We start from the raw sequence: 115,218 nt of genomic DNA on the forward strand, positions 1-115,218 counted from the left end.
ATTACCTTGAAACACGTTTTTAAGCGCATCGTGTAATAGGTAATGTTCACCAATTTGGTTGTTAGAATCTTTGTACCAATACGGCGTATTACAAGGCGATACCAAGCCATGGCGTAATTCGTCTTCGTCTTGATAAACATCATTAATTTGCACATTTTGCGATGCAAATACATCAATTAATAATACATCGTTATCGTCTTGGTCAAAATCAATAATATCAACAAGGCAACCTTGCGCGCTTATATTAAAAGGCGTGTCATGCTCGAACGTACAAAGCACAAACCCTGTATTATTTTTTAATGCGGTTTTAACCATATTTAAATAGCGAGGCTCAAATATGCGTAATCGCGTATAACCTTCAGGTAACATAAAAATGGGTAATGGAAAAATCGCACGTTTCATAAAGTCTACTTATTTCAAACACTCTGCCTTTATTTACGTGCGCTTTTGCTAAGTCGATCAGCTTTGTATGAATCGAATTAATTACCAGCTATATAATTGGCTAAAGATTAAACCAACCTCCCATAGCTTTAAACACTTGAACCGAGTAATAAGCGCTAATCATACTGACTACGGGTGCTAACATTAATGCAAATAATCCAAGTTCACTGCTCATCGTTTTAATCCTTTAAATGATTTATTTTACGTTTTTTATACTAGTGTCAGTATTTTTAAGCGTTGTGCTATCTGTTAAAACGGGCTCATCTAATAACCCCTCTAAAACAGTTTTAGCATCAAAATAAAGCGTTTCCTTTAGTGATTTTTCAAGCTCGATTGTGGTTTGCTTAACATAGCTTGCTACACTTTGAGTTAATATATCAGTTACATCTAGGTCCACCTCTGTTGCGTGTACTTGCGCAGAACCTAATACTAATAAACTTGCCATAGCGATTTTAATTGAATGTTTCATAATGGTATTCCTTGTTTGTGTATTGTTTAGACGTAGTTATATACTCAAGGGTTGTGCCAACATAAAAATAAACCTTAACCAATTGTAATTAAACAACTTTACACGTATTACTTTAATTTAAAAAATTCATCTCTCGTTAATTTAACCATTAAATTTAATTTTTTGACTACTTTTTAGTTAATAAATAAAAGGATTTAAAGGTATTAATACCGTCACACTAAATACATTTAGCGTTTATAAAAACGTCATATCTACCCGCTAAAGTGCACACCACTATAAATAATTCAAAAAGTGCAGTATGACTCTTTCATCACGTCGAAATTTTTTAAAAACCTCAGCAGCAAGCATATTTACCGTCGCAGTATCGAGTGCCATTACAGGTTGTGCTCAAACATTAATAAACAAACCTCTATCGGCTATTGAATTTAAACACGGTGTAGCGAGTGGCGACCCGCTTAGTCATGCTTTAATAATTTGGACACGTGCAACCACTTCTCAATCAAATTTTGAAGTTACTGTTGCTTGGGAACTGGCAAGTGATTCTCAATTTAAAAACATTATTCGTGGCGGGCGCGAACAAACAGATAAAAGCCGAGACTTTACAATAAAAATAGATGTGCAAGAACTTGCTCCAAACACAGAGTACTTTTATCGTTTTATAGGTTTGCAAACACAAAGCCCTATAGGCCGTGCTAAAACACTACCAATAAATAATGTTGAACAAATAAAAATGGCTGTTGTGTCGTGCTCAAACTACCCTGCTGGGTACTTTAATGCCTACACTGATGCCGCTAAGCAAAAAGATTTAGATGTGGTCCTGCATTTGGGAGATTACATTTACGAATACCCAATGGGCGGGTACGCTACCGAAAATGCTAAAAGCATTGGCCGCCAATTAGCAGCTGATAACAGCGGTGAAATTATTACCCTTAGCGACTATCGTAAACGTTATGCTATTTACAGAACAGACCAAGGCCTTCAAGCACTTCACGCTGCAGCGCCTTTTATCGCAATATGGGATGATCACGAAGTTACTAACGATACCTATAAAAGTGGTGCTGAAAATCATACCCCTGATGAAGGTGACTTTTTTAAGCGTCGCGCAGCAGCTATTCAAGCCTATTACGAATGGCTGCCAATTAGACCGCCTATGGGCGAACAAAGCCCGCAAATATATCGCACCTTCGATTTTGGTAATTTAATAAGCTTACATATGCTAGATACGCGCGTAATAGCACGCGATAAACAACTTGCTTACAGCGACTATAAAAACCCCGAGACCAAGCAAATGGATGTTGCTCGCTTTGCCAGTGATTTAAATAATCCAAAAAGGCAGTTACTAGGTAACACACAACTAAACTGGCTTACGAGTGCAATAACTAAATCAAATGCAAAGTGGCAAATATTAGGCCAGCAAGTATTGATGACTAAAATGTGGCTACCTACTGAAATATTCTCGCAATCCGATCGCACTAAAATACCGCAGGTGTTAAAAGAGCTTGTTACCATTAAAAAAGCAGTGTTAGCTAATAAAGCGGTAACACCCGCGCAACTCGCACGCGTAAATACTTTAATGCCTTATAATTTAGATGCGTGGGATGGTTACCCAAGCGAGCGCGAAGCATTATACAAAAGCGTTACTGCATTAAATAAAAAGTTAGTAGTGGTTGCAGGTGATACGCACAATGCGTGGCATGGCACATTAAAAAATGCGAAAGGCGAAAGCGTAGGAGTAGAGTTTGCAACACCTGGTGTTACATCCCCGGGTATGGAGCATTATTTAGCGCTTAATACAGCACAAGCAAAGCAGATGGCTGACTCGCTTTCATTGCTAATAAACGACTTAAATTATTGTGACTTATCACACCGTGGGTATATGTTACTGACTATTACTAAAGAGCAAATCACAACCGATTGGCGCTATATAGATAACATAAACTCACCAAGCTACAATATTGTTGAACAACACCAAAGTGTTTATAAAGGCTAATACTTTTAAAAAGAAGGTAAATGTATTATTTACCTTCTTCGCATATTTTATTTAACGTGCTTAATTACAAGTATAAAGAAGCGTCCACGAAGCATCACTTCCGGGAATGCTGTTTGTATACCAATTTGCACTGTATGCATTACCTTGATATTGCATTTTATCGTCAGTGTTATTGTGAGTAAACGGACCACCTGAGTAATCTTTGTTCACCCAATTAGGGTATGCATTAATACCATTACAATCTGTTGAACTTACAACACTGCATCCGTTTGTATCAACACTTGTACCAGCGGGTGTATCTGGGCACTGATCAATATCATCATTCACACCATCGTTATCCGCATCGCTTTGTGGTTCAACTACTTCAACAACACAACCTATATTATTAACAGTTTCACCTGCAGGTGTATTAGGGCATTGATCAACATTATCGCTTATACCATCGGCATCGCTGTCAGTTACTGCACAACCAATACTATCAACCGTTGTACCTGCGGAAGTATTATCGCACTGATCAAGGCTGTCACTTACGCCATCCCCGTCGCTATCTAAATCAACATTGCTACTACCACCACCCCAACCTTGAATGATCTCTTTAACTTTAGAGCCTGACGATGTTAGTGAATTCCAACTACCGCCTGGAGTAAATAACGAAGCACCTTCGTTTTTATCGTTTAAAGCCCAGTTAGCGTGGCTAATATTGTTTGTTTTAAAAAATGCCATCCATGCATCGGTTTCATTGATATTAACACCACCATTACCATCAGCATTAACTGTTCCCCACTCTGTGGCGAATAGTGCAATGCCGTTATCGAGTGCTGTTTGTGCTTTATTTCGATACGATTGACCATGTGTGCCAGCATAAAAATGCAGAGTGTAAGCAATATTGGCACGATCAATTGGGTTTTGTGATGCCACATCAACATCTTGCGACCACGTAGGCGTTCCAACCACAATTAAGTTATCAGGGTCGATTGCTCTAATTTTATCAATAACTGTTTCTGCGTAAGGCTTAATATCGTTAACCCATGAGATTTGTAACGGCTCGTTATAAATTTCATAAATAACATTGTCGTACTGCCCATATTTGGTAGCTACGTCTTCAAAAAAGCGAACTGCAGTTGCTTGATCGGTATGTGCTTCATGGCTATGAAAATCAATAATAACGTACATATCTTCGCTAATAGCTGCGTTCACAACAGTATCAAGACGGCTCATATTGCCCTCCCAATCAAAGTTCAAACTACCACCAGTACTGGTACCATGGCCAATAGCTGCACGAATTAATGTTGCATTAAATTCAGTTTTTGCTTTTGCTACTGTTTCTGCTGTATAAAATTTTTCAGCGCCCCACCCCGTATTACTCCAAAATAGGCTAGGTCCTGCAAAGCTTATATTTTCTCCACCTGCAAGAATTTGATTCCCACTCACCGTTAACTTCTCAACAGCGGCATTAGCCATTGTTGAGCATCCTAATAATAAAGCTAACGATAAGCTCGCCACTTTAAAATCCTTTCTTTCGTGATTATTTGAACTGTTATTCATCGTATTTCCTTAAATTGAAATTATCAGTCGTCATTGCTTGACGTAATAAATTGACACCAAACCAATACTTAATAATTAAATAAAATTAATTTGGCGAGCGGAAAGTACCATTTATTTATTAACATTAAATGAATAAAAAGGTACAAGGGGAAGGATTTTAATTAACTAAATATCAACAAGTGAGCGATTTAACGAGGTTTGAGGATTTTACTGGGTATATACTGGCATTTACACGATGTTTACATGATGCGGGCAAAAAATCTCGGTTACAAAAAATATGTATAAAAATGAAAAGGCGGTAATAATAATTATTACCGCCATCAATAATAGCTAAATATCAGGGATAAATATGCGGGAAGAAAATTAATAAGCCAACCAAACCGAGTTCTAATTAAGTGGCTTATTTTTTAGTGGGCAGCGCTTTTCTGCCCAAACGGTATGCATCCATAATGCTCAGCACCCAAATTATAATCATTAAAGGTACATACTTATATTCAGCGAGTTGAGCGCAAGCGTCAGATGGTTGTTGCGCTGCTTTTAAAATGGCCGTAGCCGACATGGGGATTTTTCCGTTTACAATTTCATTTGCAGTACACTGTGCAATCGCAAATATATCTTGTAGGGTTAAAATTAAAAGAACAGAAAATACGCCCGCAAAAATAGCGCCTATAAGGTGTTTTTTTAGAGAAAAATGCCCCGCTCCAGGATAAACAATGGCGGTAAGTAAAGCAGCTTTTAGATCTTGTTTCATTTTTACCTAATATAAATTCACTTTAACGTGATCACATAAAAAAGCCACTTTGCAGTGGCTCAATTAAAATATCAAGTAGTTAAATGTATTATTGTCCACCAAACCCGAGAGTTAACTCAATACCAACAAAGCGAGGTGCCCCTGCAACAAATGTTGGGTTGCCAAATCCCCCTCCAGTATTACCTGCATCAACTAAATACTCTTTATCTAATAAGTTACTAGCAAATACACTAACAGCCCAATCATCACCATTTGCGATACCTAAGCGCGCACTGACTAATCCAAGCGCTGGTTGGCTAATATCTAAGCCTGATATTGGCGCATTTGCTGGCTCAAAAAACACTTCAGAGCGGTAGCTATATATTAAAGAGCTCGTTAAATTAAGTGAGTTCGACAATTCTGTTGAATAAAACAGCCCCGTACTAAACGTCCACTCTGGTTGTAGTCTAAATTTATTGCCTGCGAGGTTACCATTATTACTATCATCATCTATTTCAGCATCAAGGTAAGCCGTATTGGCAAATACCTCAAACTCATTATTAATTAACGCCCTTACTTCAGCCTCTGCGCCAACATTTGTGGCAGAGCCCGCATCTGCAGAAAACGCAACGCCTTCATCATCCTGTAACGTAACCTGAAAGTTAGAGTAATCTTGATAAAATACAGCGACAGAGTAATCTAAACGCCCGTCAAGCGCTTTGCCTTTAATACCGGTTTCGTAGTTCCAAATAATTTCCGCTGGGACTTCTGATATAGAGGCTTCGACATTTCCTTGTTCGTTGTTAGCCGAACTCACTTCTAGTACTTCCGAACGACGCCCTTTTGAAATAGTCGCATACATATTTGTAGTAGGGTTTATTATATAAAGCGCATTAAAACGTGGCAGCCAATCATCATAATCAGCATCGCCATAGAATGTTTCACCATTTGTATCAACCGTAAACAATGGCGCTTGTGTTAAAACACTATTGGGTGCAGCAGAGCTATAGCCACTGCGCTTTTCTTCTTTTATATAACGAAGACCCGCTGTTAACTCTAATGCTTCAGTAGTAGCATAAGTTACATCAGCAAACGCTGAGTACGCTTTGTTTTCACCATAGTTTGTAAACTCTAGTGAATATGGCAACTCGTTTACTACACCACCTGTTAATGCTGGCGTTAAAATATTAACGCTACCATCATTATTAATACAAGGAACACCTGAACCCAATACGCCTAAGCAATTTAAAAATATAGACTCCTCTGTACTAAATGGAATACGCTGGCTACCATCTTCTTCAAAGTAACTCACACCAAAAATACTAGTAAACTTATTCTGCGTATAAACAGCGCGTAATTCTTGGCTAAATTGATCGCCCTCAGCAGCTTCTGCAAATTCTAAAAACCATGCTTGCGTACCATCAGCATCAAACACTTCTAAAGAGTCAAAGTTACGCCCTGCAGTAATTGAGGTGATTGTTAAATCGTTACTTACATCCCAATTTACAGTCAAATTTAAATCGTTAACTGTGCGATCCACACCTAAGTCTTTTTTTCCAAACACAGACTCTGCATACGGACTACCTGGCATTTCAACAAAGCTATATGGACTTATATCACCACCGGTTGGTGCATAAAGCCCATTTTTAAAAGATGTACCCGAGTCATCATTTTTTTCATACGTATACACCAAATCAATCGTTACATCGTCACTAGGTGTAATACGTAAAGACGGACGATAAGAAAAACGATCAATAGCATGCATATCATCTTGCTTAAACCCAGCCGGATTTTGGGAGTTATTATCTCCTGCAATATTTTTTATAAACCCATCACGTTCACGATAAGTAAAAGCAACACGGCCTTGCAATAAATCATTGCCACCCGTTACAAAGCCACTAGCACCTTTGGCCGAGTAATTACCAACGGATGCTTTTAATTGAGCCGAAAAATCTTTTTCTGGTTTACGTGTTGCTACACTAATAGCACCTACAGAAGCTGCTGTTCCAAACAGTGTCGCTTGTGGTCCCTTAACAACTTCAATCCCTTCTACATCAAAAAGCTCAAAGTATGAGCCACGAGAGCGTGATACATCTGCTCCGTTATAATAAATAGACACACGAGGGGATGATTGAGACGACCCACTATCAGACGTAATACCACGAATTACAAAGCCTGGGTTGTTAGGGCTTTGCTCTTGAATAACAAGCCCTGGTGTTATTTCAGATAAAGTGTCGAGTTCGCCAATACCCAAGCTTTCTAAAAAGTCGCCATCGTAGGCGCTTATTGTTACGGGCACATCTTGTATTGATTGCGCACGCTTTTGAGCAACAACCACTATTTCATCAAGTTCTTTATTTATGGTTTGATCTGCAAAACTATTTGTTGATGTAACGCAAATCATCGCCACAGACAATTTAGTAAGTTTAAGAAAAGGCCGTGTTGTTAATTTATTTTTCATGTTTTTCACTGTTCGTCCGGTTAATTGTTTTTAGGAATTACCAGTAATCTAACGAACTATTACGACTTTTTTACGTCTTATTAATTACGCGTTGGTTAAATTGATGTTTCAACTTTATGAAAAACAATAAATTATTGTATTCATATAAAAATTATAATATTGAAAAACTCAGCGTACACTTGTACACTAAAATTCATTCAAATAGTGGTAGGATCTGTTATGTCGTTAGAAGCGCCCTATTCTAAAAAAGAAGAACAACTAAACGTAATTAGCCATGCACTTGGTATTGTATTTGCCGCATTTGTTATGTGGGATTTATTTAGCCAAGCCACCAGCACTAAAGCGTATGTAAGTACTGTAATTTATGGCAGCAGTCTATTTGTGCTGTTTTTGTCATCCACTTTGTACCATGCCAGTATTCAACCGCGCTTAAGAGCCTTTTATAAAAAGTGCGATCACTGCGCCATATACTTATTAATTGCCGGCACCTACACTCCCTTTTTATTAATCTCATTAACCGGTGCTTGGTCATGGGCCACACTTATATTTATTTGGGCGGTGGCACTAGCAGGCGTTGCGTACAAAGTATTTGTAAAAAACGGTAATAAAAAAATATCGCTCGCCACCTACTTGCTCATGGGTTGGTTTGCACTGGCTATTGTATATCCACTTTATTCAAGTGTTGATGTAAAAGCACTTTACTGGCTACTTGCCGGCGGCATTTTTTATAGTTTAGGTACATTATTTTACAGCGCTAAAAGCACCCAATTTAGCCACGCTATTTGGCACTTATTTGTTATTGCTGGGTGTGTTTGCCATTATATTTCAATTAGCAATTACGTTTATTGATAACGACTTAAAGTGCACAACAAGCAGCACATCGAAATATTTAGAGGATCACATATGTAAAATCGATATAAAGTCAGGCTCTATATCGATTTAAAATACACTAAATTATATAAATTCAAAAAATAATGAGGTCTTTACCCAGCATTATCAACTTTTGAAACCAAAGCAAATCGACCGTCTTTATGTGTAAAACCCCAAACAGAGTTATTGTTATAATTATAACCCCACAAATAAGTCCCACAACTGCTGCTTACATCACTTGGCGCACTACCAGCACCCGATTGAAACATAACGCTAAAGTCATCCGAATAAGAGGTAGCAGTAAAGCAGTTTTCATCTAAAAACGCGTCCCAAACACCCGTTTCTTCATTGTATCGACCAATAGTCAAAGTAGATAAATCAACGCCTTCGGGAGCTGTTATTGCAATCGCCATTGCGTCAGCGTCATCTTCAGCTGTCACTACACCATCGCGAATAACATTCGTGGGATTATCGGTTTCCACTGCATCTTTATCAAAAAACAACTCTGAAGGAGAGCTGGTTTGCACAAATCCGTTTGTGTTTTTATATGAGCCATCTTGGTTTAAATTACCATTAATGTACAAAATATCAGATACAGTTGTAGCATCCTCGTCAGTAAACCAGCTCAATGACAATAATTCATTCATTGCTTGCTCTTCTCGAGGAATACTATAAGCATCAGCAAAGATTGTATATTCACCTTTACCTGTCCCTAAATCATCTTGATAGTTTGCATCAACGCCCACCTGCTTTTTATCTTGGGTATCGGTAGTTAACACTTCGACACTGTTATAGGTTAAATTAAAACCATCTAAAATAGCCGCTTGCGTACCAATATAACCGGCTTCATCAGGTGTTTTTGTTGTTGCCCAATAAGATTCGTAAGGAGAAACAACACGCTGTAGCGCATCGCTCGTATAGCTTGCACTATCACCTACATTCCATTCAATAGGGATAATTTCTTCAATGGTTTTACCAGTAGAATCAACATCATATTGCACCCAAGCATTTTGAGGTTCATCCCAATATGTACCCATGTTCATATCTGCTTCTGAAAAATTAACCGGTGCATAATAGTTTTTAAACGTAATTTGACGACCATTAACTTCAACAATCACGAATGATATTTTGTTTGATTTTTCATACTTAGTTAAATCTTTAGTGTACTGACTATTTGTTCCTTCATAGTCACCTACTTGAGCAAAATTATCCTGCGCTAAACCCGTTTCATATTTATCATGAATACCATAACGATTGTTATACGCTTTCCAAGATGCATTACCGGCAACAATTTGCGTAAAGCCAACGGATGGATTCGAATTATCTGGATGAATTAAGCTACGAGAGTATTGATGATCGTGCCCAGCAATATAGTTAACTTTATATTCACTCAATAAATTAAGGACGTTATCCATTAAGCCAGGTGAAGACTCATCTTGCAGCTGTAAATAACCTAATTGACCAGTATCAAGCCCTAATATACCTGGCTCAGTTTCATCCTCATCTCCACTTGTACCATCGCTTTTTAACGAACTAATATAGTCAAAATATTCATCATAATTATAAACAGACGGACGCTTTTTGGTTGATAAAGCTTCATGACCAAACATAACGATATGATCAACCGTAGTCCCTTTTGTTTCTAAAACATTTTTTAACCAATCGTAAATAAGAAGCCAAGTACCTTCATAGTTAACAGACACTAAATCACTGGCATAAAAGTCTATAGCAATAAATAGGGTATTGTTTTGAACGGTATAGTACATAAGATCTTCAATACCTTCGTAACCCACTATTTCGCCGCTTTCTAACCCTTTACTTAATAGTTTTCCTGGGTATTGTTGATACAAATTGTACCCTTGATCGAATTCCTGTGAATCTGCATCGGTATATGCATCAATACCATTATCCATATTATTAACAGAGCGATTGTCTGTCGTATCCACTGAAGTAGTAAACCAACTTAGCCAATCATAACCATCTACAATTTCGTGATTACCACGCACAGGTAAAACAGTCATTCCGGCTTCAGTTAAAGGCGTGCCAACCTTATTCATCCATTCAACATATTCATTTTCTGTGCGTACATCGGTCATATCACCTACTGCGAGTACAACTGAAACCCCCTCTTCTTTTATCTTAGAAACAATAGGGTCAACTAATAAAGCGGGAAGGTGTTTAAAATCATAAGGCGTATCTGAACGTTCGCTACTTGCAATTTCGACCGGCACGCCGCCAGCAACAAGCGGATCTCCATTTTCATCAACAAAAATAGCATTATAAGGGTCAGACACGTCAATCTTCCAACCTTCACCATCAAAAATGTCATCATTATTAACGTCATAACCAATATCGACAGATAACGTTATACCATCGTAGGTATGTGTAATTGTTTGTTTATAATCATCATCATCTCGACCTTGAGTATCGGGTATAACCGCAAAGCGCCAAACATTATCACTATTATTTTCTGCAAGTTTATTAGCTCCTTGCGTCACCGTAGTACTTACCGTACTTTCATTTTCAACTTGATCAGAATTTTCTGTTGAATCTAAATTATCAGAACCACATGCAAAAAGAGCATTGGAAATAACAACTATTAAAGCGGTTTTGCTTAAAGCCTTCATTAGGGTATTTACCTATTATTTAATTATAATTTTATGGCAACTTAGCTTCACAGCTGCCAAATAGAAATAAAGTAAATAAGGTACAGGGGAAATATTACAATTTTATGGAGATGGAAATTAGCAACAAAATTAACCCAACTGCCACATTAATTATTAATGGTATAAAAAGTTAAACTAGTCATTAGAAAAAGAGGATATCGATAATCTTTCAACAGGCCGTACTATTTTAAATAATGGGAATAATTAGACTTGAGAAATAGCTACAAAAAAGATCAGGGTCGCCTCTTACCTTTTACAATTTTGTGGCCGACAACGGCCACGTGCGGCAATGAGTCAAACTTCGGCAAAGAGCGATAAGCAGACATTGAAAAGTTAAATTTACTTCTGCTTTTTTGAGTAGGAGCCTAATTTTGTCCGATAACATTATTAAACGCCGTTTTGGGGCAAAATAACATGCTTAATTTCTAGCTGTTTTAATTACTTGTTTACAAAAGTAATTATTGGTGAAATTATCAGGGTATGTAATAAACGCCGTTTCGGGGTGTTATAAACCACCAGAATGGTGTTCAATAAGCTGTTAAGTTTAAAGGGAAGTTATGAGTAGTATTCTTGATATACGATTAATCGAAGTTGGTTATTTTTTATCAAGGCTTGGAATAAATGAGCCCCCTGAAACACTTAAAGCCTCTTCATGGAAAGAAGCGTATTCAAAATTCTACGGTACTTTTGGTGGCGAAAAAACTGAAGTTGAGTTTAAGAACAGCTTAAAAAATTTACGAGATCATTTTGATAGCCACCTAGAAAATGAGCGAACAGGTTGGATGGCTGAAGATGGTCATCCACAAAAACTATCCGCTGCTAATCAAGAGGCATTCGATCGCCTCCAGAAATCGACAGATGTAGAACTGTGGAATCATATAAGACCTCTAGCAACAACTTCTTATGACTCAAAAATAGAAAAAAAGAAAGCAGATGAAGCTAAAGAGTCTGGAGCTAAATATTTCTCTTCTGAATTTAGCGGTAAGAAAAAAGTAAAGTCTAAAGCAACTACTGAAGCAAATGTTGTGCATGGATATGTTGTCGACCAACTAAAACAATATGTTGAACAAAACTTCAAAAATACTGTTGTATTTAATACTCAGAAAATAGACCTTGCTATCGAGCTTGATGGGGAGATCACTACAATTTTCGAGGTAAAAACGTCAGGAGATACACAATCTATTTATACAGCGGTCGGGCAGCTTTTTATGCATGGTACAGGCATACCAAATGTAAGTAGAATAATTGTATTACCAGAGCCACTTGAAAATGAGTCAACTATAAACTGTTTATGTGAATTGGGAATTCAGCTCATGTTATTTTCAATAGACAATCAATTGTGTAATTTTAAACTTAACAAGGCGTTTAAGGCGGATTCGTGACAGTTAGCTCGATTCCGCTACGCTGATCAACGCGGCGTTATGCCTCTAACTCAGTAACGTTAAGCTAATCGCTTTACTCTTTTATAAAAAACTTTATTTCTACTTTGTACATTATCTAGAAAAGCAATATCCATTTTATTGAGCAAGTTCTTATTTATAAATCCGATAAATTCATTGTAAGCTTCATCTCTATCATCTTGTGATTTAAAATACCATGAAAACCCCAGCTCGTTTGTTAAAAATGTATTTGACCACCCCGTATTTCCTGCAAAACCTTTAGGGTGGTAATCCATATTTATATCCCTAATTGTACTTGCTATACGTTTCTTCTTACTCGGTTGAATAATCTTTTTTAGTCTTATTTTTAAACCAAATGAGCTAACTTTACTTTTTTTCATGGTATATGCCTTAACTATCAATTAGTGTTGATAACCTTTGACCGCTTAATTTTCTGAATTTTTGGGCTGAATCTAGTTGAATAAAGCTATAACTAGTGCTTGAAACTTGAAACATGCACCACGACTTATTAAGTAACTCAGATGACAGTGATGATAGAAATACTTTATCAACAATTTCTTTTTCTGACATTTCACCAATACCTTTTAATGAAAGTTGAAATCGTGTAATTGCAGATTCCTCACTACGTTTTTGGAGTGCAAAAGCTAACCTTTCTGCTGTCTGTTCTGCTGTGTATGGCAAAGTTGAATCTCCACTTGAAGTATGGGCGTCATATTAGCGCCCCTTACACTTACTGTCAACGGCATAATTACACTCACATGTGTACCCTGATACACCCTTATGTGTATTAAAGTCTCCGAGGTATAACAAAAATCTAAGGTTACGACCGTCCGTTCATGGCACGTGCCAGACTCTAACTTTGAGTCTGGCTTAGGTTCAAATTTAAGCATCTATCTGTTCTGATACTTCTAACGCATCATCAACTTCTATTCCCAAGTACCTTACAGTGATTTCTAATTTCTATGGCCAAGTAGAAGCTGACAGGCTCTTAAATTTTTAGTTTTTTTGTAAATTAGTGATGGTTTGGTACGTCTCATAGGATGAGTACCATATTGAGTCTTATCTAACCCAATTGAGGTGACCCAAGAGTCAACTATATGTCCATATTGACGGGTTGAAAGGTGTTCAGAGGAATGAATTCGTAATTTAAACAAGTAATCATAAGAATTGAGAGAAAATTGATCTATGAGCGGCACAATTGATTTTCTAGTATTTCCAGTAATTTTAAATTGAACAGGCATACCAGTCTTTTTTGAAAGACTATTGCCCGTGATTGGATTGTTTTACCATGTGCGATGTCATTAACTTTTGTGAAACTAAATCACACCCTCTTAGTTTGCTATCTATGGCTAGGTTAAATAGTGCTAGATCTCTTATTTTATGAAAAAGTTCCAGTCGTATTCGGATAGCCCATATTTGCTGTAATTTTAGAGGTAACTTTTGTCCTACAAGCTTATTTTTATTCCAAGGCTTTTTAAGCTGATATATAGTTAACTGGTGCATTAGTTGTACTCCGGTGTTTATGCAGTTTTAAGCTTAGCTCGCTACAAAAGAATTCGGGTATGAGCGAGAAGCGGTCATTGAGGTTGGCTAAATATCGTCGTTAATAGATTGGTCAAACTGCTCTTCGAGTGTATATTCATGATAATGCGGTTGCTGAAAGCTTTTTCGCAACGATTAAAAAACGAACAATTAAGCTTAAGATATATTCGACACGCGAAGATGCGAAAACTGAGATATTCAATTTTATAGAAATGTTTTACAATCCAAAAAAGCGTCATTCACAGACGAGCGGTGTTTCACCTGCTAAGTTTGAGTAAGCGTATTATTTTGAGTTAAAAACTGTCTATTGAAAGCTGGGAAGTCCAAACCTTCGGATCATTGCCTCATAAAATAAGGATTAATCATGGGAACAATTATTGTCGATACAGGGCTGAAAACAAGAAAGTCAGATACAAACAGGGTTCTTAGTTCTATTTTTAAAGAGCCTATTTCTGAGAATACAAGAAAACATCGAGCAAAACTCCTTTTATTTTCAAGCATTACTGCCTATTTACTAATCGCTGGCGTTCAACTAACACAGATTGGCTGGCTAAAATTTGAAAGCACATCCACTAGCCCTATCACACCACTAGTTCTCATTGCGACGTATTACTTAGTGTACTTCGTCAAGTTTGCTCATTCTGATTTTGCTAAATACAAACTCGCACGTAGCTTTGATATTTTCGATAAATACGAGCGTGGAATTGACACCTTATCTAGAAAGATCGAAAGTGGCGAAGAGATAACTTCGAACAAGTTCACAAATAATGAGCTTACAAAATGGCTTGAAGATTACGAGGCAGACAGAAAGATACTTATCGAGTCTTCAAACCGCACTTTCCGGGATCTAATACTCCTAGAGTACGGCATTCCTGTAGTAACTTATTTAGTAGCGTCCGGATTATACATAACTGAAGTTGTAATTCCTGCAATTCAACACTGACAGGCCCGTACAAGCAATTAAAGTTGCTCCTTTCAGGAGCCATAGCTGCTATTAAAATTGCATAAGCAAACGGCAGCTTATGGCACATTGACGAAGCTCGGGTTGTAGCGAGAAGCCGCCTGTCAAAAATTGTGATATATGAAGTCAAGATTTGACCCTGAGGTCTTTTTTTGCGTCGAGTAATTAAGCGTATGATATACTCTACACGGGAAGTCCAGTTCAATAGTTAATTTATATTAAGGGAAACTTTATATGCACATAAATGAACTTACATCTCCCCCTTTTAAAGATGCTGAATTAGATAAAATTTTAAGTTTAACGGAAGAACGAGAATATCACTTATCTCAATGGAGACTAATTTCTAAACAGCGTGAAAAATTCAAGTGGAGTGCCATCATTAGCTCATTAGCAGTCGGTCAAGCTATATGTATGAAGGATGCTTCAGTGATAGCTTATGTATTTAATTTGAAATTTGGTATTGTTGCTGGATTTATTTTGATTTTTTATTCGCTTTTTCAATGGTATACCCTAAGAAAAAACGCATTAGAAATATATAAACTTACAGAGAAAATATACCGAGATACAAAAGAAAAATATGGTATAAGTCTCACATCTAAAGATTGCGTGGTTGTAAACAGCGATAAATATAGTTATTTCATTGAATTACCATCTTTTAAAATTTCCTATCGTCGAGAGCGAAAGAAGAATGCCGTTTTATAATAAGACCATAAGTCGGGTTCGAAGTAATTGGATTAATTTCGCTTCGCTCCACTCCACATCTTAGCCAACCATTACTCACCGCGTTATATAACAATTAGGATTTATCTACATGGGTTACCAACTTTGGATGTCGCCAAAAACAGGTTATCGACGTCAAGGAACTAGGTTTGAGTCTCTACATGGCATTTTCGTTGAAAATGCGAAGCTACTTTCATTGTTCGAACCAGTACTTTGCTGCAAAGAAACAGATAGTGCACCCCACGCAAAACATGCGCTCGAATCGAGAGATTTTGATGTGACATGTGTCGTTAATGATGATGGTGATATTGTCGGACAAATAGAGAGAAAAGCTCTGAATCAAGGCTTAGTAGCCGAATATGTAAAGGATATAGAAGAAGAACATAAAATAGATGAAAATACCTCATTAGTTCATCTGCTCCAGATTTTGGAGACAACTGAATCTAAGTATGTAACTCGTGATGGTCAAATAGTGGGTATTGTTTCACGCTCAGATCTGAATAAGCCAATTCCAAGGACATATCTATTTGGTGTAATTTCTTTAGTTGAGTTACATGTAAATTTTTGGATTAATTACTACTATCCCAACGACACTTGGCTTCAGACTTTAAACGAAGATAGGCAAACTAAAGTAAATGAAACTATTGAACTTCGTCGAGGGAGTAATGATTATCTCGCTATGGTTGAGTGTGCTCAGCTTTGTGACAAAAAAGAAATTCTTAGGAAGACTCCCAAATTCTTAGATAGGTTTGAGTTTAGTAAAACAAACTTTAAAATTTTTTTAGAAAAACTTGAAATTGTTCGCAACGAAATAGCACATAGTCAGTCATCCATAACTGGTCGATTAAATTGGGAACATATTACCCGCACTATTTCCAAGGCTGAAGAGTTCGTTAGTCTTTCAGATGACGTAATTGAGGCTGAAAGCAAGAAGAAAGCCAAAGACTTTGATACGACAGTTTTGGTTCCTGTAACTATTGTATAACAAGCTGTTACAGGAACGATTCGCAACGCGAAGCATTTTACTATTATGTGCATCTAGTATTTAAGGTGGTTTACAGCGTCATTGCGTTGGTCACACCTTAACAGGGCGTCACCAATGTCTGTGAGTTGCATACTAGCGATAGCGAAGTTTGCGGTAGCACTCTTATTAAATTAATCATATTTTAAATCTTGAATGGAAGACAAGGGATCAAATCTTGTTTTCAGATATTATGGTTCCTGACCGTCTGCTCTTGGCACTCTCCAGCCACTCGACAACGTGAAATGTTGATAATAATTGGCAAGGTCTTTTGCTGTGTCGGATGGCGCTTCGCTTATCCGACCTACACTGGCATTTATCTGCCGATAATAATCATGTCACTCCAACCGGCAATCGCGCATATTTACTTTGTCGCTTTTAAAAAGCACACCTTCTGATAGTAGCTTTTCGTGTTGTTCTTGGTATTTTTCGCTACCTGCAGGGAATGATATTTTACCTTGGCTATTCACTACCCTGTGCCAAGGTATAACTGAGTCGTTTGGCATCATTTTTAATAAGCGCCCCACCAATCGTGAGTTTTGCGGGTAGCCCGCAAGGGCTGCAACTTGCCCGTAACTTGCTACTTTTCCTACTGGTATGCCTGCGATAACAGTATAAATAAGCGTTTCTTTATCAATATCCATTGTTGTTAGAATATTCCTTACTTAATTGTTTAAATTGCTCCCAGATAGTACGCGCTACAGGGCCGTGGTGCATTGCATGCTGCCTAAAAAGCGAATGAAAAGCGAATGGGGGTCAAATCTTGACTTCACACATTAAGAATCGTCAATGTCTGCTCATGGCACTCTCCAGCCAGCCGACAACATAAAATATTGATAATAATTGGCAAGGTATTTTACTGTGTCGGATGGCGTGGCTTCGCCACTTATCCGACCTACGTCAAAAGGTAGGTTGGTTAAGCAGAAGGCGCCACCCAACAAAGTTTTAGATTCACGCCTTGAAAGTCAGCTATGGCACTTACCTGCCAATAATAGTCATATCACTCCCATCGGCACTCGCGCATATTTACTTTGTCATTTTTAAACAATACGCCTTCTGATAATAGCTTTTCGCGTTGTTCTTGGTATTTTTTGCTACCTGCAGGGAATGATATTTTACCTTGGCTATTCACTACCCTGTGCCAAGGTATAACCGAGTCGTTTGGCATCACTTTTAGTAAGCGCCCGACCAACCGTGAATTTTGCGGGTAGCCCGCAAGAGCGGCAACTTGCCCGTAACTTGCTACTTTGCCTATTGGTATACCTGCGATAACAGTATAAATAAGTGTTTCTTTATCAATATCAGCGTTCATTTAAATACGCCTCACTAAGTACTTTAAATTGCTCCCAAATAGTACGCGCTACAGGGCCGTGGTGCACTGCATGTTGTCTAAAGGCTCTAATTTGTGCGCTAAATTTATGCTCTCGGTCAGTTATGTGTATTTCTTGAAGTAAGCCTGCTTTTATTTCAGGAGCGCAGTGCTCTAGACTCATCATTGCCCAACCTGCGCCTGAGAGTAAAAACGATTTTAAGGTCGATACATCATCAATTTTCATCATGGCGGAGCCTTTTGAGTACGATAGCCTGTCGCTGTCGATACTCAAGTCACTTTCAAACATGGCTAAACACGGATACGTTTGCAGTTCGCTATAGGTGAGTTTTTGAGGGAGTACGCCTTTAGCGCTCACAATACCAATATCAAGCCTGCCTATGGGTACACTTTCTAAATCGCCTGTCGCGTGAAATAAATCAAACCACGGGCCAATACCTAATTCGGCTTGTCCACTGTTTACTTGCTCTAATGAAATAAAGCGCTTCCCGCTGGTTAAGCTAAACTCTGTGCTGGTAAATAACCTAAAAGTATTACTTATGATCTCGTTGTAACTCTGCATATGACAAAGTTGTTCGTAACAAACTCTAAATTGGGGTTCATTACCTAATGCCAATTCTTTAGCGAGCTGTGCTAGCTCGTCGTTGGCATGCAGTAGTTGCTGCGCTTCGCGGTGAAAAACACGCCCTTTTTCAGTAAGCTGTAATCGGTACTTACTTCTGTCTAGTAACTCAAACCCTATTTTGGCTTCTAAGTTTTTAATGGCGAGTGTAAGCGCGGGCTGCGTTTTATGTAGCTTTAATGCTGCTCCGCTTAAGCTTGCGCTTTGCACTATGGCATCTAAAATTATTAATTGATTCAGCTTCATATACCGCCCTGCAACATCATAAATAAAACTTATTGAGTTTCTAAAATTTAATGATTTTTATTTTATATGTTTGCAGCGTATGCTGCACTTAATTATTTTGCCATCATTGCAACGGAGAAGACATGAAACTCTTTCGTCTATGTTTTTTAACTACGACTTTATTAAGCTTAATAGCCTGTTCTGAGCCAGAACAACAAGTTAAAGAAGAGCCCATTCGCCCTGTTAAATTATTCAACATAGGTCATGATACGCAAATTAACATTCGTAGTTTTCCTGCTGAAGTTGTTGCAAACCAAGGCTCGTACCTTGCTTTTAGGGTAAACGGCGAACTTATTAAGTTTCCGGTTCTCGCTGGTGAACACGTTGAAAAAGGTGATTTATTAGCAAAACTGGATCCAGAAGATTTTCAATTACAGTTTGACGAACGTAAAGCGCGCTTTGAATTGGCAAAGTCACAACTTGGCCGTATTGAGCAATTGTTTGAGAAAAAAATCACCAGCCAATCAGAACTAGATGAAGCCACTGCTAATATGCAAATTGCTGAATCTGCATTTAGAATTGCACAAACGAACCTTGAGTACAGTGAACTACGCGCACCATTTTCAGGCACAGTGGCTAAGGTGTTTGTTAAAAACTTTGAAAATATTCAAGCAAAGCAAAATATATTACGCTTAGAAACACGCGATTTAATGGACGTAGAAATTCAGGTTCCTGAAAAAATAGTCGCTCGCTTTAAAAAAGGCACCGATTACCACCCTACTGTAAAGTTTGATGGCTTTGACGATAAAGAATACATACTTGATATTAAAGAGTGGGATACCCAAGCAGATCCTGCAACACTTACTTATAAGGTTGTATTTTCGCTACCAGTACCTGAGGACTTTAATTTACTAGCCGGTATGACGGGTAGCGTGCTTATTGATTTAAGTAAAGTAACGCGCTCGCAAGTTGCTTATACAATCTTACCTATCGAGTCGGTGTTTTCTGAGCCGCAAGAATCAATTGAAGATAACGCCTACGTATGGCTTTTTGATTCAAAAACTAGCCAAGTGCATAAACAAGCTGTAAAGGTTGGCCAGTTGCACCGCGATGGTATTGAAGTATTAAGCGGTATTGAAGAAGGCCAAATTGTGGTTTCTGCCGGTGTGCATTCACTAAAAGAAGGCATGAAAGTAAGAGCATGGAATAAAGAGCGAGGCTTATAATTATGAGCTTTGCACAACTCTCCATAGAGAAAAAAGTAATCAGTTGGATGTTTACACTGCTGCTATTAATTGGCGGTAGTGTGTCGTACTTTGATTTAGGGCAACTAGAAGACCCTGAGTTTACGCTTAAAAAAGCCATGGTTATTACCATGTACCCTGGCGCTTCGCCGCAGCAAGTTGAAGAAGAAGTCACTTTTCCGATTGAAAACGCGATTCAGCAATTGCCTTATGTTGACTACGTTACGTCTATTTCATCTAACGGTAAATCACAAATTTCAGTAGAAATGAAAAGCAATTATCGTAAAGAGCAGCTTCGCCAAATTTGGGATGAAATGCGTCGGAAAATTAACGACCTTTCTCCGTCATTACCCAGTGGTGTTTACCCAAGCACTATTTTGGACGACTTTGCCGATGTTTACGGTGTTATGTATTCGGTAACCGGCGATGGTTATTCGTATGATGAGCTTAAAGATTACGTCGATTTTTTAAAGCGCGAACTGGTATTGGTTAAAGGTGTTAGTAAAGTAACCGTTGCGGGCCAACAACAAGCGCAAGTAATGGTTGAAGTTTCTACGCGTAAACTCGCTCAATTAGGTATTGCGCCAAGCCATATATTCCAGTTATTGCAATCGCAAAATACGGTATCTAACGCGGGTAAAATTCGCGTGGGCGATGAATCCATTCGCTTGCATCCTACTGGTGAATTTAAAGATGTAAAAGAGCTCGAAACCTTATTAATTTCAAAATCAGGTGCCAATGAGCTTATTTACTTAGGCGATGTAGCAAAGGTTTACAGAGAGTACGCAGAAGTACCAAGTAACATTATTCGTTATAACTCTCAGCAAGCTTTACTTATTGGCGTGTCGTTTATGTCGGGTGTTAACGTGGTTGATGTGGGTAAAAACATAGACGAGCATTTAGCATCACTTGAATATCAACGCCCTCATGGTATTCACATAAATTCTGTATACAACCAACCACAAGAGGTTCAAAAATCGGTTGATGGTTTTATTATCAGCTTACTTGAAGCCATTGCGATTGTTATTGTTGTACTGCTGTTATTTATGGGTTTAAAAAGCGGCATTTTAATTGGTGGTATTCTACTGCTTACTGTACTGGGTACGTTTATATTTATGAAGTTGTTTGCTATCGACTTGCAACGCATATCGCTTGGGGCACTTATTATTGCGCTTGGTATGCTGGTTGATAACGCAATAGTCGTCACTGAAGGCATACTGATAAACCTTAAACGTGGCCAAACAAAACTCAAAGCGGCTGTTAATATTGTTGAGCAAACAAAATGGCCTTTACTAGGTGCAACAGTTATTGCAGTAACTGCCTTTGCGCCAATTGGTTTAAGCTCTGATGCCAGTGGTGAATTTGCCGGTAGCTTGTTTTGGGTGTTGTTTATTTCGCTTTTATTAAGCTGGATAACGGCCATAACGTTAACGCCATTTTTTGCCAATTTAATGTTTAAAGAAAACGAATTTAAAAACGAAGAAGGCCAAGAAGATGAAGACCCATACAAAGGCTTTATTTTTAACGGTTATAAAGCGATTTTAGATTTAGCGCTGCACTTTAGAAAAACCACGCTTATATTAATGGTTGTTTTGCTGTGTACAGCGGTTGTTGGTTTTGGCTCTGTAAAACAGTCGTTTTTTCCTGCCTCTAATACACCTATGTTTTATGTAGATTACTGGCAAGAGCAAGGCTCTGATATTCGATCAACCCTTGAGGGCGTTAAAAAGCTCGAAGAGTTTTTACAAAAAGAAGACCTTGTTGAAGAAGTAACAAGTACAACAGGCCAAGGTGCACCGCGCTTTATGCTTACCTACGCGCCAGAAAAATCATACCCAGCGTACGGCCAATTAATTATTCGTGTTGCCGACAGAGAAGCCGTAGCAACTGTAATGCAAACAGTGCGTGATTACTCAAGCAATCATGCACTCTCTGCACAGCTTAAAATTAAACCGATGGAAATCGGCCCCTCTACTGATGCAAAAATAGAAGCACGTTTTTCGGGCCCTGATCCTGTTGTTTTAAGACAACTCGCTGCTACAGCCGAAGAATTGATTGGTAGCGACGATGGTGCGTATAATATTCGTGATGACTGGCGCGCACGTACCAAAATGATTCGCCCGCAATTTAACGAGCAAAAAGCACGTCGATTAGGTATTAGTAAATCAGACTTAGACAATGTATTACTAACGAGCTTATCGGGTAAACAAGTGGGCGTATATCGCGATGGTACCCAATTGCTACCCATTATTGCTCGCTCTCCTGCTAACGAGCGCTTAAACGTAGAAAGCGTACACGACCTACAAATATACAGCCCAGTATTGGGTGTATTTGTACCAGTAACCCAAGTGGTAGACGAATTTGATGTGCAGTGGGAAGACAGCCTAATAATGCGCCGCGATCGCAAACGTACTATTACAGTAATGGCCGATCACAATGTATTAGGGGACGAAACACCCGCTAAACTATTTGCGCGTATTCGCGGCCCAATAGAGAACATGGAACTACCGCGTGGTTACCAACTAGAATGGGGCGGCGAGTTTGAGTCATCAAGCAAGGCGCAAAAAGCAATATTTGGCTCATTACCGCTGGGTTATTTAGCGATGTTTGCAGTCACGGTATTACTTTTTAACTCACTTAAACAGCCACTTGTTATTTGGGCAACTGTGCCGTTGGCTATTATTGGTGTAAGCGCGGGCTTGTTAGCGATGAATGCGCCGTTTAGCTTTATGGGGCTACTTGGTTTGTTAAGCTTAAGCGGTATGCTAATTAAAAACGGTATTGTATTAGTTGATCAAATAAATCTTGAATTAAGGGAAGGTAAATCGCCCTATGAAGCCGTGTTTGACTCTGGTGTGAGCCGTGTACGACCAGTTGCAATGGCAGCTATAACCACTATTTTGGGTATGATCCCGCTGTTATTTGACGTGTTTTTTCAATCAATGGCGGTAACCATAATGTTCGGTTTGGGCTTTGCCACCATACTAACCCTCATTGTAGTGCCAGTACTTTACACGGTTATATTTAGAATTGATTACGAGCCACGTAAGTAGTTAAACATATAATTGGTTAACATTAAAAAATGCCACAGGCTCAAAATCCTGTGGCATTTTTATTTAATACCGATTAAAAAAGAAAGGCTACATATTTAGTTGTTAAGAAACTAACCGCAACACTTTTTATATTTTTTGCCGCTACCACATACACAAGGTGCGTTACGCTCTGGTACTTTATCAAATACTTGTGGTGTTGACTTGCTAAGCGCAAAGTCTAGTTCGCGAATATCTTCTGGTAAGTCTGCTTTAACTTCAATTGAAGCAAACAGCGAATGCTCTTCTAGTATTGCTTCTATTTCCGATTGTCGTTCAGCTGAGTTTACAATTAGCGTTAACGGATGCAACTCTGTGCCTACCTTTGCAGTACGATTTGGCGCAAATCCATTACTGTTATTTTTACCCATTATGTCGGGCTTACCCATAAAGAAAAATTTTGACATGTTACTTCTATAACCTTTCTACATTATTAAGACGGCGCATCTTAACAGCTTACCCTTCATATAACTAAGTGTACTTGTAAATAGCTTAACAACACGTCTATAAAGCAATTTTAACTTAAAAATTTAAATGGCCTGCAAAATAGGCTAACCACTATTATATAGATTTACTATAAACTGATTAAATAAATGCAATTATTATCAATATTTAAATACTCTGTACACTTAGCTTCGTTATCTAAGCACTTACCAATTAAGCGATAGGTATGCTAACTAGGGCGATAGAAATTGCCTTTAACTTTTTAGCCTCACTTATACAGAGGCAATTTATTTAAGTAGAGAAAGTCATGTTTAAAAATTTTGGATGGATAGTAGAAGCTAAACTTAATGCTGGTGAACTTGAAAACTTTAAAGCGGTGATGTATTCACAAGTTAATCGCGCACTTAATGAAGTTGGCACTAAAAATTATCAATATTATATGTCTGATGCTGGCGATGTTTTAGTTTACGAACGCTTTGCTGATGCAGACTCTTCACACGAACATATTGAAAATTGGGACGATCATTCAGCACGTTGGATGGCAGCTGCTGCACCTACACGCATGGTGCATTTAGGCGAATTACCTGATGATGTTCGTGAGCGTCATGCGGCTTTAAGCCCTCTTTGGCTAAAACCATTTGGTGGCTTTTCTCGCGAAGAAGAACAAACGAGTCAAATTAACAAAAACGGTGATACGACATTTGATAATTTTGGCTGGATTGTTGAAGCCAAGCTAAACCCTGGCCAGTTAGATGCCTTTCGTGAAGTAATGAATTCACAAGTAGAACGTGCAAAAACAGAGCCTGGTACACTAAATTACCAATATTACATGTCTGAAGATGGCGATATTATGGTTTATGAGCGCTTTAGAGATTTAGAAGCCTCGCACATACACATCCAAAACTGGGATGATCATGCAGAGCGCTGGATTGCTGCAGCAACACCAACACGTATGGTTCATTTGGGTGATTTACCTAAAGAACTAACCGATAAACATGCTGCACTGTCACCACTTCTATTAAAGCCTCTAGGTGGTTTTGCAAAGTAAATATGGATAAATACCAAATTCGCAATATAGTTAAATGCCACTGACTAGACTCAGTGGCGTTTTAATATCTAACTCAATATTATGGAAAAGCCTTGGAAAACTTTAAAATTGCAGTACTAATAGCAGGCAGTCTTTTTATACTTTTTGGTTATTTACGCTTTATAACTGACGATAGTGGTAACGTGAACTTAAACAACTACCGTTTTACAGGGGGCATACTACTGGTTATTTCCGGTATGGTTGATGGCACACGCGACCTTGTTAAGCGCCTGCGCTCTAAAAACTCGTTATCGGCGATTACAATTTATTTAGGTATACTCTTATTTTATATTGGCTTTAGCATTCAATAGCTAAACATTAAGCGCTAATTTGGGCTTTATACAAGCAGCATTTTATAAGTGAATACCTGTGACCTTTAAACAACTATTCAACAGCGCTCTGCTACTTTTAGCAACGGCTCCTCCACTGGTTTTACTTGCATGGGATGAACAAGCTGATCCCGCTTTTATTCCCAATGGTATATATAACACCTTAACATTTACGTTATTTCCAATAATGACGATCGTGTTATCGGTTGCTTTATTTAAGCACCTATATAGAAAATACAATAATAACTTTGAATTTAAACATACGGTTAAAGATTATATTGTTGAGCACGGGAAATTCCGTTCAGTATTTATACCAATCGGTTTACCTATTTTAATTTACTTATGGTTGTGGACGTCAGTATGTATTTCAGTAAAGTTACTGGCTAATAAATACGGCGATAATATATGGCATCAAGAATATCAGTTACTCGAAGTAGGTACTTGCCCAACTGATTATGAATACAGTTGCGCAAAACTGACTGTACTGGATTTAAAAAGCTATAAAAAGCACACTTTTAGATGGTATTTAGATAAAGGTAGATTGGTGGGTTTGCAAAATAACAACGTAAACTTAGTGGGCGTTAAAAGCCCACTTGGTAAAATAGTACAAGAAATACAGTGGTAGTAGAATACCACTTAGCTGCACATTATTTTTTTAGACTGAGAATACGGTCCGAACTTGGTTTTGAGTCTGATTTAGCATTAGACGACTTGTTCTCTTTAATGCTTTTTGGCTTACCCACATACGTTGTAGAACGCTTTTGGTAAGGAGTATTACTGCGCTCATTTTTGCGCTCTCCGTTACCGTTGCTGCGCTCAGAGTTACGATTTGTATTTCGCTCAGTACTACGCTCATTATTTCGATCACCATTATTAAAGCGTCGTGGGTTTTCGCCCTGAAAATCACGTTTTTTAGGTGCTAAAGGTGCATTATTTTCTGATTGCTTATTAGTATCAAGCGAGTGCTCTTGGGTTTTGCCAGAATCAGAAATCGAATCGTTTATTTGCGCCATTTCAATATCTGACAAGTGACGCCATTGCCCTACTTTTAAACCTTTAAGTGTTACGTTCATTATGCGCGTACGTTTTAAGGTTACAACTTCGTAGCCTAAGTATTCACACATGCGGCGTATTTGACGGTTTAAACCTTGAGTAAGTACTATTTTAAATTCTTTGGGGCCACTTTGCGTTACTTTACATTCTTTAGTTACGGTATCTAAAATAGGCACGCCATTCGCCATTTTTGTAACAAACTGACGATTAAGCGGTTTATCTACCGTAACAACGTATTCTTTTTCGTGATTATTGCCCGCACGTAAAATTTTATTAACGATATCGCCTTCGTTAGTTAAAAATATAAGCCCTTCAGACGGTCGATCTAAGCGCCCTATTGGGAATATACGCGTAGGATAATTTACCGCGCGAATAATATTACTTTGAATTTTACTTTCGGTAGTACACGTTATACCAACGGGTTTATTGTAGGCAATGTAAACGCGCTTTGGCGTGGCTTTAAGAGGCTTACCATCAATTAATACAACATCGGTAGCGGCTACTTTTACGCCCATTTCTGGTGAGTAGCCATTAACGCTGACACGACCTTGCTCAATATATTTATCGGCTTCGCGGCGTGAACAAAATCCTGTTTCACTAATAAATTTATTTAAACGTTTTAATTCGGTCATGGCACTTATAGCGTAGTAATTTTTAAGGCGAGTAGTGTAAACCACCCACACTATTTTTTCGCCCCTAATTTACTATTTATAGGCGTTTAAGCACTAATTTTTACTTTAGTTAATTTACGCCATACACATTCAAGCGGACCTTGATTAAAATAGCGGCTGTATAAAAAGGTAAATATGAGCTGCAGCGCAACTAATGCCGTTGCAACTAACCAATAGTCAATACGATCAAAACTGAGCACCCAGTGGGTAAATAGCACTTTATATAACAACAGTTGTATGAGTGTTTGGCTAATATATAAAGTAAATGCTAAGCGCCCTGCTTGTTGAATAAGCGTGCCGACGTGTGCGCTGTTATTGCAAAATTTAACAATTAAATGAATATACAGCGTAGCCATACCTAGGGCCGCAAACATATTTACAAATTCTTGCACCCCATATCCTAAACTGCCATTAAGCTGTGATGCATAAAGCCTGAGTCCACAAAAAACAAGGGTCATTGCACCGCAAACTATTAATTGCTGAGTAGTTAAGCCTTTACTAAAAACGTCTTGTTTATATAAATAAATGCCAATGAGCATAAGGCCCACGCACATCCACATTGTCATTATTGGCACCATAACAAGCATCAATGTGTTCATGGCGAGGTTACTAATAAAGTAATCAATATAGTGTGGGTTATATAAATCTATAAACTGTGCTGAATCACGGTAAATCACTTCATCGGGTACGCTAGATACAATAAGCACAGTAGCTACACCCGATAACAAAATAAACTCAAGTCCTCTTTTTAAAAGAACAGTGCTATCACTCTCTAAATATTTAATAACAAACCAGCCAGATACACCGTAAACAAACAAAATATCACCTGCCCAAAGTAAAAAGCCATGTGCTAAACCAAAGAGGATTAACCAATAGAGCCTACTTTTTAACTGCACCTCAGATTTGTAACGTTGCCACTGAATGTAAAGCCCAGCACCAAAAAGCAAACTAAACAGTGTTCTAAAACGCCCGTCTACAAACAAGCTGCTAAAGGTGCGAATAATTGAGTCGCTAACAGGAGGATTAGTTAAAGAGGTATACCCGTATTCAAAAAGGCCGAAGGCATAAGCATTCATGTAAACTAGGCCAAGTACGGCAACGCCGCGAATAAAGTCCATATTATAATTGCGCATTAAAGCTATTATCCGTTAAATATTATTCTTATAACTGTCAGCCCAATCGACTGACTGCTGGTAAAGTGGAGGAAGTATAGCACTGTCTATATTTAGCAAAAGTACAGCTTGTTCAAGTGCCCACCAGCTTCCTGTTTCGTATGCTTTAACAACGTTTAAAATATAATAAAGTGTGTTTTTATCCCCTAATAATGCCGTTTTTATTTCATCAGGGAAAGGTAGTTTTTCAACAAGCAAGCTCATTGGTTGATCAAGGATTGCATCTAGCAGTGAAAATAACCCAGTTAAAAATGCTTCGCCTGACTGGCTCTTATTAACCTTTTTTGCTAACAACTCACAAAAACGAGCACGTACAACACACACTTGCATTAGCTCTGCAGGCTTTTTACCCGCTGTATGAGCAGTAACAATAAGGCTCACAAACTTTTTAAGGCGTTCATGGCCTAAATACACAAGCGCTTGCTTTAATGACGATATTTGGCTTTGTATAGGAAAAACACCGCTGTTAATTAAACGCAGTAATTTATATGCAAGTGCAGCATCAAGCTCAAACAGTCCAGATATAGCTTTTATATCTGGACTGTTTTTCATTATTTCGGTGTAAATAGCGACGACTAAACCATAATTATAATCAATGTCATTTTGTTTGATCATGGTAGGTTTTGCAAAAAAATAGCCTTGAAAATAATCAAACCCCATATCAAAGGCGAGCTTATAGTCTTCTTGCGTTTCTATTTTTTCGGCTAGTATTTTTATTTGTTTATGCGTTTGTAACTTATTAATTATGGGCTGTATTTCGCTAAGAGGTGTAATTGCAATATCAAATTTAATGAGCTTCACAAGCTTTAAAAAACGATCCCACTGTGGTTTATATACAAAGTCATCGAGTGCGAGTTTGTAGTTACTATGAAACAAACCTCGGCACAGTTCATAGTTATCGTCGGTGGGTTCTATGGTTTCGAGTAACTCAATCACAACGTCTTGGCATGGTAGGAAAGCACATAAATCGAGCTTTAATGATTCTGGTCCTATATTAATAAGCGCTTTTTTGCCTGATGTAATATGGCGTGTACCTAAATTTAATTGATTTTCCATAATAAGCCTTGCTGTTGCTTGGCCTTCTGCAATATCTGGAAAATAATTTTTTGGACTATCACGAAAAAGTAGCTCATAGGCTACTACTTTTTTACTTCGATTGAATATTGCTTGCCTTGCAACAAATACAGACACATTACCTACTTCTTAGTTTTTATATAATACTAAGTAATTAAACCCTAAGCAGATACATTTGTCACTAAACTTTAAAGTACAGCAACGATTTACCGGTATAAGGTTGTTATATAATCAGTTGCCACTTGTGGCCACGAAAAACGCATTTGCTCTGCGCTGTGCTTAATTTTATGCCACTTTTTAGGATTTTGCTTTTTAATTAAGAGAGTTTCGTCTAAACAGCTAATTAAATTACGCGTTTGCGTTGCTAACGTATCTCCATTAAAGCTAAAACCATTTTCGTGGTGTTTAACAGTATCTTTTAATCCACCAACACTGTGTACTAAACACGGTTGCCCGGCACGCATTGCTAGCATTTGGCTAATCCCACAAGGTTCAAACGAGCTTGGCATTAAAAATAAGTCACCTAGCTGATACATTAAATCGCCAACACCTTGACCATAACCCTTCAAAAATAAAAGATTAGAATTACGCGCCATTGCTTTGGTAAATATGCTTTCGAGTTCTTTGTCGCCCGAACCTAAAACAATGAGTCTGCCGTTATATTCATTAATAACTTGGCACACTTTATCAATAGCTAAAGCCTCATTAACCTGCTGGCACAATAACAACACTTTTTGCTCTGTAAGTCGGCCAACGCTTGTGATTAATGGGCCATTATTAACCGTTGCTTTAAATTGCTGTAGTCGTTGGTGCGCAATATAGTAGCCGCTTTGTAACTGCTCGCTATTTGCCATCCAAGTAAATAAAGTGTTCTCGGCTTGGCTATAAAAATCAGCGAGAGTTGCTCCTTCAAGTGCATTGCTTGGATATTCGCAGCCATTTAAAATACCGACAAGCTTACCTTGGCTTGCTGCATTTTGCAGATCTTGCTCAAGCCCTTCGCCACCAAAAAAACCATGCTCGTAATTACTAGGTTCAAGAACCTCTTGGCTGTAGGTTGGTGATACAACATGTATTTTATCGCACAGATTTATTGCACTGCGCATAGGATTAAAGCAATGAGGGTAACGCGGGTCGCATAGTTGCTGGCCATTATAACTAAGTGACGGAAACCACGCCTCTAAGCTTGAGTCGTCGTGTTTAAAAGGTCTTATACCTTGCAGTGCAATATTATGCACTGTGTAGGCAATGGGTAAGGTATTAAGTGAGCTATAACGTGGCTCAAACTTAAGTAAAACTGCAACGCAGGCGCTGTGCCAATCATGCAAATGTAGCGCTGTAGGGCGCTTTAATACACCTTGTAATAATGCTTCGCAGACAGCTGCATTAAATAAAGCAAATTTTGTCGCATCAGTTGCAAAAGGCCTCCCCGGTGCATCGTTACAATATACACTGCCTGATTCACTAAATAGCGGGTGGCTAATAACAATTTGGCTTACATTATTTTGGGCTTGTTGTACTTTAAAAATGGTTAATACATGGGGTTGAGCATTAAATGCAACGGTTACTTCACCTATATAAATACGCTCAAGCGGCTCAAACCCGTAGTCAGGAATAACAACGTCAACCGTTATACCTTGCTTTGCGAGCGCCCTTGGGGCATCGCGTACTACATCTGCCACACCGCCTACTTTTGCGCCTGGTAACGCGTCATTTTCTGCTGCAACCATTAATACATGCATTAATTTACTACTTCCTTTAACCTGTGTGGGCTTGCTCATAAATGAGCAAGCTTTGTTGTCGTGCTTAATATTTAACGTGTTTTACGCTAGCTTTTTATTCTCACGCGCTTGGCGCTCTAACTTTTTTGCAAGCTCAGTGAGCATATCACGAGTAACAAGAACGATGCCTTTCTTAGATACTCTAAAGCCGTTTTCTTCATCTGTTTTTTTGTCAAAACCGATTTCGAGACCTGCCGGTATTTCACAGCTCCTATCTATAATCGCACGCTTAATTTTACAACCTCGATTTATAACCGCACCGGGTAAAATTACCGACTGCTCAATGGTACAAAATGACCGAACGTGGACATTAGAAAACAAGAGTGACTTTCTAACCGCAGAGCCCGAAATAATACACCCACCCGACACAGTTGAGTCTAATGCCATACCGCGCCTATCTTCGTCATCAAAAATAAACTTTGCAGGTGGTAGTTGCTCTTGATATGTCCATATTGGCCACGTTGGGTCGTATAAATCAAGTTGTGGTTCTGGCATTACCAATTCCATATTAGCCTCCCAGAACGAATCTAGCGTACCTACATCGCGCCAATAAGGCTGCCCTTCTTGGTTTGGATCTCTAAATGGGAAAGCAAATACATTATGCTCTTCTATAATTGCTGGAATAATATCGTGACCAAAATCTCGGCCAGAACCTTCGTTTTCAGAATCTTTTTTAAGTTGCTCAAACAAAAATTCAGTATTAAAAATGTAATTCCCCATTGATGCTAAGCACGTACCTGGCTTGCCAGGTACGGAGCTAGGCATTGCTGGTTTTTCATCAAAACGACACACTCTGTTTTCTTCATCAACGGTCATTACACCAAACGTATCTGCAGCTTCTTCAACAGGCACTTCAATACAACATACCGTCATATCTGCGCCCTTTTGCACATGTTCAGCCAATAGAGCACCATAGTCCATACGGTACACATGATCTCCAGACAAAATCATCACATATTTAGGAAGCTCGTGGCGAATAATATCTATGTTTTGAAAAACAGCATCTGCGGTCCCACAGTACCAATCATCACCTTGGCGCTGAGATGCAGGTAGTATTTCAACCGACTCTCCTAGCTCTTTTTTAAAGTGCCCCCACGCTCGGTTTACATGACGTATTAATGAATGTGATTTATATTGTGTAGCAATACCAACACGTCTCACACCCGAGTTAATACAGTTTGATAGTGGAAAATCGATAATCCGATGTTTACCACCAAAGTAAACTGCTGGCTTTGCTCGCCAATCGGTTAGCTCATGCAGGCGAGAACCGCGTCCGCCTGCCAGTATTAACGCGTAAGTTTCTCTGGTTAGGCTACTTATGTAGCGATTTGCATAATTGGGCATAATACTCTCTCCATTTAGTCTAGGCTGTTAGTGGCATGGCTTTTAGTTGTCGTTAAGTCTGTTTCACTAATATTGAGGGGTTCTAAATGCCAAATGTCTTCACTGTATTGGCTTATGGTTCTATCACTTGAAAACATTCCACTGGCTGCCGTATTTAAAATACTCATTTGTGTCCAGTAGGTTTGATCTGCGTAAGCTTTATCAACTTCTTTTTGAGCTGCTACATAACTTTCAAAATCGTGCGCAACAAGCCATGGATCGTGCGGGCTCTTAATTGCATTTGTAATATCGTCAAATAAGCATGGTTCAAACAAGTTAAAATGGCCGCTTTCGAGTAGTTGCATTACATTATTTAAATCGCTATTTTGCGCGATTAAATGCTCAGGATTGTAACGTGACTTAATATCATCAATTTGATGCGCTTGTGCCCCAAACAAAAAGAAGTTGTCTGCACCAACGGCGTCTCTAATTTCAATGTTTGCACCATCCAGCGTGCCGATCGTCAATGCACCATTCATCATAAACTTCATGTTGCCAGTACCAGACGCTTCTTTGCCTGCGGTAGATACTTGTTCTGACAAATCGGTTGCAGGACAAATCACTTCCATAGCGGTTACATTGTAATTAGGTAAAAAGGCGACGCGTAAATACGGGGCCGCTAACGGATCTTTATTTATAACCTCTGCCACGTTATTAATAAGCTTAATAATTTTTTTAGCCATGTAATAACCCGGTGCTGCTTTACCGCCTAATAACACACAGCGAGGAACAAGCCCTTGGGTATCACCACGGCGAATACGGTCATATAAATGAATCACATGAAGTATGTTTAATAGCTGACGTTTGTATTCGTGGATACGTTTTACTTGTACGTCAAACATCATCGATACGTCAAAATCAACATCGCAGCGCGCCTTAACTAAATCAACTAAACGCTGTTTGTTTTCGCGTTTAGCATTTTGCCATTGCTCATGAAATGCTTTGTCATCGTAAAAGCGACGTAGGTCGCTAATTGTTGAAAAGTTTTTAACCCAGTCATGACCAATTTTTTCGCTGATTAATTTACTTAAAACGGGATTACAATGTGCAAGCCAACGTCTTGGTGTAACACCATTTGTTTTGTTATTAAACTTATCTGGCCACAGTGCGTAAAACTCTTTAAATAAACCCGCTTTTAACAGTTCGGTATGCAGTGCTGCTACGCCATTTACAGAGTAACTACCTACAATGGCTAAGTAAGCCATACGAATTTGCGGCTCATCGCCCTCTTCAATCAACGACAATGCACGCTGTTTATTAACATCACCCGGCCATTGCTGTGCAACTTGTGCTAAAAAGCGTGCGTTTATCTCGTAAACTATTTCTAAAATGCGTGGTAATAATTTTGAAAACAACGAGACAGACCACTTTTCAAGCGCTTCAGGAAGTAGCGTATGGTTTGTGTAGGCCATTGTTTTAGTCGTGATTTGCCAAGCATCGTTCCAATCAAGTTCGTAATCATCAATTAAAATACGCATCAGCTCTGCAACAGCAATACTTGGATGTGTATCGTTTAACTGAAAAACATGAAAATCAGCAAAGTCGCTAAAGTTCTCGCCATGTTGGGAAACCCACTGATCAACTACGTCTTGAATACTCGCAGATGATAAAAAGTATTGTTGGCGCAATCTAAGTTCTTTACCATTTTCGCTGCTGTCGTTTGGGTACAGCACCATGGTAATTTGTTCAGCTAGGTTTTTTTGTGCGACGGCTTCTGAGTAACTGCCTGCATTAAATTCGGTCAAATTAAATTCATCTGTCGCTTCTGATTTCCATAAGCGTAGCGTATTTACAATATTGTTTTTATAACCTGGAACAGGTACATCGTAAGGTACAGCTAATACATCTTGTGAACTCATCCATTGACGATGCTCTCGGCCGAATTTATCTGTGTAACTTTGCACGTAGCCGCCAAATTTCACACGTTTTGCATGTTCTGGCGCGCTTAGCTCCCATGGGTGCCCTTCGCGCAGCCAGTTATCTGGTTGCTCAATTTGGTTACCATCTTTAATTGATTGGTTAAACATGCCGTATTCGTAACGAAGGCCATAACCAATGACAGGTAACGCTAGACTTGCACAGCTATCTAAAAAACAAGCAGCTAGGCGGCCTAAACCACCGTTACCTAAACCTGCGTCGTGCTCGGCATCTTCAAGCGTTTCTAGTGTTGTGCAGTATTCTTGTAATGCAGCAGCAACTTGGTCGTCTAAATCTAGGTTTAGTATTGCATTACCCAGCGCACGTCCCATTAAAAACTCAAGAGAAAGGTAAGCCGTTTTACGGCGTTTCTCTTGCTTAATTTGTTGATTCGTTTCTCTGCAGCGGGCAACAAGTCTGTCGCGAATAGTCAGCGCTAAAGCATGGTATAAATACAGTCTTGATTCGCCGACCTTATCGCGACCTAGGGTATAATAAAAATGCCGTGTTAAGTCATCTTTAAGCGTACTTTCATCTATAACAGGACCTTCTTGCCAGCCCTTTACTACACACACTTGTTCACTTTGTTTAGCCATGACTTACATCCTCTAAATTAGCACTAAAAACCCAACTACTTTGTGCTGAAATTTCAACCATCGCATCTTCATTACTACTCACAGATGCATTATTTACACTTGATAAAACCATTTGCCACGGCGCATTAATAGGCGAAGGCGGCATTTGGCAAAAAACTGTTTTTTTACTGGCATTAAATACCATCAGTAATGCATGATTATTTTGCTTATCAAGTAAGCTATACATTAAAAACTGTCTGGTATCTTCATGCCAATGAGCGTCGGTCATGGTTTTACCTTGTTCAGTAAACCACTTAACGGTAAAACGCTCGTCTATATCATCTAAAAATACACTGTGTTTGAACGCGCTGTGCGCGCGTCTAATTTTTAAAGCATCATCAATAAATCGTGTTAGCGAATGATTAAGTTGAGAATCTTTCCAGGCAAGCCAGCTAGTGCGATTATTTTGGCAATAAGCATTGTTATTACCCCCTTGAGAGTGCGCCATTTCGCTGCCAGCGGCAATCATGGGTACACCTTTTGAGAGTATTAAAGTAAGTAAAAAGTTCTTTTGTTGTTGCAAACGCAGTGCGTTTATTTTTGAGTCACTGGTAAAGCCTTCTACTCCACAGTTGAACGAGTGATTTGCACTGTGCCCATCTCTGTTTTGCTCACCATTAGCTTCGTTATGCTTTTCTTCATAACTCACTAAATCGGCAAGCGTGAAACCATCATGACTCGTTATAAAGTTAATGCTATTAAGTGGTCCACGTTGGCTATGCTCAAAAATATCAAACGATCCATGCAAACGTTTTGCAACGTTGGCAATAATGCCCGTTTCACTTTGCCAAAAACGTCTAATTACATCGCGGTATTGATCGTTCCATTCTCGCCATGGCGGCGGAAATGCCCCAAGCTGATAGCCACCAGGACCTATATCCCAAGGCTCACTTATTAGCTTAACCTTATTCAGCACAGGGTCTTGGGCTACTGCTTGTAAAAAAGTATGTGCAGAGCTAAAGCCGGCTTTTGAGCGCCCTAAAATGGTCGCTAAATCAAACCTAAATCCATCAACTCCCATTACCTCAACCCAATAACGAAGGCTATCAAGTACAAGTTGCAGTGTTTTAGGGTGATCAATATTTATGGTATTCCCACAGCCGGTATCGTTTATATATACATTAGGCTGACCCTCTACTGTGCGGTAATACGCTAAGTTATCAAAGCCTCTTAGCGATAATATAGGGCCATCCGCCCCCGCCTCTGCTGTATGGTTATAAACAACATCTAAAATAACTTCTATGTCGGCAGCATGAAGCTCGCGCACCATTTGCTTAAACTCGTTTATATCGTCGTTTACCAAATAGTCTTTATGGGGCGTAAAAAAGTTAAGCGTGTTGTAACCCCAGTAGTTTTGCAAACCTTTCCCTGTTAAAAATTGCTCACTAATAAAAGAATGAACAGGCAAAAGCTCAACGGCTGTAACACCAAAGCTTTGTAAGTGTTCAATAAAGCTTGGGTGGCTTAACCCTAAAAACTTCCCTTGTAGAGATTTGGGAATTTTAGGATGACGACACGTTGTACCTTTGACATGGCACTCGTAAATAACCGTGTTTGACCAACGGTGATTAGGCTTTTTATGCGTATACAACGTAGGAGCCGCTACTTTTGATTTAGGTATATCAATCGCATTATTTACAGTGCTTTTAGTACCGATTGGCATTTGCCCGTAATGGCGTTCACTCCAAGTAAACTCGCCAAACAAGTCTTTTGCATATGGGTCTATCAGCAGCTTATTTTCGTTAAACAGTTGACCATTTTTAGGGTTATATTCACCCTCAACTCTAAAACCATAAAGCGCACCGGCGTTTAATGGCGAAATATGAATACTCCAAATACCCCCTTCGTTGATATTCATCGCCATTTTTAGAATTTCTGAATGGCCACTTTTATCAAACAGGCATACATAAGCTTGGCTTGCCCCAGGCGCATAAAGCGCGAAGTTGACCCCATTATCAATAACACTAGAGCCAAGTGGTTCTACATTACCGGGTGCTACATCAAATCGGTTACTCATCATCAACCTTTTGTAAATAAATAGTAGTTAAGCCACCAATGGCAATTGAAATACTGTGTTTAAAACCATGATTTGATTCGTTTATTGCCTGAACTATCTGCGATGAATCTTTAGTTACCTCAACGCCAGAGCCAAAAAACTGAGTATCGTCTGTATTTAAAACAACTTTATAACGCCCTTTACTCGGTACGCCAATAACGTAGTTTTCATAGGATGCGGGGGTAAAATTAGCAATAACAACCACAAAGTTTTTTGCGTTTTTAGCATAGCGAACAAAGCTTAAAATGCTCTGCTGATTATTATTGTTATCTATCCAGGTAAAACCAGCCGCGCTCGAATCTAGCTCATACAACGCAGGTTGGTTTTTATAAACGGTATTGAGCGCTTTTACGGTGTGCTTTATACCGCTGTGGCTTTGGTGCTCAAGTAAATGCCAATCGATAGAATGATCGTGTCCCCACTCTTTTCGCTGCGCAATTTCACCGCCCATAAATAAGAGTTTTTTACCCGGGTGTGCCCACATAAATGCGTAATAAGCGCGTAAGTTTGCAAATTTTTGCCAATCATCGCCTGGCATTTTTTCAATTAACGAGCCTTTACCGTGTACTACCTCATCGTGGCTTAATGGCAATATATAGTTTTCACTAAACGCGTATACCATCGAAAAAGTCATTTCGTGATGATGATGCTGACGATAAAGCGGGTCGTGCTGCATGTAATGCAAACTATCGTTCATCCAACCCATGTTCCACTTATAACCAAAGCCTAAACCGTTGTGCTCAACACTTTGGGTGACACCCGGCCATGCTGTTGACTCCTCAGCCACCATCATAATGCCTGGGTTGTTTTTATAGCTGCGCATATTGACTTGCTTTAGGCACTCAATTGCACCTAAGTTTTCACGCCCGCCGTAGCAATTAGCAACCCACTCGCCTTCTTTTCGGCTGTAATCTAAATACAACATAGAAGCTACGGCATCTACACGCAGGCCATCTAAGCCAAATTGATGTAGCCAATACATAGCATTTGATATTAAAAAGCTTTTAACTTCAGGACGGTCGTAGTTATAAATGTAGGTATTCCAATCAGGATGAAACCCTTGGCGTTTATCAGCATGCTCATATAAATGAGTGCCATCGAATCGATGTAAGCCATGCGGATCACTGGGAAAATGCCCTGGCACCCAATCAAGTAAAATACCTAAATTAGCTTTGTGGCACTGCTCTACAAAGTATTTAAAGCTGTTGTAGTCGCCAAAGCGGCTGGTAGGTGCAAATAATCCAACAGGCTGATACCCCCACGAACCATCAAACGGGTATTCACTTATTGGCATAAGTTGCAGGTGAGTAAAATTCATTTCAAGAGCGTAGCTAACGAGTTTGTCGGCAAGCTCTGTGTAACTTAAATAGCGGTTGTTTTCAGCGCGTTGCCATGAGCCTAAATGCACTTCGTAAATACTAATTGGTGCATCAATATGGTTACGCTTCTGTCTGTTTTGAAGTGCCTGTTCGCCAAGCTTTATAGGTTCTGGTTTATACTGCAGTACACTTGCAGTGCCAGGGGCTTGTTGCATTTTAAATGCATAGGGGTCGGCTTTTTCGAGTACTTCTCCACTTTGAGCGGTAATAGCAAATTTGTAGCACATGTCGGCTTTAAGGCCTGGTACGAATAACTCCCATACACCACTTGCAGGATGAAAACGCATAAAGTGGCGATTAGCTTGCCAAAAATTAAACTCACCTATAATAGAGACACTTGCAGCATTAGGCGCCCATACACAAAAGCGCACACCCTCTACATTTTGTTGAGTGCTAAAATGTGCACCAAAATGAGAGTACGCATGTTCAAGGCTGCCTTCGTTAAATAAATACATTGCCTCTGCATCAAGTGTGCTTTCAAAGCTGTATTCATCATAAAAGGTAGTGCTGCTATTTGTGTACTGAGCAATGCATTGATAAGGCGCAGTGGGCAGCGCATCAACTTTGACTATAAATAAGTCACTTTGTTGGTAGCGCTGCGCCTTAATACTTTTATTGTTTAATGTAACACTCACACTTATTGCACAAGGTAAGTAAAAACGAATTTCAACCTCAGCATCCGTTTTATGTGCCCCTAAAAAGCTAAATGGGTCTTTAAATCGTCCTGTATTTAATGCATGCACCTGTGCATCGTAACTATTTTCATTAGTTGTACTGCTCATTTAACCTTTCCTTATTGAATCGATAGCAGCTAAAAGTGAGGCATTTTTGGTAAAAATTTCTTCACTGGTATGCGTTAATACACGTCGCCAATTAGGATATTCTTTGTCTGTCCCGGGGATATTAACCGGATACTTCTGCTCATCTAAATCATCTATTTGTATTGCAAATAAACGCGATTGAGAACCCGCCAAACATAATGCTAGTGCGTTATATACTTCGACTGAATTACTATGTAATAAAAGCTCGGTTGTATTGGTATGGCGATTAATAAATCGTAGTATCCTATGTTGCTCTTCTATTCGTTGTTGCTTTAATTGCTCGTATTCATTGCAAGTAATAAGCTTGTATTGTTGCTTAATATTTAAATCAGCATGCTGCCACCAACCTGTAAATGGCGGTACATCATGATTGGCTATCATTAACAAACACTGTGTTGCTAGCTCATCAGTCGATAAAAACTCACCACTGTGTTGTTTTTCAAAATAAAATAAGCTGTTAGAAAAAATACCGCTAGATGCCAAAGCCTGCCTTACCTCTGGCGGCACAACGCCTAAATCTTCTCCAATAACAATACTCTGATTAATATGTGATTCAATTTTTAAAATGGCGAGTAAGTGCTCAAACGGGTAGTAAACATAACAGCCATCTTGTTCACCATTGCTTTCAAAGCACCACCATAGGCGCCTAATAGCCATTACGTGGTCAATTCTAAGTCCACCTACATTTTGCATGTTTGCGCGAATGAGCGAGCGATAGAATTGGTAGTGATTATTACTAAGACTTTGAGGATTTAGTGCTGGAAGCCCCCAGTTTTGGCCAGCTTCGGCCCATGGATCTGGTGGAGCACCTACACTTGCACCTTGGCTAAACAGTGGCTTTTGATTTTTAAACTCGGCCCCATCACCCGCACAACCAACAGCTAAATCATTTATTAAGCCAATAGCCATACCTCGCTCTGCACAACTTTGTTGACACAGTGCCAATTGCGTATGCGCTTGCCACTGCAGGTAATAATCAAATGTTAAGTTATCTGATTCGAGGGTATTTAACGTAGTTGAATGAGTATTACAAAAATCAGTAAACGCTTGGCGACGCTCATCACTTGCCGTTAATTCAAACTGATTATAAAGCGCTTCAAATAACGCATACTTTATATGGCTTACATTTTCATAATCTATAAATTGATCATTACTTTTTATAAGTGTAATTACATCGTCTCGTTGCATGAGGTCATGTAGAACTGCGTTATTTTGTGCGTCTTCGCTTAATACTATAGAAATATAAAGAGGGTTTAATAAAGCCCGACTACTAGGGCTATAAGGGCTTGCACGCTCTGGCATATCAGCAAATAACAAATGCAGTGGATTAAGTAATATGTAATCCATATTTTGCGAGCTACATAATTTTGTAAGCGTTAGTAAATCGTCAAAATCGCCAATACCTAAATGCGCTTTATTTTTTAATGTGTAAAGCTGAATAGATAACCCTGTGCGCTTTGTGTCTTCAACTTGATAGACTTGCTCAGGCACGCACCAAATTTGTGTAATAGCGTGTTGCTCACCTACCTGAACATTGGCGTCATGATAGCCAATTGGCATATTATCTATGGGTAGTGCCAGCTCAATATAGCGAACGCCATGTAAGTAATATTCACCTGTAACTGCCAAATTATAAAGGTTCTCAACCGCTATATTAATCCCAAGAGAAGGGACATTAATGTTGGCGGCTAAATACTGCTGACGTTCGTCTATACGAAGCTTTAAAGCGCATTTTTTTTGGTCAACCAAACTCACACTAGGTACTAAATCCAGCCAAAGCGATGCATCTAAATCATAAGTTAGTTGAGTTATTTCGGCTTCGTTATTTGTATCAACACCGCAACATTGCAAAGCACGTTTACGCGTGTCTTCGCTAAAAAACACCTGTTCACCTGTATACTTAGTGAATTCAAAGCCAATACCATGCAGGTAAAACAACTGCGAAAGAGCATCCATTGAATCGCCTTAATTAATGCGTTGAGTATTTACTATGCTGTTTTCTGTGCCAAATGTATTGCCAATATAACCATCAGCTTGGTGGTCGTTATCCCAAATGTCTCCATTTATTAAATAACGAAAGTGAAATTGTTGATCGATAGGTAAGCGTTGTTTAAATTTAAACACACCTTGTTTTTTATTAAGCTTCATTGGCACAGGTTGCCAATCATTAAATTCGCCTAATAAGCAAACTTCTTCTGCCTCTGGATGAGAAAATTCAAAGGTTACTTCAGCTTCATCTTTTGTTTTAAAAAAACGTTTATTTAACATAGCAGGCTCCAACTAAACCAAAAAGGGTACTTAATCTTTGCCACAGGCCATACAACTAAACAAAAAGGCGATGTGGATTCCATTCAAAATCATTAAACACGTTGTAAGTTAACCAAAACTTTATTTACGCATTATTACAGTGCAACAATTCATTTTTTCTGCACTTAAAAAGTGCGGTTAGTATATAAACAATCTTTTTTAAAAAGCTCAGTAGTACAGAGCAATATTTGAACCAACTAAGCGTACATCACATATTATTTATTTAATCGAATTTAAAGTTAAATAATCCAAAAGTATTGCCTAAATTTATAAAATTCTTTTGTTCTGTACTTTCATCAGCGATAATACACAGCATCTTAATACTCTGAAATATCATAATTTTCATGTTGAAAAAAAGCATTTTAATAACTATAGCCATCATCTTTTTAATAATAGCCACACTTGTTGGTTCTTCAATCTATACCCTTTATAGTAAAAAAGAAATCTCAGTTGATCCTAAATTAAAAGAAATCTCAGGTATTGAATTTGATAAACAAAAACGTCTATGGGCTATTAACGACGGAGGCAACGAACCCAAGCTTTACCGCCTTAACAAAGATGGTTCTATTGCCAAAGAAATTTTGGTTGAAAACGCTAAAAACATTGATTGGGAAGACATGACCCAAAACAAATTTGGGCACTTTTTTTTAGGGGATTTTGGTAATAACAAAAATGATCGTAGATGGCTCACTATTTATAAAATAGAAAACCCTATAGATATAAAAACAAACACAACCCAAGCCGAAATAATTAAGTTTACCTACCCTGAAATGGATGGCAGTCCAATAAAACCCAACGACCGAAATTTTGATTTAGAAGCATTTGTAGCACTAGGTCGTCATTTATATTTATTTACTAAAAACCGCACTGAACCTTTCGATGGTATTACTAAAGTGTATAAAGTGGGCGATCATGCAGCAAATTTTGATGCTGAGCTAATTGACTCTTTTAAAACGTGTACCACGCTTGAAAAACTATGCTGGATAACCTCTGCGGCGCTCAGCCCCGATCGTAAAAAATTAGTCTTACTTGATTCAACAAGTCTTTGGTTATTTGAAAACTTTGAAGGTGATAAGTTTTTCTCTGGTGATGTATCAAAAATAGACTTAGGGATTGTTACTCAAAAAGAAGCAGTCACCTTTTTTGATGACAACACGATTGTATTTACAGATGAAGAGTTTAAAGGCATAGGCGGTAATGCTTATTTTATAAAGCTTGATAAAGCCAAAAAAGAAGTTATAAGAAAAAAACCTATTTCAGAAAAAACACTTCCATAGCATATAGTTAGCTAAGCTGAAGCATTAAAGCTTAGCTAACTTATGTGAAAGGTAATGAGTTAATTACTCTTTGCGTTTGACGAATGAAGTGCTTTTTCTACATCAACTCCTAAAATTAACACTCCAATATGACTATTATTATCATCTAAAACAGGAAAACTTAGCTGAACTTGAAAATGATGTGTTGATGCATCATATGTGACGCTATCAAAGTTAAAATCTTTTGACTGTTTAAATATTTTAGTAAACTTATTTTCATCTCCTTGCCAGTAGTCACTGGTTAGCTTACTAATAGCGATGTTTTTTCCTTGGTTATCAGTCAATATTAGCTCAGTAACAACACCTTTAAATTGTAATTGCCATTTTTTAAATACTTTAGATAACGGTAAATTAAGCATAGTTAACCCATCAGGGTGCTCAACTTGTTTACTTTCTTTTATCCATAGCCGGTCTAGTTTTTTAATTTCAGATTCACTTAAGGGAGACTCATTACTTATTTGAACTTGTTCTACTAAACTAGGTAAGTTTAGTAAGGTTTTAGCACTACTGGACAACCTATCAAGTATTTGCTTTTCTTCACTTTTTGATAGTGAAAATGGAGCCTGCGCGCAAGTATTTATATTTTCATCAAACTGCTGCATAAATTTAGGGAAGCGTTTAATAAGTGAATGCGAAGCAAATAATCCCAAAGGCACATACCTAAAAAATTCTCTTTGATACTCATCTTCATTAATGCCTAGCTTAGAGGCTGCTAATTCAAAATCGTCTAAATCAAGTAGAATTCTATCAATCCGCTTATGGTGCATAACATTTACTATTTCTTCTAATGAATTTACTTCTACCTCAGCAATAATATTCTGAGTTTTAAACCAATTAGCCTGATAACTCCCTCTTACTGCACCATAACGCATTTTATTTTTTGGTTTATTAATGCTCTCTGGATGAGTAAACCAGTACCAGCTTTCTAAAAAGATGGGGGATGATATGCGCCCATAGGCCTTCATTTCAGGCATTAAATGAGTTGTGAAATAACCATCTAAGCGGTCTAACTTTACTTCTCGACGTGCACGTAACCATGGCAAGGTTTGTAGCTGAAAAGGGGCTCCCATTTCAAATAAAATACACTCAACTTGGTTGACTGCATTATCAGGTGCAGTGGTGGGTAAGTTTGTTCCAAACTGAAGAGGCTCAGTTAAACCCAATAAGAGGGTAAAAAAATATGCAGGCATAATCCATTACTAAATATTGTACAAATTAAAATGAGTATAGTCATGCATATTAAAAAAGCATAAATTCTCCTTACAAAATTTTGTATCTTATCAATGGCTTCAATATTTAAATCTATGCTCTACTGCTATTAGCTTATAAAAAGTACACTTAAATATTTAAATTAATGCATTTATATCTAGGGTCTGTTGATCTTTGAGGATTAAAATCCGTTCAAACTAGGCGCTATTTAATCGCGGCGCGAGATTTGTAACCTAGTGCGCTCGATAACTGCTCCTGCGTTGCTCTAATGGCTTACATCCATGTAAGAATAAGTAAAAACCGAGCAAAGCTTCCGCGTCTTGCTCACGGCCCTTACCTGCATCCATGCAGGCAACAAAGAGTAAATAGCTCCTAGGAAGAACCCTTTGAGCAGCGCCTGTTTGGCATTAATGCTACGTTATCGCCCATTTATGGGGAGTAACTACACTGCATAGGCTCTGCCTTGCCTGAATACTAAACAGGCTACTGAAAATTCAACCTTGAAAGATCAACAAACCCTAGCCTTTCTATTACTTACCTAAAGTATACCGAGTGTTCACTTAACGACTAAAACAAAAAACTCACTGACTCTAGCGCTTAAATTTAGTTTCTAAAATAACAGAAGATGTTGTGCGCTCTACTCCATCAAGATTACCTATATCGTCTAGCAAATGACTCAATTGCTCTAGGTTTTGCGCTTGTACTACAGCAATTAAATCAAACTCACCACTTATGGCGTAAAGCTGCGAAATTGCATCAATTTGTTTAAGCTCGATATTTGTTTTAGTTGTTAATTTTTGCCTTACTTTTATAGACACATGAGCTGATACCATTTTACTGAGGTAGTCGTCACCATAATCAACGCTATAGCCTTTAATTACGCCCGTTTCTTCTAGTTTGAGCATACGGCTTTGTACCGTTGAACGAGATAAGTCAAGCATGCGAGCAAGATCAGAAATACTCGCTCTAGCGTTTGTTTTTAGTACAGAAAGTAGCTTTTCATCTTGTGGAGTTATCATAATGGTTATTTTCTTCGTTATTTTGTCTTTTATTTTAATCATTTTTCACAAAATAGCACTGCAATTTTAATAGCTAACCTTCGATAATGACCTCTACAAGAAATAATAACGTGTTTGCTGAAGAATAAAGGCTATATTCTTCTTTGAGTTAGCAACTAATCTTTTATCTAAGCCCATTAAATTTAGGTGTAAAAATGCAAGTAACAAGAGACTTATTTAACGACGTAATGGTACCAAACTATAATCCATCAGCAATCATTCCAGTTCGTGGTGAAGGTTCACGCGTTTGGGATCAAAATGATAACGAGTTTATCGATTTTGCTGGTGGTATTGCCGTTAACTGTTTGGGTCACTGTCATCCTGCATTAGTTAAAGCATTAAAAGAGCAAGGCGAAAAAATTTGGCATTTATCGAATGTTATGACTAATGAGCCAGCACTTCGTTTAGCTCAAAAAATGGTTGAAGCAACATTCGCTGATAAAGTTTACTTTGCAAACTCAGGCGCAGAAGCAAACGAAGCAGCCCTTAAGCTAGCGCGTCGTTATGCACTGGATGTATATGGCGCTGAAAAAACGCAAATTATTGCATTTAATAAAGGTTTTCATGGTCGCACATTCTTTACAGTAACTGTGGGCGGGCAAGCTGCATATTCTGACGGCTTTGGTCCTAAACCTGCTGACATAGTACATTGTGATTTTAACGATATAGCAGCATTTGAAGCGCTAATCAGCGATAAAACATGTGCTGTTATGATGGAACCATTACAAGGTGAAGGCGGTATTATTTCACCAACAGATGAATTTGCTAAAAAAGTACGTGAACTTTGTACTAAACATAACGCGTTACTTATTTTTGATGAAGTACAAACGGGTGTTGGTCGCACAGGCGATTTATACGCTTATGAAGGTTTAGGCGTTGTTCCTGACATTTTAACAACGGCAAAAGCATTGGGTGGTGGTTTTCCAATTGGCGCTATGATCACTCGTACACCAATTGCTGAGCATTTAAAAATTGGTACTCACGGTTCTACTTATGGCGGAAACGCACTTGCTTGTGCTGTAGCTGAAGCGGCATTTGATACAGTAAATACACCAGACGTACTAAACGGTGTTAAAGAGCGCGAGCAATTATTCCGTGACGGATTAAACGCAATTAACGAAAAATACAACGTATTTAGCGAAGTACGTGGTAAAGGCTTATTAATTGGCGCAGTACTAAATGATAAATTTGAAGGACGTGCACGCGACTTTTTAGTAGCAAGTGCTAATAATGGTTTAATGAACCTTGTAGCGGGCATGAATGTAATTCGCTTTACACCGTCTTTAGTTATCCCGTTTGAAGATATTAAAGAAGGCTTAGCGCGCTTTGAAAAAGCCGTTAGCGATGTAGTAAACGGTTAATATAGTTTAAATTAGCACGCCTACAGGCGTGCTATTGGAGCAAGCAATAAATGCAAGTATTACGTCCTATTACTGCCAATGATTTTGACGCGCTTAAACAAATAGCGATTGAATCCGGTCATGGGTTTACCTCTTTACCTGTGGACGATGCACAGCTTAAAGAAAAAATTGAACGTGCTGAAAAAAGCTTTGCCAAAAACATTAACCAGCCACTTGATGAAAGCTATTTATTTGTTTTAGAAGACAGTGAAACAGGTGACGTTATTGGCACAACCGCTATAGAAGCTGCGGTAGGTTTATCGGTGCCTTTATATCATTATCATTTAGGTAAAACAGTACACCACTCGCCTACTTTAAATGTATATAACACCGTTGATATTTTAAGCATGTGTAACGACTACACAGGCTGCTCTGAAATATGCACATTATTTTTGCGCGAAAATAGCCGCAAAGGTTTAACGGGTCGATTTTTATCGCGTTCACGCTTTTTATTTATGGCTCAGCATAGCGAGCGTTTTGCCGATACTGTTATCGCAGAAATGCGCGGTGTTAGCGACGAAGACGGCCATTCTCCTTTTTGGCAATGGCTGCAAGAGCACTTTTTTAGTATCGAATTTCCAGAAGCGGATCACTTAGTTGGCTTAGGCGATAAGGTATTTATTAGCGAGTTAATGCCTAAATACCCTATTTATGTGAACTTGCTTAGCAAAAAAGCCCAAGCAGTTATTGGGCATGTGCATGAAAAAACAAAACCTGCGCTAAAATTATTAGAAAAAGAAGGTTTTGAGCACAGAGGCTACGTTGACTTATTTGACGCAGGTCCAACGGTTGAAGCAAAGCTTGGTAATATTCGCAGCATTCGCGACTCTCAAGTTTGCCCTATTACTATTGGTGAGCTTGATCACATATCACAAAATAGCTCTGATACGCTGGCTGTATGTAATCAAGGCGTAAGTGGCTTTAGAGCAACATTTACCAAAGACGCACATTACAATCATGCAAAACATACTCTCGTCATTAGCCAAGATGTGGCTAAAGCACTTAATTTAAGTCAAGGAGATGCAGCGCGATTTTTCCGCCTGTAAATTATTTATGAATACACACCTAATTAATAACCAGTGGCATGTGGGCCTTGGTCCAGCATTTGAGTCAATCAATCCAAGTAATGGCGATGTGGTATGGCAAGGTAATGGCGCAAACGCCCAGCAAGTAGATTCAGCTATAAAAGCAGCCAGAGCAGCGCAGGTACAATGGGCAGATAAGCCGCTTGAAGAGCGTATAGCCATTCTTGAAAACTTCGCAGCTCAATTAAAAGAACACAGTGAAGAATTTGCGACCATAATTGCACGCGAAACAGGTAAGCCATTATGGGAAACCCGTACCGAAGTGGGCGCAATGACAGGCAAAGTAGCTATTTCAGTTAAAGCGTACCATGAACGTACCGGTACAACCGAAAACCCAATGCCAGGTGCAAAAGCGTTTATTAGACACAAACCGCATGGCGTTGTGGCTATTTTTGGCCCGTATAACTTTCCGGGGCATTTACCAAACGGGCATATTGTTCCTGCAATTTTAGCAGGCAACACCGTAGTATTTAAGCCATCAGAACTAACACCGCACGTTGCAGAATTCACCCTCTCACTTTGGTTAAAAGCGGGCTTACCAGCGGGTGTTATTAACCTTGTCCAAGGTGAAATTGAAACAGGCAAAGCGCTTGCTTCTCATAAAGATATAGATGGATTGTTTTTTACCGGTAGCTCAAACACAGGTCACTTACTACATAAGCAATTTGCAGGGCACCCTGGCAAAATTTTAGCACTTGAAATGGGCGGTAATAATCCTCTTATTGTAAAAGACGTGAGTGATGTAAGCGCTGCTGTGCACGATATTATTCAATCAGGCTTTATTACCTCAGGTCAGCGCTGTACGTGTGCACGCCGCTTATTTATTGAAAAATCGCTCAATGGCGATGCTATTTTAGAAAAGCTAATAAGCGCGACTAAAAACATAGTTGTAGACGACAGTTTTGCTACAGAGCAGCCTTTTATGGGTGCAATGATAAGCGAAAAAGCAGCACTGGGTATGGTCGCTGCGCAAAGTGAATTAGTGTCAAAAGGCGCGCAAATCCTTGTTGAACTTAAGCAATTAAAATCAGGCACCGGTTTTGTAAGCCCAGGCATTATTGATGTAACAAACATTACCGACATGCCAGATGAAGAGCATTTTGGACCGCTTATTAAAGTGTATCGTTACACCGACTTTGACAGCGCAATTATTGAAGCTAACAACACAAGCTTTGGCTTATCTGCAGGTTTACTTAGCGACAGTGAAGATGATTACACTCACTTCTTAAAGCGCATTCGTGCAGGGATTGTTAACTGGAACCGCCCTATTACGGGTGCCTCAAGTGCAGCTCCATTTGGCGGTATTGGCGCCAGTGGTAATCACAGAGCAAGTGCCTATTATGCAGCCGATTATTGCGCATACCCTGTAGCATCTGTTGAGTCAGACAAAGTGAGCTTACCGCAAACCCTAGCGCCAGGCTTGGTAATTGAATAAGCAATAAAACCAAAATTTTAGATTTAAGGATTTAACATGCATACTGATGTAAACACATTATTTGAGAGCCTTTGGAAAAACTACTTGAACGTAACACCATCGGCAGACAAAATTCATGACCTTTTAGGGTCAACGCAAAAAGATGACATTATTAACGATCATATTGCGCTGCGTACGTTTAATATTGAAAAAGTGGGTCTTGAAAAGCTCGCTGCTCACTTTTTAGCTATTGGTTACAAAGAATGTGGTGAGTACCACTTTGAAGCTAAAAAACTTTACGCAAAGCACTACGAGCATAGCGATCCTAATCAGCCAAAAGTGTTTATCTCTGAGCTATTAGTTGAAAAATGCTCGCCTGAGTTACAAGCCATCGTAACCGACATGGTTGACAAAATTGACGAAAGCGCAGTAACAGCTGATAACTTTTTGTATTCAGGCACGCATTGGCAAGTAAGCACCGATACTTATAAGCAGCTGCTAGCTGAAAGCGAGTATGCAGCGTGGATGTCGGCGTGGGGTTACCGCGCCAATCACTTTACAGTAAATATTAATACGCTTGCTAAGTTTGATAACATTCATGATGTTAACCAAGCCCTAAAAGACGCCGGCTTTTCGCTTAATACGTCAGGCGGTGAAGTTAAAGGCTCACCAGAGGTGTTACTAGAGCAATCGTCAACACTTGCTGATGAATACTCTGTTACCTTTAGTGACGGTGATATGAGCATCCCTAGCTGTTTTTATGAGTTTGCTATTCGTTACCCTAAAGCCGACGGTGAGCTTTATACTGGTTTTGTTGCAGCCTCAGCTGACAAAATATTTGAAAGCACCAACGCTCGATAGCAAAACCTAAAGTACTTTATTTAAAAAGCCCGTTATGGGCTTTTTTTATGTCGGTAGGTTATGTTGATTAATTATAAAAATAACGGTTTATAATCGTTTTCTAACTTTTCAAACGATAAATCGCCAATAAAGCGGCCAAAGCTCAACCAAGTTGCCAAACCGCGTAAGTCTTTAAAGTGTGGTGGCACAAATTGTGGGCTCTCAATTACACCTAAATCATGAAGCTGCGATATTAATCTAAAATCATCTATCGATATTTTACCTACCAGTAATAAAGGGAGTCTATCTATTCGACCAAGCTGTATTGCAACGCGTATTAAGTTATAAACCAATACAAAGCCTTTAATGTAGGCAATATCTTTTGTAAAAGGCAAACCTGTTGGCGTACTGCCTCTAAATACACGCTGCGCGAGTGTGTAGCTGTCATCTTTTGATAAACCTTGCGCTACGTAATCACGGTAAATGTCTACAAACTCAGCGCCATCTATTACCTTTGTAACGGCCTGAATACGGTTAACTAATTTAGATAAGCGCCTTGGGGTCGATTTTAAAGTAATAATTTCGGTTAATACCGCTAGGCCTTCTTGGGTAATAGTAGAGCTAGGCGTGCCTTTACTCAAACACGTTAAATAAGGCTGAGCTAAACCATTTTGAGTGGTACCTACGTGTATCCACCCTTCGTGAACTTCCAATATATCAAGTTCACGCTGAGAAAACTTAACATCTTGATTAAGCTTTATATTATTAGCACCTGCGGCTGCATCACTAACAATACCATCACTAAGCATTACCTCTACATTTATGCCTGCCATACTGGCATTTACTTGCTCAGACAAAATACGCACAGCATCAACAGCATCAATATTTTTAGGGTCGTCAGGCAGTATGTCGGCTATAAGTAAATTTTGCAGCGGTTTATCTAGCATATTAGCTAGCTCAGAAAGTGAGGGCTCACCAGCATGGAATAAGTCTTTAGGGTGACCAAATAACTCCACTGATAAGTCATGAAACTCTGGCGTTCCACGATACTCAAGCATACTTAATACCGTTTTATACTCGGTGCACATTTTTCCCATATATTGAGCAATCGGATTTAACTGTCCCAATTGGTTAATAATGTTACGGTGCAAAGTAGAAAATGCTTGGCGTAACTCGCTAGGTACAAAACCAAGGTCGCGCTGTTGATAATATGAACGATCGATAAGTGGATTTTTTTGGTATTTTTGCCTAAAAAACTCCTCTTTAGTTTGTTTATCCCAATTAATAGCATCGAGTATCCTAATTGGAGTTTGCAATGCAATTAATTGATCCGATAACTCACGAGTTTTTAGTAGTAACGCCTTGTCTATCATGGTGCAAGCTCAACAATAAATGAGTTTTGAGCATAATTTAAAAAAGCGAAATTACAAAGTAATATCACACTTTTTTAGCTATTGTTTTTAAGATGATCGACCCTCATATCTGTATCGTATGAGTTACTAAACGAAGGGCATAAAACATGAAAAACGAAATCGACAATAAACAGATTTTAGCCGTATATGAACGTATAATTCAAAAAGGTGAAATGACTGATGAAGGCAAGCATTATCAAGGCGTTACTGCTTATTCAGACGTAGATGGCTATACAGTATACCTACAAGGTAGCGGCGTTGAATTGCGCTTTGGTTTTCATAATACTTACCACCTTGACTACGAACATGAAAAGCATAAAGACGACTTTTTGAAAAAATTATATAACATTGCAAACGAGAGCTAATGCAACCACGAAAACGCAGACACCGCCCTACCAGTAAGCTCAATACTACTTTTATAAACCAAGTAGTAGAAGAGCTTAGAGCTGATCCAAGCAAAGTCTCAATTATTCAAGAAAATTTAGAACAATACCGTGCTCAAACTCATTTAAAGCGTGGTTTTTTACTGGCTATAGAGCGCTTTGATTGGGTTTTTGAAGCAAGCAAAGATATAGACTTTATTTGCCAGCAAATTTTAGCTGATGACTATATTGGCAATAGACTAAGACGTTACCCCCTACTTTTTAAAGGCGTTATTAATAATGCCTGACCTTTCAAAACCAAGCGCTTTAAAACGATAAAACCACAAAGTTTACTCTCTATATAAATTTATTAGAGCACTAAGCAATTGCAGGTTTAGTGCGCTTTTGTATTAAATTAATACTATTAGTACTCTAACTATTACTGCACTAATGATTATTGATCATTTTATTCATTTATTGCTGTAAACAAATCATTACTATTATTTAATTTCAAAATAAAATTCATAAGCCTTTGTTTTAAATAAAATAAAACAAAGTAAAACCTTATCTTCTTTATCGCATTAGTTGCGCTTTTATTAATGATTAATCTACATTTTGGCATCTAGGTATTTACTTCAGCCTTGAATTGTTAGAGCTATTACCTTAAGCTTATGTTTATTGAACGTTCAATTAATAAAAATTATGCCTAAAGTCGGAATGGAACCTGTCAGACGTCAGCAGCTAATTGACGCAACTATAGAGTCAGTTGCTACTAAGGGACTACAAGGCACAACAATAAACAGCATTAGTAAAAATGCAGGTTTATCGTCAGGCATTATTAGTCATTATTTTAATGGTAAGCAGGGGTTAATTGAAGCCACGGTTAGATACTTACTAACAAGCTTAAAACAAGGCTTGATAAGTAAAGTAAATAACCAAACGAATGCCATTGAACGTTTAATGATTATTATCGAAGCCAACTTTGCGCTTGTACAACAGCGTAATGATACAACCCGAACGTGGTTAAGTTTTTGGGCGCAATCGATGCATGATGAAGAATTACACAGACTACAAAACGTAAACAGTAAACGCTTGCAAAGTAATTTAGCATTTTCTTTTAAGCAATTAATGCCTATTGAGCAAGCAAAGCAAGCTGCAGAACTTAGCGCCGCAATGATCGATGGCCTATGGTTAAGAGCAGTACTGAGTAAATCAGACAATAATCAGTTTAAACACAGTGAAAAGTTAGCAAAAAGCTACGTACTTTCACTTATCAAGCAATATGGAGCCTAGCGTGACTACACCTGTCTATCAAAATTTTATTAACGGCCATTTTCTTGCAAACCAGAACGGCAAAACATTTGATGTAACAAACCCAGCAACGGGCGAGGTTATTTACGCAGTAGAAATTGCCGACGAATTTATTCAAAACGCAGCCATTGCCAGTGCAAAGCAAGGTTTTGCTCAGTGGTCAGCAATGACACCCATTGAACGTAGTCGCATTTTATTAAAAGCAGTGGCTATTTTACGCGAGCGCAACGATGAGCTGGCACTTGTAGAAGTACTCGACACCGGTAAACCAATGCAAGAAGCAAATTGTGTTGATATTGAAACCGGCGCTGATGTAATTGAATACTTTGCAGGCCTTGCGCCAGCACAAGTAGGCCAACAACAAATGGTTGGTGATGACTTTTACTACACACGTAAAGAGCCATTAGGTATTTGTGCGGGTATTGGTGCATGGAACTACCCACTACAAATTGCATGTTGGAAGTCGGGCCCTGCCCTTGCAGCTGGTAATGCATTTATATTTAAACCATCTGAAGAAACACCACTTGGCGCAATTAAACTTGCAGAAGTATTTGTTGAAGCTGGCGTACCTGCAGGTGTGTTTAATGTTGTTCAAGGCGCGGGCGATGTAGGCCAGTGGCTAACGCAGCATAGCGATATTGATAAAGTATCGTTTACGGGTGAAGTAGGCACAGGTAAAAAAGTAGTGGCGAGTGCTGCCGGTACTTTAAAAGATGTCACGATGGAACTTGGTGGTAAATCTCCACTATTAGTATTTGATGATGCCAACATTGAGCAAGCGGTTAGTGCTGCTATGTTAGGTAACTTTTATACGCAAGGCGAAATTTGTACTAACTGTACACGTATTTACGTTCATAAAAATGTATATCAGCAGTTTATTGATGAGCTTAAAGCGCGCACTGAGAAAAACATTATTGCTGGTGACCCACAAGATTTAAATACTAACTTTGGCGCACTTATTTCTAAAAAGCACCAAGAACTAGTAATGAGCTACGTTAATAAAGGTATTGAAGAAGGTGCAACGCTATTAACCGGTGGTACAACGCTTTCACCTAAATCTGCACCTAATGGCTATTTTGTAGCACCGACTGTGTTTATTGATTGTAATGACGACATGACTATTGTTAAAGAAGAAATATTTGGCCCTGTAATGAGCGTGCTTATTTTTGACGATGAAGACGATGTTATTGCACGCGCTAACGGGACTCACCTAGGCTTAGCTGCAGGCGTATTTACTAGCGATATTAAACGTGCGCACCGCGTTATTCATAAGTTACAAGCCGGTATTTGTTGGATTAATGCATACGGTAACTCACCTGCTGAAATGCCAGTTGGCGGTTATAAGCAATCGGGTATTGGCCGAGAAAATGGTATACAAACTCTTGATCAATACACGCAAACTAAGTCTATTTATGTTGGTATGGCCGACATAGAAAGCCCATTTTAAGGCGCCCTACTATGAGTAATCATTACGACTATATTATTGTTGGCGCGGGTTCGGCTGGTTGTGTTTTAGCAAACCGTTTATCTGAAGATTCAAGTAACCGCGTATTACTACTTGAAACTGGCGGTAGCGATAAAAGTATTTTTATAAAAATGCCAACCGCGTTATCTATTCCTATGAATAGTGACAAATACGCATGGCAGTTTCATACGCAACCTGAGCCTCATTTAGATAACCGTGAAATGCATTGTCCTCGAGGCAAAGTATTAGGCGGCTCGTCATCTATTAATGGCATGGTATATGTACGTGGCCACGCAAAAGATTTTGACGAATGGCAGCAACACGGTGCAAACGGCTGGGATTACCAATCGTGTTTACCGTATTTTCAAAAAGCAGAAAGCTTTTACCTTGGTGAAAATACTTATCGTGGTGGCAAAGGCCCGCTTGGCGTTAATAACGGCAACGAAATGAAAAACCCGCTTTACCGCACCTTTATAAAAGCAGGTGTACAAGCCGGTTATGCTTCTACAGATGATTATAATGCGTCGCAGCAAGAGGGTTTTGGCCCAATGCACATGACCGTAAAAGACGGCGTGCGCAGCTCTGCTTCTCGTGAGTATTTAGACCCTGTTAAATCGCGTAGTAATTTAACAATTATTACAGGTGCACTAGCACAACGCGTGATTTTAGATGGCAAAAAAGCCACCGGCATTGAATACAAAGTAAATGGCGACGTTAAAACTGCACATGCTGCAAAAGACGTTGTACTAAGTGCAGGGCCAATTGGCTCTCCACATATTTTACAACTCTCTGGGATTGGTGATACTCAAGTGCTTGAAAAAGCAGGCGTTGAAGTACAGCATCATTTACCAGGTGTTGGTCAAAACTTACAAGATCATCTTGAGTTTTACTTTCAATACAAGTGTAAGCAACCTATCACGCTTAACGGCAAGCTAGGCATTGTTTCAAAAGGGTTGATTGGTGCGCGCTGGTTATTAACGCGTTCGGGCTTAGGGGCAACGAATCATTTTGAATCGTGTGCGTTTATTCGCTCAAAGCCCGGTGTTGAATGGCCAGATATTCAGTATCACTTTTTACCAGCAGCTATGCGTTACGATGGTAGAAGTGCATTTGCAGGTCATGGTTTTCAGGTACATGTTGGTCATAACAAACCAAAAAGTCGCGGTAGTGTGACTATTGCTTCTGCGAATCCTGAGCAACCACCAACCATTTTATTTAATTACCTTGAACACCAAGACGATATTGAAGGTTTTAGAGCGTGCGTTCGCTTAACACGCGACATAATCGAACAAAGTGCCTTTGATGACTACCGCGATGAAGAAATTCAACCTGGTGAACATATTCAAACAGATGAAGAAATAGACGCCTTTGTACGCCAAGCCGTAGAAAGTGCCTACCACCCTTCTTGCTCATGCAAAATGGGTGAAGATGATATGGCCGTTGTTAACTCAAATACGCAAGTACATGGTATTGAAGGACTACATGTTGTTGACTCATCTATATTCCCAACTGTTCCTAACGGAAACTTGAATGCGCCTACTATTATGGTTGCCGAAAAAGCAGCTGACATAATTTTAGGTAAAGACCCATTACAGAAATCGGATGTGAATGTTGCCATAACAAAAAACTGGCAAGAAACACAACGTAGTACGGAGATCTAACTTTAGCCACATGCTTAGGTTTAGTCTCGTCGGGCTAAACCAATGCGTGCCTTGCAGTGGCACACGATGTAAATAGGTTACGTTGTGTTAATGCGAGAATAAAACAATAAAATACGGAGTGCTTATGAATTATTTTTATTCATTACTGGAGGGTAACAATGACTATTTGGCTTAATGCAGGGATCATTTTTACCTTACTTGCCATTATCACTATTTTAATTAAATGGGGTAATGTTCGCGTAGTAGGTGTAACACCAGTTCGAACCTTTACGTTTATAGCAATACTATTTACTTCTGGCCTAGATGTTGGCCTTATCATGTTTCCTTTAACTGAGTTTGCAGGTTATGCAGACATAAAAGCAAGCCCAGAATACGCGTTTGCAAATCCACTGGCTATTGAGTTTGGCTACTGGGGATTTTTGATCTGGGGATTTTACTTTCTTACGTGCTTTTATTTCTGTGTAATAGAACCTAAAGTGAAATTTTTCGAAATTCCTTGGGTTAAATTTATCAATAACGTTGTAATTATTGGTACATGTGCATTTACCGCTTATTTGCTGCTTACAAACCTACCGTGGTATTTACCCGAATTAAGTGATGGAACAAGTATAGTTTCTGAGTTTTACTTAATTGTGTTTGCGGCTATCTGTTTTGCTGTGTACTCAAGTACTGATATTAAATATGTACGTATTTTAAGTATTTCTACTACCTGGTTATTTTTAGCTTTAATCGCCTTTATGTGGGCTGGCGCATTTGTGATTGGTGATAGTCAAATGTCAGCATTTACAGATAACTTAGGCTCTATTGGTACTTACTTTGCGAACATTAATGAATTTGTTTTACCGCTTAATGATTACCATGAGTTCTACTTATTCTGGTGGTTTGCGTGGAGCATAATGATTGGTCAATTTACATCACGCTTTGTTGGTGGACTTAAAACATACCAAGTATTAGGTGCTATGTTGATTTTCCCTTCTATTCCTATTGCGATTTGGTTTAGCGTACTTTATCACTACCATGAAGCGGGCATTCCAACTCAAGGCATTAAAAACTTTGCAATGGTATTTGTAGGTATTGTATTTGTAATTAACTCACTCGATTCGTTAGTGCGTTTATATACAGATAACCTAAACTTTACCGTAAAGCGTTTTGGAAAAATGAAATACATGATCGGAAATGTTGTCGCTTTATCGTTACTTACACTATTGTTTAAATTAGAATTTTTACAAATTCAGTGGGTAGGCGCATTGGTTATTGGATTGTTCTTTATCTGTGCTGGTTTTATCGGATACAGCAAGTTTAAAACAGTTACAAACATAGACAGCTCACCAAAAGCAAACGAAATTGATTACACAAAAATAGACACAGTACACTAGGGATTAATAATGAATAACAAACTAAAACAACTTGTAGTAGCACTACCATTTGCAGTTTTATCAACAACCGCAGCTGCTGATTGGTCAACAACAATCACTGCAGCGTCTGACTACACTTTTAATGGTGTAACACAAACTGATAGCGATCCTGCAATTCAAGGCAGCTTAGACTATGCCTTTGATAGCGGTGTTTACGCCGGTGCATGGGCTTCAAACGTAGATTTTGGTGACGACACTGATTTTGAACTTGATGCTTACGTAGGTAAATATGTACAACTTGATGAGCAATTTAGCGTTGATTACGGTATCGCTTATTACACTTATCAAGGTAATAACAGCGATGGTAACTACGCTGAAGCTTACACTAAATTTGGTTATGCAAGTGAATACGGCCAAACTGAGCTTAACTTTTGGTACAGCTGGGATTACTTTGGTTACGATACAGGCCACGTTATTTCGATGATCGCTCACACTTATGAGCTAGCTCCTAATCATGCACTACGTGCAAGCTTTGATATTTCAAACTCACTTGATGGTGATAAGTTTGAGTGGGATCAAGCTAAGGGAGACAAATCGTATTATCACTACCGTCTAGCATATCAAACAAGCTACGAAGGTTTTGGTATTGAAGTAGCTGCTGAAAACACAAGCTTAGATTACGATTATGCTGATGAGCGTATTGTACTTGCTGTTTCACGCACATTTGATCTTTAATACAATAATTACTGATTAAACAAAAAATGCCACTCTACTTAGAGTGGCATTTTTATTTGTAAACTAACTAACTAACTAACTAACTAACTAACTAAAAATATCCCAAGCACTTGTACCCGATGCTGAAAGGTTACTGGTGTTATTGCGTAATACTTTATTACCTACATTAGCTGATGACTCAGGTCGACTTACTAAATAACCCTGAACAGAACTCACACCCATTTTTTTAACAAGTTCAAACTGCCCTATTTCTTCAACGCCTTCAGCTACAATTTTAAGGCCAAGCTTTTGTCCAAGCTCACTAATTGTATTTAATATATCATTATATTTTTGGCTTTTATTAGCTTGAGCTATAAACGAGCGATCAATTTTAATAACATCTATTGGTAAATCCGCTAATGTACTTAAAGAACTAAAACCTGTACCAAAGTCATCAATAGCAATAGTGATACCCTCTTCTCTTAGCCTACTTAGCTCTTTAATAATTCTTGGACTGGCTTTAATGAATGTTGATTCTGTAATTTCAAGCATTAAAGACGTAGCGGGTAAACCGGTTTTTTTGAGCTTCTTCATTATCCAATCATAAATGTCACGGTGCTTTAATTGAATGCCCGAAACATTTACTGATATTTTTACTTTACGCATACCTGCATTGTGCCATGCAGCCATTTGCCTACACGATTCAAGCATAATCCAATCGCCAAGTTCTAATATTAAATTAGACTCCTCTGCTATTGGAATAAATTCTGAAGGGGGGATCATGCCCTCAACTGGGTGGTCCCATCGGGTAAGTGCTTCAAAATAATCAATCATACAATCTTCAACATGCACAATTGGCTGAAAAGATAAGTAAAAATCTTTACACGCGACTGCTAAACGCAGCTCTTCAAGTAAATAATGGTAACGGCGCATTTTGTTACCCATTTCTGGCGAGTAAACTTTAAATATTCCCTTACCATCACTTTTAGCTCTATACATAGCTACATCGGCTAATTGTAAAAGCGCTTGAGGCGTTGATGCACTTTCTGGGTAAGCCGCAATACCAATACTGGCACTAATTTTTACTATTTTATTGCCAAGCACAAAGTCTTTTTCAAGCTCACTTAGCACATGCTTAGCAATTTCAACGACTCTGTCGCTATCATCAAGTAATTCTATAAAAATGGAGAACTCATCCCCTCCTAACCTTGATAAGTTTTGCTCTAATTGGTTAGCACTATTTATGTTACTTAATTTATGATGGCGTAATACATTCGCAAGTCGGCTAGCAACTTGAACTAATATTTCATCACCAAAACTGTGACCAAACGAGTCGTTTACTTGTTTAAAGCCATCAAGGTCTATAAACAGGAGTGCACACTTGAGATCTTCTTGATTAGCATGATTAATTTGTCTGTCGATATGTTCAATATATGCATGACGGTCAATTAATAACGTCAGTTTATCTTGGCATATACTGGTTTGAGTTTGTTTTACGTAATTAGCCACATGCGTATTTAAACTATTTATTGATTGGCTTAAGCTGCTTACACCCAAAGGATTCTCTGCCGGTTTTACTTGCAAATTAAATGCAGTGAGTAAGCTATTGGCTTGAAGATTAAGCTCCGCTATTTGATTTTTATAATGACGCTTTCTACGCTCTCTGCGTAAGTACAGGCCAGAACCAAATATTAAGATACATAAAAGTAAAAAATTAATAGGTGATGCAAGTGTCATTATAATTAACTTACTTGAATCAGCAGCTACAAACTGAGTGTCAGTGGTTTTAATAAGCAAGAAATCAGCTGTGGGCTGCTCAATTATATAGTGGCCATTTAAGATCGGATTATACCAAGGAGCCATATCAAGAGTGGTATTCGTTATTTCGAAATTTCGTATATCAATACTGGTACTAAATAAATTTATACGATTAATCTGATTCGTTAACTCTATGTTTATGCAAAAACAAAATAGAATTATGATTAGGAAAATAAAACCGAGCGGCTTAAGTTTACTCATAAAAAAATCCATCTACTTTGCTTCTCCTATCAAACCTATTACCAAAAACGGATTATATCGCTTGCATTTAGTACTACGCAAGCATTGATATAATCCTAAGCCATTAGAATAACAAAAAATTGTAACAATAACGGATTAACTAATTATATTTGATATATAGTATAGGTGGGATTAACAAAAATAAACAAAAAGGTTCTAATTGTTTAAAATTTAATACATACCGTCAATAAGCTCTATAATTTTTTCTTCAGCGTCTATAAACTTATCCAATCCACCACCGGTGCGATAAGATGCTTGTGCTATTTTTTCATTCGTTTCAACGTCTTTAATCCAAATATTTGCGTATGCCATATAGAGCGCTATATCCCAACGCCAATTTGCTACGTAGTAAGCCACTGCATTACATCCTGTCGTATCTGCACCTGGTAATTCGGTCTGGTAGTCTTGGTGTTTCAATACATAATTGGCTGGAATTACCCGAGTTTCAACATCATGCTTTGCAAAACCTTTTTTCATTGCATCTATAACACCAGCTTTAACAGCCTTATGTTCAGCAATACATACTGTTTTAGGTATGTTTGTTTCAAATCGAGTAATGTCTTGCTTTGCAGCACAACCGGCCAAGGTGGCAACCATTGCTGCTGCAACTGTTATTTTTAACGTATTCATATTTATTCCTTTTTTATTTTTAATATTTAAAGCTGCCATGCATAGCTAACTTTTGTAAAAAATGTACGCTGATCTCGCTCAATATTTTTAAGAGAATCGTCTTGGTAACCTCTATCTGAGTAACCCAAATAAAACAGTGTTTGCGCATTAATTTTATATGAGTAAACAAGCTGGCTGCCATAGTCTTTATTGATTTGACTAACTTGGTAAAAGTAGGCGTTTTCGTCTCTATCAATGTCTTCAAATTGTAAAATTAATTTAAGAATTGAACGCATGCTAAATTTATAATGAAGCCTAAAGTCGACCAAGTTAGCAGTAAATACGCGATCCCCTTGCGGGTTATCTAATTGACTGTAGTTATGTTTTACATCGAGCTGCCAATGGTCGTTAATGTCCCACACCACTTGGGTTTGAGTGTCAAACGCGTCGCCTAATTGCTCATTTGCATAATCAATGCGGCTAGCGTATTCAATATATAACGAAAGCTTTAAATCTTTAGTGGGTTTAAAGCCCGTATAAATAAAACCAATATTTTGATTATAAAAATTGTCGTTATAGTTTTCATAGCGGTGCACTAAACCAATTTCAAAAATAGATTGTTTTTGGCCTTTAAAGCTTAAAAAGCCTTCGTATTCTTCTTCAAGTAAGTCGCCGTTTTGCGCCCACGTTTTATCCCAGTCAGCTTCGTATGACCATGAGGTAAGTAAATCAGATTCATCTCTGTACCATGTTTGTCCGCCACCAAAGCCTACTTTTTCATAATCGACTTTAGCTTGATAACCTAAATCAGTTCGGTAGTCCTGCCCAATATTTTCATAAGATGCAAATAATTTGTAATCACGTTTATCGCGGGTAAGTTCCAGGGCATATGCTTCATCTGACTGAGTTTCAGATAAGTTATAATTTTGAATTAAAAATTCAGAGTTACGTGTATCAGCAGATGATACTTGATACAAAAGAGTATCCGATTGATTAAACCAGTAGCTACCATCCACTGATAATACAGTGTTGTGATAGTCATCACTTTCTCTGTGCGTGCTTGAAAGGCCAATAGTACCCTGCTGACCTAGGTCATATTGATAACGCCCTGCGGCAGCATTCGTTTTTTCGTTTAAGCTTGCAAAGCCAGAGCCCTGATTCGTTGGCAGTAAAATATTACTATTGTCGTCATCAGCGAGCATTAACGCATAACTATGATCACCCGTTTTACCCGTTAATTTTGCACCTAAAGTAGGCTCAGCAATTGTACGTGTATATAAAAGCTCAAATAAGCTGCTTTTAAAGTAAGAAGCTCCATCTAAAAAGAAAGGACGTTTTTCAGCATAATAAATAGAAAAGGTTGTATTTACATCGAGCTCTAAAGAGTCTGTTTCTACTTGCGAAAAATCTGGGTTGATAGTCGCATTTAAAACAGCGTCCTTGGTTAAACCCCAGCGCAAATCTAAGCCCACTTCGGTATCTATATCGCCATTATCCCAGTTACCCGGTAATTCAGATTTATTATCGTTACGAAGTGCTGTCAATGTAGGTGTTAATTGAATATTTTTACTCGATTCAATATCGCTAAAACCCACTAACTTATCAAACTGACAAAGGCTACATTTTATATTTCTATCAAATCCCATATTTGATAGCTGATATAAAACATCACGTTGGTAGTTTCTCATTACTGAAAAACCCCACGTTAGCTCTTTTTTATTTTCAGGAAAGCGCAGTGCCTTAAAAGGAATACGCATTTCAACAACGTAACCTTTCTCGTTAATTTGTCCCGCGCTATCCCAAATAGCATTCCACGAGGTATCAGAGCTCCATCCATCGGTATCGGTCATTCTTATATCGCCTTGTGCACCAAGGGGATTTACATGAAATTCATAACCACTGCGTTCATCATTAAATGTATCAATAACAAGAATGACTACGTCGTCTTCCCATAGCGTATCGCGGTCACGAAGTGATGCACGAATTTGTTCAGGGTTTGGATCCTCTGCAATAAAGGCAACATATAAGTTTGTGCCATCTTCGTAAATAAAGGCATCAGTTTTTACAGGAGGTGTGCCTTTTTCGTTAGGCTCATCTTGGTAGAGTAGAGGTATACGTGTCGCATTTTGCCAGTGCGCTTCATCCATAACACCATCAATAGTGATATTTGAATCAATACGAGATAAGGATACTTGCTGTTTACTAGCCGCTACATCAAGGCTTGAGAGTAATAAAACGAAACTTAAAAATAGGAAGGTAAACTTTTTTATTATAGTTATAAAGTACTGCATAAACATCCATTTAGACTGTAATTACTCATAGGGAGTAACTTAAGCTGGGGATTGTAATTTATCCAGGTACATTTGTTAATACTTTGAAATAAAAAATTAACTATTTAATGATAAAGGAGTAACTAATTGTTACGTATTATGTTTCGAGTAGTTTAAGTTTATCGTCTATGCCATTCCATATATCAGCGTCCTCTGGTGCAGGTTTAACCTCTGTAATGCGCGGCCAGACCAGTGCAAGTTCAGCATTCAATTCAGTAAACTCTTTTTGAGACTCTGGTAGCTCATCTTCTTGATATATAGCATCAGCTGAACACTCAGGGACACATAAACCACAATCGATACAATCAATCGGGCTAATTGCTAAAAAATTAGGGCCTTCAAAAAATGCATCTGCTGGGCACACTGATACGCAATCGGTGTACTTACATTTTATACAATTTTCGGTGACTACAAACGCCATACGATTTTAATACCTAAGATTTTAAACAACAGTTGTGGATCATACCCATCCACTCCAAAAATACAATAAATAAGTGCCATATCACCCTATTTTAACGTAAAATACGCGCCTTATGTTTGCACACCCGTTGTGCCCTGCATCCCCTTATTGTGAGCGGTAATAATACCCCGCTATGACACCTAAAAGAGATATAAATGATACGTTTAACCGAAATAAAGCTGCCACTTGATCATGACGAAGATGCAATTGGTCAAGCAATTGTAAATAAACTAAAAATCCAACCAGAACAATTGCACAGTTTTAATGTGTTTAAGCGTGGTTATGATGCACGTAAAAAATCAGCTATTTTACTGATTTATACACTCGATATAGAAGTAGATAACGAAGCCGAGCTACTCGCGGCATTTGAAAAAGACCAACATGTAAAAGTAGCGCCAGACACAAACTATAAATTTGTAGCCCACGCCAGCGAAAATATAACAGAGCGCCCTGTCGTGATTGGTTTTGGCCCTTGTGGTTTATTTGCAGGCTTATTACTTGCTCAAATGGGCTTTAATCCCATTATATTAGAGCGCGGTAAAGAGGTACGTGAACGTACAAAAGACACGTTTGGCTTTTGGCGTAAACGCACACTTAATACCGAATCAAATGTACAATTTGGTGAAGGTGGCGCAGGTACATTCTCAGACGGTAAGTTATACAGCCAAGTAAAGGATCCAAAACATTACGGTCGTAAAGTCATTACTGAATTTGTAGAAGCAGGCGCACCCGATGAAATTTTATACGTAAGTAAGCCACACATTGGTACGTTTAAACTTGTCACCATGATTGAAAAAATGCGCGCTCGTATAATAGAACTAGGCGGCGAAATTCGCTTTAGCACACGTGTTGACGATATTCATTTAGACGACGGGCAAGTAACAGGTTTAACGCTTTCAAATGGCGAGCAACTAAACACTCGCCATGTTGTATTAGCCGTTGGTCACAGCGCACGTGACACGTTTGATATGATCCACAAAAAAGGGATTTATGTTGAAGCAAAGCCATTCTCAGTCGGTTTTAGAATCGAACATAAACAATCAATGATCGATGAATGTCGTTTTGGCACAAATGCAGGAAACCCAATTTTAGGCTCTGCCGATTATAAACTTGTTCATCATTGCGACAATGGCCGCACAGTTTACAGCTTTTGTATGTGCCCAGGTGGCACAGTAGTCGCTGCAACCTCCGAAAAGGGCCGCGTTGTTACCAACGGTATGAGCCAATATTCACGAAGTGAGCGCAACGCTAACAGCGCTATTGTGGTAGGCATATCACCGGAGCAAGATTTCCCGGGTAACCCTCTTGCTGGAATAGACTTACAACGTAAACTTGAAGAGCAAGCGTATGAGCTTGGTGGTAGCAACTACGATGCACCAGCCCAGTTAATTGGCGACTTTTTGAAAGGTAAATCATCAGAAAACTTAGGTGAAGTACAACCCTCTTATACACCCGGTATTAAGTTAACCGACTTGAGTAAAGTGTTACCACAATTTGCAATTGATGCTCTTCGCGAAGCGATACCAGCGTTTAATAAACAAATTCGTGGCTTTTCAACTAACGACGGTTTATTAACCGGCGTTGAAACACGTACTTCGTCGCCTATTAGTATTAAGCGTGATAAAACATTCCAAAGTATTAACACCAAAGGGCTCTACCCTGCAGGCGAAGGTGCAGGCTACGCGGGCGGTATTTTATCAGCGGGTATTGATGGTATTAAAGCGGCTGAAGCGGTCGCACTGTCTATGTTAGAAAACGCTTAAACCTCTTTTTTAAGCCGTTTATCGAAAAGCCTCACTTTGTGAGGCTTTTTTGTGCTAAATGTATAGAAAATAATAACACCTCAAGCACCTCAACAATGATCAAAACATTTACCTTTTCGTTGCTTAGTGTATTAGCAATTTTTAACGCTAAAGCACAAGAGCTAAAAACCATCGATGAAATTCACAGTGCATATAAAAATAATTCTATTAATGCACAGCAACTCACCCAAAATTATATAGACCGAATTAATAAACTTAATCCACACTATAATGCGGTTATTAGTTTAGAGCCTACAGCGATTGCTCAAGCTAAAACGTTAGATGAACTTGCCGTCAAAGGAACTTGGGCTGGGCCATTACATGGAATACCTGTACTTCTTAAAGATAATATAGAAACTAAAGGCACACTTCCCACAACGGCTGGCTCTTTAGCACTTAAAAATAACGTTACTAATAATGATGCTTTTGTTGTTAAACAACTACGTAATGCGGGCGCTATAATTTTAGGTAAAGCTAATTTAAGTGAGTGGGCAAATTTTCGTTCATCCTATTCATCTTCAGGCTGGAGTGCCATAGGCGGACAAACACATAATGCGCACGATGTAACACGTAATCCATGTGGTTCTAGCGCAGGTTCTGCTGTTGCGGTAGCACTTAACTTTGCGCCTATAGCATTAGGGACTGAAACAGACGGTTCAATTACGTGCCCTGCCTCAGTAAATGGAGTTTATGCAATAAAACCGAGTATGGGCCAAGTATCACGCTCAGGCGTTGTGCCTCTTTCAAGTAGCCAAGATTCAGTAGGGCCGATGGCGCATTCACTTAAAGATTCGCTGCTGGTTTTATCTGTTTTGCAAGGTGAAGACTCCCTTGATGCAACAACTGCAGGGTTTGAATTAAAAACAGGTAATCTAAAATCAAAATCGTCACTTATTATTGGTGCACTGCCTAGCGACAAATTTACAGTTGAAACGCAGCGCCTTTATGCCAAGCAGTTACAAGCATTAAAACAGGCTGGGCATACTGTTATTAATGTAGATATTACTGATAACTTAGATACGCTATTTGCTGATGAATACTATATTTTACTTTACGACTTCAAAGCCGAAATTAATCATTACCTCGCAAACACTCCAACACAAGTGGCTGTTAAAAGCCTAAAAGCACTTATTAATTTTAATATTCAAAATAAAAAAACAGAAATGCCCCATTTTGAGCAAGATATCCTAGTTCAATCGCAGGCTATTGATTTAACTAACAAACAAAAATACCAGCAGACTAAAGAACGCTATCGCACTTTAGCAACAACAGCCATTATTAATGTATATAAAAACAACAAGCTTGATATTGTTATAGCGCCTACAGTATCCCCCGCCTGGAAAACTGACTTAGTTAATGGTGATAATTTTAATGGCAGTAGTAGTTCGTTATCTGCTATTGCTGGCACAACGCACATAACCCTACCGGTCGGAAAAGTAAGTGGTTTACCGGTTGGTTTGTCCATAATAGCAAATAAAGAGGACGAGCAAGCGGCTTATTTATACGCAAATATTATTGATGAGGTGTTATCACCAGGCACAAAAAAACCTGAGTAAACTCAGGTTTTTTAAACTAAACGGCGTTAACTATGACTTTTTAAGTGACAGTTTTTCGCCTTTTAAGCTTTTACGAACGCTTGAAATACGTGAGCGATTTACTGCTCTCGCTTCACCGGTTGCTTGTCCTGATAACTTGTTAGAACGTGTACGGCGTAAATGCGCTGGCTTTTTACCAATTTTATCAATTAGTACTTCACGGTTACTTACTTCATAACCTTCTAAATATACACGTTTGATTTTCTGGCCGATTAGCGTTTCAATTTCAAACAAAGTGTTTTCTTCTTCGCGGCTAACAAATGAGATTGCTTGACCTTGGCGACCAGCACGACCTGTACGGCCAATACGGTGAACGTAATCTTCTGCAAGCCATGGTAAATCAATATTAATTACACGAGGTAAGCCATCAATATCAATACCACGAGCAGCGACTTCTGTAGCCACTAATACGCGTACCTTGCCTTCTTTAAATTCACGTAAAGCACGACGACGGTTACCTTGAGATTTATCACCGTGGCAAACGCCTGCCGGAATACCATCAAGGTTAAGCTCTTTAACAAGCTCATCAGCTGTTTCTTTCATGTTTACGAAGACAAGCACTTGTTGCCAGTTTTTCTTACCAATCAATTCAGAAAGTAGCTCTTGCTTACGACGTTCTTCAACTGGGTAAACAACATGCTCAACGGTGCTTGCTGTACTATTAGTTTGATCAACACGCACTATTTCAGCTTGTTTCAATACTTTAGATGCAAATTGTTTAATTGCTGCAGGGAATGTAGCAGAGAAAAGTAAAATCTGGCGCTCTTCTGCACAGCTTTTAATAACGTTTTGCATATCTTCAATAAAGCCCATATCAAGCATACGGTCAGCTTCATCAAGAACAAGGTGCTTAACACTTGCAAGGCTTAAGTTACCTAAACGAATATGATCAAATAAACGACCTGGCGTTGCAACAACAATATCTACACCTTCTTTTAAAGCATTTGCTTGGCCGGCAGTGCTAACACCACCAAATAAGCTAACGACTTTAAGTGATGTATGCTTTGCAAAATCTCTAAAATTATTTGCAATTTGTTCTGCAAGTTCACGCGTTGGAGCAAGTACTAATGCATGAGGTGCATTAGTTGTGCTGAGTTCAGACTCAACCAATTTTTGGATGATAGGTAAAGCAAACGCGGCAGTTTTGCCGGTACCAGTTTGTGCACTGGCTAAAACGTCTTTACCTTTACGAACAGCAGGAATTGCTGCGCGCTGAATGGGCGTAAGGGTGTGATAGTTAAGTTCGTCCAACGCCTGGATGATTTCAGGAGCGAAACTAAAAGATTTAAAATTCATGCTGTATAACCTACGGCCACATTATCAAGGGTCGCAAATTATACAGTAAAAACGAGCTAACAGTTAGTCATAACTTATCTTTTAACGTGTTTAATCTACTTTATAGCGTTTAAATATTAAAGAGGTGTTAATACCACCAAACGCAAAGTTATTACTCATCACGTAATCGGTATTAATCTCACGCCCTTGATGCCTTATGTAATCAAGCTGAGCACATTCGTCATCAACGTTATCTAAATTAATTGTTGGTGCAAACCAGTTATCAGCCATCATATTAATGCTTGCCCATGCTTCTATAGCACCACAAGCACCTAATGTATGCCCCAAATAACTTTTTAACGAGCTAATAGGTTTGCTGCCCAATGCTTTAAACGTTGCGTGAGACTCGGCAATATCACCTTTATCTGTTGATGTACCATGAGCATTAACGTAACCAATTTTTTCTGGTTCTAAATTGGCATCTTGCAGTGCCATTTCTATCGCTAGTTGCATTGTTTTTGATGTTGGTTGAGTAACGTGCTGTCCATCAGAATTACAACCAAAACCAACCACCTCAGCTAATATTGTTGCTCCGCGAGCTTTTGCATGTTCGTATTCTTCTAAAATAAGTGTACCCGCGCCTTCGCCTATCACTAAGCCATCGCGATTTTTATCAAAAGGTCTTGGTGTTTGTTTTGGTGTTTCATTTTTTGTAGATGTTGCATAAAGCGTATCAAATACGGCGGCTTCAGTAATACATAACTCTTCAGCTCCACCAGCCACCATTATTTTTTGTCGGCCAAACTTAATCGCTTCATAGGCGAAGCCTATTCCTTGAGATCCCGATGTACAAGCAGAGCTTGTTGTTATAACACGCCCTTTTAAACCAAAAAACACACCAACATTTACAGGGGCAGTATGCGCCATCATTTTAATGTAACTCGTGGCTGTTACACCTGACATCGACCCCGTTTCCATCATATTTGCAAAGGCGAGTAGTGGCTCAGTAGAGCCCGTAGATGAGCCATACGCTATGCCCGTAGAGCCATCTGTTAGACTTTCGTGCTCGAGTAGTTTGGCTTGTTCAAGTGCGCATTCAGTAGCACGAGTTGACATAAGTGACACTCGCCCCATTGAACGGATTTGTTTTCGTTTGTAATGACCTGGTCGCTCAAAGTGTTTAACTGGCGCGGCTAAACGAGTATTGAGGTCGTCAGCTATATCCCACTCTGGCATAGTAACAACCGCATTTTCGCCTTTAATTAAGGCTTGTTTGAATTCAGTCCAATCATCGCCCAATGCAGTGACCACCGACATCCCTGTTACAACAACGCGTTTAATCAAACCATGCCACCATTAACCGAAATTACTTGGCGTGTTATGTAAGCTGCATCATCAGACATTAAAAAAGCGACTGTTCCCGCAACTTCTTTAACGCTCCCCATGCGTTTAAGGGGTATCATTTTCATCATTTCATCAATAGGTAATTCATCAGTCATCGCGGTTTCTATTAAACCAGGTGCCACACAATTAACTGTGATTTTGCGTTTTGCCAATTCTAATGCAAGTGCTTTAGTGGCCCCAATAATACCGGCTTTTGCTGCACTATAATTTACTTGTCCTCGGTTACCTGCAATACCTGACACCGATGACATTGTAATTATTCGCCCACCTTTACGGCTTTGTACCATAGGCATTACAGTTGGGTGTACTACATTATAAAACCCATCAAGGCCTGTACGTATTACACAATCCCAGTCTTCCCCTTGCATAGCAGGAAATGCCATATCGTTAGTAATACCTGCATTACACACCACGCCATAATAAGCGCCATGCTGAGCTATATCTTCTATTATTTGTGCTTTGGCCTGCTCTCTGTCACATACATCAAATTGTAATAAACTGGTGGCTCTACCTAATGCATTAATTTCATCGCATGTTGCTTGAGCTTGCTCAACACCCGCTCTGCAATGTACTGCAATATCAAACCCTTGCTCAGCAAGTTTTAACGCAATAGCTTTACCAATACCACGGCTTGAACCCGTAACTAAAATTCTTTTTGTCATTGATTTTCTCTTATAAATTCCAACGGGTTTTCAGGCTGAAATACATTAATTTTTGCTTGGCAAAGTAGAGTTTCACACACGAGTATTTGGCATTCAAATACACTTAAACCTGACTCTTCTTGATATAGCTTTTTCACTTCAATAGTCAGCTTACTGCCGTTTTTAAAACACGGTTGATAAGTTTGATATTTTCGCGTGCCAATTAAAAAACCAATTTTTACAGGTTTATTTTCATCATTCGCTAACGCACCAGCGTAAGCGGCAATAGACTGCGCCATGTACTCAACACCAATATAGCTAGGTACGCCGTTAATTACAGGACTAAAAAAAGGGCTTTGCTCAGTGATAGTAACGCCGCATTGAGCTTCATCTTCGCTGTGTGTTAAAAGGCTATCTATTAAAATCATAGGCGCATCATGCGGGACTACTTGCTCTATAGGGTAATTAGTCAACGTTAACTCCCAATATTAAGCTGGCATTATTACCGCCAAACGCAAATGAATTAGATAAGCAGTATTTAAGAGCGGGCTTAAACGCTTGTTTTATTATTTTTATATCAGCCAAATCACTGCCTTCTTTAATCGCGTTATACGGCAGCATATGTTGGCCGCTATCTTTTAATAATAACCAACATATACCGGCTTCAATGGCGCCTGCAGCACCAAGAGTATGCCCTGTTAAATGCTTACTTGAGCTAAGCGGGGTATTGTTGCCAAACACGCGATTAATTGCAAGTGCTTCCATTTCGTCATTTTTTACAGTAGCCGTACCGTGAGCATTAATATAATCAATATCACCACAGGATAACTTTGCACTTTTTAGTGCTTTTTCCATTGAGGCTTGGGCGCCCATCCCATTAGGATCGGGGGCTGACATATGATGCGCATCTGAGCTTTCGCCACTGCCTAATAACATAACGCCGTTATTTGTTATTGGCTTATTTTTAGTCATTACAAATAAAGCGGCCCCTTCACCAATATTAATGCCGTCTCTGGTGCTAGAAAAAGGCTGGCATAAACCCGAGCTTAAAGAAGCGAGCGAGTCAAAGCCATTAATTGTTAATTGGCACAAACTATCCGCACCACCACAAATTACCACATCGGCTAAATCAGCATTTAGCAAAGCTCGGGCGCTAATTAACGCTTTGCTACTCGACGTGCACGCAGTAGAAATACTGTAACAAGGCCCTAGAGCCCCTATTTTATGTGCAATATAATGAGCGGGTGTTGCTAACTCTTGATCACTGTAACTAAAGTCATCAGGCCAGAGTTTTGTACTTTCATAGCTTTTACGCGCTCTTTCGCCATCATGAATACCTGATGTACTAGTACCCATTACAATTGCGATACGCGACTTATCAATATGCGAAAGTTTATCTAAGGTTGGCTTAATCTGCTCTAAAGCTAGATCAATAAATGTATTGATACGTTTATTATTTGATAAAGCAATAGACTGAACTTGCCCGACATACAGCGGAGTTTGCTCAGCACTTAAACTTTTATTTAAAGTTAATAAAGGAGTTGCAGGGTTATATTTATTTAAGCTTGTTGTGGTTGCATCTTGGCCTATGCCCATCGCACTCACAATGCCTAAATCATTCAGCCAATATGTCACTGTTCTACCTTTTTAAATGTTATTTGATACTGATGTAAAATATTGTTCAACGTTGTCGACTCATCACTATAGTCAATGGTGATAAATGTACCCTCATCGTTAAATACCTGCCGATTAGAGCCAACCTGCTCTATTAAAGCACCCTCTAACTGCTTTTGTAAAAATGCTACTGGCCAATGTACTAATGCAATATCCGCCAAAATATAATGAGGGTCTATCCCTTCTACCGCCAGCATATTTCGTGTTTTTACTGGGCCATTTAAAGGTTTTTCAAGCTCCATAATCGGAAAGCCTTGCACTGTCATTAACAATAACTTAATTGCACCTTTGTCATTTATAGCTAATTGGGCAAATACAGTGTGTGTTTTTTGCTGATTCGTAATATACAAAACATGCTGCCAAGACTTATCAAACATTTGTGCTGGCACGCTATTAATATTTAATTGAATATTAGGTGATAGATACACTCTATTTTTAGATGCTGTAAAACTCGTACATGCGCTCAATACAGCAAATATAAATACACTACACACCGCATACTTAATTAATTTTGACATAACTGAGCCAACACATTTAAACGGCGTTCACTTTGTGCAACAAATGGGTTATTTGTATCCCATGCGTAACCCGCTAAAATAGCACTAATCATTTCTCGCACCTGAGTATTTTGTTCAGAGTAAAATATCACATCCTGAAAACGCGTATCGTACCACCCTGTTACAAATGTTCTAAAACAATCGACCCCAGCTTGTAATGGCTGTGCATAGTGAGCGTCAAAATCGACGACTTCGTTTTTTAAATAGCGATCAACAAGTGGGGCAATTAAATTTGCAGATTTGAGTGCAATTGTTACACCTGATGAAAATACCGGGTCTAAAAATTCCCCCGCATTACCCAATAAAGCAAAGTGCTTACCATATAACTTACTCACATTTGCCGAGTAGCCTTTTATATTTTTTGCTGGAGTTAATAACTCACGCTGTGCTAACAGTGTTTTTAAATAAGGGTCTTGCTCTATAAATTGATTTAGTAAATCGCTAGATTCATCATCATTAAAACGCTCTGACTGCGCCACAACCCCAATACTCGCAGTACCATCACTAAAGGGAATAAGCCAATACCACACGTCTGAATATTGAGGGTGTACGGTAATCAAAATTTTATTTCGATCGAAGCTTGTATCACTAATATTGTCTTTAAAGTGACTAAAATAAGCGCTTCGAACAGGAAAGTTAGAAGGAAGCTCTAAATCTAACAATTTTGGTAATACACGCCCAAAGCCACTTGCGTCCAATACAAATCGGGCATTAACGCGATAAGCTTGCTGCTGCTCATTGTGTACCACTAATGATGCACCATTTGGCTCATCACAGTAGTCAACCACCGTGTGCTTATATCTGATTTCTACGCCTTGTCCTTGTGCTTTGTCTGCTAATAATTTGTCAAAGTCGGCTCTTTTCACTTGATACGTAGTGCCTGGGCCTTTAGTAAATTTTTCAGTGAAATTTATAGTTGTATTTTGCCCTGCCCGATGAAAAGCAGCGCCATCTTTAAACTGAAAACCTAAAGCCGCTGCATTGTCATGTAGTGTATCGATTAAGCCCGCGTCTTCTAAGTACGCCATACATTGCGGCAGTAAGCTTTCACCAATTGAAAAACGTGGAAACGCTTGCTGTTCAAGTACCAGTACCCGCCATCCCTTTTGAACTAAAAGACTACTAGCCAATGCACCAGAAGGCCCAGCGCCAATAACAACAACATCGTACTGCTCAAGGTTATTCAAATTATTGTTCCTTTTGAGGCTTTAAAACACTCAGCGGTGATAAAAAGTAAATAGCTAAAATCCCTACCATTACACTCAGCCCAAAGCTAAAAATAGCCGGTGTATCAGATGCACTCAACATGCCAAATACCCACATTGATGACGCAGCCGATAAGCTAATCGCTAACACATTTTTGGGCTCTAACTTATTTATTTGATAAAAAACGAGGTAATCAATTGCTAAGGCAATAACAAGTAACGCACCGAGTAAATTAAATAACGACAAGCTACCTTGAATCGCATTACATACCCAAAGCATGCTCAACACCACAACAGATAAAATGGTCACCTGCAGCAGCGCTATCTTAATCGTAAATCGCCAACTAAAAAGCAGCCAACTAATAAAACCCGCAAGCACTAGGCTTAATAGTAAATATTCACGGTAATCACTTAATAAAGTACTAATTTGCTTAGGTTTATTATAAAGGTAAATTCCATTGTTTTTTTCAACCTCATTAATTAGTTGATCAGATGAAATACCCGAAATAGACACCCACGTTATCGATTGTTCTGACTCAACAACCATTTGAGAAAGCAGTAATGGTTTAAATGTACTCGTGGCGAGTGTTTCATAAGTCAATAACGGTGCCTTTGTACTTACTAACGCTTGCCCTGTAACGCGCTCTGCAATATCCAAAGTCCCTTTGTTTTTAGCCTGTTCAAACAAGGCTTGGTTATCGCTCTGCTTTTGTAAACTAGGCAACCAATGGCTAATGCTATTATGTTTAAAATTAGGGTTTAGTTGGGTTAAGCGTTTTAAAAACTGTTCTTGCTTTTGTAATAGCGCTTCGTCGCTATCTGCAAACATAAAAACAATTTGGGTGTCCCATTGCCCAAGTAATAACAAATGCTTTTTTTCGTTTAGCATTAAATGTTCGGAGCTTGCATTTAATAGCTTTACATCATCATTAAAGCTAATAGGTTTTATTAAAAATAACGCACTTATAAGGACTAATAACGTAATGAGTATTGGTTTTTTTAAACTATTGCAGTATAAAAAAACCTTAATGAGCTTTTGACTCATCAATAAACTCGAAGGCGATAACGTGAGTGTAGATTGCCACAATGGCAAAACTAAAACTGTAAATAGCCAAGCACTCACTAAACCCGCAATAACAAACACACCAACTTGAGATAATAACGTTAGTGGCGCACCTAGTAAGCAGCAATAACCCAACGTAGTCGTAATAAGAGAGAGTAAAAGCGCAGATTGTGTCCCTTTGCTGTAGCCTTTTTCATGCTCTTTTTTGGCTAAGTCAGTCATACCATGAAATGCATAATCAATGGCAATACCAATTAAGGTAACTGCAAAAACAAGCGTTAATAAATGAATAGTATTAAACAGCAATACCATAGCGATAGCGCCACCAATAAGTGCGCTCAGTACGGTAAAGCTTGCTAATAAAATACTGTTTAAACGCCTAAATACCCAAAATACCATAGCAATAAGGGCTAATAAGCTAATGCCACCAAACAGGCTCATCTCGTATTTAGCTTGTTTAGCATTTTCAGCCGTATGAAATAGCACACCAGAGTAAGTAATGCTTAAATCAGGGTAGGTTTTATTAAGTATATTGATCTGTTTAATTATCGCGCCAGCTAAATCAATTGATTTATTAACCCCTAAATTTTCGGGCGCTAAGTTTGCCAAAATGACACGGTATTCAACGCCTTTTAAACGTCGAGTTAAACGACCTTGTTCAAGCGTAAACAATTGGCTTTGTTTTAAGTTATCTTCTATAAATGCCGCTAGGCTCAAACTTGTATCTTTGCTTAAGGTAGCACTTACAAATGGGTTGCCTAACTGATTTAATTGCTCAAGGTAATAATGTTCAAACGTTGTTTTTTTGGTTAATGTTTGCTTGTAAGTATCACTTAATAACGCATGTTTGAAAGGTGAGAATGTTTGCGCTAAATCGTTAACGGACGGAAAGTTAAATGTGCTTTTAATTGCATTATCGTCAAGCCATTTTTGGAAATCATCAAATGCTTTATTTTTATTATTTCCTGCAAACGAGAACATAATACGGTTAGCATTTTGCTGAAAAAAAACATCTTCCGCATGTGCAATTTGGGAGTGCGACTTTGGCAATAAGCTAAACATATCGGCGCTAAACGTTGGTTTAGACAGCCAAAAAGCTGCAGTAAAAAGTAAAATTAAACTGCTAAACCACCCTACAATAACGGTAATTCGTTTTGTCACTGCACTATTCCCTTAATTAACCACTGCATTATTTAAAAAACATAATTTTATTTGGAATAAGTAAACTCAATTTTTGTGTTATTTCCTGAGTGCTCATTTAGTGTAATACTGCTCACTTGCTTAGCAGTTTCACATAAAATAAAATCACTAAATAATTGCTGTAGCATCGCTTCTTTTGGTGTTAACTGTGTGCAACTGTCTTGCATTTTAGCAATATCAAAACGTGTTTCCAGCGCACTCATATTTACGCTAAGTAAGTCACTCAGTAACCCTACAAATTGCTCGCTACCAGGTTGTGGTATTAACTCACCATTAGTATTTTGTGCAAGCACTTTGCCGTTTTCTATTATGAGCATACTCTCAACAGGCATTTTCACTTGCCAAATGAGCTTTTCATCAATTAACGAAAAAACACCCGACGAAATAAAAGGCTTAGCAAATCCATTAAATTGCTTATATTGCTTAAACTCACCTTTAATAACTGCTGCATTTACTACAGAGCAAAACAGTAAAAAGCTAATGGCTATGCTCAATGTAAAACATTTTAAAAAATTCATTTAATCGCCTATAAAATAAAAATTTAATTCAAAACCGCTTTTAACTTATTAAATAAAATAGCGGGTGATTCAAATTGCATTTCTTTGGAGCTAACCTCAACCGCAACTTGCGTGGTTGAGGCTTTAGTAAGGCGCTTATTAGTTAGCGAGTCAGTGATTACGTAATCAATCCGTAGTCTATTCTCGTATTCTTTTAAATAAGCCGCTACTTTAATTTTTTGAGTAAATACTGCTGAGGCGACATACTTTATTTGCATATCAACAATAGGCCACGCGTAGCCCGATTCATGCATTTGTGGGTAATCATAATCAAATAAACGCAGTAACTCGCAGCGCGCTACTTCTAAGTAACGTGGGTAGTTACCATGCCATACAACATTCATTGGATCGCAGTCATGAAATGGAATTTCAATTTCTACAACATGCGTTAATAATGCACCTTTACTATTCATACAACGCCCAACGTTTAGTTTGAATATACCCTATTGTTTGCCTTAGCACGGCTTCCATTGGTCTATCCTCAGTCAGGTTTTCAAAGTAATCAGTTATATCGGTATACATGTTTTGCATATCTTGCGTTAAAGTCGAAAACTCAAGATCGCCTTGTTTTATACGCAATCTAACACCTTGAATACTTGCTAATAACGTACTTGCTAACACTTGTTCTGTTAGCTGTAAAATACGTAAACAATCGCGAGACGCAATAGTCCCCATACTCACTTTATCTTGATTATGACACTCTGTAGAGCGAGAAAAAACGCTGGCCGGCATGGTTAGCTTTAATGCTTCAGCAGTGTAAGCACTACAGCCAATTTGAACCGCTTTAAAACCATGATTAATATAACGGCGCTCTGGTGCACTATCAGACAAGTTTGAAGGTAGCCCATTGTTGTACTTAGTATCAACCAAAGAAGCGATTTGTCTGTCTGCTAAATCAGCAAGGTTTGCAACGGCTGTTTTCATGCTATCCATTGCCATTGCAATGTGGCCTCCGTAAAAATGCCCGCCGTGTAATACATGCTCACCTTGGCCGTCAATTATTGGGTTATCGTTTGCTGAGTTAAGCTCGTTTTCTATCATATGCCTAAAAAACGGAAGACTGTCTTGCAGCACACCAATAACATGGGGTGCACAACGGATTGAATACCTATCTTGAAGTCTGTCTGCATTACGAGGGTGATCGTGATGGTTTAAATCTTCTCTTATCCAACGTGCAATTTGTTGCTGCCCAGGATGTGGCTTAACTGAAAATAATATCTCATCAAAATGATGGCTATTTCCTTTAAGCGCTAAACTTGATAATGCAGTAATACGGCTCGCCAGTTTAGCTAAGTAATTAGCCCTATCAAACGCTAAACACGCTAATGCAGTCATTACCGCTGTGCCATTCATAACGGCAAGACCTTCTTTTGGCCTTAGTGTTAGTGGTTCTAAGCCAACTTCTTTCATAACTTCAGCACTGTTACGTACTTGGTCTTTGTAAAACACATCACGCTCGCCTACCATCGCACCTGCAACGTAAGATAACGGTGTTAAATCGCCACTGGCACCTACTGACCCTTCTTGCGGGATCACAGGCACTATATCGTTATTTAAGTAATCTTTAAGTAGGTGCAGCATTTCCCAGCTAATACCAGAGTAGCCCTGTGAAAGTGATGTTAAGCGGGTCGCTAAAATTGCACGCCCTTGCACTTTATTAAATATATCCCCTAGTCCACAGCCGTGAAAGCGAGTTAAATGCAGAGGTAATTCATCAACTAAATCAAGGGGTACAGCAACCGTTACAGAATCACCGTAACCAGTAGTAACGCCGTAAATCACGCCATCTTCTTTTAAAAGTGTGTCTAAAAAACGCAAAGCGCTATTAATTTTAACGCTAAAAGTTTCACAGCTATTTAATTGCACTTGTGTTTCATTAAAGGCAACTCGAACAATATCTTCAATTGATAATCGCTGATTGCCAAAAAGCTGTATATTTTGTTCAGTCACACTTGTTCTCCATTGATTGATCGCGCACTACCTGCTGATCACTTTTCCAAAAATCGTAAAAATTAAACCACTGATAAGGATATAAAGCTGCGTAATAACTCAAACGCTGTGCATAGTCAGTAATAATAAGTGTTAGCGCCTGCTGTCGCTCTCGTCGAGGCATTTTTAATGACTGGCTGTAATGTTCAAATATCACTTGATACTTTTTGCTTTTTTTATCTTTTAAACAAAACAAAAAGTAAACAGGGCAATCAAGCAGCGCGGCTAATATAAAAGGCCCCTGTGAAAATGGGGCATTTTTGCCTAAAAACGGTACCTGTACCGACCGAGAAGCCGTTGTTGTGCTTGTTCTGTCACCAACAATAACGATTATTTCTCCCTGCTCTACTTTTTCTTTTAGTAAAATAGCTAAGTCAGGCCCCATATCAGTCACTTGTATTAAATTAACCGACACATCTGGGTTAATCTTTTTAAGCATTTTATTAAATTCAACAGCGTGATGGGTAAACACCAGTACATTTATTTTTTTACTGCTGCGGTGCTGGCTAAGTGCCCTGCACACCTCTAAATTACCCAAGTGGGAACCTATAAAAATAGCCCCTTGATTATGCTCATCTAGCTCAGCAAATAAATGCTCATTAGTGTATTTAATATCACGTTGGGTTATTCGCCCAAGCCAAGCATCAATTTTATCTAATGCGCTATCTGCAAAACTGCAAAAGTGCGTTAATTGCATTTTAAACGTAACAGGTTGTTTGCAGTCTTGGTAAACATTAACTTGCTCTAAAAACACTTTAGATGCTACACGCGCTACTTTTCCTGTTAAAAAAAGATAAAAAACGACAGGAAACAAAACAATCCACAGCCCTTTTCTACCCAGTAATTTATGAGCAAATAACAGTATTTGAATACCTAAGAAATTACCGCGCTCTTGCATTTTAGACCAGTGTTTAGCGGCCATAACGCCTCTTTAATTTATGCCAAATTAACACAGGAGAGCGAATCAACATTCCAAAAAACAAGCGGGTGTGTAACCACGAAATACGCACGTTATCGTGTAATGGCTGAAAATGAGAAAGCCCATTTTCGGGGTAAATTACTTGGCTAGGTAAAAATACAAAAGGCACATTGCGCCAATATAAACGCACTAAAATTTCGGGGTCAAAATCCATGCGTTTTCCAAGCGATACCTCATCAATTAGCTTTGTACTTTGCTCAAGCGGATACACTCTAAAGCCACACATCGAATCTACAATTGTAAAACTTAACGTTTCAATCCATACCCAAACATGCGTTAAATAACGTGCTAAATAACGGTGTTTAGGCACTGAATCGTCATATATTGGGCAACAGCTTATAAGCGCTTTAGGCTGAGCGTTTGAAAGCGCTATTAGTTTTTTAATATCAGATAAGTCATGCTGCCCATCAGCATCAACCTGTATCGCATGCGAAAAACCTAGCTTATGCGCCTGCTTTAAGCCTGTCTGTACCGCGCCGCCTTTACCTTGATTATCGTCGTGGGCAACTACACTCAACTGCGCGTATTTTGCATCAAGCTTACTGAACACATTTTTAGCTTCGACGTTGCTTGCGTCATCAACCATAATAATAGGAAGATTAAATGACGATAGTTGGCTCAGTACATCATCAATAACCGTAATGTGATTATAATTTGGGATAACAATACAAAAGTTATTCATTTATCAGGCTATCAAAAACAACACGGCCAGATGCATGCTGTCCTTTATTTGAATTATACGAAAAGGTATATTTATTCTCTGACTTTTGCTCAAGCAATAATTCGATTGTTATACCTGGGGTAATCACTACCTGAAATTTTAATACTTCAACATTTTTAACAGGTTGCTGAACATTATAATATTTACAAATTGCAGCTACAGCCCAGTCTAATTGCACAACACCTGCGAGTATTGGGCCATCCGTAAAATGTCCTTTGAAATAATCTAAATCATGAGGAACTAGTAAGCTTAATTTATACTTTTGCTCTGCTTTTTCACAAGACAGTAAATCAGGCTGTGTTTTAGTCAACTTTTGCAAAAAGACTCTCCAATGCTTTTAAATTTAACTTTGCCTGTGAGTTGTATGGTAATTGATCTACAAAACGCCACTTTTTAGGGATACAAATTCGCTCAAAGCGCGCTAATGCATGCGCTTTTAATAAATTATTTGTAGCTAACTTACCGTCACCATTAAAAAACATCTGCCCTTTATGCGTAAGCACAACAATAGCGCCTACAATTAATCGCTCACCAGGCAAGGCGATTACTTTAGCTTCACTTACCCACTCACTAGTACACAAATGTTGTTCTAGCTCATCTAAACTTAATCGTTTTTCTTCTAATTTTATAATTCGATCGAATCGGCCTAATAATCTAAATTGACCATTTTTAAGTACTTCGCCTCTATCATCTAAAGGGTAATTTTTGTCGCGAACGAGCGGTGAGTTTAAAATTAAACGCTGATCGTCCAAAGCCCGTACTTTAATACCCGAAAATGGCTGCCAAAGGCTAACCTTTTCAAGTGAAGTAACTTGTCGATATGCAATACCACCGGTTTCGGTACTACCAAAAACTTGTGTAACTGGTTTATTTAATTGCGTAAACAACGATACAGCATCTTCGTTTAATAGCGGTCCACCTGATGAGAAAATCCATTGTAAATGAGACTTATCATCCACTAAAACATTATCAATACATAACCGTTTTAACTGCGCTGGGCTTGAAACAAACACTACTTTTTTAAATAACTTGAGCTTTGTAGCTATATGTTCTGGGTAATGCAATAGTTCTGTATTAACAACCTTTCCTGCACGTAATGGCCACAATAATCTAAACAATAAGCCGTATATATGCTGATGCGAAACACTCGCTATAAAAATAGGATTATCAATCAGTGCGTAGCTATTAATTAATGTACTTAATTCTTTATTTATTACCTGCCACGTTTTTACAATTGGCTTTGCTTTACCCGACGAGCCCGACGTGTAAAAAACAATTGTGCCTTCTTGAGGCCATTTAATTGTTTCAATAGATACAAAGTGAGGTTGATTGACTAAGGAGCCTATATCTAGAAAATCAGCCTCTAAATCGGCTACTAATTCAGACTCACCAATAAAAAAAGGTGTTTGTTTAAGCAAGGAGTTTAACGTTGCAGGTTGCCCATTAGGCGGCAAAATCACTGTGTTTCCATGTAGTGCCAAAGCAAATAAGTACACGGCAAATTTGTAGGTGTCTGTGGTGTATAAAACAACCGATGATTTAGCATTTAACGTTGATAGCTTTGCTAAAACTTCGTTTATATCACTAACAAACTGACGCTCCGAAATATCATTATCAGTATGATTAAAACATGTTCTTATCGCATTACTTTGAAAAGCATTAAACACCGGCGTTCCTTTTTACTTTTTGTCTGACTAGCCACTCTATAGCAAACAATGTGCCCATAGCTAAGTAAGCAATAAAACCATTATAAAAAGCCCAGGTTTCTAGGCTACTAAAAATACTGGTGTACAGGGCAATGCCACCGTTTAATACAAAAAAACACACCACACTAGCGTTATTTTTTTTGTATAAATTACACCGTTTTCATCAAGTGAGGGCTCAGTAATGCGCGCAAAGGTTTCAATAATAGAAGGCCCTTTATACAAAGAATACGCAAACACAACTAACATAACTAAATTAATGATTACGGGATATAAACGCAGCCCTAAATCGCTATCCATTACCTTGGAAATCAAAATAGTAATGGCTGCTAAAAATGTAGCGGGCTTTAACCACGGCATTTTATCAAACAAGGCTCTGCTTAACCAAAGTCTAAGCCCGAGTAAAAATAGCAGTAATACTGTAATAATCAGACTATTAAAACGCGTAAGGCCTACGTACACAATAATAGGGTAGCAAGCCAAGCAAATCATAATTAACGTTGTTAAAACTGCTTTTAACATAGTATTAGTTAACTAACTTTTCTATTTCGGTGACTATGTCTTGCACTGTGCGCACAAGCTTAAAGGCATCAGGCTCAATTTTTTTACCTGTGATTTCTCTTAATTTCACAACTAAGTCAACTGCATCAATACTGTCTAAATCAAGATCTTGGTACAGGTTAGCCTCTAAGCTAATATCTTCTGGGTCTATTTCAAATTCGTTTTCTAAAATGCCGTGTAATACATCATAAATTTCAGCAGCGGTTTTCATCTTTCTTCCTACTTTTATATATTAAGAACGTGCTTGTTCAATAAATTTTGCTAAAGAATTAACTGAGGCAAAGTGCGCTTTAGTTTGATCAGAGTTTGCATCTATTTTCACATCAAATTGCTTCTTTATCGCAAGGCCAAGCTCTAATGCATCTATGCTGTCTAGTCCTAGGCCATCTACAAATAAAGCGTCATCATCTTGTATGTCAGCAGTGGTCATGTCTTCAAGGTCAAGGCTTGAGATAATCAGTTGTTTTATTTGTTCTTTTAATTCGCTCATATATTTTTTAGCTCTTGTGTAAAATAATGTTGTAAATCTTTAGTCAATTGGCGTGATTGCATCGCAGGCATATCGCTGTCGTACGTTGCACAATTAAACTGCTGGCTCGCAAGCCCCATTGTAAAATGCGCCTGATATGGCGCGACCTTATACCAAGGTGTGCCTTTGGTTAAAGTGTTTGGCTTCATTTTAATTAAAAAAGTAGTAATGGGCGCATGACATCTAATTGCAATATTTGCAGCGCCTCGTTTAAACTTTAATGTTTTGTGAGGCTCTGTCCGTGTCCCTTCAGGAAATACAATTAAGTTATTACCCTTTTGCAAACTGCGCTCGCATTCTCGTAATAGCTCCTGCGGATCGTCATTACTTATATAGCCGGTGCTTTTAATAACGCCGCGCATAAAAGGATTTTTAAATAAATGCGCCTTTACTACGCAATCTGCATTTTTTACTACCGAAATTAAAACAACAACATCAATTAAAGAAGGATGGTTTGCTAATATCAGTTGCCCTTTTAAGCTTTCAATTTTTGCTTTATCGTTGACATGAAATCGAATAACGCCCGTTACATGCATTAAACTAACAAACCATTTGAAGCTGTAATGTACTGTCTTTCGAGCCTTAATCTTTTGTTTAACTGAGTCACTTTGAAATAGGCGCTGAGCAGGAAAAACAATAAAGGCTAATACTAAACCACCAACCCCAAAAACTGAAAAGCAAAATGCAGTAGCAATAATCCGCCAAATCAACCCACATAACCTTTGTACATTTTTAAGCATGGTATGTAAGCTGCCAATCGTGCTCAAGCGTGTTATGAACAAGTAATATATTGCTTCGCTCATACAAAGCCTTAGCGCATTGAATACTCATTGGTAAGTCGCTTTTTTCGATGCCCGTATTAAATACTTTGTTTAAACTAAAATGGGGTTCGCCTTTTTGCGGCGCTCTTATTATTAAACCAATAGAGTGTGCTATTTGCTGTTCATCGGCGTACTGAGCGTAAATATCAGGGAGAGTCTCGTCGGTATGAACTATTAACATGTGTTGCTGATCGTTATCAGCAAGTCTTACAAAGCCATCTACGAGTGCATAAATAAAGCTTTCGGCTCCTGCAGCTATAGCATTTGTAGCACTTGTATTACCCTGTATTATCCCAAAAAGCCCCGATGCGGCATTATGCACACTTAACCCAAAACCAGTGGGCGACAGTGGCTGATCATTTACTACATCAATAAGTAAGTTAGACGTTTTGTGAAAATCACCGTGGCGAGAAGAAAAAACACTCGGTAAATTAACATAGTTACCTTGAGTGCTTACTTGATGAGCACTAAAGAGTGCCATTTTAATAAAGGAAGTCATTCGGCGTCGCTGCATAGCAGGCACCCAACTAAGATTTAATACGGAGGAATCAAACCAATTACTCTCTTTTATTTGTCGCTGTTCGGGCTTTATCCATATAGCGAGTTCTTCAACAACAAATTTCACAGCTCTGCATATTTTATAAGATATAAGGGAAGGAATTTTACCGATTTTAGCAATAGAAGTAAATAATCATTAACAAAAAGCACTGAACTAACACTTTGTTCAGCGCTTGCTCATATTGCTAGGAAAGGAGGGCTATATCGTCCTGCTTTATACACTTAGCTGTGCCGCCAACAACATCGTTGTTATTCAACTCATTAATTAATACTTCGCCTTGAGCTTGCTGCTCATCACTAAGCGGTAGATACGGTAATCTAAATACAGGGTTTACTGCACCTGTCATCATCAACGCGGTATTAATAGCAATGGGGTTTGGTTCACAGAACAACCAGTTCATTAATGGTTGTAATGATGTATTTAACTCATCATTTTTAGTATCCATTAACTGACGGAATAACCCAGGTATTAAGTTAGAAGTAACCGAGATAACACCGTGCGCTTTATGTGTGTGGCGCGCATCGTGACTTTCATCATCGTTACCCGACCAACATGCAATACCTTGTTGTTCATAATGGGCAATACGTTCATTACCGCCACACTCTTTTACACCAATAAAATATTCATGTTTAGCGAGTGGCTCAATAATATCAGGTGTTAGGTCTTGACCTGTTCGCCCTGCTACGTTGTAAATAAAGGCAGGTCCAATATCAAGTACGCGCTTAAAGTGCTCTTTAACACCCGCAATAGACGTACGTCCGTAATATGGATTAATTTGCAGTGCTGCATCCATACCGCTGGCAAAGCCATATTTAGTTGCTTTAATCGCTTCACGGGTGTTGTTACTACCGGTATTACCGACAATAACCAGTTTGTCACCATACTTGTTTGCACTGTGCGCTATAAGCATTAAATGCTCTTCCCAGTTCATTAACTGGCCTTCGCCTGTTGTGCCACCAACTACAATGCCGTCAACGCCTGCTGCAATTTGTATTTCGACGAGTTCATCGTACTTTGCTAGGTCTATTTCACCGTTTGCTAAGTATGGCGTTTTAATAGCTGTAATAAGGCTTGCTTGTTTAATTTTCTCTAGGGTGCGCATAAAAAATCATTATTTATAAAACTTGCGCTATTTGTAACATAATTGCCGGTACTTTTGGAGGTGTAAGCCTACATTTAATTATAAAATTTCTTGTGTTATTAAGTTTGGTAATACAAAATGAACAACTGTATATATGAACAGTATTTTATTTTTAACGATACCAGAGGCTTTATGCGTTTATCTGACTACTTAGCAACTCATTTTTATAACACCGATGAACTGTGCCAAGCATTAAATATAGATGCAGATACACTTTTAGCTTGGCAAGAGCGAAGTGTTTTCCCCAAACCAAGTTACTGTATTAAAAGTCAACTTAGCTGCAGCTCATATTCAGGTTTGTATGAATGCGAAGAGTATGACGACTATTACCCGCGCGGCTGTGTTAATTGGGGTCAAGGTCTTTTAAAACAAAAAATAGAATCATCAAGCCATGCTTTTAATTATTTTGCACAGCAATATACTGCAAGCCTAACTAAACTCGCTCAGCAAGGATTTACGTTTAGCGAAGAGCTATTTGGCTGCGAAATAGACGAGCACTTGCAGCAAATTTGGCAACAGTTTTTATGCAGTAAGTACGGCGTGCTTACTCAAAATGGATTAATAGACGAAATAGTCTCGGTAGATATTGGCAGGCTATTAGTTGACGACATTACAGAACTGCGCAGTAAAGCGAGCTTAAACCAAGAAGAAAGAGCGCTACTGCACCCCGCCATGAAGCTTTTAAACAAAGCATTAGGGCATGGCGCCGATCATGAAAAACAACACACATTACGCACCCGCTATATAGATGCACTTATTTTAAAATACGACTTATCTATAAAATAGTTTTGCAATAGTTTGATTATTTATCATTTTAGGATTATTTTACGAAAAACAAGATCTGTTAACTTAATTGTTACGTAAAACATGATTTAAAGGCACTGACTCAATGACAATCAAAACAAAAATAAGTGTAATTTCTGCTGTAATCACTATCCTATCTTTTAATACGCTAGCTAAAGCTAACCACGAAATAGCAAATGACGACATAATAAAAATGCAGCGTGCAGCACTTGCTAAAAACACTGCGAATAAAGGCTTTGGCCCACAATCTCCACGCAATATTGATAATTATAAAGGCGAAAACACCGTAGTTTTCTCTCATGCCCCAACTTCATCAAATATGAACTTATGTAATATACACTTTCATAAAAATGCTGAACATGCCGGTGGCGAGTTTAGTAAATATGCCGGAAATGGTAATGGAAAAGGCTTTAAAAGTGGCTACTTATATTCAGGCTCTTTAACTAAAAGTGAAAGTAAACCAGCAAAAATTGAAATTTGTCCAAGCGATCACGGCGCGCTTTTAGTTGGCGATACCATTGAGGTTCATAACGTTCATACGTCAGCAATTGTAAAACCAGGCCCTACCTTGGGTAGCTGTTTAAGTGATTCGATTAAAAATCCGCAACTACGTGTTGAAGCTCAAGTATATGTATTAGTAAACGATGCTAACGCACTTGATTTTGCTCAAATAAGCTCCGTGTCATCTGTTAATGGTTACTATCAAGCTATTGCTACACCTACAAATACGGGTAAATCGGTTGTTTATAGCGGTTCAACTACTGGTCCTAGTTACAACGAGGCAGGCTCTCCTTTTCAAGTAACATGGTCAGTTAAACCAAAAGTAGCAAAGGTTGATATAAACAGTGTTGGCAAATGGTGTGAAAGTAACACCTTTAATGAAGATCATGCCCACGGCGTACGAAATCTCGTAATAAATCCTGCATTACTCTCTAAAATAAAATAATTAAAATTTAGCCTAATAAAACAACCCACGAATTAGTGGGTTGTTTTATTATGACCGTTAAAATGAGTATTACGCTTAATGGGATAAAAATGTCACATCAAATGTATTTAAATCTTTATATGTAATACATGTTTGCTCATTAGTATTAAGCTCAACAACACCACAGTAAGAACCAGTTATAAACACTTGCCCTGCTTTTAAATTAATTCCCTTTGCTGATAAGTAATTAACCGCCCAATAAAGTGGAAGCTGCGCAAGCTCTGCAGGGTGCACACCTGCCAAGTTTAACTCCAGCTCAGTTTGCTTAACGTTGATATTTACAGTACTTGCGTTATACGCTTTGGCTTTATCTATTTGCGGGCCTAAATACACGCCTTGATTAGATAGGCCATCGGCCAGCTTTTCAATGTGAGTGCTTGGAGTGTCTTCATCAAACCTTTTTTGAATAAGCTCAAGTGCTAAATGGGCGCTGGCAAATGCAGTATCTACGTCTTCATTTGTATAGGTTTTATTACTTGGTAAATCGCTTTGCAAAATAAATGCAATTTCTGGTTCTATCAGCGCTTTGTTGTTTGTTGTATACAGTGGGCAATTTTCAGCTTGTTTTATAGGTGCATGTAAAAGAGGCGCTAATATAATTGAGCCATCATCTAAAGGCAGCATACACTTCCAGCCATATACAGTTTGATCATTTAAGTAAATCATCAACTTTTGTACTTCTATTGCATCGTCAGTCGTATCTAGTACTAACTCTTTAGGAAAGTTTGAACGTGCTGGGTTTTCTTCTCTTTGTGCTAATAAGTGAGTAGCAATTAGTTTTAGTTGTATTGAGTTGTTCACATAAATCTCTTTAAAATACGTTACTGGTTAAGCAGTAAATAGGAAGGGTTATATTATTAATGTATTAGCTTAGGCATTAGAACATCATGTTAAATGCCTATAATTAAAATTGTATTTAAAACAAAGCGTGGGAATTATTTAAGTATCAATAGATTTAAGCGAACGTAAAAACAGCCCTAAGCCACCAAACGCTAAAATTATAATAACAATCAAATCAAACGACGTCATAGTTCGCATACTAAATCGCACACTCGATATAACGCCAAATATGAGTGCGGTTAACGAGCCAAGAGATAGTATCCAGCCTAAAATGTTTTTAGAATTATAAAAAATCAGACCCACACCAAAAATAAACGGGATCATAACCATGCCGCCTGTAACGCCAAAGCCACCTAAAGCATTAACACTATAAATGCGAGAACTTAGTCCAAAATTAGAGGTCACCGAAATTGCGTTTAGCAGCATATAAAAGCCACCGCACATCATAATTAAACCAATAAAAAAATGCCCAATACCACCAGAGCTTCCACCAGCACCTTTCATTATTAATTATTCCTTTTATATTTTTGACTTATTTGTTTTAGATGGTAATTGCTCAAGTATTCACATTGACCGCAATCTACATAATCAATCAGTGCACACGCGAAAACACTTATCGCGTAATTACATGCCAAATAACATAAAACCAAGATAAAAAACCATGCAAAATTGCCCATAACACAGACTCGTTAGCACTCCATGAAATAGCAATTGCTAGGGCTGTACCAAAAGAGACTCCATATTTTACTATTTCATTTCTTGAGTTTCTCATTAATTACATTCCTAATTTTTAACTTGTTAGCTGTTTGATTTGCTTACTAAAACTGAAAGCTCTTTACCATCAATATTGATACTTGCTTCTTTGCCTAGTTCAACAACTAAAGAGGGAGCCATATGTTTTCCACCTAGTTTTAGGTCAGTTGCTAAACTAACAGTAGAATCATCAATTGGCGTTACTGTAAGAGCAAAACTATACGAATTTTCAACTGAAACTGACGCCTCTTCGTTTGAATTTACTACTAAAATAGGTGAACCAATTAAGTTTTTATTATCATAAAACTTGGCATTCACTACAAAACTATCATTAGCTTGTGCAAATGAGACAAAGCCTAACAATGCTATAATTGCGATTAATTTTTTCATTATTATTTCCATATAAATAGATACAGCTAAAGGCTATTAAAGCTTTATTAGCTGTGATTTTTCAGCTAGCAATTTACCAACTAATGATTAAAAAACTTATGTTTTAGCTCTGATGAAGTAACCAACACCCAGTGAACTAATATAGAACAACACTCCAAATACACTAATATCAATGAGTAGCTTTAGAATGTCAAAAGTATCTGTAAACACAAGATACTCAAAAGCAAATAAGTGAAATATGACTTTTGATCCGAAATACGCAGTTAATAAAGGAATTACAAAAATAAGAATAGATTGATTAGATTTATTAATTTCCATACCCATGTCTCCACTATTGGTTTAATTAACTCAGCTCTAAAAATATAACACACAAAAAATATATAAATAGTTAGCTATTTTGAGTCTCTTACTCAGTACCACTCGGACTATTTATGGCTGACTAAAATGCCATATTATATTTCTATAATTTACACCAGAGAACTTTAATGTAAACAACAAATTAAATAGGCTATTTATTAGAGTGAATTGTGATACCAAAACGACTTTAATAAAGTTATGAACCTCTTTTGATTTCGACGCACTGTGCATTAACAAAAAAGAGTCCTAATAGGTTTCATTGATATTGGCGAAGTTGAGTATTTAGGCAGGTTGGGCTGTAGGAATAAAAGGTGATGTAGGTTAACAGCACCTATTTGAGTATTTACTTTATGATATGTAATTTAGCTAAGTATTTTAATACGTACCATAATAGGCAGTATAGAAAGAATTTAACCAATTGATTTATATACATCAATACTACTATTGGTTAAAAGCCCAGTAACTTGCGTACCAAATGCTTTAAAGTGTGGCTCGTTTTTATGCGCTTCAAAGTGCTCGTCAGACGCCCATTGTTCACTAACTACATAGTCGGTATGTTCATCATCACTTTTTACCGATAGTTCATAACGTAAGCACCCTACTTCTTGGCGCGATGACTTTTGTAAGTTTTCAAGTGCTGTAAGCATTACATCTGCATCAATATTTTTGCACGACAGTGCAGCTATAACCGTTAACATGTGTATTCCTTTTCAAAAGTTAAGGTGTAGATAATCTACACCTTAAAATATTTAGTTTAACTTTGCGTTTGAGGTAAGTTTACTGATCCCACTGCGGCGCAAATTCTGGTGTTGCTTGGCGGTCGCCACAATCTAGGCCATCAATGCGGGCTATGTCTTCATCATCTAATTTAACGTGGTCGTTAAAGTTATCTTCTAAGTTTTTACGCTTAGTTGATGATGGAATTGTCGTCATACCACTGGCGTTAACCCATGCTAAAACAACTTGTGCTGGACTTGCATCGTGCTTTTTAGCAATGTCGATAATGGTTTGATCTCTAAGTACTTTGCCTACTACAAATGGCATGTACGCTGTTACATGAATGTCGTGCTGAGCACAAAATGCGCGTAATTTAGTATTAGTTAAATATGGGTGCACCTCAACCTGATTGGTAAATATTTCACGCGAGTCAAGCGTTTGCATTGCTTCATTTAAGTTTGCAATGGTGAAGTTTGATACACCAATGTGCTTAGTTAAACCAAGCTGCTTCGCTTTTAGTAATTCAGTGAGGTATTCACTCATTGGCTCGTCGTTAGCAGGCGATGGCCAGTGAATTAGCAGTAAGTCGACCGAATCAACTTGTAGCTTTTCAAGTGACTTTTTAACGCTTGGGATAAAGTCGCTTTTATTTAATTTGTTATTCCACACTTTGGTAGTTAAGAATATTTCACTGCGCGGAATATTACTATCTTTTATGGCTTGACCTACTTGCTCTTCGTTGCCATAAATTTGTGCGGTGTCAATATGGCGAAACCCAACTTCGAGCGCCATTTTTACTGAATTATAGGCAGTGTCGCCCTCTAAGCGGAATGTTCCCATACCGAGTTCTGGCATTTCTATTACACGTTTTGTCATGGTTTATCCTTATAAAATAATCGGTTTTGAAATACAAACTTCTCTGAAGTTTTACGAAATACACCTTTTACTTCTTATTACGACTGTCACTTAAAAATCTATGACCTCATAACAGGTATGAGGTCATTAATTTTAGTTTCAAGGTTAGGTCTGTTAATCTTTAGAGATTACATTTGCAGCAGTGTATTTGGTATTTAGGCAAGGCAGAGCCTATGCAGTGTGGTTGTTCCACATTAATAAGCGATAACGCAGCATAAATGCCAAATACGCGCTGCCTGTAGGTTCTTCCTAGGGTGGATTTACTCTTTGTCCCTCGATTTTTACTTAGCCCACTAGGTTACAAACCTCGCTCCGTGATTAAATCCTCCCTAGATTGAACAAATTTAATCCTAAAAGGTCAACAGACCCTGCTAAGGCTTTATGCTTGCTGAATTTCACGTTTATCAAGCATACCGCTGTAGCGTGTAACACCAAGTGCTAAAACAGAGATAACGGCGCCTATCCATGCTGTATCTTGCAGGGTCATATTCTCTACTACGCTACCACCAATAATTGAGCCAAGCGCAATACCAATATTAAATGCGGCTATGTTCAAACCTGATGCAACATCTACCGCATTTGGCGTGTGCTTTTGCGCTTGCTTTACTACATAAAGTTGCAAGCCTGGCACATTGCCAAAAGCAAATGCGCCCCAGACTAAAATAGTAAGTACAGCAGCAATTTTTGATTCCATCGTAAAAGTAAATATCAGTAAAATAATACTCAAAGCGCTGAATATAATGCTTAGTGCGCTAATTGGGCCGCGTTTGTCGGCCAACTTTCCACCCCAAATATTACCTATCGCTACCGATACACCGTAAACAAGCATTATTAAAGCAATAGCCGAAGGCGCAAAACCTGTTTGTTGCTCTAAAATAGGTGCTAAATAAGTAAACGCTGTAAACGTGCCACCGTATCCCAATATCGTCATTAAATACACGAGTAATAAACGCGGTTTTGCAACTACTTGTAGTTGCTCTTTAAACGTGGCTGGTATTGATTGTTTTAAGTTTTTTGGTACTAAAATAGAGCTGCCGATTAATGCAATTAAACCTAATACCGACACAACTAAAAACGTTGCACGCCAACCAAAGTGTTGTCCAATCCATGTACCTAGTGGCACACCAGTTACTAGTGCTACAGTAAGCCCGGTAAACATAATGGCTATTGCACTGGCTTCTTTGTCTTTGCTTACTAGACTTGTGGCGATCATCGATCCGATTGAAAAAAACACACCATGGGCAAGCCCCGTTAAAATGCGCGCAAGTATTAATGTTTCGTAACTTGGCGCTTGCCATGCAAGTAAGTTACCTAAAACAAATAAGCCCATTAAGCTTATTAGTACCACTTTACGATTCCAACGACCCGTTAAAGCTGTTAGCACCGGCGCACCAATGGCAACGCCAACCGCATATAAACTTACAAGCAAACCTGCTGAAGGTAGGCTTACGCCTAAGTCGTTTGCAATGGTGGGTACTAATCCCACTATTACAAACTCAGTTGTTCCGATTGCAAATGCGCTTAAGGTAAGCGCCCACAAAGCCAATGGCATAGTTATGTCCTCATTAATATTTGAAGAATGTAGTTTGGCTAAAATATCGTTTGCAAAAAATAGCATTAGTGACAAAATACTTTTGTTAATAATGCAAAGATGGTGTTGGTATACTTATGGCTGTTCATTCAAAAACTGAAGATTTAGAAACGTTTATAACGGTAGTAGATTGCGGAAGCTTTTCGGGGGCAGCTAATTTGCTCGATCAACAAGTGGCTAAAGTGTCGCGAGCTGTATCACGCCTTGAAAATACACTGCAATGCACTTTACTAAACAGAACAACACGCCGATTAGAACTTACCGAAGAGGGCCATACTTTTATAAAATATGCGCGCGAAGGATTAAATACGCTTTATACCGGTGAAGAAGCCATAAAGCTTTTAAAACAAGCGCCAAGTGGCAAGCTGCGAATAGATGCTGCAAGCCCTTTTGTATTGCACCAACTTACGCCTTTAATTGGCGAATTTGCTAAGCAATACCCTCACATAACGCTTGATATAACCTCACACGACAGCATTATTGATTTACTTGAACATAAAACCGATTTAGCCATACGCATTGGTGATTTAAAAGACTCAAACTTACATGCTCGTAAACTCGGCAGCAGTCAGTTACGTATTGTAGCCAGCCCAGAATATATAAAAAACAACGCAGCAATTACACAAGTAGATGACTTACAAAACCATAAGTTAATTGGTTTTAGTGACTCCCCTAAATTAAACACTTGGCCGTTAGTAAAGCCCGCTTTATTTACGTTTTCGCTTAGCGCAAGCAGCGGCGAAACAGTGCGCCAACTATGTATTGCAAACCAAGGTGTGGCGTTACTTTCTCACTTTATGATTGGCAATGACCTAAAAACAGGTAAATTAGTTGAAGTGTTACCCAGTGCAGTTAGCTCACCTAATAACCGAGAGGTTGTACAAGCCGTGTATTATAAAAACAGTGCGGTATCGTCTCGAATTGTGGCTTTTTTAGATTTTATAAAGCCACGACTAAGCTTATAACTATATTAAAAAGCAAGTTAAATTATGCTTGGTTATTAAAAAGCAAACCTGAGTGTTTACTATCCGAAGATGATGAAAACATTGAATCCATTAAAGTAGATACATTTTTACGCACTGATAATTGTATTGACGATAGCTCACTGTCGAGTTGCTTTTTAAGTTCGCTTAGCTCTTCTACCGCTTCCCCTGTGGGCGTATCAGAACTATTGGTCATTTCTCTTATTTTACTCTGTAAATCTTTAATTGACTCGATCGCTTTATTCATTTGAACTGCTGAATTGTCACTCGAATCTTCTGTTTCGCTGCTAATGATAGACTTTGCGTCTTCAGTAGCTGCAGTAGAGCTCGTAGTTTTTTCGGCGTCTTTATTTAAAGAAGAGTCTGCTTTAGCCTCTGGACTTATACTAGGATCATCCGTTTTTACAGTGTTTTTATTTAAATTACTTAGGTTTGAATAGCCATTGTCATTGTATAACTGCGAAGAAAGAGTTCCAAAATTCATTTTTGCCTCATGTGTCTAAAAATTGACGACTTCATTTTTATAATTAGAGGCAATTATCATTCCAAATATGGTAACAAATTGACCATCAGTATTTTAAACGGGAACAGGACTTATAAGTCGCCACGGGGTATTATTTTGCTTAATTTAAAATGCGAGGAAAGCTATACTTTTAAAATACGCCTGCGAAAGGCTAAATATTTTATGCACAGATGAAAACGCCATAAAGCTTTAAAACAAGCGCCAAATGGCAAGCAACTAATAGATGCGGCAAACCCTTTTGTATTGCATCAACTTACGCCTTTAATTGGTGAATTCGCTAAGTAATACCCTCACATAACGCTTGATATAACCTCACACGGCAGTACTATTAATTTACTCGAGCATAAAACAGACTTAGCCATACGTATTGGTGATTTATAAGATTCGAACTTAAATGCTCGTAAACTTGGCCGTTAGTAAAACTCATTTTATTTACGTTGTCGCTTAGCGCAAGCAGCGGCGAAACAGTGCGGTATCATCGCGAATTGTGGCTTTTTTTAGATTTTATAAGGCCTAGGCTTAGTTTATAAGCTCTGTATATTAATATACATATGCTTATTAAATGTTTTAACCGATTTTTTGACGCTTTTTAATAATCAAAAAGTATAAATAACAAAAGTAGTAATTAAAGGTATTAATTAAAATGGATTCTTTAACGCAGGTAGCATTAGGCAGTGCTGTAGGTTATGCGGTGTTAGGCAATAAAATAGGTCGAAAAGCCGTTTTATGGGGAGCAATTTTAGGCACGCTCCCTGATTTAGATGTATTTTTGCCATATGGCGGATCTGTAGAAGCATTTACTTATCACCGTGGCTTTAGCCATTCGTTATTAATACATTTATTAATTAGCCCGCTCATTGTATGGCTAATATTAAAAGTACACGCGGGAATGCAAATTTATAAAGTGCGCTGGTTTTGGCTAGTATTTTTAAGTTTATCTACACATGCCCTATTAGACAGCCTAACGTTATACGGTACACAACTACTCTGGCCTTTTACTGAGTACCCCTTTGCGGTTTCTAGTGTATTTATTATTGACCCTGCTTACACGCTTCCTTTATTAATTGGCGTAATATGTACGCTAATACCCAAAATAAAAGCAGCAACGGCTTATCGTATAAATGCAGCGGCTTTAGTTTTAAGTAGTCTATATTTATTTTGCGCTTTAATTTTAAAAGTAAATATTGATGACAAAGTAAAAACGGCTCTCAACAACAGACAAATACCAGTAAATGCGTATGTTAGTACGCCTGCTCCGCTAACCACTTTGCTGTGGCGTATTGTTGTGATGTCTGACGGACAATACTACGAAGGTTATGCATCAGTATTTGACGCACCCAGCGATGTTACATTAACGGCTTATCAAACAACGCCTTCACTGTTAAATAATATTAGCGATGAATGGGCTATAAAACGCTTGCAGTGGTTTACTAAAGGGTTTTATTCGGTGCGCCAACAGCAAAGCAATATTGTACTTTCTGATTTACGTATGGGCATGGAGTGCAACTATGTGTTTAATTTTGTAGTGGGTCAAAAAAATGATTCAGAAGTGAGCATTGGTAACTTTGAAAAAATAAGTCAAAGACCAAACTTAAACAATCTTCATAAAATATGGAACAGGGTCTGGCAACCAAATGTGTCTTTAGCATCACCCGCGGCAAAAAATGACTGCAATAGCGAATAACGGCATATTATAAGATTCGTACTAGCATGAGGAAGTTAAGTGAAGTTCAAGCAGCAATTAAACTAAATAGTTCACTAAAGTGATTGCTGCTTTTTTTGCTGATACATTGCAACATCAGCATCTTGAATCATATCCTCAACCGATTTACCTGTATCGTGTTTAAAGTGTGTTACTCCTACACTGTAATCAATTTTGTATGGCTTGTTTAAGGTATTATTAGCATGCTCTATTGCATCCGCAAACCTTTGTAAAACAAACTCTGCTTTTGTCTCGTCTGAGTCGCTTAACATCGCAACAAATTCATCTCCGCCAAGTCGACCTATTACTTCACAATCACGAAATGAACTAAGCATAATTTGTGCAAATTTATTTAATACAAAATCGCCTTCGTGGTGTCCATAAATATCATTAATTTGTTTAAACTTATTGAGATCAAACAAAATAAACGACATTGATACTTTGTTTCGCCTACATACATTTAGCGTATGTTCGGCAAGGTTTAAAAAGCCACGTCGATTAGAGATTCTTGTTAACTCATCAATTGTGGCTAGTTGAATTGATTGAATTTCTCGCTCGACTAACGTGCCTAAATCTCTTAGTAATTGTTTTTCTTCATCATTGAGTTGTCTAGGTTTATTATCGGCAAGGCACAAAGTGCCTATAATGACTCCTTCCCTTAATTTTAAAGGAAAGCCTGCATAAAAGCGTACTTTAGGATCGCCTGTAACAAAGGGGTTATCAAAAAACCTTTCGTCTTGAGCTGTATCTGGGATTATTAATAACTCGTCTTGATTTATGGTGTGGCCACAAAATGAGGTTTCGCGAGGAAGCTCAGGCGCATCGAGCCCCTGTCTTGATTTAAACCACTGGCGGTCTTCGTCAATCAAAGTAACCAATGAAATAGAAACATTAAACATACGCTTGGCAATACGAGTAACACGATCAAAGCGCTCTTCATGAGACGTATCTAGAATTTTTAATGCTCTAAGCGCGTGTAATCGCTCAGCTTCGTTATTTGGAATCTCAGGTTTAATCATTAAAGCTCTATTAATTTTAAATGTTTTATAAATTACGAAACTGGAGCGAATATTTTCGAGTATATAATCCGATAAACTTATTTAAACTATAAACAGTCTGCCTATTCAAACTAGAACATTACCTAAAAATAGCAATAAATAAATATTTATAAATATCAGTAAGTCGTGCCTAAATAAAGATAAGATTCAATCCGCAAAAAATTATGATTTAAACAGGTGGGAGTAGTGGTTGATACAACATAGCTACTCTTTAATGAAAAAGTAGTAGTGGCTATTTAGTTTTATTTAAATAACCACTGGATTTGGCATACTTACAAAAATAAACACTTTAATTTTGGTGCTCATATTGTCCACGGTAAACTTCAAATACTTTTAAAACAGTATGTTGCTCTTTAGTTAGGTTATCAAACCAATCATCAAACAGCTCATCATCTTCTTGCTCGCTTAGTGCCATATACCTTGCTAGTAACTCTACAATATCATTGTGGTTGCAGGTTAAAGGATTTACTTGTTGCGCCAAGGTACTGTGGTCGCGCTCTCTTAGGGTTTCCATCACCCCTTGATCAATTTGTTCTTGTTGTTGTGTTGCGTCACTCATACATAACCTCTGTAATAACTTTATAACCGTATTTGTTAACGTTTTAACTCTTAAATATAGTTATAACAGCCTAAACGCCAATAGCCAGCATTTTTGATTCAAGTGCTTATTTTTTGATTTGTTTGCGCAAATAGCCAGCAATTACGGCCTTTTTGATGAACATTTAAATAATTTGCAATGGGGGAATAAATACGTTAAATTAAAATGATATACTATCACATATCATTTATTGAGGCGTATTATGAAACCAAATATTCATCCTGATTACCACGTGGTTGCTTTTCACGATACCGCTGCCGATTCTTACTTTATTATTGGCTCAACCATAAAAACGAGCCGCACAGTAGAAATAGACGGTAATACATATCCATACGTACCTATTGATGTATCAAGTGACTCGCACCCATTTTATACAGGCAAGCAAAAAACAACCGCTACAGATGGCCGCGTTGCGCAGTTTAATCGTCGTTTTAAAAGTTTATCGACTGTTAAAAAGGAAAAGGTATGAAAGTATTAAGCTCTCTAAAAAGTGCCAAGCAACGTCCGGGGTGTCAAATTGTAAAACGCAAAGGCCGAGTATTTGTAATTTGTAAAAACAACCCACGCTTTAAAGCAGTACAAGGAATGAAAAAGAAATAAGTTAAACGGGGATGCTCAACATATAATTAGGTAGCTTGCTTAAGCTACCTAATTTAGGGGGACTATTTTACCACTACTGAAAACTCTGGTACTGCCTGAATTACTTTTTTTACCGTACAGGTATTAACGGCTGCAATAAGCGCCTTTTTATATTTATCAGGGAAGCCTTCTGGTAAGTTAATCTCAATTGAAAATAGCTTTTTACCGTTGTCATCTACATTTTCGTTATTTTGAGTAAGCGTCATACCTTGCGTTGAAATATCACGCTGCTCGCAAAACTTACGCGTATAAAAACCTGCACATAAAACCATACTTACTAAAAAATAATCAAACGGTTCTGGATACTCTGCATTGCCACCAGCGTTTACGCTTTGATCGCTTATTACTTCTAGGTCGCCAAATTTAGCGCTTTGCTTTTGGCCTTCTAACATTGAAACTGAAATTTCCATTGTGTTTCCTTATATTTATTGCTGCAGATACCTTAACGCAATTAGCTTAAAAGTAGCTACTAAAGATACATATAGTTTAGGTTTATGAACCGAACAGTAATTCAAAGAACCCTGGAGGCTCGTGTAACTCATGATATTTTTTACGTAAATTATCTATATTTTTCAGTGGTTCTTTTGCCGCACTTAGCCCCTGCTCGTTTGCTGCTTTTTTTGCAAGTTCAGCTTGAGCAATCACTTTATCAAGGCCCTGCAATGACTGCTCAGGTTTTTTGTAAAACTTACCTGTTTTACTCACTTTAACCAGCTTTATAAATTCATCAATCGCAGTATTAAATTCACTAAGTTGAGTTGCCTGCACCGCTTGTTTATATGCAAGGCCCGTGTTTTTCATATTTACTTCAAGATCGACTTCTTGCTGCGCAAAAGACATTGAACTAAACGCAAAGGTAAAAATAATAACTAAATACTTCATGGTCAAACCTATTAATTAAAAACACCTAAATTGTATCAAGTTTACGTAGCAAAGTAACTTTACGAGCTGTTATGAGCACTTTGAGCTGTAAAGGGGGTTTACAAATTAATCATTTTAAAGCCGCAATAGTGAAAAATATTCAAATAACGATTTTTTTGAATAAAAAACACCTAATAAAAATCACTTTAAAAGAGTAATAACACACATAACCTTTACAAATAAGTACATATAACACTCGCTGACAACTTCATATAAATAAAAATTTATATGTGAATAATTATAAACCGCAAAAAATTGACTTAAAAAACAACTGAAAATTTAACAAATAAAAACCAATGTTAATAACTAAAATATATAAGAAAAACCAAATGTAAAAACACCTCAGTAAATCATTTAAAGGGCCTTTGTAATTAATACCAAAAAACACAATAAAAGTTCTTCAGGTTATTTCAAGTTGCTTATTTTACAGTGAGTTAGCTGCTTTTAATAAAATAATCAGCATGCAATAATCGCCGCCCTCATAAAAAAAGTTATAGGGCTTTATCCAAATACAAACTGCATTTGGATAAAACTACATTGTATTTAATTACTATAAAATGTTCTCTGGGAATCAAATGAAACGTCATAATTTACTTTCTACTAGCATTAAATGTGCATTAATTACTGCTGCTGCAACAGCAAGTAATTCTGTGCTTGCACAAGATGAGCAAGCAACAAAAATTGAACGTGTTGAAGTAACGGGTTCACGTATTTTACGTGAAGGTGCTATTGCGCCTGCACCTGTTACAGTTATCAGTGGCGAGCAGCTAATGAACACTGGCGCAGTAAACATTGGTGAAGCGCTAAATAACTTACCTGCACTTGGCAATACATATTCTATGGCTAACTCAGGCCGTTTTATTGGTACTGCGGGTTTAAATATTCTTGATTTACGTAACATGGGTACAGATCGTACTTTGGTACTTGTAAATGGCAAGCGTCATGTATCAAGCTCTGCAGGTTCTCAATCTGTAGATACCAACACTATTCCAAGTGTATGGGTTGAACGTGTAGAGATAATTACTGGTGGTGCATCTGCTGTATACGGTGCTGATGCGGTGACAGGTGTTGTTAACTTTATATTAAAAGACAACATTGAAGGCATGGACTTTAGCGTTACACGTGGTTTTGCCGATTTAAGCAGCTACAACAACGAAAAAGCGACGTTCTCATACGGCTCTAACTTTGATAACGATCGTGGTAATGCAGCTTTTGCTATTGAATACTCAGGCCAGGATTCATTAAACGCGCTTGATCACCCTTGGACTAGCACTTCGTTTAGTAGTTTACGCAGAGAAGTTTTACCTGGTGAAGATACAAATAGCTTAGACTTTCCTGATAAAATTTTAACGCCAAATGCAGGTTATTACGCAATTAATAACGCGGGTGTTTACGCACTCGAAGATTCAACTAAGTTTATCAATAGCTTTAACCCTGACAGCAGCGCCCGTGATTTATACATAGGTAATAATGTAGATTTGTATTCATGTGCAGAATGTGACTTTTTCAACCTAGGTCAATTTGAAGAAATTCAACCTGAGTTTGAGCGTTACAACGTAAACTTTAAAGTTAACTACGATGTTACCGACGACTTAAACGTTTACTTTGATGCTAAATATGTAAACAGCCAAGGTGAAAGCATAGGCCAACCTGCATTTTTCTTCTTTGACGATGAAAACAGCATTAAAATCGACAACCCTTACCTAGACCCAGCCATCAAAGCGCGTATGAAAGAACAAGGTGTTGATTCGATCATGGTTAACCGCATGATGACCGACCTTGGCCGCCGCATTGAAAACAATACGCGTGAAACAACGCGCTTTGTTACCGGCTTAAAAGGTACTGTATTTGAAGATTGGGAATTAGATACATCAGTTGTTTATGGCCAAACTGATCTAGAGCGTGAAAACGGCGCTAACATGATTGTAGCCAACTACTTTAATGCACTTGATGCCGTTGAAGATACAAATGGTAACGTAGTATGTCGTAGTGCTGCAGCCCAAGCTGATGGCTGTGTTCCTGTAAATATTATGGGGTTTGGTTCGCCATCTCAACAAGCCATTGATTACATTAATACGGTATCTGTTGGCACATCAACTATTAAGCAAACAGTTATTTCTGGCTCACTTGCTAATGGCGCTATTTTTGAATTACCAGCGGGCTATGTAGGTGTTGCATTTGGTGCTGAGTACCGTAAAGAAGAAAGCGAAACAAAAGAGCCTGATAACGCTGAAGGTACTTTCTTTAACGCTCTGGGCGAAGATAAAGGCTCGTTTAATGTTCGCGAAGTATTCTTTGAAGCGACGATGCCAATTTTAACTGATTTACCGCTTATTCAAGACTTAGTGTTTGATACTGCAGTACGTCATGCTGACTACAGTACGATTGGCGAAGCAACTAGCTGGAAACTTGGCCTTGATTGGACTGTAAATGATGAGCTACGTGTACGTGTAACACAATCTGCTGCGCTTCGTGCGCCTAACATTAGTGAAGTATTTGGTGCAGCAAGCCAAACTTTCTACAATGTAGACGACCCGTGTCGCGCTGACAACCTAGGTGATTTATCAAACGGAGCAACCCGCACTGCAAATTGTGCCGCGTTAGGTGTAGCGAGTGATTTCAACTCAGGTTACGATGCAGCCTCATTAGATGGTTTAAGCAGTGGTAACCGCGATGTAAAAGGTGAAGAGTCAACAAGTACAACTGTAGGTATTGTTTACCAACCAGAGTTTTTAGAAAATGCGCTACTTACTATTGATTACTGGGAAATTGAACTTGAAGATGCAATTGACACAATTAATGCGCAAGACATTCTTGATCGCTGTGTTGATAGCGCAACAGGTATAAACAATCAATACTGTAACTTAATTACACGTAATGCTAATGGCGAAATTACTTTAATACAAAACTCTGTATTAAATGTTGCTGGCCAAAAAGCATCAGGGGTTGATTTTGAACTAGGTTACGATTTTGACGCGTTTGAAGGTAGCTTTAAAACACGCTTAATTGGTACTTACTTAATTGAACGTAAAGATTACCCGTTCCAAGACGATCCTAGTAACTACATTGAATACGCAGGTACTACAGGTGAAGCTAAGTGGCAAACTAACTTATCTGTAAGTTATGTTATGGACAACTTTTTCTCAACAGTTGAAACACGCTTTTTAAGTGAAGTCGATTTATACACAAATGTTGAACTTGAAAACAACCCAAATCCAAGTAATCAAATGTCTTACGGTAAATACTTTATTACCGATATGACTGTTGGTTATAACTTCGATAGCGGTTTAGGCGTTAAAGTAGGTGTTGATAACGTATTTAACCGTAAACTTCCGTACGGTTCACGTGGTACAAGCGCGGGTAGCGCAAGTTACGATAACATTGGCCGCTTTGGCTACATTAACTTAAGCTACAGCTTATAATTAATAAAATAATTTATTAGGGCGTGTTGATCATTGGTGGGTGAATTTGCAGCAGTATGTTTGGTTTTTAGGCAAAGCAGAGCCTATGTAGTGTGGTTATTCCCCATAAATAGGCGATAACGCAGCATAAATACCAAACATGCGCTGCCCGAAGGGTTCTTTCTAGGGACTATTAACTCTTTGTTGCTCGGTTTTTACTTAGCCCACTAGGTTACAAACCTCGCGTCGCGATTTAATCGCCCCTAGATTGAACAAATTTCAATCCACAAAGATCAACACGCCCTAGTTAAAACAAAGGCTCGCAGTGCGAGCCTTTTTTATATACTTTATTTAATATTACTCAGCCACACGCTTTGGTATGGTTCTAGCTCTATCGTTAATTGGCTTTCTTCAATCGTTTTATTTGCTACCAAATCAAACCACTTTTGGGTGTTAATTAAGTTTAAGTCGGCCAATGTGAGTGTTTGTGGTTTATCGCTAATGTTATAAACACAAAATATACTTTGGCGCCTGTCAATGCTTTGTCTCCAAAAACCAAACAACCCACCTGCTAAATGCAGCGTAAACTGTGTAGCATTGGGGTGAAAGGCACTCTGCTTTTTGCGTACTGCCAATAAGCTTTTTATGCCGTTAAACACTTTATGATGATGACTGTACTTTTCACCAATTGCCGCGAGTAGCTTTGATTCTTGCCAACGATGGCGGTTAATAGCGCGGTTATGCTGTGAATTTTCAAATCGGTCGTAATCGTTAGTTGTACCCAACAAACTATGAATATAAAGCCCTGGGATACCTTCAAGCGCAAACATAATTGCGTGAGCACACATAAATCGCTCAAGGCCATACTTATCAGGGCCATTGTGCGTCCCTTGAAGTGCATCAAATAAAGCAATATTTAGCTCGTACGGTGTATGTGTGCCATCGTTACTTGTACGCATAGATACACGACCACCAAACTGCATGGTTGTACTTACTAGTGACGCCACTTCGCTAGGCTGTAGTAAACCTTCAATTGGTCTGAGCCCTACTCCATCATGCGAGGCTATAAAGTTAAAGTATGCCGTCCCATTTTGCGCAGGCGGCATGCTCATCATCCAATGCTTTATTGCAGTACTATCACCACTAAGTAATGTATGAAGCAACAATGGCGGCAATGCAAAGTTATAAATACTGTGCGCTTCGTTAGCGTTACCAAAGTACGATAGGTTTTCTTGGTTTGGAATATTGGTTTCGGTAATTATAACTACGCTGGGCTCTGCGTGCTCAATAAGTGTTCGCATTAGCCTTACTGCTTCATGTGTTTGCGGCAAGTTAATGCAACTTGTATTAAGCTGTTTCCACAAAAATGCAACCGCATCAAGCCTAAACAAACGCACGCCATTGTCTAAATAATGCCTAATTATTCCCACAAACTCTTTAAGTACATCAGGATTGCCAAAGTCAAAATCAACCTGATCGTGACTAAACGTACACCATACGTGCTTTTCACCGCTTGGCGTTGTTACAGTATTTAATAACGATGAGGTTCGCGGGCGTACAACTTGGCTTAAATCATCCGTTAAGCTGGCCGTTTTAAAGTAGTCTTTACCAGGGTGTAAATCGTTTAAAAAGTTCTCAAACCATACGCTTCTGCTTGAGCAATGGTTAATAACTAAATCTGCCATTAACTTTACGTCTTTAGCGATGTTTTGAATATCGCCCCAATCACCTAACGACTCATTCACTTGCACGTAGTTCATTACGGCAAAGCCTTCATCTGAGCTATACGGGTAAAATGGCAATATATGCAGCGCATTTAACTGCATATCACATTGCTCTTTTATAAACCGGTGTAGTGTTTTAAGCGGTGCCTCCATTGGGCTCGATACAGCAAATTCACTATCATCATGTTTAATAATAGAGTCGCCATAAGCAATCAATACTATATCTTGTTCATCCCACCGGTTTGTATGGGGGGTCGGGTCGCGCAGTGCATTGCTACCTAATATAATTTTAATGAGTTGCTGAGCAAGCTCAGTAACCGATAAAGGCAGCTCAACCCCCTCATAAATAATATGAAGATGTTGCTCTACTCGTTGTAAAAATAATTCGCTAACTGTGCTCACATGCGCCCCTAATATTTATTGTTTAGACTTATAGGCTAGTTAACCTGCGCGCAGGTTAACTATATTCTTCGTTATCTAGCTCTACGGCTTCTTTTAAGCGCTCAAGTACATCTGGCATTGCTGATACAACACGGTTCCAACTTGGCACAAATGGCGCTTCCATTGGGTTTTCTAGAAAGTGTTGACCTGCTTCCATAATATTTTGTGCAAACATTTCTACTGCTTTTTCTTCTTGGTGTACATCAAGTGTTAACCCGTTCATAAGCGCATCGTTGTGATAGGTTTCAATAAAATCTAGCCCGATACGGTAGTAAGTCGCTTTTAATGAACGAATTGTTTCGCTGGTAAAAGTAACACCTTGAGTCGCCAGCTTTCTAAACAATGCCTTAGTAATATCAATCGACATTTTAGACAAGCCTGCGCTTTGGTCATCAAGTGAAAGTTCTTGGTGCTTATGATCGTAATTATCTGCAATATCTACTTGGCATAAGCGGTTATGAGAGTAATTACGATACATTTCACTCAGTACGCCTATTTCAAGGCCCCAGTCACTTGGAATGCGAATATCGTTTAAAACATCGCGTCTAAACGAAAACTCACCTGCAAGTGGGTATCTAAATGAGTCCATATATTCAAGGTAGTCGGTATTGCCTAAAATTGTTTTAAACGAGCGAAGCAATGGCGTTACTAATAAGCGCGATACACGGCCATTAATTTTGCCATTCGCAGTACGCGGGTAAAACCCTTTACAAAATTCATAGTTAAAACGCGGGTGCGCAACGGGGTAAATTAAGCGAGCAAGTAAGCTTCTGTCGTAGGTTAAAATATCGCAATCATGCAGCGCGATAGATTCCACTTCCGCTGTTGCTAATTTATAGCCCATGCAGTACCACACGTTACGGCCTTTACCCAGCTCACGCGGTGCAACGCCTAGCTCTTGTAATTCTTTATCAAGTGCTTGTAAGCGTGGGCCGTCGTTCCATAATACTTTATGGTTTTGGTTTAGCTCTTTAAAAAAACCAAGTGCATGGCGGTACTGTGCTTCGTCGGCTCTATCTAAACCTATGGTAATTTGCGATAAATACGGTACTTCGCGTAATTCGCTAACTATATTTTGCAGTGCAGGGCCTTCGAGTTCACTAAATAACGAAGGAAGTATTAATCCCATTGGGCGCTGCTTGCTAAAAGTAAGTAGCTCTTTTTCTAGATCTTCTATTGGTCTGTCGGCAATATTATGTAATGTTGTAATAATGCCATTTTGATAAAAATCAGCCATGAGATGTTTGCTCCTCAGAAATACTTAAAATACTGCTAATGCACGGCAACGATGTTATTTCTTCAATCCAGCCCAGCGGTGCTGGCGATTGAGAGTATCGTGCTTTATTGTGCGACAATTTAACCGGCTTTTTACTCGCCGGATTGGCGATAATAATGGCGATATTTGCATGCTCTAACATTTGCTTATCGTTATCGCTATCACCAAGTGCAATGACCGTGAGAGGCTTTCTGAAATGATGGGTAAACTGTTTAACTAACCACTGCTGTGCAGCGCTTTTATCGGTATTTTTGGCAATATGAATGAAGCGCCCACCAATTTTTATATCGTAGCCGAGTGCTTCAACATCGTTTACAAAGGCTGTGAGTAATTCGTCGTTGCCATACCAATAAAGAGGGTCTGAATAATCGCGGGTTTGTGCGCGTCTTGCTTGCGCATCATCGAGGCCTGTAAGTTCTGATATTTGCTCACTCGATAAGTCACTAAACAATTTGTAATGTGCTTTATAATCTGCCTTTAAAGTATTTAGATCATCTAATAAACTCGATAGCGGCTTTGCCATTGCGTAGCACCAATACGCGCCTATTTTTTTACAACCAATTGGCTTTAATTCAAAATAGTCTTCTGGAATAAATACCGCTGCACCGTTTTCAACAATAAAAGGCTGTTGAATATTTAAATCGTTTTTAAGCTCTATAACTTCGCAAAAAGTTTTACTGGTATTAAACACCACAGGAATATGTGCATTTTGCAGCTGCTGTAATAACTCACTGATATTATTGGTATTGTAATCGGCGTGATCGAGTAATGTACCGTCCAAATCTGTAAAAATAATGGGTTGAAGTGTGTCATCACTCGTTAGGTGCATACCGCTAATATCGCGGTTGCTATCAAGTTCAATTAAAGCGTTTGCTTTAGCGCTCAGTGTGTTTAAGTTCTCACGCGTAATGCGCTCAAAATGAGAAATAAAATACACCAATTGCTCGTTAGTCATGGTGCCTGAGCCTTCACCTTTTTTGGCTATTAACTTTTGTTCTTGCTCTTGTCTCCATGTAAAAACATCACTAAAACTCGGTGCTTTTAGCATAACGGTATAATCAATTAGGTTAAAAACGGCTTTATATTCGTTTGCCAAACAGCTGTTTACACAGCGGCGCCAAACGCCTTCTTTATCAAATTGTTGCTCTAACTCGTTAAGCGGCTCACTCAATGAAAACAACGGTTGTGGCTCACTGCCTACGCACCACCCTTCTAAAATAACAATATCAACTGACTTTTCGTTTGTTAGCCAATCACTTGCTGGCACGCAGTCGTCTTCGTGTTTATTAAAACGTGGAAGCGGTACGTTTACCTCTCCTGCCAGTAAGTTAGTTATTGTGCTATTCATTAAAGCTACGTCGTGAGTACCCGGTACTCCGCGAGTAGTAAAAAGAGGATGTACGTCTTTGGCAAGTTCACTACGTGCTTGTTTTGCTAAATAAAAGTCATCAATAGACAATGCAACACTGTAAAGTGGTGTGTTTTTAGAAAACCAGGTAACTAAAAAATCAGCGAGTGTTGTTTTTCCTGAGCCTTGGCATCCATTTATGGCAACAAAAATAGGAGTATTTGTTTTTTTAGATTCGAGGATGTCATGCGCGAGTGGAACAAAATATTGCTCACTCAAATATTGATACTTTAAAGGCAGTTGGTGTTTTGCTAAAAACGGGGTTATATCCACAATATTGGCCTCTGACATAGTAACTCCTTTGCATACAATGCGTTCTGGAAGTTAAATGCAGATACTAGACCATTATTATTTTTGTATATTTATTAAGAAGTTAAAAAAATAGCGCATTAAAAATGCGCTATTATGGTGCAATCTATTTAGCTAATGTGCAAAATTAAACTTTTTCAGGTTCTGCTTTTGGTAATACTAAGTTAAGTACTATTCCTAAAATAGCGCAGAGGCTTACGCCCTCTAAACTAAATTGGCTACCACCAATATGCATACCACCAATACCGCACACCAAAATAAGCGCAACAATACTTAAGTTACGCGGCGCGGTTAAATCATCGCCCGACTTAACCAGTGTATTTAAACCCACTACAGCAATAGAGCCAAAAAGTAGAATCATAATGCCGCCCATTACAGGTACAGGAATAGTTTGCAAACCAGATCCCATTTTAGCTACAAACGCTAAAATAATGGCAATAACAGCTGTCCACATCATTACTTTAGGATTGAAGTTTTTGGTAAGCATAACTGCCCCCGTTACTTCTGAGTAAGTAGTGTTAGGCGGGCCACCAAATAATGATGCCGCAGAAGTCGCAAGGCCATCACCAAACAAAGTACGATGAAGCCCAGGCTTTTTCAAAAAGTCTTTATTGGTTACTTGGCTAATAGCCATCATATCGCCAATATGCTCAATTGCAGGTGCTATTGCTACAGGTACCATAAACAAAATAGCCTGCCATTTAAACTCAGGCCAAGTAAAGTTTGGTACAGCAAACCACTGTGCGTTAGTCACTGCGTCAAATTGCACAACGCCCATACCAAGCGATAAACAATAACCCGCTACAACCCCTGCCAGAATAGGTATAAGCTTAAATACGCCTTTTCCCCATACTGCAAAAATAAGCGTAACCACTAACGAGAACAACGAAATATAAATAGCGCTGGTGTAATCAATAATTTGAATACTGCCGTCGCCACTTTTACCCATCGCCATATTTACAGCAACAGGTGCTAACGCAAGGCCAATAACCATAATTACTGGGCCTACAACCACAGGTGGTAAAATTTTATGAAGCGTTGCAACGCCTTTAAATTTCACTAATAAACTTAAAAGCATATAAGCAAAACCCGCCACCATTAAGCCGCCCATAGTGGCCGGCACGCCCCACATTTGCACAGCGGCAATAATAGGTGCAATAAAGGCAAACGATGAAGCTAAAAATATAGGCACTTGGCCTTTAGTCACTACTTGAAACAGCAAGGTGCCAATGCCTGCGGTAAAAAGCGCAACATTAGGATCCAAGCCCGTTAAAAGCGGCACTAATACCAGCGCACCAAATGCTACAAACAGCATTTGCGCGCCCGTTAAAATAGTTTTTATTGAAAAGGTGTCATTATTTTGCACTTAAGACTCCTAAACAGTACCGAATATTTTGTCGCCCGCATCGCCTAAACCAGGGATAATATAGCCCTTTTCGTTCAAGTGGCTATCTACTGAGGCTGTAAATATTTCTACATCTGGATGTGCTGTAAGTGTTCTTTCAACACCTTCTGGTGCTGCAACTAGTACAATCACTTTGATTTCTTTACAGCCTGCTTTTTTAAGCATATCGATTGTGGCAATCATTGAGCCACCCGTTGCAAGCATAGGGTCAATAACTAAGCTTAAGCGCTCATCAATATTACCTACTAGCTTTTCAAAATATGGTACTGGCTCTAGTGTTTCTTCGTTACGTTCAAGACCAACAACACTCACTTTAGCCGCTGGTAATAACTGCATAACACCGTCCATCATGCCAAGACCAGCGCGTAAAATAGGCACTACGGTAATTTTTTTACCTTTAATATGCTCTACTTTTAATTTATTGCCATCCCAGCCTGTAATTTCGTTATCTTCTAACTGTAGGTTTTTAGTTGCTTCGTAGGTTAATAAGGTTCCAACTTCAGAACATAATTCACGAAAGCTTTTAGTACTAATACCATGCGCTCGCATTAGGCCTAGTTTATGTTGAACAAGAGGGTGAGAAATAACGTGAATTGCCATGATATAAACCTACTGATACAAGAATTTGCAGTATTTTATATTAAAAAAGGTCATTTGACCTGTAGTTTTAAAGAGATTTTCATACATCGTGCCAAAATGTATTGTTTTGCTTGATATTTATGCAAGCAATCAACCCGTTGTGTTTATTAAATGTTACTCGCTAACCAGCTGTTTACTTGCTGTTGCATATAACTATTTATTTTTTGATGCTCAGGGCTCCAGCCAGCTAAAAATCGATAAAAGTCAGCCCATGCAGCAGGCCATAAAGCGAGCCAATCGTCAGCTATTTTACTTGCTGGTGCTGTAGGATGATAAGTAGTAATAGCAGCCTTTAAATTATCAAAATAAAACGCAAGATACTCATCAGCGCACTCGTGTAATTGTGCATCACTTAAGCAACTGGTCATAAAATACATCACATCAATTATCCCAGAACCTGCACCTATATACTGAAAATCATAACCGAGTATTTCATCGCGCTCATTAGCTGCAAAGTTAGCAAGTTTTGCATCGCCATGAATCAGCGTTTTATACGCACAACTTTGTAGCTGCTCATCTATTTTATGTGCAGCATTTTTAATATCGGACTTTTTATCAAGGTTATCTTTTAGTTTATTAAACTCATCTGGGCGCGTACTTAAATGCCAGTAGTTGCCTTGCTGCCATAACCCTTCAGCGGGTTTACTTAAGTTAAACGCATGAAAGTGTGCAAGCCACTTTACTATAGCTTTAACATGTTGTGGCCCTGCTTGAGCAAACCCATGTTTGGTGAAATCCTTAAATACCAGCGCATATTCATCATCTTTATTAATTGCACCTATAGATTCAATACTTTGCGCATGTACTGGTAAATGCTGGCTATAAAGCTTATAAAAAGTGTATTCAACACTATAGGAATGCTGCTTTCTTTTAAGCGCAAATTCGCTTTGTTTAATTTTAGGATGGTGTATATAACTGGGTATTTTAATCGCTTTAATAACGCAGGCTTTATCATCAAGCTGGCACTTCACAATACTGCCACATCCACTCCAAAGTGATGTAAGCGTATCGCCAATTTCAATGTGCTTAAAGTGAGGTTGTAATAAAGGAATGTAAAATGCCATAGCTATATTAAGTAATTAAGTTTTTTGTAGTTTAACATTAGTGGACGTTTTTAATAAAACTAAGGCATAAAAAAGCCCCACTTGGTTTTATACAAGTTTGTATGTAAATAGTGGCCAAAATCACTGTACTACTACAAAAAGACTGGTAATACTCGTGAGCACATTGTTCCCGTTTAGAGTTAGATATTTCTGATGAAGGTAAATACCCCCAATCCCAAACAATGTCAGGCTCTTTCTTTCCACAACCAAATAAAAACAACAAAGTTAAAAGGTAACTCAAATTCTTCATAGGCTTTCTAACGCCGCAAATAAACGGCAAAAATTAGTTGGCTATAATTTGTGATGCACGAGCAAAGCCAACTGTTTTTTGTCCGCGCTTTTAATTTGCATTGTTATGTACCGCCTTAAGCAGAACATTCATTAACTATATTTTCCAGAAATTCTTTTGATTCCTTGAAAGACTTAGGTGTAAACACCTCATCTGGGTCTTCTGTATTTGTACCATCAATTGTTAATTCATAGTAAGTAATTTGCCCTTCAGCTTTTTCTACTTCTACGGAGAGCAAATAACTAGTTAATGACCGATACTCTTCAAATTTCTCAAAGAAGCAGGCCTCATAGACAGGAACGTCGAGTTTTTTACCATAACCCACCAATTTGATAGATTGGAAACCACATGCAGTCAACAAAGAACAAAGTAAAATTGAAATCAGTGTTTTCATATCGCCCTAGGTTCATAACGAGCCTGTAGATTAACTCGTTTTTAAATTTGTTTTTATTGATAAACAAACCATAGCTGAGTTCCTATTTTGGTTCAATTGATTACTGTATTTTTACGCAGAATATAGAAGTGTTTGATATTGTTTTAATTGGCGTTTTGGAAGGGATTAAGGGTGGTTGAGTGGCTTTTATTTAGGGTAAAAGGGCTTACCCTTCTTAATGCATCGTGTTTTGCAGCTTTTCTATATTATGAACAAGACAGTACAGTTGCCATTGCGCATTCACTTTCATTTGACCCCGTAAGGTCAATTTATTCATGCCTTTATTCACCGTAATATTCCGCTTTTTATTTAAAAGAAAGCCGGTTCAATACTGCCGAATCGTTTGCCATTCTTTAATAAACAGCTGTCGTCGTCCGATTGGGCTATCTATTTTAACTTTCATCTTATCGACATAGCTCATCTTTTTGCGCGATTCATTATTTATAAACTGCACCTGCGCCCTGTTTTAATGGGCTTTTTTCGTAATAATTAGGATGGGTGTCATCCTAATTATTAGTAGGATGGGTGTCTAGTTTATTTTTTTTGGCTTTTAATTCAAATACAGGTTTCAAAATTCACATGGTAACTCACATATACCATTTAACTTTATACATTAATTTTATTCATAGCATAGAAACCATGCTCGAAAACAGTAAACCGAGTGCAAATAAAATCATACGTTTAGTATTATTCTCTTCTTTGTCTGTAAAAGCTTCTGCGCTGTAAGGGAAATACATTGTTTTTGAAAATATATATGGATAAATCCAATAAAATCCCATTGAATATAAAATAAAACTCCCAATCCAATTTTCAATTCCAAATCTTTCAGCAATGAACAAGCCAGAAAACACGAACCAAATTACGGCAATCAATATAAAAATTGAATTTTTCATCACTCTTTCGAACCATTTAATGTCAGATTAGTTAAGATAGCTGTTCCAGCTTCTCTTTTTGCAATTTCTTTTTTTGTGATCGTTTTTCCAGCTTTTAATGGCCCCGTAACTATTTTACTTGCACCCAATGGGGCCATTGTAATCACAGCCCCTAACATATCACCTTGGACGATTTGATCTAAATCGCAGCAGAAACGATTGCACACCCTAGAGTACAGGGAAAATTTTAGATGGGTGTCTTGTTTATTCTAACAGCATAATTAGATCACTGGCATTTAAATGGATAATGCAAAATTAAGGATGGGTGTCTAGTTTATTTCTCATTTGGGTTGGAGAAAAATCTACTTTCCAAATGTCCAACTCGTATAAATTCCCTTGCTTATCTATGTTTAACGCTGCCGATACAGGAGTACCATCCAAATCTTTAAACATATATTCAGCGATCTCTTGACCAAGTTGACGGCTGTCATAGTTATAACCTATAGCTAAACTTCCCATTCCACCATCATTCATTGGATTGACAAGTAATTGGGAAATATCTACTTCCAACTTAGCCATCTTAAGCAGTTTAGTAATTATTACAATTTCAGTTGGATTCAAATTCCGCATAAGAGATACACATAACGCCTCACTAAGAGGCAAATAATAGTTGGTTAAAATAAGCGACGAAGGAGCAAAAACCAACTGTTATTTGTCCTGCTTGAGTGACTTGTTAGTTTTAAACAACTCCAAGTAATATTCTTTGTCTAGTAAGTTACGTTGAAAGTGGCCTGCAACTGGAGGCTTAAACTCATTACCAGATAATAATAAAAGTCTTTGCTCTGTTACTTCTGGATAGTCTTCTTTTATTTGACCGAGACTAAAATGCATAAAACTGTCTAACGGAACAAATAGTTTTGTAGGAACACTTTTTGAATTGGTTTCTAACACCTCATCAATAGCAAAAATTAACCTGATGTTATTTGGTGATTTGGGGCCTGTTTTAGCTTTTAAGTCATATATCTGTTTGCCGTTTCCATCAACCATATCCACACCGACTACACGCCCGATTAAAACATGATCAGTTTTTTTAATTAATGCTTCATCAGATACTTCCAGTGGAAATGATGCAAATACATAATTAGAAATTAAACAGAAAAACAAAACTATATATTTACGCATGAACATCCTTTTAAAACTAACGCCGCGTTAAGCGGACTAAAATTGTTGGTCATGATGTGTAGCGAAGCGAAACCTAACCAACTGTTTTAGCTCCGTTTAAACGCCTTGTTAGAATTTCATTTCGACTTAAGAGTGATTTCTATATCAAGCTCTTTAGCCTCAGTCTTTACTGCTTTAATATAGTGTAATTTTATGGAACCCTCTACAAACTTTAGCCTTTTACTACTTTGTGCTTTAGGTGTATCACCAGAAGTCGTCACTGTATAATGATAATACTCATATTCACTATTGTGATGTTCATTACACTCATTTATTTTTTGAGAGTTATAATAAAAAGGCTGTACTTCAGAGTGCTCAGGAAATAGAACAACATTAAGTCCCTCCATTCCTGTTTGCACAGAGCTAAAAACTAGACCATGTATATCAGCACCAAAGTTAACACGTAAATACTCAAATATAATTTGAGTTTCAAGATACGTAGATGTCCCCCTCTGAGATGCAGGCTTAGATAGTAAGAAGATTAATTGTTTAATAAATTGTGATTTATGAGAGTTATCTGAAAAATCAGCTTCAAGTGGACAAAAGTACATTTTACTAATTTCTGTTAATTTTCTTAAATCTAATAACCTCAAAGTATTTATTGTTCTGAATTCCGCTGACATAACGCTATCACCAGTTATAGCGCGAACCTCGCTAAAGCATGTTTCTCGGTCACTTGAGGCATAAAACGCCGAAATACCAGTAGGGGTCATTCGTTGGTCAGTAGCTAGTTTTTGGGGTACAGGGCCAAGTTGGTTAGCGGGGTCACTGAAAATTTCAGCTCTTTCATTTGCAGTGTTTGCAACTCGTGCCCTAAACATTGAGGCATTTGGATTAAGTTCATGAATGACATCATCAATAATAACGCCATTCTTTTGAATAATTGCAAATAAAGAATTCAAAAATTCTTTTGCCGAATCATTAAAAAATCTATGGTTATGAGAAACTGATTTTATAAATTCAGTCCATTTATATTCATAAGCATTATGATCGAGAGTACCATCATCGTAAACAAATAAAGTTTCATTAGTATTTAGTGACGCTATAATATGCTCAGTTAAATCATCTCGTAACTGCTCAGAGCCAACTTCTAAATTGTCTATCATTTCCCAAATCTCTGATACGCACAAATCATCACTTCCGTGATAAAACATCCCAACTTCCATTGGACTACATTCAGACAATGGTATAACTGATTCCATGAAACGAGATTCGAAAAGGTCAAAAATCACTTCTTTATTAGCAATATTGTTTTTTTCTTCGCCACAATAGAAACATAAGTCATGAGCAGGTTTTTTATTAATTTCTACTTTTATTGATTCAACATCAATACAATCGGCACATATAAAACTCATTGCTACCTCTAAAATTCTAACGCTTATATTAAGCGGCTAAGTACTGTTGGCTATAATGCGCGGAGCGCTAGCCGACTGTACGTGTCCGTTTGAATA

At 38.3% G+C, this 115,218-nt stretch carries 106 protein-coding genes and 4 pseudogenes (1 of these 110 cut by a window edge); 34 read left to right on the forward strand and 76 right to left on the reverse strand.

Annotated features, from left to right (window positions below; all coding sequences use genetic code 11):
• Together P20429_RS16450 and P20429_RS16445 are read right to left on the reverse strand one after the other, a co-directional pair.
• On the reverse strand, nucleotides 1–402 hold the 5' portion of the coding sequence (locus P20429_RS16450; protein WP_024591092.1) for an LON peptidase substrate-binding domain-containing protein. It extends 177 nt beyond the left edge of the window; only the first 402 of its 579 coding nucleotides appear in the window; the start codon lies at nucleotides 400–402; its stop codon lies beyond the left edge, outside the window.
• Between the two features lie 235 nt (nucleotides 403–637).
• A complete protein-coding gene (locus tag P20429_RS16445) occupies nucleotides 638–910 on the reverse strand; it encodes a hypothetical protein (RefSeq protein ID WP_007580717.1) in 273 nt (90 codons plus the stop codon).
• Nucleotides 911–1,208: 298 nt separating this feature from the next.
• Between P20429_RS16445 and P20429_RS16440 the strand changes: the two genes are divergently transcribed.
• A complete protein-coding gene (locus tag P20429_RS16440) occupies nucleotides 1,209–2,900 on the forward strand; it encodes an alkaline phosphatase (protein WP_007580718.1) in 1,692 nt (563 codons plus the stop codon).
• 60 nt (nucleotides 2,901–2,960) lie between these two features.
• Here P20429_RS16440 and P20429_RS16435 read toward each other — a convergent pair whose 3' ends face one another.
• The 3 genes from P20429_RS16435 to P20429_RS16425 form a co-directional block, all read right to left on the reverse strand.
• On the reverse strand, nucleotides 2,961–4,445 hold the full coding sequence (locus P20429_RS16435; RefSeq protein WP_007580719.1) for a cellulase family glycosylhydrolase: 1,485 nt from the start codon (nucleotides 4,443–4,445) through the stop codon (nucleotides 2,961–2,963).
• Nucleotides 4,446–4,845: 400 nt separating this feature from the next.
• Nucleotides 4,846–5,196 carry a hypothetical protein gene (locus P20429_RS16430; RefSeq protein ID WP_007580720.1) on the reverse strand — a complete coding sequence of 117 codons (351 nt, stop codon included), beginning with the start codon at nucleotides 5,194–5,196 and terminating at the stop codon, nucleotides 4,846–4,848.
• A gap of 88 nt (nucleotides 5,197–5,284) precedes the next feature.
• On the reverse strand, nucleotides 5,285–7,636 hold the full coding sequence (locus P20429_RS16425; protein WP_007580721.1) for a TonB-dependent receptor: 2,352 nt from the start codon (nucleotides 7,634–7,636) through the stop codon (nucleotides 5,285–5,287).
• Nucleotides 7,637–7,855: 219 nt separating this feature from the next.
• Here P20429_RS16425 and P20429_RS16420 point away from each other — a divergent pair, with 219 nt between their 5' ends.
• Nucleotides 7,856–8,485 (forward strand): hemolysin III family protein, encoded by a 630-nt coding sequence (locus tag P20429_RS16420; RefSeq protein WP_007580722.1) that lies wholly within the window; start codon nucleotides 7,856–7,858, stop codon nucleotides 8,483–8,485.
• Between the two features lie 134 nt (nucleotides 8,486–8,619).
• On the opposite strand, the gene P20429_RS16415 is transcribed toward P20429_RS16420, so the two are convergent.
• A complete protein-coding gene (locus P20429_RS16415; RefSeq protein ID WP_007580723.1) occupies nucleotides 8,620–11,133 on the reverse strand; it encodes a metallophosphoesterase family protein in 2,514 nt (837 codons plus the stop codon).
• Nucleotides 11,134–11,729: 596 nt separating this feature from the next.
• Between P20429_RS16415 and P20429_RS20080 the strand changes: the two genes are divergently transcribed.
• Nucleotides 11,730–12,554: a hypothetical protein gene (locus P20429_RS20080; protein ID WP_007580724.1), complete on the forward strand. Its 825-nt coding sequence runs from the start codon at nucleotides 11,730–11,732 to the stop codon at nucleotides 12,552–12,554.
• Nucleotides 12,555–12,613: 59 nt separating this feature from the next.
• On the opposite strand, the gene P20429_RS19160 is transcribed toward P20429_RS20080, so the two are convergent.
• The 3 genes and pseudogenes from P20429_RS19160 to P20429_RS20765 all read right to left on the reverse strand — a co-directional run bounded on the left by P20429_RS19160 (nucleotide 12,614) and on the right by P20429_RS20765 (nucleotide 14,075).
• The gene (locus tag P20429_RS19160) at nucleotides 12,614–12,952 is read right to left on the reverse strand and encodes a hypothetical protein (RefSeq protein WP_024609170.1); all 339 of its coding nucleotides are present in this window, start codon (nucleotides 12,950–12,952) and stop codon (nucleotides 12,614–12,616) included.
• A gap of 10 nt (nucleotides 12,953–12,962) precedes the next feature.
• Entirely contained in the window at nucleotides 12,963–13,142 is a 180-nt protein-coding gene (locus P20429_RS20540; RefSeq protein ID WP_007580726.1) for a hypothetical protein, read from the reverse strand.
• A 312-nt stretch (nucleotides 13,143–13,454) separates the two neighbouring features.
• Nucleotides 13,455–14,075, reverse strand: a pseudogene (locus P20429_RS20765) (tyrosine-type recombinase/integrase).
• Nucleotides 14,076–14,212: 137 nt separating this feature from the next.
• Here P20429_RS20765 and P20429_RS21020 point away from each other — a divergent pair.
• From P20429_RS21020 to P20429_RS16405, 4 genes and pseudogenes are all read left to right on the forward strand, one after another.
• Nucleotides 14,213–14,392: pseudogene (locus tag P20429_RS21020) on the forward strand (IS3 family transposase); the annotation flags it as partial.
• A gap of 86 nt (nucleotides 14,393–14,478) precedes the next feature.
• Nucleotides 14,479–15,057 carry a hypothetical protein gene (locus tag P20429_RS16410; RefSeq protein ID WP_007580727.1) on the forward strand — a complete coding sequence of 193 codons (579 nt, stop codon included), beginning with the start codon at nucleotides 14,479–14,481 and terminating at the stop codon, nucleotides 15,055–15,057.
• Nucleotides 15,058–15,309: 252 nt separating this feature from the next.
• The gene (locus P20429_RS19175; RefSeq protein WP_024609174.1) at nucleotides 15,310–15,777 is read left to right on the forward strand and encodes a hypothetical protein; all 468 of its coding nucleotides are present in this window, start codon (nucleotides 15,310–15,312) and stop codon (nucleotides 15,775–15,777) included.
• A gap of 109 nt (nucleotides 15,778–15,886) precedes the next feature.
• Nucleotides 15,887–16,780 (forward strand): CBS domain-containing protein, encoded by an 894-nt coding sequence (locus P20429_RS16405; RefSeq protein WP_007580728.1) that lies wholly within the window; start codon nucleotides 15,887–15,889, stop codon nucleotides 16,778–16,780.
• 374 nt (nucleotides 16,781–17,154) lie between these two features.
• Here P20429_RS16405 and P20429_RS16400 read toward each other — a convergent pair whose 3' ends face one another.
• From P20429_RS16400 to P20429_RS16390, 4 genes and pseudogenes are all read right to left on the reverse strand, one after another.
• A complete protein-coding gene (locus P20429_RS16400; RefSeq protein ID WP_007580729.1) occupies nucleotides 17,155–17,460 on the reverse strand; it encodes an MGMT family protein in 306 nt (101 codons plus the stop codon).
• Nucleotides 17,450–17,548 (reverse strand): annotated as a pseudogene (locus P20429_RS21025) (LysR family transcriptional regulator); the annotation flags it as partial. The pseudogene P20429_RS21025 and the gene P20429_RS16400, both read right to left, overlap by 11 nt.
• 268 nt (nucleotides 17,549–17,816) lie before the next feature.
• Nucleotides 17,817–18,128 carry an MGMT family protein gene (locus tag P20429_RS16395; RefSeq protein WP_007580731.1) on the reverse strand — a complete coding sequence of 104 codons (312 nt, stop codon included), beginning with the start codon at nucleotides 18,126–18,128 and terminating at the stop codon, nucleotides 17,817–17,819.
• A complete protein-coding gene (locus P20429_RS16390) occupies nucleotides 18,118–19,014 on the reverse strand; it encodes a LysR family transcriptional regulator (RefSeq protein ID WP_007580732.1) in 897 nt (298 codons plus the stop codon). The genes P20429_RS16395 and P20429_RS16390 overlap by 11 nt, the downstream gene beginning before the upstream one ends.
• Before the next feature lie 122 nt (nucleotides 19,015–19,136).
• Between P20429_RS16390 and P20429_RS16385 the strand changes: the two genes are divergently transcribed.
• Entirely contained in the window at nucleotides 19,137–20,219 is a 1,083-nt protein-coding gene (locus P20429_RS16385; RefSeq protein ID WP_007580733.1) for an efflux RND transporter periplasmic adaptor subunit, read from the forward strand.
• 2 nt (nucleotides 20,220–20,221) lie between these two features.
• A complete protein-coding gene (locus P20429_RS16380) occupies nucleotides 20,222–23,290 on the forward strand; it encodes an efflux RND transporter permease subunit (RefSeq protein ID WP_007580734.1) in 3,069 nt (1,022 codons plus the stop codon).
• 110 nt (nucleotides 23,291–23,400) lie between these two features.
• On the opposite strand, the gene P20429_RS16375 is transcribed toward P20429_RS16380, so the two are convergent.
• Nucleotides 23,401–23,733 (reverse strand): PBPRA1643 family SWIM/SEC-C metal-binding motif protein, encoded by a 333-nt coding sequence (locus tag P20429_RS16375; RefSeq protein ID WP_007580735.1) that lies wholly within the window; start codon nucleotides 23,731–23,733, stop codon nucleotides 23,401–23,403.
• 344 nt (nucleotides 23,734–24,077) lie between these two features.
• On the opposite strand from P20429_RS16375, the gene P20429_RS16370 reads away from it, so the two are divergent.
• The 3 genes from P20429_RS16370 (at nucleotide 24,078) to P20429_RS16360 (ending at nucleotide 25,811) form a co-directional block, all read left to right on the forward strand.
• Entirely contained in the window at nucleotides 24,078–24,818 is a 741-nt protein-coding gene (locus P20429_RS16370) for a putative quinol monooxygenase (RefSeq protein ID WP_007580736.1), read from the forward strand.
• A gap of 92 nt (nucleotides 24,819–24,910) precedes the next feature.
• The gene (locus P20429_RS16365; protein WP_007580737.1) at nucleotides 24,911–25,168 is read left to right on the forward strand and encodes a hypothetical protein; all 258 of its coding nucleotides are present in this window, start codon (nucleotides 24,911–24,913) and stop codon (nucleotides 25,166–25,168) included.
• A gap of 58 nt (nucleotides 25,169–25,226) precedes the next feature.
• Nucleotides 25,227–25,811, forward strand: a complete 585-nt coding sequence (locus P20429_RS16360) for a hypothetical protein (RefSeq protein WP_007580738.1) — start codon at nucleotides 25,227–25,229, stop codon at nucleotides 25,809–25,811.
• Nucleotides 25,812–25,833: 22 nt separating this feature from the next.
• Here P20429_RS16360 and rluF read toward each other — a convergent pair whose 3' ends face one another.
• From rluF to P20429_RS16310, 10 genes are all read right to left on the reverse strand, one after another.
• A complete protein-coding gene (rluF, locus tag P20429_RS16355; RefSeq protein WP_033026317.1) occupies nucleotides 25,834–26,871 on the reverse strand; it encodes a 23S rRNA pseudouridine(2604) synthase RluF in 1,038 nt (345 codons plus the stop codon).
• An 86-nt stretch (nucleotides 26,872–26,957) separates the two neighbouring features.
• Nucleotides 26,958–28,028: a DUF418 domain-containing protein gene (locus P20429_RS16350; protein ID WP_007580740.1), complete on the reverse strand. Its 1,071-nt coding sequence runs from the start codon at nucleotides 28,026–28,028 to the stop codon at nucleotides 26,958–26,960.
• 30 nt (nucleotides 28,029–28,058) lie between these two features.
• Nucleotides 28,059–29,273 carry an EAL and HDOD domain-containing protein gene (locus P20429_RS16345; RefSeq protein ID WP_007580741.1) on the reverse strand — a complete coding sequence of 405 codons (1,215 nt, stop codon included), beginning with the start codon at nucleotides 29,271–29,273 and terminating at the stop codon, nucleotides 28,059–28,061.
• An 89-nt stretch (nucleotides 29,274–29,362) separates the two neighbouring features.
• Nucleotides 29,363–30,898 carry a glycogen synthase gene (locus tag P20429_RS16340; protein WP_007580742.1) on the reverse strand — a complete coding sequence of 512 codons (1,536 nt, stop codon included), beginning with the start codon at nucleotides 30,896–30,898 and terminating at the stop codon, nucleotides 29,363–29,365.
• A gap of 81 nt (nucleotides 30,899–30,979) precedes the next feature.
• Complete coding sequence (glgC, locus tag P20429_RS16335; RefSeq protein WP_002958601.1) at nucleotides 30,980–32,281, reverse strand: glucose-1-phosphate adenylyltransferase; 1,302 nt, start codon at nucleotides 32,279–32,281, stop codon at nucleotides 30,980–30,982.
• A 14-nt stretch (nucleotides 32,282–32,295) separates the two neighbouring features.
• On the reverse strand, nucleotides 32,296–34,833 hold the full coding sequence (locus P20429_RS16330) for a glycogen/starch/alpha-glucan phosphorylase (RefSeq protein WP_007580744.1): 2,538 nt from the start codon (nucleotides 34,831–34,833) through the stop codon (nucleotides 32,296–32,298).
• Nucleotides 34,826–36,889 carry a glycogen debranching protein GlgX gene (gene glgX / locus P20429_RS16325; protein WP_007580747.1) on the reverse strand — a complete coding sequence of 688 codons (2,064 nt, stop codon included), beginning with the start codon at nucleotides 36,887–36,889 and terminating at the stop codon, nucleotides 34,826–34,828. Before glgX ends, P20429_RS16330 begins: the two co-directional genes overlap by 8 nt.
• Nucleotides 36,882–39,089 carry a 1,4-alpha-glucan branching protein GlgB gene (glgB, locus tag P20429_RS16320; protein WP_007580749.1) on the reverse strand — a complete coding sequence of 736 codons (2,208 nt, stop codon included), beginning with the start codon at nucleotides 39,087–39,089 and terminating at the stop codon, nucleotides 36,882–36,884. The genes glgX and glgB overlap by 8 nt, the downstream gene beginning before the upstream one ends.
• A complete protein-coding gene (gene malQ, locus P20429_RS16315; protein ID WP_007580751.1) occupies nucleotides 39,090–41,084 on the reverse strand; it encodes a 4-alpha-glucanotransferase in 1,995 nt (664 codons plus the stop codon).
• 9 nt (nucleotides 41,085–41,093) lie between these two features.
• The gene (locus tag P20429_RS16310) at nucleotides 41,094–41,396 is read right to left on the reverse strand and encodes an isoamylase early set domain-containing protein (RefSeq protein ID WP_007580752.1); all 303 of its coding nucleotides are present in this window, start codon (nucleotides 41,394–41,396) and stop codon (nucleotides 41,094–41,096) included.
• Nucleotides 41,397–41,779: 383 nt separating this feature from the next.
• On the opposite strand from P20429_RS16310, the gene P20429_RS16305 reads away from it, so the two are divergent.
• Nucleotides 41,780–42,712: a hypothetical protein gene (locus P20429_RS16305; protein WP_007580756.1), complete on the forward strand. Its 933-nt coding sequence runs from the start codon at nucleotides 41,780–41,782 to the stop codon at nucleotides 42,710–42,712.
• A 59-nt stretch (nucleotides 42,713–42,771) separates the two neighbouring features.
• Here P20429_RS16305 and P20429_RS16300 read toward each other — a convergent pair whose 3' ends face one another.
• Both P20429_RS16300 and P20429_RS16295 read right to left on the reverse strand, forming a co-directional pair.
• Nucleotides 42,772–43,941 carry a cache domain-containing protein gene (locus P20429_RS16300; RefSeq protein ID WP_007580758.1) on the reverse strand — a complete coding sequence of 390 codons (1,170 nt, stop codon included), beginning with the start codon at nucleotides 43,939–43,941 and terminating at the stop codon, nucleotides 42,772–42,774.
• Between the two features lie 609 nt (nucleotides 43,942–44,550).
• Entirely contained in the window at nucleotides 44,551–44,979 is a 429-nt protein-coding gene (locus P20429_RS16295; protein ID WP_002958609.1) for an Lrp/AsnC family transcriptional regulator, read from the reverse strand.
• A 194-nt stretch (nucleotides 44,980–45,173) separates the two neighbouring features.
• Between P20429_RS16295 and P20429_RS16290 the strand changes: the two genes are divergently transcribed.
• The 4 genes from P20429_RS16290 to P20429_RS16275 are packed head-to-tail and all read left to right on the forward strand — an operon-like array spanning nucleotide 45,174 to nucleotide 49,778.
• Nucleotides 45,174–46,379, forward strand: coding sequence for an aspartate aminotransferase family protein (locus tag P20429_RS16290; RefSeq protein WP_007580760.1), 1,206 nt, complete (start codon nucleotides 45,174–45,176; stop codon nucleotides 46,377–46,379).
• Nucleotides 46,380–46,429: 50 nt separating this feature from the next.
• Nucleotides 46,430–47,464, forward strand: coding sequence for an arginine N-succinyltransferase (astA, locus tag P20429_RS16285; RefSeq protein ID WP_007580762.1), 1,035 nt, complete (start codon nucleotides 46,430–46,432; stop codon nucleotides 47,462–47,464).
• A gap of 7 nt (nucleotides 47,465–47,471) precedes the next feature.
• A complete protein-coding gene (astD, locus tag P20429_RS16280) occupies nucleotides 47,472–48,938 on the forward strand; it encodes a succinylglutamate-semialdehyde dehydrogenase (RefSeq protein ID WP_007580765.1) in 1,467 nt (488 codons plus the stop codon).
• Between the two features lie 36 nt (nucleotides 48,939–48,974).
• Nucleotides 48,975–49,778 (forward strand): DUF1338 domain-containing protein, encoded by an 804-nt coding sequence (locus P20429_RS16275; RefSeq protein WP_007580767.1) that lies wholly within the window; start codon nucleotides 48,975–48,977, stop codon nucleotides 49,776–49,778.
• Nucleotides 49,779–49,849: 71 nt separating this feature from the next.
• On the opposite strand, the gene P20429_RS16270 is transcribed toward P20429_RS16275, so the two are convergent.
• The gene (locus tag P20429_RS16270; protein WP_007580770.1) at nucleotides 49,850–51,130 is read right to left on the reverse strand and encodes a flavohemoglobin expression-modulating QEGLA motif protein; all 1,281 of its coding nucleotides are present in this window, start codon (nucleotides 51,128–51,130) and stop codon (nucleotides 49,850–49,852) included.
• 146 nt (nucleotides 51,131–51,276) lie between these two features.
• Between P20429_RS16270 and P20429_RS16265 the strand changes: the two genes are divergently transcribed.
• The 7 genes from P20429_RS16265 to P20429_RS16235 all read left to right on the forward strand — a co-directional run bounded on the left by P20429_RS16265 (nucleotide 51,277) and on the right by P20429_RS16235 (nucleotide 58,058).
• Nucleotides 51,277–51,534 (forward strand): DUF3081 domain-containing protein, encoded by a 258-nt coding sequence (locus P20429_RS16265; protein WP_002958616.1) that lies wholly within the window; start codon nucleotides 51,277–51,279, stop codon nucleotides 51,532–51,534.
• Entirely contained in the window at nucleotides 51,534–51,839 is a 306-nt protein-coding gene (locus tag P20429_RS16260; RefSeq protein WP_007580773.1) for a hypothetical protein, read from the forward strand. The genes P20429_RS16265 and P20429_RS16260 overlap by 1 nt, the downstream gene beginning before the upstream one ends.
• 409 nt (nucleotides 51,840–52,248) lie before the next feature.
• A complete protein-coding gene (gene betI, locus P20429_RS16255; RefSeq protein WP_007580775.1) occupies nucleotides 52,249–52,824 on the forward strand; it encodes a transcriptional regulator BetI in 576 nt (191 codons plus the stop codon).
• A gap of 1 nt (nucleotide 52,825) precedes the next feature.
• Entirely contained in the window at nucleotides 52,826–54,289 is a 1,464-nt protein-coding gene (gene betB, locus P20429_RS16250; RefSeq protein ID WP_007580777.1) for a betaine-aldehyde dehydrogenase, read from the forward strand.
• 11 nt (nucleotides 54,290–54,300) lie between these two features.
• Nucleotides 54,301–55,968: a choline dehydrogenase gene (betA, locus tag P20429_RS16245; RefSeq protein ID WP_007580779.1), complete on the forward strand. Its 1,668-nt coding sequence runs from the start codon at nucleotides 54,301–54,303 to the stop codon at nucleotides 55,966–55,968.
• Nucleotides 55,969–56,126: 158 nt separating this feature from the next.
• Complete coding sequence (locus P20429_RS16240) at nucleotides 56,127–57,344, forward strand: BCCT family transporter (RefSeq protein WP_007580781.1); 1,218 nt, start codon at nucleotides 56,127–56,129, stop codon at nucleotides 57,342–57,344.
• A 9-nt stretch (nucleotides 57,345–57,353) separates the two neighbouring features.
• A complete protein-coding gene (locus tag P20429_RS16235) occupies nucleotides 57,354–58,058 on the forward strand; it encodes a TorF family putative porin (RefSeq protein WP_007580783.1) in 705 nt (234 codons plus the stop codon).
• An 87-nt stretch (nucleotides 58,059–58,145) separates the two neighbouring features.
• Here the strand turns inward: P20429_RS16235 and P20429_RS16230 are convergent, their stop codons facing one another.
• The 4 genes from P20429_RS16230 to fdxA form a co-directional block, all read right to left on the reverse strand.
• Nucleotides 58,146–59,900, reverse strand: coding sequence for a bifunctional diguanylate cyclase/phosphodiesterase (locus P20429_RS16230; RefSeq protein WP_007580785.1), 1,755 nt, complete (start codon nucleotides 59,898–59,900; stop codon nucleotides 58,146–58,148).
• A gap of 366 nt (nucleotides 59,901–60,266) precedes the next feature.
• The gene (locus P20429_RS16225) at nucleotides 60,267–60,725 is read right to left on the reverse strand and encodes an Sbal_3080 family lipoprotein (protein WP_007580787.1); all 459 of its coding nucleotides are present in this window, start codon (nucleotides 60,723–60,725) and stop codon (nucleotides 60,267–60,269) included.
• Nucleotides 60,726–60,751: 26 nt separating this feature from the next.
• Nucleotides 60,752–62,995, reverse strand: coding sequence for a carbohydrate binding family 9 domain-containing protein (locus P20429_RS16220; protein WP_007580789.1), 2,244 nt, complete (start codon nucleotides 62,993–62,995; stop codon nucleotides 60,752–60,754).
• Nucleotides 62,996–63,131: 136 nt separating this feature from the next.
• Nucleotides 63,132–63,455 (reverse strand): ferredoxin FdxA, encoded by a 324-nt coding sequence (gene fdxA / locus P20429_RS16215; RefSeq protein ID WP_007580791.1) that lies wholly within the window; start codon nucleotides 63,453–63,455, stop codon nucleotides 63,132–63,134.
• 194 nt (nucleotides 63,456–63,649) lie between these two features.
• Between fdxA and P20429_RS16210 the strand changes: the two genes are divergently transcribed.
• Together P20429_RS16210 and P20429_RS16205 are read left to right on the forward strand one after the other, a co-directional pair.
• Complete coding sequence (locus tag P20429_RS16210; protein WP_007580793.1) at nucleotides 63,650–65,257, forward strand: NAD(P)/FAD-dependent oxidoreductase; 1,608 nt, start codon at nucleotides 63,650–63,652, stop codon at nucleotides 65,255–65,257.
• A 95-nt stretch (nucleotides 65,258–65,352) separates the two neighbouring features.
• On the forward strand, nucleotides 65,353–66,852 hold the full coding sequence (locus P20429_RS16205) for an amidase family protein (RefSeq protein ID WP_007580795.1): 1,500 nt from the start codon (nucleotides 65,353–65,355) through the stop codon (nucleotides 66,850–66,852).
• A gap of 30 nt (nucleotides 66,853–66,882) precedes the next feature.
• Here the strand turns inward: P20429_RS16205 and P20429_RS16200 are convergent, their stop codons facing one another.
• From P20429_RS16200 to dapA, 21 genes are all read right to left on the reverse strand, one after another.
• Entirely contained in the window at nucleotides 66,883–68,187 is a 1,305-nt protein-coding gene (locus P20429_RS16200; protein ID WP_002958629.1) for a DEAD/DEAH box helicase, read from the reverse strand.
• A 90-nt stretch (nucleotides 68,188–68,277) separates the two neighbouring features.
• The gene (locus P20429_RS16195; protein ID WP_033026325.1) at nucleotides 68,278–69,507 is read right to left on the reverse strand and encodes a beta-ketoacyl-ACP synthase; all 1,230 of its coding nucleotides are present in this window, start codon (nucleotides 69,505–69,507) and stop codon (nucleotides 68,278–68,280) included.
• On the reverse strand, nucleotides 69,507–70,232 hold the full coding sequence (gene fabG / locus P20429_RS16190) for a 3-oxoacyl-ACP reductase FabG (RefSeq protein WP_007580797.1): 726 nt from the start codon (nucleotides 70,230–70,232) through the stop codon (nucleotides 69,507–69,509). The genes P20429_RS16195 and fabG overlap by 1 nt, the downstream gene beginning before the upstream one ends.
• On the reverse strand, nucleotides 70,229–70,684 hold the full coding sequence (locus tag P20429_RS16185) for a hotdog family protein (protein ID WP_007580798.1): 456 nt from the start codon (nucleotides 70,682–70,684) through the stop codon (nucleotides 70,229–70,231). The genes fabG and P20429_RS16185 overlap by 4 nt, the downstream gene beginning before the upstream one ends.
• Nucleotides 70,677–71,846, reverse strand: a complete 1,170-nt coding sequence (locus tag P20429_RS16180) for a beta-ketoacyl-ACP synthase (RefSeq protein WP_007580801.1) — start codon at nucleotides 71,844–71,846, stop codon at nucleotides 70,677–70,679. The genes P20429_RS16185 and P20429_RS16180 overlap by 8 nt, the downstream gene beginning before the upstream one ends.
• Nucleotides 71,843–72,403, reverse strand: coding sequence for a DUF3261 domain-containing protein (locus P20429_RS16175; RefSeq protein ID WP_007580804.1), 561 nt, complete (start codon nucleotides 72,401–72,403; stop codon nucleotides 71,843–71,845). Before P20429_RS16175 ends, P20429_RS16180 begins: the two co-directional genes overlap by 4 nt.
• Nucleotides 72,391–73,629, reverse strand: coding sequence for an NAD(P)/FAD-dependent oxidoreductase (locus tag P20429_RS16170; RefSeq protein WP_007580806.1), 1,239 nt, complete (start codon nucleotides 73,627–73,629; stop codon nucleotides 72,391–72,393). Before P20429_RS16170 ends, P20429_RS16175 begins: the two co-directional genes overlap by 13 nt.
• A 1-nt stretch (nucleotide 73,630) precedes the next feature.
• A complete protein-coding gene (locus P20429_RS16165) occupies nucleotides 73,631–75,871 on the reverse strand; it encodes an MMPL family transporter (protein WP_007580808.1) in 2,241 nt (746 codons plus the stop codon).
• A 47-nt stretch (nucleotides 75,872–75,918) separates the two neighbouring features.
• Nucleotides 75,919–76,428, reverse strand: coding sequence for an outer membrane lipoprotein carrier protein LolA (locus P20429_RS16160; protein WP_007580810.1), 510 nt, complete (start codon nucleotides 76,426–76,428; stop codon nucleotides 75,919–75,921).
• Nucleotides 76,429–76,451: 23 nt separating this feature from the next.
• Complete coding sequence (locus P20429_RS16155) at nucleotides 76,452–76,880, reverse strand: thioesterase family protein (protein WP_007580812.1); 429 nt, start codon at nucleotides 76,878–76,880, stop codon at nucleotides 76,452–76,454.
• Nucleotides 76,873–78,417, reverse strand: a complete 1,545-nt coding sequence (gene hutH / locus P20429_RS16150) for a histidine ammonia-lyase (protein ID WP_007580814.1) — start codon at nucleotides 78,415–78,417, stop codon at nucleotides 76,873–76,875. Before hutH ends, P20429_RS16155 begins: the two co-directional genes overlap by 8 nt.
• Complete coding sequence (locus P20429_RS16145; protein WP_007580816.1) at nucleotides 78,410–79,378, reverse strand: acyltransferase; 969 nt, start codon at nucleotides 79,376–79,378, stop codon at nucleotides 78,410–78,412. The genes hutH and P20429_RS16145 overlap by 8 nt, the downstream gene beginning before the upstream one ends.
• On the reverse strand, nucleotides 79,368–80,117 hold the full coding sequence (locus tag P20429_RS16140; protein WP_007580819.1) for a glycosyltransferase family 2 protein: 750 nt from the start codon (nucleotides 80,115–80,117) through the stop codon (nucleotides 79,368–79,370). The genes P20429_RS16145 and P20429_RS16140 overlap by 11 nt, the downstream gene beginning before the upstream one ends.
• Nucleotides 80,110–80,475, reverse strand: a complete 366-nt coding sequence (locus P20429_RS16135; RefSeq protein ID WP_007580821.1) for a thioester dehydrase — start codon at nucleotides 80,473–80,475, stop codon at nucleotides 80,110–80,112. The genes P20429_RS16140 and P20429_RS16135 overlap by 8 nt, the downstream gene beginning before the upstream one ends.
• Entirely contained in the window at nucleotides 80,459–81,823 is a 1,365-nt protein-coding gene (locus P20429_RS16130; RefSeq protein WP_007580823.1) for an AMP-binding protein, read from the reverse strand. Before P20429_RS16130 ends, P20429_RS16135 begins: the two co-directional genes overlap by 17 nt.
• Nucleotides 81,824–81,964: 141 nt before the next feature.
• Nucleotides 81,965–82,381, reverse strand: coding sequence for a hypothetical protein (locus P20429_RS19180; RefSeq protein WP_007580828.1), 417 nt, complete (start codon nucleotides 82,379–82,381; stop codon nucleotides 81,965–81,967).
• Nucleotides 82,382–82,385: 4 nt separating this feature from the next.
• On the reverse strand, nucleotides 82,386–82,631 hold the full coding sequence (locus P20429_RS16125; protein ID WP_002958648.1) for an acyl carrier protein: 246 nt from the start codon (nucleotides 82,629–82,631) through the stop codon (nucleotides 82,386–82,388).
• Between the two features lie 21 nt (nucleotides 82,632–82,652).
• The gene (locus P20429_RS16120) at nucleotides 82,653–82,910 is read right to left on the reverse strand and encodes a phosphopantetheine-binding protein (protein ID WP_007580830.1); all 258 of its coding nucleotides are present in this window, start codon (nucleotides 82,908–82,910) and stop codon (nucleotides 82,653–82,655) included.
• Complete coding sequence (locus P20429_RS16115) at nucleotides 82,907–83,689, reverse strand: 1-acyl-sn-glycerol-3-phosphate acyltransferase (protein ID WP_033026297.1); 783 nt, start codon at nucleotides 83,687–83,689, stop codon at nucleotides 82,907–82,909. Before P20429_RS16115 ends, P20429_RS16120 begins: the two co-directional genes overlap by 4 nt.
• On the reverse strand, nucleotides 83,682–84,395 hold the full coding sequence (locus P20429_RS16110; protein ID WP_193371813.1) for a beta-ketoacyl synthase chain length factor: 714 nt from the start codon (nucleotides 84,393–84,395) through the stop codon (nucleotides 83,682–83,684). Before P20429_RS16110 ends, P20429_RS16115 begins: the two co-directional genes overlap by 8 nt.
• 118 nt (nucleotides 84,396–84,513) lie before the next feature.
• Nucleotides 84,514–85,431, reverse strand: a complete 918-nt coding sequence (gene dapA, locus P20429_RS16105) for a 4-hydroxy-tetrahydrodipicolinate synthase (RefSeq protein ID WP_007580836.1) — start codon at nucleotides 85,429–85,431, stop codon at nucleotides 84,514–84,516.
• 171 nt (nucleotides 85,432–85,602) lie between these two features.
• Between dapA and P20429_RS16100 the strand changes: the two genes are divergently transcribed.
• Nucleotides 85,603–86,256 (forward strand): DUF6058 family natural product biosynthesis protein, encoded by a 654-nt coding sequence (locus tag P20429_RS16100; RefSeq protein WP_024591738.1) that lies wholly within the window; start codon nucleotides 85,603–85,605, stop codon nucleotides 86,254–86,256.
• 103 nt (nucleotides 86,257–86,359) lie between these two features.
• Entirely contained in the window at nucleotides 86,360–87,220 is an 861-nt protein-coding gene (locus tag P20429_RS16095) for a delta-class carbonic anhydrase (protein WP_007580841.1), read from the forward strand.
• A 75-nt stretch (nucleotides 87,221–87,295) separates the two neighbouring features.
• Here the strand turns inward: P20429_RS16095 and P20429_RS16090 are convergent, their stop codons facing one another.
• The 7 genes from P20429_RS16090 to P20429_RS16060 form a co-directional block, all read right to left on the reverse strand.
• Entirely contained in the window at nucleotides 87,296–88,060 is a 765-nt protein-coding gene (locus tag P20429_RS16090; protein ID WP_007580843.1) for a 2-keto-4-pentenoate hydratase, read from the reverse strand.
• A 138-nt stretch (nucleotides 88,061–88,198) separates the two neighbouring features.
• On the reverse strand, nucleotides 88,199–88,603 hold the full coding sequence (locus tag P20429_RS16085; protein ID WP_007580845.1) for a hypothetical protein: 405 nt from the start codon (nucleotides 88,601–88,603) through the stop codon (nucleotides 88,199–88,201).
• A gap of 109 nt (nucleotides 88,604–88,712) precedes the next feature.
• On the reverse strand, nucleotides 88,713–88,871 hold the full coding sequence (locus tag P20429_RS20685) for a hypothetical protein (RefSeq protein WP_007378675.1): 159 nt from the start codon (nucleotides 88,869–88,871) through the stop codon (nucleotides 88,713–88,715).
• A 26-nt stretch (nucleotides 88,872–88,897) separates the two neighbouring features.
• Entirely contained in the window at nucleotides 88,898–89,242 is a 345-nt protein-coding gene (locus tag P20429_RS16080) for a hypothetical protein (protein WP_007580846.1), read from the reverse strand.
• 767 nt (nucleotides 89,243–90,009) lie between these two features.
• Entirely contained in the window at nucleotides 90,010–90,297 is a 288-nt protein-coding gene (locus P20429_RS16070) for a putative quinol monooxygenase (RefSeq protein ID WP_002958660.1), read from the reverse strand.
• 79 nt (nucleotides 90,298–90,376) lie between these two features.
• Nucleotides 90,377–91,192: a 2,5-didehydrogluconate reductase DkgB gene (gene dkgB, locus P20429_RS16065; protein ID WP_007580850.1), complete on the reverse strand. Its 816-nt coding sequence runs from the start codon at nucleotides 91,190–91,192 to the stop codon at nucleotides 90,377–90,379.
• 418 nt (nucleotides 91,193–91,610) lie between these two features.
• A complete protein-coding gene (locus P20429_RS16060; protein ID WP_007580852.1) occupies nucleotides 91,611–92,783 on the reverse strand; it encodes an MFS transporter in 1,173 nt (390 codons plus the stop codon).
• Nucleotides 92,784–92,899: 116 nt separating this feature from the next.
• Between P20429_RS16060 and P20429_RS16055 the strand changes: the two genes are divergently transcribed.
• A complete protein-coding gene (locus tag P20429_RS16055) occupies nucleotides 92,900–93,787 on the forward strand; it encodes a LysR family transcriptional regulator (RefSeq protein ID WP_007580854.1) in 888 nt (295 codons plus the stop codon).
• A 22-nt stretch (nucleotides 93,788–93,809) separates the two neighbouring features.
• Here the strand turns inward: P20429_RS16055 and P20429_RS16050 are convergent, their stop codons facing one another.
• Complete coding sequence (locus P20429_RS16050; RefSeq protein WP_007580856.1) at nucleotides 93,810–94,289, reverse strand: hypothetical protein; 480 nt, start codon at nucleotides 94,287–94,289, stop codon at nucleotides 93,810–93,812.
• A 169-nt stretch (nucleotides 94,290–94,458) separates the two neighbouring features.
• On the opposite strand from P20429_RS16050, the pseudogene P20429_RS20810 reads away from it, so the two are divergent.
• Nucleotides 94,459–94,706, forward strand: a pseudogene (locus P20429_RS20810) (LysR family transcriptional regulator); the annotation flags it as partial.
• Nucleotides 94,707–94,971: 265 nt separating this feature from the next.
• Entirely contained in the window at nucleotides 94,972–96,012 is a 1,041-nt protein-coding gene (locus tag P20429_RS16045; RefSeq protein ID WP_007580857.1) for a metal-dependent hydrolase, read from the forward strand.
• A 74-nt stretch (nucleotides 96,013–96,086) separates the two neighbouring features.
• On the opposite strand, the gene P20429_RS16040 is transcribed toward P20429_RS16045, so the two are convergent.
• Both P20429_RS16040 and P20429_RS16035 read right to left on the reverse strand, forming a co-directional pair.
• The gene (locus tag P20429_RS16040; RefSeq protein WP_007580860.1) at nucleotides 96,087–97,049 is read right to left on the reverse strand and encodes a sensor domain-containing diguanylate cyclase; all 963 of its coding nucleotides are present in this window, start codon (nucleotides 97,047–97,049) and stop codon (nucleotides 96,087–96,089) included.
• A gap of 328 nt (nucleotides 97,050–97,377) precedes the next feature.
• Nucleotides 97,378–97,647: a hypothetical protein gene (locus P20429_RS16035; protein WP_007580861.1), complete on the reverse strand. Its 270-nt coding sequence runs from the start codon at nucleotides 97,645–97,647 to the stop codon at nucleotides 97,378–97,380.
• 241 nt (nucleotides 97,648–97,888) lie between these two features.
• Between P20429_RS16035 and P20429_RS16030 the strand changes: the two genes are divergently transcribed.
• Both P20429_RS16030 and ykgO read left to right on the forward strand, forming a co-directional pair.
• Nucleotides 97,889–98,155: a type B 50S ribosomal protein L31 gene (locus P20429_RS16030; RefSeq protein WP_007580864.1), complete on the forward strand. Its 267-nt coding sequence runs from the start codon at nucleotides 97,889–97,891 to the stop codon at nucleotides 98,153–98,155.
• The gene (gene ykgO, locus P20429_RS16025) at nucleotides 98,152–98,286 is read left to right on the forward strand and encodes a type B 50S ribosomal protein L36 (RefSeq protein WP_002958669.1); all 135 of its coding nucleotides are present in this window, start codon (nucleotides 98,152–98,154) and stop codon (nucleotides 98,284–98,286) included. Before P20429_RS16030 ends, ykgO begins: the two co-directional genes overlap by 4 nt.
• Before the next feature lie 62 nt (nucleotides 98,287–98,348).
• On the opposite strand, the gene P20429_RS16020 is transcribed toward ykgO, so the two are convergent.
• Together P20429_RS16020 and P20429_RS16015 are read right to left on the reverse strand one after the other, a co-directional pair.
• Nucleotides 98,349–98,735 (reverse strand): OsmC family protein, encoded by a 387-nt coding sequence (locus tag P20429_RS16020; protein WP_007580867.1) that lies wholly within the window; start codon nucleotides 98,733–98,735, stop codon nucleotides 98,349–98,351.
• Between the two features lie 82 nt (nucleotides 98,736–98,817).
• Nucleotides 98,818–99,207 (reverse strand): cytochrome b562, encoded by a 390-nt coding sequence (locus tag P20429_RS16015; RefSeq protein ID WP_007580869.1) that lies wholly within the window; start codon nucleotides 99,205–99,207, stop codon nucleotides 98,818–98,820.
• Nucleotides 99,208–99,821: 614 nt separating this feature from the next.
• Between P20429_RS16015 and P20429_RS16010 the strand changes: the two genes are divergently transcribed.
• Complete coding sequence (locus P20429_RS16010; RefSeq protein ID WP_007580875.1) at nucleotides 99,822–102,668, forward strand: TonB-dependent receptor domain-containing protein; 2,847 nt, start codon at nucleotides 99,822–99,824, stop codon at nucleotides 102,666–102,668.
• Between the two features lie 326 nt (nucleotides 102,669–102,994).
• On the opposite strand, the gene P20429_RS16005 is transcribed toward P20429_RS16010, so the two are convergent.
• The 12 genes from P20429_RS16005 to P20429_RS15970 form a co-directional block, all read right to left on the reverse strand.
• Nucleotides 102,995–104,773, reverse strand: a complete 1,779-nt coding sequence (locus P20429_RS16005; protein WP_007580877.1) for a sugar phosphorylase — start codon at nucleotides 104,771–104,773, stop codon at nucleotides 102,995–102,997.
• 55 nt (nucleotides 104,774–104,828) lie between these two features.
• Nucleotides 104,829–106,049, reverse strand: a complete 1,221-nt coding sequence (locus P20429_RS16000; RefSeq protein ID WP_002958673.1) for a glycosyl transferase — start codon at nucleotides 106,047–106,049, stop codon at nucleotides 104,829–104,831.
• Nucleotides 106,042–107,787, reverse strand: a complete 1,746-nt coding sequence (locus P20429_RS15995; RefSeq protein WP_007580879.1) for an HAD-IIB family hydrolase — start codon at nucleotides 107,785–107,787, stop codon at nucleotides 106,042–106,044. Before P20429_RS15995 ends, P20429_RS16000 begins: the two co-directional genes overlap by 8 nt.
• 145 nt (nucleotides 107,788–107,932) lie before the next feature.
• A complete protein-coding gene (locus P20429_RS15990; protein ID WP_007580880.1) occupies nucleotides 107,933–109,171 on the reverse strand; it encodes a uracil-xanthine permease family protein in 1,239 nt (412 codons plus the stop codon).
• 9 nt (nucleotides 109,172–109,180) lie between these two features.
• Nucleotides 109,181–109,810: a uracil phosphoribosyltransferase gene (upp, locus tag P20429_RS15985; RefSeq protein WP_007580883.1), complete on the reverse strand. Its 630-nt coding sequence runs from the start codon at nucleotides 109,808–109,810 to the stop codon at nucleotides 109,181–109,183.
• Nucleotides 109,811–109,956: 146 nt separating this feature from the next.
• Nucleotides 109,957–110,913: a phosphotransferase gene (locus P20429_RS15980; RefSeq protein WP_007580885.1), complete on the reverse strand. Its 957-nt coding sequence runs from the start codon at nucleotides 110,911–110,913 to the stop codon at nucleotides 109,957–109,959.
• Between the two features lie 404 nt (nucleotides 110,914–111,317).
• Entirely contained in the window at nucleotides 111,318–111,635 is a 318-nt protein-coding gene (locus P20429_RS19185; protein ID WP_033026299.1) for a hypothetical protein, read from the reverse strand.
• A 214-nt stretch (nucleotides 111,636–111,849) separates the two neighbouring features.
• Complete coding sequence (locus tag P20429_RS21030) at nucleotides 111,850–111,951, reverse strand: transposase (RefSeq protein ID WP_370494013.1); 102 nt, start codon at nucleotides 111,949–111,951, stop codon at nucleotides 111,850–111,852.
• Nucleotides 111,952–112,297: 346 nt separating this feature from the next.
• The gene (locus P20429_RS19190; protein ID WP_033026303.1) at nucleotides 112,298–112,567 is read right to left on the reverse strand and encodes a hypothetical protein; all 270 of its coding nucleotides are present in this window, start codon (nucleotides 112,565–112,567) and stop codon (nucleotides 112,298–112,300) included.
• Between the two features lie 294 nt (nucleotides 112,568–112,861).
• The gene (locus P20429_RS19195) at nucleotides 112,862–113,167 is read right to left on the reverse strand and encodes a hypothetical protein (RefSeq protein WP_197099226.1); all 306 of its coding nucleotides are present in this window, start codon (nucleotides 113,165–113,167) and stop codon (nucleotides 112,862–112,864) included.
• Between the two features lie 87 nt (nucleotides 113,168–113,254).
• Entirely contained in the window at nucleotides 113,255–113,728 is a 474-nt protein-coding gene (locus P20429_RS15975) for a hypothetical protein (RefSeq protein WP_007580896.1), read from the reverse strand.
• Nucleotides 113,729–113,844: 116 nt separating this feature from the next.
• Nucleotides 113,845–115,122 (reverse strand): RES domain-containing protein, encoded by a 1,278-nt coding sequence (locus P20429_RS15970; RefSeq protein ID WP_007580898.1) that lies wholly within the window; start codon nucleotides 115,120–115,122, stop codon nucleotides 113,845–113,847.
• Nucleotides 115,123–115,218 lie beyond the last annotated feature (96 nt).

It is taken from the genome of Pseudoalteromonas sp. BSi20429, from assembly GCF_000238895.1.
Lineage (GTDB): Bacteria > Pseudomonadota > Gammaproteobacteria > Enterobacterales > Alteromonadaceae > Pseudoalteromonas > Pseudoalteromonas arctica.

Coding starts and splice junctions, on each gene's coding strand:
- P20429_RS16145 (WP_007580816.1), bottom strand. CDS start 79,378: ATGGCCGCTAAACACTGGTCTAAAATGCAAGAGCGCGGTAATTTCTTA.
- glgB (WP_007580749.1), bottom strand. CDS start 39,089: ATGAGCAGTACAACTAATGAAAATAGTTACGATGCACAGGTGCATGCA.
- P20429_RS16390 (WP_007580732.1), bottom strand. CDS start 19,014: ATGAAGCTGAATCAATTAATAATTTTAGATGCCATAGTGCAAAGCGCA.
- P20429_RS15995 (WP_007580879.1), bottom strand. CDS start 107,787: ATGTCAGAGGCCAATATTGTGGATATAACCCCGTTTTTAGCAAAACAC.
- P20429_RS16260 (WP_007580773.1), top strand. CDS start 51,534: ATGCAACCACGAAAACGCAGACACCGCCCTACCAGTAAGCTCAATACT.
- P20429_RS16140 (WP_007580819.1), bottom strand. CDS start 80,117: ATGAATAACTTTTGTATTGTTATCCCAAATTATAATCACATTACGGTT.
- betA (WP_007580779.1), top strand. CDS start 54,301: ATGAGTAATCATTACGACTATATTATTGTTGGCGCGGGTTCGGCTGGT.
- fdxA (WP_007580791.1), bottom strand. CDS start 63,455: ATGGCGTTTGTAGTCACCGAAAATTGTATAAAATGTAAGTACACCGAT.
- P20429_RS16405 (WP_007580728.1), top strand. CDS start 15,887: ATGGGTTACCAACTTTGGATGTCGCCAAAAACAGGTTATCGACGTCAA.
- P20429_RS20540 (WP_007580726.1), bottom strand. CDS start 13,142: ATGTCAGAAAAAGAAATTGTTGATAAAGTATTTCTATCATCACTGTCA.
- P20429_RS16100 (WP_024591738.1), top strand. CDS start 85,603: ATGCGTTTATCTGACTACTTAGCAACTCATTTTTATAACACCGATGAA.
- P20429_RS16000 (WP_002958673.1), bottom strand. CDS start 106,049: ATGGCTGATTTTTATCAAAATGGCATTATTACAACATTACATAATATT.
- P20429_RS16445 (WP_007580717.1), bottom strand. CDS start 910: ATGAAACATTCAATTAAAATCGCTATGGCAAGTTTATTAGTATTAGGT.
- malQ (WP_007580751.1), bottom strand. CDS start 41,084: ATGGATGCTCTTTCGCAGTTGTTTTACCTGCATGGTATTGGCTTTGAA.
- P20429_RS19185 (WP_033026299.1), bottom strand. CDS start 111,635: ATGAAAACACTGATTTCAATTTTACTTTGTTCTTTGTTGACTGCATGT.
- P20429_RS16275 (WP_007580767.1), top strand. CDS start 48,975: ATGCATACTGATGTAAACACATTATTTGAGAGCCTTTGGAAAAACTAC.
- P20429_RS16120 (WP_007580830.1), bottom strand. CDS start 82,910: ATGAGCGAATTAAAAGAACAAATAAAACAACTGATTATCTCAAGCCTT.
- P20429_RS16340 (WP_007580742.1), bottom strand. CDS start 30,898: ATGCATGTATTAATGGTTGCAGCAGAAAATGACGCGTTACCAGGCGCA.
- ykgO (WP_002958669.1), top strand. CDS start 98,152: ATGAAAGTATTAAGCTCTCTAAAAAGTGCCAAGCAACGTCCGGGGTGT.
- P20429_RS15975 (WP_007580896.1), bottom strand. CDS start 113,728: ATGCGTAAATATATAGTTTTGTTTTTCTGTTTAATTTCTAATTATGTA.
- P20429_RS15970 (WP_007580898.1), bottom strand. CDS start 115,122: ATGAGTTTTATATGTGCCGATTGTATTGATGTTGAATCAATAAAAGTA.
- P20429_RS16125 (WP_002958648.1), bottom strand. CDS start 82,631: ATGAAAACCGCTGCTGAAATTTATGATGTATTACACGGCATTTTAGAA.
- P20429_RS19190 (WP_033026303.1), bottom strand. CDS start 112,567: ATGAAAAATTCAATTTTTATATTGATTGCCGTAATTTGGTTCGTGTTT.
- P20429_RS20685 (WP_007378675.1), bottom strand. CDS start 88,871: ATGAGAAACTCAAGAAATGAAATAGTAAAATATGGAGTCTCTTTTGGT.
- P20429_RS16395 (WP_007580731.1), bottom strand. CDS start 18,128: ATGAACGCTGATATTGATAAAGAAACACTTATTTATACTGTTATCGCA.
- P20429_RS16060 (WP_007580852.1), bottom strand. CDS start 92,783: ATGCCATTGGCTTTGTGGGCGCTTACCTTAAGCGCATTTGCAATCGGA.
- P20429_RS16230 (WP_007580785.1), bottom strand. CDS start 59,900: ATGGCTCCTTGGTATAATCCGATCTTAAATGGCCACTATATAATTGAG.
- P20429_RS20080 (WP_007580724.1), top strand. CDS start 11,730: ATGAGTAGTATTCTTGATATACGATTAATCGAAGTTGGTTATTTTTTA.
- P20429_RS16235 (WP_007580783.1), top strand. CDS start 57,354: ATGAATAACAAACTAAAACAACTTGTAGTAGCACTACCATTTGCAGTT.
- betI (WP_007580775.1), top strand. CDS start 52,249: ATGGAACCTGTCAGACGTCAGCAGCTAATTGACGCAACTATAGAGTCA.
- P20429_RS16265 (WP_002958616.1), top strand. CDS start 51,277: ATGAAAAACGAAATCGACAATAAACAGATTTTAGCCGTATATGAACGT.
- P20429_RS16205 (WP_007580795.1), top strand. CDS start 65,353: ATGATCAAAACATTTACCTTTTCGTTGCTTAGTGTATTAGCAATTTTT.
- P20429_RS19160 (WP_024609170.1), bottom strand. CDS start 12,952: ATGAAAAAAAGTAAAGTTAGCTCATTTGGTTTAAAAATAAGACTAAAA.
- P20429_RS16385 (WP_007580733.1), top strand. CDS start 19,137: ATGAAACTCTTTCGTCTATGTTTTTTAACTACGACTTTATTAAGCTTA.
- astA (WP_007580762.1), top strand. CDS start 46,430: ATGCAAGTATTACGTCCTATTACTGCCAATGATTTTGACGCGCTTAAA.
- P20429_RS16155 (WP_007580812.1), bottom strand. CDS start 76,880: ATGAATAGTAAAGGTGCATTATTAACGCATGTTGTAGAAATTGAAATT.
- P20429_RS16030 (WP_007580864.1), top strand. CDS start 97,889: ATGAAACCAAATATTCATCCTGATTACCACGTGGTTGCTTTTCACGAT.
- P20429_RS16070 (WP_002958660.1), bottom strand. CDS start 90,297: ATGTTAACGGTTATAGCTGCACTGTCGTGCAAAAATATTGATGCAGAT.
- P20429_RS16080 (WP_007580846.1), bottom strand. CDS start 89,242: ATGAAAAAATTAATCGCAATTATAGCATTGTTAGGCTTTGTCTCATTT.
- rluF (WP_033026317.1), bottom strand. CDS start 26,871: ATGACCGAATTAAAACGTTTAAATAAATTTATTAGTGAAACAGGATTT.
- P20429_RS16330 (WP_007580744.1), bottom strand. CDS start 34,833: ATGGCTAAACAAAGTGAACAAGTGTGTGTAGTAAAGGGCTGGCAAGAA.
- glgC (WP_002958601.1), bottom strand. CDS start 32,281: ATGCCCAATTATGCAAATCGCTACATAAGTAGCCTAACCAGAGAAACT.
- dapA (WP_007580836.1), bottom strand. CDS start 85,431: ATGCGCACCCTAGAGAAAATTAAACAAGCAAGCCTTATTACAGCTATT.
- astD (WP_007580765.1), top strand. CDS start 47,472: ATGAATACACACCTAATTAATAACCAGTGGCATGTGGGCCTTGGTCCA.
- P20429_RS16305 (WP_007580756.1), top strand. CDS start 41,780: ATGTTGAAAAAAAGCATTTTAATAACTATAGCCATCATCTTTTTAATA.
- P20429_RS16055 (WP_007580854.1), top strand. CDS start 92,900: ATGGCTGTTCATTCAAAAACTGAAGATTTAGAAACGTTTATAACGGTA.
- P20429_RS16050 (WP_007580856.1), bottom strand. CDS start 94,289: ATGAATTTTGGAACTCTTTCTTCGCAGTTATACAATGACAATGGCTAT.
- P20429_RS16085 (WP_007580845.1), bottom strand. CDS start 88,603: ATGAAAGGTGCTGGTGGAAGCTCTGGTGGTATTGGGCATTTTTTTATT.
- P20429_RS21030 (WP_370494013.1), bottom strand. CDS start 111,951: ATGAATAAATTGACCTTACGGGGTCAAATGAAAGTGAATGCGCAATGG.
- P20429_RS16200 (WP_002958629.1), bottom strand. CDS start 68,187: ATGAATTTTAAATCTTTTAGTTTCGCTCCTGAAATCATCCAGGCGTTG.
- P20429_RS16290 (WP_007580760.1), top strand. CDS start 45,174: ATGCAAGTAACAAGAGACTTATTTAACGACGTAATGGTACCAAACTAT.
- P20429_RS16295 (WP_002958609.1), bottom strand. CDS start 44,979: ATGATAACTCCACAAGATGAAAAGCTACTTTCTGTACTAAAAACAAAC.
- fabG (WP_007580797.1), bottom strand. CDS start 70,232: ATGACAAAAAGAATTTTAGTTACGGGTTCAAGCCGTGGTATTGGTAAA.
- P20429_RS16370 (WP_007580736.1), top strand. CDS start 24,078: ATGTTTAAAAATTTTGGATGGATAGTAGAAGCTAAACTTAATGCTGGT.
- P20429_RS16035 (WP_007580861.1), bottom strand. CDS start 97,647: ATGAGTGACGCAACACAACAACAAGAACAAATTGATCAAGGGGTGATG.
- P20429_RS16415 (WP_007580723.1), bottom strand. CDS start 11,133: ATGAAGGCTTTAAGCAAAACCGCTTTAATAGTTGTTATTTCCAATGCT.
- P20429_RS16095 (WP_007580841.1), top strand. CDS start 86,360: ATGACAATCAAAACAAAAATAAGTGTAATTTCTGCTGTAATCACTATC.
- P20429_RS16380 (WP_007580734.1), top strand. CDS start 20,222: ATGAGCTTTGCACAACTCTCCATAGAGAAAAAAGTAATCAGTTGGATG.
- P20429_RS16270 (WP_007580770.1), bottom strand. CDS start 51,130: ATGATAGACAAGGCGTTACTACTAAAAACTCGTGAGTTATCGGATCAA.
- P20429_RS16350 (WP_007580740.1), bottom strand. CDS start 28,028: ATGGACTTTATTCGCGGCGTTGCCGTACTTGGCCTAGTTTACATGAAT.
- P20429_RS16010 (WP_007580875.1), top strand. CDS start 99,822: ATGAAACGTCATAATTTACTTTCTACTAGCATTAAATGTGCATTAATT.
- P20429_RS16015 (WP_007580869.1), bottom strand. CDS start 99,207: ATGAAGTATTTAGTTATTATTTTTACCTTTGCGTTTAGTTCAATGTCT.
- P20429_RS16045 (WP_007580857.1), top strand. CDS start 94,972: ATGGATTCTTTAACGCAGGTAGCATTAGGCAGTGCTGTAGGTTATGCG.
- P20429_RS16420 (WP_007580722.1), top strand. CDS start 7,856: ATGTCGTTAGAAGCGCCCTATTCTAAAAAAGAAGAACAACTAAACGTA.
- P20429_RS19175 (WP_024609174.1), top strand. CDS start 15,310: ATGCACATAAATGAACTTACATCTCCCCCTTTTAAAGATGCTGAATTA.
- P20429_RS16430 (WP_007580720.1), bottom strand. CDS start 5,196: ATGAAACAAGATCTAAAAGCTGCTTTACTTACCGCCATTGTTTATCCT.
- P20429_RS16175 (WP_007580804.1), bottom strand. CDS start 72,403: ATGTCAAAATTAATTAAGTATGCGGTGTGTAGTGTATTTATATTTGCT.
- P20429_RS16040 (WP_007580860.1), bottom strand. CDS start 97,049: ATGATTAAACCTGAGATTCCAAATAACGAAGCTGAGCGATTACACGCG.
- P20429_RS16310 (WP_007580752.1), bottom strand. CDS start 41,396: ATGTTAAATAAACGTTTTTTTAAAACAAAAGATGAAGCTGAAGTAACC.
- P20429_RS15980 (WP_007580885.1), bottom strand. CDS start 110,913: ATGGCATTTTACATTCCTTTATTACAACCTCACTTTAAGCACATTGAA.
- P20429_RS16440 (WP_007580718.1), top strand. CDS start 1,209: ATGACTCTTTCATCACGTCGAAATTTTTTAAAAACCTCAGCAGCAAGC.
- P20429_RS16425 (WP_007580721.1), bottom strand. CDS start 7,636: ATGAAAAATAAATTAACAACACGGCCTTTTCTTAAACTTACTAAATTG.
- P20429_RS16220 (WP_007580789.1), bottom strand. CDS start 62,995: ATGCAGTACTTTATAACTATAATAAAAAAGTTTACCTTCCTATTTTTA.
- P20429_RS16225 (WP_007580787.1), bottom strand. CDS start 60,725: ATGAATACGTTAAAAATAACAGTTGCAGCAGCAATGGTTGCCACCTTG.
- P20429_RS16240 (WP_007580781.1), top strand. CDS start 56,127: ATGACTATTTGGCTTAATGCAGGGATCATTTTTACCTTACTTGCCATT.
- P20429_RS16410 (WP_007580727.1), top strand. CDS start 14,479: ATGGGAACAATTATTGTCGATACAGGGCTGAAAACAAGAAAGTCAGAT.
- glgX (WP_007580747.1), bottom strand. CDS start 36,889: ATGAGTAACCGATTTGATGTAGCACCCGGTAATGTAGAACCACTTGGC.
- P20429_RS16435 (WP_007580719.1), bottom strand. CDS start 4,445: ATGAATAACAGTTCAAATAATCACGAAAGAAAGGATTTTAAAGTGGCG.
- P20429_RS16115 (WP_033026297.1), bottom strand. CDS start 83,689: ATGCTTAAAAATGTACAAAGGTTATGTGGGTTGATTTGGCGGATTATT.
- P20429_RS16375 (WP_007580735.1), bottom strand. CDS start 23,733: ATGTCAAAATTTTTCTTTATGGGTAAGCCCGACATAATGGGTAAAAAT.
- P20429_RS16160 (WP_007580810.1), bottom strand. CDS start 76,428: ATGAATTTTTTAAAATGTTTTACATTGAGCATAGCCATTAGCTTTTTA.
- dkgB (WP_007580850.1), bottom strand. CDS start 91,192: ATGACAAAACGTGTAATAGAAATGCCAGAACTCGGTATGGGAACATTC.
- P20429_RS19180 (WP_007580828.1), bottom strand. CDS start 82,381: ATGTTAAAAGCAGTTTTAACAACGTTAATTATGATTTGCTTGGCTTGC.
- P20429_RS16400 (WP_007580729.1), bottom strand. CDS start 17,460: ATGGATATTGATAAAGAAACGCTTATTTATACTGTTATCGCAGGCATA.
- P20429_RS16300 (WP_007580758.1), bottom strand. CDS start 43,941: ATGCCTGCATATTTTTTTACCCTCTTATTGGGTTTAACTGAGCCTCTT.
- P20429_RS16210 (WP_007580793.1), top strand. CDS start 63,650: ATGATACGTTTAACCGAAATAAAGCTGCCACTTGATCATGACGAAGAT.
- P20429_RS16020 (WP_007580867.1), bottom strand. CDS start 98,735: ATGGAAATTTCAGTTTCAATGTTAGAAGGCCAAAAGCAAAGCGCTAAA.
- upp (WP_007580883.1), bottom strand. CDS start 109,810: ATGGCAATTCACGTTATTTCTCACCCTCTTGTTCAACATAAACTAGGC.